The following is a 112,182-nucleotide window of genomic DNA, read 5'->3' as shown; positions in this document are numbered from 1 at the left end:
AAACCGCCGGTTCCGCGAGGTCGTGAGGCGCGCTGGAGGAGACTGTGAGGCCTGCCAAGGCTGCACCATTGGCCTAGCGCGCTGATCAGTTGGTCGCGGAGCCCTGGCGGTAGGGGGTACCTGCCAGGCGCCGCGCCCCAGGTACCAGGGAGTCCGCATGCCGCATCTGGAGTGGAGAGGCGAGAGCCTCCGCGTCCGCTGGGACAGCGGCCGGCTCAACCCGGCCACCGGCAAGAAGATCTGGGAGTCCAAGTCGAGCGCCGACTGGGACGAGGAGACCGCCTACAACTACGGCTTGGACCGCGAATCCGATATCCGTAACAACCGCGGCGTCGCCCGCGCGGACGGGCGGATCACTTTCGACGGCTGGGCCGATCTGTGGCTCAAGTCCCGCAACCTGGATCCGACCACCACCTGGCACTACCGGAAGCTGCTCCGCATCCAGTTGCGTCCCCAGTGGGGCCCGTCTCCGCTCGTCGAGATCACGACGATCAAATATCAGGCATGGGAGGCGAAGCTGTCGGCGCGGTACAGCCCCAGCTACGTGAAGCAGATCACCGGGCTGTTCAGCACGATGATGGGCGACGCGGTCACCCACAGGCCGAAGCTGATCGCTGAAAGCCCCGTCCCTCCGGCTACTCGCCGGCGCGGACGATATGTCCGGCCGAAGCGCGAGGAGAAGGAGACCGTCCCGCAGTCCGACCTGCACCAGCTGGCAGAGAACGCCCGGGTCGTGTGGGGATTCACCGGCTACGTGTTCATGCTGACGAAGGCGTACACAGGGATGCGGCTCGGCGAGATGTACGGGCTGCGGCGGGAGTTCGTCGGCCCGGCCTGGCCGGAGTGTGATCCGGACCGCAAGCGGCGGGAGAAGGCGTTGAAGCGGTACTGCGGCGACGATCCGATGGATGTGCTGCGGGTGCAGTGGCAGCACAAGTACGTCCGGGATGTGGAGCGCCCGGAGGAGACGGGTGTGCCGACGCTGGCGCTGCCGAAGTACGGGTCGGAACGGACGTTGGTGATTCCGCCGTTCCTGGCCGGTCTCCTCGCCCAGCTTCTCGATTCGCATGATTCGCAGTGGGTGTTTCCGGCGATGGGCGGCGGTCCGCTGCTGAGGACGGACTTTCACACGTTCATCTGGAAGCCGGTCCGTGACGGGCACAAGGGGCGTGAGGGGCGGTTTGCCCGGCCGCCGATTCCCAGGGTTGAGTCCTTCGCCGGGCGTCGGATTCACCTGATGAGGCACGCTCACTCGCCGATGCTGGAGGGTGCGGGGGTGGCGCCGGTCGCGGTCGAGGAGCGGCTGGGGCACATCGTGCAGGGTGTGCGGGGCGTGTACGCGGATGTGACGCCGGACATGGAGCGCCATATCGTCAAGGTGCTTCAGGAGAAGTGGGAGCGGGAAGAGAAACGGCGTGGCCAGCGAGCTTCCGGGAGCTGATCGTCTCCGTCTCCCATCCGTCTCCCATTGGCGGGATGCGGATCAAGGGGCCGTGAGGTCAGGACCAGGCAGGACGCTCACGCTGCGCAGTGCCGTACATGACGCAGTAGATCAGCAGGTAGCCGAGGCCGTGGCGGAGGTAGGTGCGGGCCAGCGGGCCGTTCCCGGCGAGCATCCGGACGTCGATGAACGGGGTGCGGCAGCGCGTCTGCCACCACAGCAGTGCGGCCGTGAGGACCGCGAACGGCGCGAGCAGCCACCACCGCGGGTCCGCCAGGTCGAGGAGGAAGAAGACGAGGACGGTCAGGGCGGTGGAGAACAGGCCGATGCCGAGCGGGTCCAGAGCCAGCTTGGGGCTCGGCTCGTCCCCGCTCGTGGCACGTGGCGGGTCGGCCGGGATCCAGACGAGGGCGCAGACGAAGGCGACGGCCGCGACGGGGACGTTCACGGCGAAGATGCCGCGCCAGCCGACGACGGTGACGAGCAGCCCGCCGAGCGTCGGGCCGACGGCGGCGCTGCCCAGCGCCGCGAAGGACAGCCGGGCCATCACGGGCCGCGGCGGGCGGCGCCCCACACGCCGCCCTTCGTCGCGCAGGACGGCCATCGCGGCCGGGTAGGCGGCGGACGTGCCGATGCCGAGGAGCAGCCGGGAGACGATGAGCCAGCCGAAGCCGGGGGCCACGGCGCCGACGACGCCCGAGGCGCACACGACGACGAGCCCCGCGAGGAAGACGCGGCGCGGGCCGAGCGCGTCGGCGAGCTTGCCGAGGACGGGCTGGGCGACGGCGCTGGCGAGGTAGAGGACGGAGATCAGCCAGGCCGTGTCGGCGGCGCCGATCCCGAAGGTGTGCCCGATCGCCACCAGGGCGGTGGAGATCATGGTGGTGTTGAGCGGGTTCAGGAGCGAGCCGAGCAGCAGCGGGGCGGTCAGCCGGGTGGCGAACCCCTGGACGGGCCCTGATGCCGGTTCGCGGGCGACGGCGGCCTTGGCCGGGGCCGTGTCGCTCGCGTCACCGCTCACTTGCGCACCAGGCGTTCCAGGAGCAGCGTCGCTTCGGCGAGGGTGCGCCGCTCGTCCGCGTCCAGCTCGGCGGCGAGGGCCTGGCTGAGCCAGCCGTGCTTGGCGGCGCGGACGGAGGCGAGGGTGGCGCGGCCGCTCTCGGTGATCGACATGACCGACTGCCGCCCGTCGTCCGGGTCCGGCGAGCGCGCCACGAAGCCCTGCTCCTCCAGGGCGCCGACGGTCAGCCGCATGGACTGCGGCCGTACGTACTCGGAGCGGGCCAGGGCGGCGGTGGTGGCGGGCCCCTCGGTGTCGAGGCGGGCCAGGACGGTGCGCTGGGTGGGCGTGAGGAGGCTGTCCGGCGACGCGCTGCGCAGCCGGCGCGAGAGGCGGCCGACGACGGTGGCGAGATCGGCGGCGATCCGCTCGGTGGGCGGCTCGGCGTCGGCGGGTCCCTGCGTTCCTGACATGCGTCCACCGTAAGAGGTAGACAGGGAGCCTTGCAAGTTTCCCTTACGACCCTTCGGCTGCGGGGCGCCTTGGCGCCGGTTCTCAGACCTCCAGGGCCCCGAGCAGCGCCCGCGCACACAGGTCCCGCACCTGCTCCCGGGTCAGCTGCGGCTCGTCCAGCCAGTCCAGGCAGACGGCGACAAGAAAGGCGAGCCAGCCCCGTACGGCGAGACGCAGCGCGGCGGGTTCCGGGAGGCGGTCCACGAGCTGCGGGTCGGCGGCGAGCGCGGCCCGGATCTGCGCCTCGTGCGCGGCGAGCCCCTCCTGGTAGACGGCGCGCACGGCGACGTCGCCCGCCGCCTCCGCGCGGTGGAAGGCGCGGAAGCCCTGGGCGTGCGAGGCGACGTACTCCAGGAAGGTGTCCAGGCCCGTGCCGATCTGGTCGCGCACCGGGACGCCGGGGACGGCGGCCGTCAGGCGCAGCATGCGCTCGCTCTCGCGGCGGACGACGGCGGCGAAGAAGTCCCGCTTGGTCGGGAAGTAGTGGTAGAGCAGCCCGCGGGAGACCCCGGCGATCTCGGCGACCTGCTCGATCCAGACGTCGTCGTACGGGTCCTGCGCGAACAGTCTGGACCCGACGGACAGCAGTTGCTCGCGCCGCTCCTCGGTGCTCATCCTGCGCCGGGTCCGCTCCCCCGGCGCCGCCGCTCCTCCCCGCTCCCGCTCTGCGCTCATGCGGGCACCTTACTGGACCTCCTTCCGCTTACTTGACGCCAGTTCAACAACGGGACCACACTGAGGCGCACTATTGAATCGACGTCCAACAAGGCGCGGGGCGGGCTCAACGGGGCGCTCGCGCAGGGGAGATGGGCACCATGGCGCAGGTGACGCAGACGGCGGACGGCGTGCAGCCGCGGGGTTTTCGCAGCGCCGAGCTGGGCTGGCCGCGCCTGGAGCGGATACCGCACCCGCCGCGCCGCGTGCCGCTGCTCGGTGACGTGCTCGGCGCCAGTACGCGCACACCGCTCCAGGACTCGATGCGGGTCGCGGCGGAGCTCGGGCCGATCTTCCGGCGCAAGGCGTTCGGCAAGGAGATCGTGTTCGTGGCCGGCGCCGAACTGGCCGCGGAGCTGGCGGACGAGTCACGCTTCGCCAAGCACGTCGGGCTCGGGGTCGCGAACCTGCGCCCGGTGGCGGGCGACGGGCTGTTCACCGCCTACAACCACGAGCCGAACTGGCAGCTGGCGCACGACATCCTGGCCCCCGGCTTCAGCCGCGAGGCGATGGGCGGCTACCACCCGCTGATGCTGGACGTGGCCGGGCAGCTGATGGCCGCCTGGGACGCGAGCGAGGCCGCCGGGCGCACGGTGGACGTGCCAGGGGACATGACGAAGCTGACCCTGGAGACGATCGCGCGGACCGGGTTCGGGCACGACTTCGGCTCGTTCGAACGGGACTTCGACAAGGAAGGGCCGCATCCGTTCGTGACGGCGATGGTGGGCGCCTTGTCGTTCGCACAGAGCCGCAATGTGGTGCCGCCGCTGCTCGCCTCCTTGCGGCGCGGCGCGGAGAGGCGCAATGCGGCGGACCGCGCGTACCTGAACCGCACGGTGGACGACGTGATCGCCGCCCGCCGGGCCGCCGGCAGCGGCCCCGGTGACCTCCTCGACCGGATGCTGGAGGTGACGCGCCCCGGGACGGGCGAGCGGCTCACCCCGGAGAACATCCGCCGCCAGGTCATCACGTTCCTGGTCGCCGGGCACGAGACGACGTCGGGCGCGCTGTCGTTCGCCCTGCACTACCTCGCGCAGGACCGGGCCGTGCTCGCCAAGGCGCAGGAGGAGGTCGACCGGGTCTGGGGCGACGTGGCCGTCCCCGCCTACGAACAGGTCGCCAAGCTCCGCTACCTGCGCCGGGTCCTCGACGAGTCCCTCCGCCTGTGGCCGACGGCCCCGGCCTTCGCCCGGGAGGCGATCGCCGACACGACCCTGGGCGGCCGCCACCCCATGCGGCGCGGCGCCTGGGCGCTGGTCCTGACGACGATGCTGCACCGGGACCGCGCCGCCTGGGGCGAGGACCCCGAGACCTTCGACCCCGACCGCTTCACCCCGCAGGCGGTACGGGGCCGCCCCGCGCACGTCTTCAAGCCGTTCGGCACGGGCGCCCGCGCCTGCATCGGCCGCCAGTTCGCGCTGCACGAGTCCATGCTGGTGCTCGGCCTGCTGCTGCGCCGCTACGACCTGCACGCGGAGCCCGGGTACCGGCTGGCGATCGACGAACGGCTGACCCTGATGCCGCGCGGGCTGCGGCTCCGGCTGACGCGCCGCTGATGCCCGAAGAGGCGGGCAGGCGCTAGTCGTCCACCGCCGACTCCATGGAGGTCACATCGAACATCCCGTCCAGCTCGGCGAGGGCGGCGACCAGTTCGGGGACGTCCGCCGCGCCCTCGATCTCCATGCGGACGGCCATCGTGCCGGGGCGGTCGGGGGCCTGGTCCCAGTCGGTGCGGTCGGTGCGGAGTTCGACGACGCGGAAGCCGCGGCGCGTGCACTGTTCCAGGACGCGGGTCAGGACGCTGTCGCCGACCCGGTAGGACAGGTGCAGGCCCGAGCGGCGCTCGGCGGTCAGGGACGGGACGCGCCGGGTCAGCCAGGGGTAGCCCCGGACGACCAGGAAGTGGCAGGCGGTCGCGGCGAGGGCGAGCAACGGGAGGCCGCCGCCGCAGGCCATCCCTATGGCACAGGTCAGCCAGACCGTCGCGGCCGTGGTGAGGCCCCGTACGGCGTCCCGCCGGACGAAGATGAGCCCGCCGCCGATGAATCCGATGCCGGAGACGATCTGCGCGGCGACGCGGGACGGGTCGAACGACACGCCCTCCAGGGCCAGCACGGAGTTGAACCCGTGCTGCGACACCTCCATGAACAGGGCGCTGCCGACCCCGACGAGCGTGTGTGTGCGCAGGCCCGCGCTCTTCTGCTGCACGGCGCGCTCCGCACCGATCAGCGTGGACAGGACAAGCGCGAGACCCAACTCGGCGAGCTGCCGAGCCCCTTGGCCCGCCGCGGGGTCGAACAGGGGAACCGCGAGCGACGACAAAGGCGGATGCCTCCCTTCCGGAACATGGATCGAGACCTTCTCGCATGTGCCCCGGCCAGGTGATCCGCGGCTCACACGAGGCTAGCTCTGCCCGCTTGGAGACGGATTGTCAGACCCGTGCGCAAGAGTGGGAACCATGAATGGGACCAGGGACTTCGATCAGCAGGACCGCAGGCCGACGAGGAACCACGAGCTGGCGGCGGCACAGGCCTGCCTGCGGCTGCTGCACACCGCGCGCGCCGCACTCTCCGGCACAGAGCCGCCGGCCACCGCGTCCGTACTGGCGGTGCCCATCGCGGAGGCCGACGAGGCGCTGAGCCGGGCGGGCCTCGCGGGCAACGAGGCGTGGCTGCTCGAGCGGATCTACGACCTGGGCGTGGAGCCGCGTGCGCACTAGGATCCGAAGGCCGTCGAGCGCGGGGGTCTTCGACGGGCCGGTTCCCGGGCCCGGCACGCTCCCCGCGCCGGCCCGCCCTCGTGCCGGCCCGCCCCGCGCCGGCCCGCCCCCGCGTCAGGAGCCCCGCATGACCTCGCCATCAGCCGACGCAGCGCACTCCACCACCACCTCCGCCCCGTCCGGCGGGGCGTACCGCCTCGACCCCGCCGGTGGCTGCCCGCACGCACTCAACGCACGGTTGCGGCAGCAGGGTGGCGCCGTCGCCCCGGTCCTGCTCCCGGGGGACGTGCCGGGTGCGCTCGTCCTCGGCCACGACGCGCTCCGGGAGTTCCTGGCCCACCCCGACGTCGCCAAGGACGCCCGGCACTTCACCGCATTGGCGGACGGCCGGATCCCGCCCGGCTGGCCGCTGCGCACGTTCGCGACGGTGCGCGGGATGACGACGGCGGACGGCGAGGACCACCGGCGGCTGCGGTCCCTGGTGAGCCGCGCTTTCACGGCCCGCCGCGTGGAGGCGCTGCGGCCGCGCGTCGAGCGGATCGTGGACGAACTGCTCGACGGGGTGGCCCGGGAGGCGGCCGCCGAGGGCGTCGTGGAACTCCGCTCCCGGTTCGCGCTGCCGCTCCCGATGCGCGTCATCTGCGAACTGTTCGGCGTCGACGAGGAGTTCCGGGACCGCCTGCACCATCTGTCGAGCCAGGTCGTCTCCACGGGCACGACCCCGCAGGAGGCGCTCGCCGCGAACAAGGAGATGGTGGCCGTGCTCGCGCAGGTCGCCGCCGCGCGGGCGCAGGCGCCGGGGGACGATCTCACCAGCGGCCTCATAGCGGCGCGCGAGGAGGACGGCGACCGGCTCGGTCAGGAGGAGCTGATCGGCACGCTCATCCTGTTCGTCGTCGCCGGGCACGAGACGACGCTCAACCTGATCACGAACGCCGTGCGGGCGCTGTGCGGCCACCGCGACCAGCTCGCCCTGGTGCAGGACGCAACCGCCACCTGGGGCGACGTGGTGGAGGAGACCCTGCGCTGGGACAGCCCCGTCAGCTACTTCCCGTTCCGCTATCCGACCCGGGACCTCACTGTCGACGGCACGGTGATCCCGCGCGGCACCCCTGTGCTCGCCGGCTACTCGGGCGCGGGCCGCGACCCGGCGGCCCACGGCCCGGACGCCGACCGCTTCGACCTCACCCGCCCGGGGCGCGGCCGCCACCTCTCGCTCGGCCACGGCGCCCACTACTGCCTGGGCGCACCCCTGGCCCGCCTGGAGGCGACGGTCGCCCTGGAGCGGCTGTTCACCCGGTTCCCCGCCCTCGACCTCGCCGTGCCGGACGAGGAGCTGCCCGCGCACGCGGGTTTCGTCGGCAACAGCGTCCGCCGCCTGCCGGTCCGCCCGGGACCCGAGGCGCCGGCGCCCCAGCCCTGAGCCCCAGTTCCAGCCCCAGCCCTTCAGGAGACCGTCCCCATGGAGCGACCGCGCATCGACGCCTACCTGGCCCGCATCGGCGCGGAGCGCCCCGCCGCCCCGACGGGCGCCGCGCTGCGCGCCCTGCACCTGGCGCACCTGCGCACCGTGCCGTTCGAGAACCTCTCCGTGCACCTCGGTGAGGACATCACGCTCGACGCGGACGCGCTCGTCGCCAAGCTGGTCGACCGGCGGCGCGGCGGCTTCTGCTACGAGCTCAACGGGGCGTTCGCCGCCCTGCTCACCGCCCTCGGTTTCGAGGTGACGCTGTTGCAGGCGCGGGCGGCGGGCGAGGGCGGCCGGTTCGGCATCCCGTACGACCATCTCGCCCTGCGCGTGCGCGACAGCGCGGGCACCGACTGGCTAGCCGACATCGGTTTCGGCACGCACACCCACTTCCCGCTGCGGTACGGGGAGCGCGGCGACCAGGCCGACCCCGGCGGCGTCTTCCGCGTGGAGGACGCCGCCGGGGGCGATCTGCTCGTGCTGCGCGACGGGCAGCCGCAGTACCTGCTCGACCAGCGCCCGCGCGCGCTGCGGGACTTCGAGGCGGGCGCCTGGTACCACCGCACCTCCCCCGCTTCCCACTTCACCCGCTCCCTGGTCTGTTCGCTGCTGACGCAGGAGGGACGGATCACCCTCAGCGGTCATACGCTCACCACGACGGTCGCCGCGGAGCGCACCCGCACCGAGCTGCCCACGGACTCCGCCGTACGCGACGTCTACGACCAGTACTTCGGCATCGCCCTCGACCGTCTCCCACCGGAACCGGACAGCACCGAGGGCTGACCCCGCCCCGCGCCCGCTGGTTATGCTGCGGCCGAAGCGTTCACCGAAGCGCTCAAACGAACAGTGCCAGCGAGGGGGCCCCACCATGCGCGAACCGGTCGATCTCAGGCGGCAGCGGATTCTCGCCGTCGTGCAGTCGCGCGGCGCGACCCGGGTCAGCGACCTCGCCGCCGAACTCGCGGTGTCGGTGGTGACGCTCCGCCGTGACGTGGAGGAGCTGGCCCGGGAGGGCAAGCTGCGCCGCGGCCACGGCGTGGCACGCCCGGTGCTGCCCGAGACGGAGCAGCCCGCCGCGCCCGCGGCGCCGCCCCAGGCGGACGGCGGCCCGGTCGCCCTCGTCGTGCCCGAGCGCCACGCCTACCTGTACGAGACGCTGCACGGCGCCCGCACCGCCTTCGAGGAGGCCGGTGTGCGCATCGCGCTGCACATAGCCCCGACCGCCCCGGGCGCCGAACAGCCGATCGTGGAGCGGGCGTTGGCGGAGGGCGCGCGGGGACTGCTCATCGCGCCGCGCTGGCGCAGCCGCGCCATGGAGGAGGCGGACTACGCCTGGCTGGCCCGGCTCGACGTGCCCGCCGTGGTGATGGAGCGCAGGCCGCGGCGCGGCAGCGCGCTGCACGCCCTGGACACGGTCTGCACGGACCACTGGTACGGCATCCACCTCGCCGTGGAGCACCTGACGGGCCTCGGCCATCGCCGTATCGTGCTGGCCGCGCGCGACGACAGCCCGACGGCGCGGGCCCTGCGCGCGGCGTTCACCGGCATCGCGGCCGACCACCCGGACGTCGACACGTGGGCGATCGCTCTCAGCTCCCCGGGCGCGGCCTCCGACCCGGGGGCGGAGAGCACCGGGAAGGACGTCGAACTTCCGGCTCTGCTGGCCGAGTTGGGGGCGACCGCCGCCGTCCTGCACGGTGACGTGGACGCGCTGATGCTGGTGCAGTCGTTGCGCGACAGCGGCGTACGAGTCCCCGAGGACTGCTCGGTGATCGCGTACGACGACGTGGTCGCCGCGCTCGGCAGCACGCCGCTGACGGCCGTGTCGCCGCCCAAGGCGGACGTCGGTCGGGCCGCCGCGGAGCTGCTTCTGCGCCGGCTCCAGGACCCGGTGCCGGGGCGCGCCGGGGGCCCGGTGCGGCGGATGGAGCTGCTGCCCACGCTGGAGGTCCGCGGGTCCACGCAGGCCCCGGCCGCCGTGACCGCAACGCAGCCCCTCGCGTGAGCGTTTGACCGTTTCATTTTCTTCTGATCGATCTATTGACCGTGACCGCTCAGCCGATCAGGATTCCCGTGACTCGAACACGCAGGAGCCGCGGGAGGCGCCCATGCCTGGTCGACAGAGCCGTCGATCCGTGCTCGCCGCGATCACCGCGCTGCCGCTGACGGGCGCCCTGAGCGCCTGCAGCGGAAACGGCAGCGCGTCATCCGGGAGCAGCAGCAAGTCCGGTACCACCAGCACCAAGGGCACGACCACGATCACGTTCTGGTCCTCGCTGCGCGGCAGCCAGGAAGTGGTCGACGCGTTCAACAGGACCCATGACCACATCCGGGTCGACTACGAACAGATCCCCTCCGGCGGACAGGGCGGGTATCTGAAGATCAGCAACGCGGCGCGGGCGGGCAACGCCCCCGACATCGTCACCATCGAGTACCCGCAGCTCCCGGGCTTCGCGATCGACGGTGTCGCCCGGGACATCACCTCGCTGATCAGCGCGGACCTGCGGGCGAAGCTGCTGCCCCAGTCCCTGGCCCAGACCACGTTCGAGGAACGCGCGTACAGCGTGCCGCTCGACATAGAGCCGATGGTGATGCACTACCGCGAGGACCTCTTCGCGAAGTACGGCCTCGACGTCCCCGGCACGTGGGACGAGTACATGGAGCTGGCGCGCAAGGTGCGCCGTACGGGCGGGGGCCGCCGGGTCGGCACGTTCCCGACGGACGGCATGACGCAGTTCGCCGCCTGGTCCTGGCAGGCCGGCGCGCAGTGGTTCGACACGTCGAAGGGCGCGTGGAACGTCTCCATGGCGGACGCGCCGACCCGCAAGGTGGCCGCGTACTGGCAGCGCCTCATCGACGAGAAGCTCGTGTACGTCAACTCCTCCACGGCCCGCGTCTACGACGCGCAGATCGGCAACAGCCTGATCCTGACCCGGCTGAGCGGCGCCTGGGACGCGGGCGCGCAGATGAACGCGCGCCCCGAGCAGAAGGGCAGGTGGCGTATCGCCCCGCTCCCCCAGTGGACCCCGGACAAGCCCTCGCTCGGCACGCACGGCGGCTCGACGTTCGCGGTGACGAAGGACAGCAGGCATCCGGAGGCCGCGATGGAGTTCATCGAGTGGCAGGTCTCCCACCCGGACGCCCTGAAAGCCCGGCTCTCCAGCGGCGCGAGCAGCCAGTACCCGGCGGCGACCGGGCTGATCGGTGTGGGCCGCGCCGCGTTCGACCGCGCGTACTACGGCGGCCAGGACATCTACACCCTCTTCGAGCAGGAGGCGCAAAAGATCGACGACGGCTGGGTGTGGGGCCCGCGCATGTCCGCGACGGCCTCGGTCATGCAGGACGCCTTCGCGCGCGCGGGTGCCGGATCGGGCAGCCTGCTGTCCTCCGTGCGCGCCGCGCAGGACGGCACGATGCCGGACCTGAAGGCGCTCGGCCTCGCCACCACCCAGCACTCCTCGTGAAGCGCCCGCACCCCGAAAGGCAGGTGACCCCATGACCGCGACCACCCATGCCCCCGCCGCGCCGCCCGCGCCGCGGGAGTCGGCCGACGCCGCCGGGCGCAAGGCGCACCAGGCGGCCAGACGCCGCCGCAACGGTGCGGCGGGCGTCCTCATGACGCCGTTCTTCGTCCTCCTCGTCCTGGTCTTCCTCATCCCGGTCGGCACGGCGGTGTGGCTGAGCTTCTTCAGCGACGACCAGCCCGGCCTCGGCTTCGGCGCGGAGCGCAGGGTCTTCGTCGGCCTTCGCTCGTACGCCGCCGTGCTCACCGACCCGACGTTCCTGTCGGGGCTCGGCACGGTCGCGCTGTACTGCGTGATCTACATCCCGCTGATGGTGCTCGGCTCGCTCGCGCTCGCGCTGCTGCTCGACTCGGGCGTCGTACGGCTGCGCGCCTCGGCCCAGCTGGGCCTGTTCCTGCCGCACGCCGTGCCCGGCATCATCGCCTCGCTGATCTGGCTGTACCTCTACACGCCCGGCATCAGCCCGATCATCGACATCCTCGGCAAGGCCGACATCACCGTCGACTTCCTCGGCCTGCACACCACGCTGCCGTCGATCGTGAACATCGCCCTGTGGAGCAATCTCGGCTACAACATGGTCGTCTTCTACGCGGCCTTGCAGGCGGTTCCGCGTGAGGTCCTGGAGGCGTCCGTGGTCGACGGCGCGGGACCGGTGCGCACCGCGCTCCAGGTGAAGGCGCCGCTGGTGCGCTCCTCCATCGTCATGGTCGCGATGTTCACGCTGATCTGGGCGCTGCAACTGTTCACCGAGCCGATGCTGCTCCACCAGTCGTCGCAGATGATCAACTCGCGGTTCTCGCCGAGCATGTACATCTACGACGCGGCGTTCAACCGCAACAACTACTCCCTCGCGGCCGCCGCCTCGGTGATCCTCCTGATCCTGACGATCGCCCTCTCCTACGGCGTCACCCGCTGGACCAACCGCGTCGACTCGGCCGAGGAGAACGCCCGATGAGCACAGTCGCGTCCGGAAACCCCGCCCTGCTGCGCCCGCGCCTGCTCGGCCGCGCCACCGTCAACGCGGTCGTCGCGATCTCCGTCCTGTACACCCTGCTGCCGGTCCTCTGGCTGGTCCTCGCCGCGTCGAAGTCCCGCGACGCGCTCTTCAGCAGCAACATCCTGTCCTTCAGCGACTTCTCGCCGGTCCAGAACGTCAAGGACCTGTTCGCGATGGACGGCGGCCTCTACAGCCGCTGGTACGGCAACAGCCTCCTGTACGCCGTCGTGGGCGCCGCGATCGGCGCGCTGATCAGCGTCGCCTGCGGGTACGCCTTCGACAAGTACCACTTCCGGCACAAGGAGAAGCTGTTCGGCCTGGTCCTGGCCGCGGTCATGGTGCCGCAGACGGTGCTCGCGCTGCCGCTGTACCTGATCGCGTCCGCGACCGGCGTCGTCAACACCTTCTGGTCGGTGTTCGTCCCGGTCCTGTTCAACCCGTTCGGCGTGTACCTGGGCCGGATCTTCGCGCAGGGCTATGTGCCGAACGAGGTCCTGGAGGCGGCCAGGGTCGACGGCGCCGGCGAGCTGACCACGTACGTCAAGGTCGCCCTGCGCATGCTCGGGCCCGGCCTGATCACGGTGTTCCTCTTCCAGCTGACCGCCATCTGGAACAACTTCTTCCTGCCGATGGTGATGCTGTCGAACCAGGACCTCTATCCGGTCAGCCTGGGCCTCTACCAGTGGAACAGCCAGGCGTCCGTCTCTCCCGAGTACTACCCGGTGGTGATCATGGGTTCGCTTCTCGCGGTCCTCCCCCTCATTCTCGCCTTCGTCCTCCTCCAGCGGTTCTGGCGCTCCGGCCTGACGGCGGGGGCGGTCAAGTGAGCCGGCCCCGCGTGGCGCTCGCCATGTCCCCCCAGGCCGCGGCGGCCGTCTTCACGCCGCGGTCCGTGGCCGCGCTCCGAGGCGTCTGCGACCTGGCGCCGCTCCCCGCCCTGGACGACCTGACGACCGTACGGGCGAAGGAGATCCTCGCCGACGTGGAGGTCCTGGTCACCGGCTGGGGCTGCCCGCCCCTCGACGCGGACGTCCTGGCCGCCGCCCCGCACCTCGAAGCTGTGGTGCACGCGGCCGGTTCGGTGCGCGGGCACGTCACCGACGCCTGCTGGGAACGCGGCCTCCAGGTCACCTCGGCGGCGGCCGCCAACGCGCTGCCCGTCGCCGAGTACACCCTCGCCATGCTCCTCCTGCACGGCAAGCACGTCCTGGAGCGCGCCCGCGACTACCGGCGGGACCGCGCCCGCGACGCCTGGCTGCTGACCCCGCACGAGGTGGGCAACTACCGGCGCACCGTCGGCCTCCTCTCGGCCTCCCTGATCGGCCGCCGCGTCATCGAGCTGCTCCGCCCCTTCGACTACGAGGTCCTGCTCCACGACCCGTACGTCAGCGGGGCCGAAGCCGCCGAACTCGGCGTGGAGTGGGTCGAACTGCCCGACCTGTTCACCCGCAGCGACCTCCTGAGCGTCCATACGCCGCTGCTCCCGGCCACCCGCGGCCTCGTCAGCCGCGACCTGCTCGTCTCCATGCGGCCCGGCGCCACCCTCATCAACACCTCGCGCGGCGCCGTCGTCGACCAGGACGCACTCACCGACGTGGTCCGCGCGGGCCGCGTCCGGGCCGTCCTCGACGTCACCGACCCCGAGGTCCTGCCCGCGGACCACCCGCTGTGGGACTGCCCCGGCGCGCTCATCACCCCGCACCTCGCCGGATCGCAGGGCAGCGAGTGGGAGCGGCTCGCCGACACGGCCGTCGGCGAGGTGGCGCGCTGGGCCGCGGGCGACGGTTTCGCCCATCCCGTACGACGCGAAAGGCTGGCGTTCCTCGCATGAGCGTTCCTGGTGGCAAGGCAGTACCGTTCGACCTTCCCGACGAGGACCGGGCGCTGAGCCCGTACACCGGCTACACCCGCGCCCACTGGGAGGCCGTCGCCGACGGGCTGCTCACCGCCGCCTGGCGCCGGGCCACCCCCGAGGGCGCCCTCCTCGACCTGCCGGGCCGCCCGTCCGCGTCGGGCGTCCGCTCGGACGGCCTCGAAGGCTACGCCCGTACGTTCCTGGCGGCCGGGTTCCGGATCGCGGGCGCCGACGGCAAGGACCCGCACCACCTCCTGGAGCGGTACGCGAGCGGCCTCACCGCCGGCACCCGTACGCCCGGCGCCGACGACGCCGAGTCGTGGCCGCTGATCCTCGACCACCACGTGCAGGGCCAGCCGATGGTCGAGTCCGCGTCGGTGGCGCTCGGCCTCATGCTGACCCGCCCATGGCTGTGGGACCGGCTCGACGGCGACGTACAGGACCGCGCCGAACAGTGGCTGCGCGGCGCGATCGACCACACGCCCGCCCCGAACAACTGGTACCTGTTCCCCTTCATGGTGGCGTCGTTCCTGGAGTCGGTGGGCCGGGGCGACGCGGCCACCGCCCGCGCGACGGAGCGCGCGCTGTACCTGATGGAGACCTGGTACCGGGGCGACGGCTGGTACGCGGACGGCGACGGCCGCGCCTTCGACCACTACAACGGCTGGGCCCTGCACCTGTACCCGATGCTCCACGCCCACCTGTCGGGCGACACCGTGCTCGTCGAGCGCTTCGGCCCCCGCCTGCGCGAGCACCTGGAAAGCTTCTCCCTGCTCTTCGGCGGGGACGGGGCACCCATCCACTTCGGGCGCTCGCTCACCTACCGCTTCGCCGCGTCGGCGGCGGTCGGCGCGGGCGCGGTCACCGGCCACACCCCGCTCTCCCCCGGTGCCTCGCGCCGCCTCATCAGCGGCAACCTGCGCTACTTCCTCGACCGGGGCGGCGTCACCGACGACGGCCTGCTCAGCCTCGGCTGGCACGGCCCGCACACCGCCACCCTCCAGCCGTACTCGGGGCCCGCGTCCCCGTACTGGGCGTCGAAGGGCTTCGTCGCCCTGCTCGCACCGCAGGACGCTCCGCTGTGGACCGCGACCGAGGAAGCCGCCCCCGTCGAGGGCGCCGACCGGGTCCTCGCCCTGCCCGCGCCCGGCCTGCTCGTGCAGTCGACGCGGGACGACGGGATCGTCCGCCTCCACAACCACGGCAGCGACCATGTGCGGCCGCACGAGGGCGAGTCCGCCGCGCAGGACGACCCGCTGTACGGGCGCCACGCGTACTCCACGCACACCGGGCCCACCTCCCGCGCCAACATCGCCGACAACCATCTGTCGGTGGAGGTCGGGGGCGCCGCGAGCGTACGACGCCGGATCCACCCGCTCGGCGCGGAGCACGGGGACGGCTGGGGCTGGGCCGCGTCATGGCACCGGCCCGTCTTCCCGTCGGGGCCGCCGATGGTGCCGGGGCTCCGCGTGGAGAGCGTGACCGTGGTGCGGGGCCGCTACGAGGTGCGGGTGCACCGGGTCGTGGGGGCGCCGCACGGGGCCCGGGTGTCCCTCACCGGGTGGGCGGCGGATGCGGTCCGCTCCGAGCTGGTGGGGTTGTACGGGTGGGAGTCGCGGGATGCCGTGCGGGCGCCTGAGGGGACGGCGTTCGAGCCGTGGGTGCGCGTGCCTCGGCTTTCGGCCGGTGTCGAGGGGGACGGGGTTTTTGTGGCGCTGGCCTGCCTTGGCGGGGAGTCCGATTCCGGGCTCGCCGACATAGTGGCCGACGTCCATGTGCAGGACGCGGAGTTGACTGTGCGGTGGGCCGATGGGTTCGAGACCTTCGTGGCGTACGAGCCGCTGCGCGTTCAGTGCGGCTGAGTGGGGGCTGGTCGCGCAGTTCCCCGCGCCCCTAGGAGGTCTTGCACAGCCGGGGCGTAACGCGTGACCACCTCCTCTATGTCCGCGGTCCGCACATGCGGGCCGCGGGCGATCCCGTACATGACGCCCAGACCCAGGAGCATCGACACCGCCAGTTCGGCGCGCAGGCCCGCGTCCTCGCCGGGGAGGCGTTGTGCCAGGCGGCCGCTGACCTGGGAGCGGAAGTTGGCGCGGAGGATCTCGCCCTGTTCGCCGTGGAGCGGGGCGAAGACGATGCGCAGGATGGGGTCGGCGCCGCGTTCGGCCTGGCCGGTGAGGACCTGGCGGACCATGTGGGCGCCCAGGTTCTCCAGCGGCGCGTCGAGGAACGTCTCCACGTCCGCCTCGAAGTTCATGACACCGGAGAACAAGGCGTCCTTGTTGCCGAAGTACTTGAGGATGAGGGGCGGGCTGACCCCGGCCCGTTCGGCGATCGCCTTGAGCGTGATGTCGCCGTGCGCGTGCCGGGCGAGCAGGTGCCGGGCCGCCTTCATGATGGCCGCCTTGGTCGCCTCCGCGTCGCCGCGTCCGGCGCGGGACGCCCGTTCACCCGCGTACGCCGTGCTCATCGTCCTACGCTCCCTTCGTCGACGCCGCCTGGACGGGGACCGGCGCGGCCGCGCCCTCCCGCGCGGTGTCGGACGGGACCGCGAGGGCGACGGCCGTGGCCACGAGCGCGACCGTACCCGCCATGGCGAAGGCGAGCTGATAGTCGGACAGGGTGGGTACGTCGGCGCCGCCCACGCGCGTGGTGTGGTGGACGAGGACGGCGGCGACGGCCGCGCTGGAGACGGCCTGGCCGATGGTGCGCATCAGGACGTTGACACCGTTCGCGGAGGCCGTCGCGTGGGAGGGGACCGCGCGCAGGATCAGTGTCGGCAGCGCCGAGTAGGCGAGGGTGGTGCCGGTCGACACGACGGCCGCGCCGACAAGAATGACCCACAGGTCGGTGCTGTCGGCGATGCGGACGGCGTAGCCGAGGGCCAGGACGACGCCGCCGACGGCGAGGGTGGTGCGGGGGCCGCGGGCGGCGGAGACGCGGGCGGAGACCGGGGAGAACAGCAGCATGATGACGCCGCTGGGCAGCATGACCAGGCCGGTCGCGACGATGGACAGGCCGAGGCCGTAGCCGGTGGCGACGGGAGCCTGCACGAGCTGGGCGGTGACCAGTGAGTTGGCGTAGAAGGCGAAGCCGGTGAAGAGCGCGGCTATGTGCGGCAGTCCGACGCGGCGCCCCGCGGCGAGGCGCAGGTCCACCAGAGGGCGGGCGGTGCGGAGCTGGTGCCAGGCCCAGAGGGCGAGGGTCACCGCCGCGCCCGCGAACACACCGATGACGCGGGCGCTGCCCCAGCCCCACTGCCCGCCCTGCGAGACGCCGAGCAGCAGGCAGATCAGGCCCGCGGCCAGGCCGGCCGTGCCGAGGGCGTCGAAGCGGCCCGGTGACCGGACGGGCGACTCGCGCACCGCCCACCAGGCGAGCGCCAGGCCGAGCGCGCCGAGGGCGCCGGTCGCCCAGAACATGGCGTGCCAGTTCGCGTACTGCACGATCAGCGCGGCGAGCGGCAGCCCGAGGGCGGCGCCGACACCGACCGTGGAGCTCATCAGGGCGACGGCGGAGCCGGTGCGGTGCGGCGGGAGTTCGTCGCGCAGGATGCTGATGGACAGCGGCACGACGGCCGCGGCGGCGCCCTGCAAGGCGCGGGCCGCGATCAGGACGCGGATGTCGGAGGTCAGCGCGCAGAGCACCGAGCCGACGGTCATCAGGCCGAGCGCGATCAGCAGCACGCGGCGCTTGCCGTACATGTCACCGGCCCGGCCGAGCACCGGGGTGAGGACCGCGCCCGCCAGGAGCGTCGCGGTGACCATCCACGAGACGGCCGCGGGGGACGCGCCGGTCAGCCGGGGAAGGTCGGGCAGGAGCGGCACGACGACGGTCTGCATGACGGCCATGAGGATGCCGCCGAAGGCGAGCACGGGCACGGTGAGGCGCTCGCGCAGGCGCGGCGGCCCGGGCGCGGGGTCTGCTGCCGGGGCCGGAGCCGGGTCCGGTGCGGGATCCGGTATCGGGGCGGGTGCGGCGTCCATGGGGCTCCTGCCGGGGGCGGCGGGCGGGCGGCCCGGCGCGTCGGGACGGGACGAGCGGGTGAATCGGCATTCACCCGCTCGGTGAATGAGTATTCACCACCCGGGGGCCCGCTGTCTGCGCCGCACCGGGCCTCTTGACCGTCCCTCCACCGCCGCCCGGGCGGTCCGGTGGCGCCGCGCGGAACCGCCCGTGCCTGCGGTGCGCGCCGCGTCCGGGTGATACTGCCGGTCATGACCTCGACTGACGCGCTGCGCTTCGGACTTGTCGGCACCGGCCCCTGGGCCCGGCGGACCCACGCCCCCGCGCTCGCCGCCCATCCGCACACCGAGTTCACCGGCGTCTGGGGGCGCCGCCCGGAGGCCGCCGCCGAACTCGCCGCCGAGCACTCCACGACCGCGTACGACGACGTGGACGCGCTCTTCGCGGCGTGCGACGCCGTGGCGTTCGCCGTGCCGCCGGACGTGCAGGCGCCGCTCGCGGCCCGCGCCGCGGCCGCCGGCTGCCATCTGCTGCTCGACAAGCCCCTCGCCACCGAGCCGGAGGCGGCGCGGGCGGTCGTGGCCGCCGTGGACGCGGCGGGCGTCGCCTCGGCCGTCTTCTGCACGCTGCGCTACGCACCCGCCCCCGCCGCCTGGATCGCCGAACAGGCATCCGTGGACGGCTGGTTCACCGGGCGCGCCGACTGGTACGGCAGCCTCTACACGCCCGGTGACGACGCCGAGGTGCGGGCCTCCACACCGTGGCGCGCCGAACGCGGCGCCCTGTGGGACGTGGGCCCGCACGCCCTGTCGGTGCTCCTGCCGATCCTCGGTGACGTGGAGGCGCTGACGGCGCGGAGCGGTCCGGGCGACACCGTGCACCTGGTGATGGCGCACGCGTCCGGCGCCTCCAGCACGGCGACGCTGAGCCTGACGACGCCCAAGGCGGCCGGCGGGACGGCGGTGGAACTGCGCGGCACGGCCGGGGTCTTCACTATGCCGGCGGGCGGCACCGCCCCGGAGTCCTTCGCCGTGGCCATCGACGTCCTGCGCGAGTCGGCGCGCACCGGCACCCCCGCCCCCTGCGACGCCCGCTTCGGCCTGCGCATCACGGAGATCCTCGCCGGGGCGGAGCGCTCCCTGCAGTACTGAGATCCGCTCGTGCGGCGGGCCGCTTACGCTGATGACCATGCCGCTCCAGATCAGCGCCACCAACCCCGAGCACCCGGTGCTCCTGCTCGCCCTGCCCTGGCACATCCCGCTGGAGGAGTGGCCGCAGGAGTACCTCGTGCCGCTGCCGCGCGGCATCTCGCGGCACGTGGTGCGCTACGCGCGCGCGGGTGACGAGGTCGTCGCCGTGAAGGAGCTGGCGGAGCGGCCCGCGCTGCGCGAGTACGAACTGCTGCGCACCCTCGACCGGATCGGCATCCCCGCGGTCGACCCGCTGGCCGTGGTCACGGGCCGCGAGCAGCCCGACGGCACCCCGCTCGAACCGGTCCTGATCACCCGGCACCTCGGCGGCTCCCAGCCCTACCGGTCCATGTTCGAGACGACGATGCGCCCGACGACCGTGCACCGGCTGATGGACGCCCTCGCCGTGCTCCTGGTCCGGCTGCACCTCGCCGGTTTCGCCTGGGGCGACTGCTCGCTCTCCAACACCCTGTTCCGGCGGGACGCGGGCGCGTACGCCGCCTACCTCGTGGACGCCGAGACCGGCGAGCTGCACCCGAGACTCAGCGACGGGCAGCGGGAGTACGACATCGATCTGGCCCGCGTGAACATCAGCGGCGAGATGCTCGACCTGGAGGCGTCCGGGGCGCTGCACCCGTCGATCGACCCCATCGAGTTCGGCACGGAGATAGGCCAGCGCTACACCGACCTGTGGAGCGAGCTGACCCGTACGTCGGTGTACCCGGCGGGCAAGCACCACTACATGGAGCGCCGCATCCGCCGCCTCAACGACCTGGGCTTCGACGTCGCCGAGATGCAGATCTCCCGCTCCCCGCACGGCGACACCGTCACGTTCGTGCCGAAGGTCGTCGACGCGGGCCACCACCAGCGGCAACTCCTGCGCCTCACCGGCATGGACGCGGAGGAGAACCAGGCGCGGCGGCTCCTGAGCGACCTGGAGAGCTGGATGGCGACCCAGGAGGACGCGCGGGACGCCCGCCCCGAGGTCCTCGCCCACCGGTGGGTGCGCGACGTGTTCCGGCCGACGGTCCGCGCGGTCCGCGACCGGATCCCGACCCCGGTCGACCCGGCCGAGCTCTACCACGAGTTGCTCGAACACCGCTGGTATCTGTCCGAGCGCGCGCAGCACGACATCGGCCTGGACGCCGCGGCGGAGGACTACGTACGCACCAGGCTCACGTCGGAATGAGGCGCTGCCGGTGTCGGAGACCGGGCGCGGTCGGTGTGCGGGCCGCAGTACCGGGCGCGGCCGGTGCCGTGGCCGCTACGTAATGGCGAGTGACGGCACCGACCGCAGCCAGTGACCCCCGGGAACCGCTCGCGTCAAGAGAGGGACGTGCGTCGTTGCAACGCATTTTCCGGCCACATCGAACAAATTAGGTGGCCCGGTCCCGCCTCTCTTCCACGAACAGCCCGAAGGCTCGTGAGTTACCCGACGCCGGGAAATTTCGGCCATTTTCGAGCGGCCGGGCACAGGTGCCCCATCACTGTGTCCACATGCTCACAGACGATGAAACCGGCAGGTGGGTAACCCCGCGCCACTCATCATGACGGACCGTCTGATCGTTTTCTTCGGGCAATGTTTATTACCAAAGGCGATGGGAGTATTTAGACTGCTCACGCTCAACTCGGCGTGTACGAAGAGGGATTACCCACCATGAACAAGAAGGCGCTCCGCGCCCTGCTCCGTGAACGGCGCGCCCTCATAGCTCCCGAGTCCCACGGCTTCACCCGCCCCACGGGCCAGGGCCGGCGCGCGCCCGGCCTCTCGCAGCATCAGGTCGACCAGTTGCTGCACCGCACCCTCGGGACATATCACCGGCTGGAATCGGGCAGCTACCCGAGCCCGCCGGCCGAGCTGCTGCGCGACGTGGCCCGCCTGTTCGGCCTCAACGAGCAGGAATGGGTCCTGCTCTGCCGCTACGCCCTCCTCCAGGATCCACCCGGCCCGCTCTATCTCTCCTCCGGCAAGGAGGTGCCCGGCGTCTGGCAGGAGGCGGTCGACGGCATCAAACACATCGCCTATGTCTCCGACGCCTCCTGGGACCTGCTCGCCTGCAACGAGGCCTTCACGGAACTCTTCCCCGACCGGCGGCCCCCGCAGAACACCATGCGCTGGATGCTCCTCGACCAGCACGCGCGGAACATGCTGACGGACTGGACGACCGCGTGGGCGCCGCTGCTGCTTCCCCAGCTGCGGGCGGCCCTGGCCGCGCGCCCCGACGACGACACCCTGCGCCAGATCGAGAAGGAGGTCCTGTCCGACCCGGAGGCGGCGCCGATCTACGAGGCGGGCGGCTCGGCCATCCACCCCGACGGCGACGAACGCCCGCTCCTGCACGCCCGGTTGGGTCCGGGCTGGGCGACCATGTGCGCGGCACAGCCGCTCACCACCCCCGGAGCGCGCCTGATGATCCTGGTCTTCCATCCCGGCGTCCGGCGCGCGCATCCCCGTATGCCCGCGCTCCAGGCGGGGTGACTCTCCCACCTTCAACCATCGCCCGTGGTGACGTAGGTTGACCTGGCCCCCCACACCCCCTACAGCCCCCGTGGGAGCCATCACATGTCTGTCTACGTGTCCCGACCTCGCACAGCCCTGGGTGCCCACAAGGTGACCACTGAGGAGATCGCGGACGACATACGCGCGCACCACCCGGACCACCCCAGGCTCGCGGCGGCCGTCCGCGCGGTGGCCGGGTGCGGCGTTCGGGCCCGCTTCTTCACGCGTCCGCTCACCTCGGCGACCGTGGCGGGCGAGGGAGAGGTCGGCGAGCGCGCCCGCACGGCGTTCGCGGACGCGCTGGACCTCGCCCACGAGGCGGCCGAGGCGGCGCTCGCGGGCGCCGGTCTCGCGGCGGCGGATCTCGGCGGGATCGTCACGACGCACTCCACCGGCTGGTCGGTGCCCAACCTCGACGTGCACCTCATGACCCGCCTGGGGATGCGGCCCACCGCGCGCGCCCTCGGCCATACGACGCTTGCGTGCACCGGGGGCACCAAGTGCCTGATCCGCGCGGCGGACATGGTGACGGCCAGGCCCGGCAGCCCCGTCCTGGTCGTGGCCGCGGAGGTGATCTCCGCCGTGTACCACCACAGCGACACCGGGATCGACGCGATGATCTACAAGGCCCTGTTCGGCGACTCGGCCGGCGCCACCGTCCTCAGCGCGGAGCCCCTCGGGCCGGGCTTCGTCATCGAGGACAGCTTCGAGCACGTCCTCCCCGACACCATGGGCCACCTGGCGGGCCGGATCACCTCGGCAGGGCTGCACTTCGACGCCACGAAGGAGGGGCGGGCCGCGTCCCGTGAAGCACTGCCCGCCTTCTCGGAGTGGCTGGGTGAGCGTCGCTCCGACTTCGCCGTGATCCACCCGGGCAGCCCCCGCATCATCACGGACACCGCAGCGGCCCTCGGCCTCGACGCGCACGCCGCACGGCACTCCACCGACACCCTCACCGACGAGGGCAACCTGGGCGGCGTCAGCGTCCTGCGGGTCCTGGAGCGGACGCACGACGAGCCGCCCGCGCCGGGGGCCCGGGGCACGATGGTCGCGTACGGCCCCGGTTTCGCCACCGCCGCGCTGCACGGCCACTGGCACGCCTGAGACCCGGGCCGAATGTCTCGCCGGGACTCATGTCCCATCGGGACATTAAGGTGTACCGTGAAGGCATGAAGGCGAACGAGCCACTCCCCGACCGGGCCCCCGAGGACCGGCGACAGGTCAAGGCCCGCCGGACGCGTGAGGCGCTGGCGGAGGCGGCCGTCGAGCTGGTCCTCGAGCGGGGGCTCGGGGCCGTCACCGTCGAGGCGATCGCCGAGCGCGCAGACGTGACGCGGCGCACGTTCAGCCGGCACTTCTCCGGCAAGGAGGACGCGGCGCTCGACTTCACCCGCGCCGACGGCGCCCGTATCAACGCGGCGCTGCGCGCGCGGCCCGAGGGCGAACCCCCGCTCCTCGCGTACCGCAACGCCGTCGCGGACTGGCTCGCGGACCGGGAGAGCCCCGGCTGGCACCACCGCCCCAGGCTGCGCGAGCTGTACGCCGCCGTGGACGAGGAGCCCGCCCTGTTCGCCGCGTACGAGCGCATCCGGGTCGACGCCCAGGACGAGTCCGTCCGCATCATCGCCGACCGGCTCGGCACCGACCCGGCCCGGGACCCGCGCCCCGGCGTCGTCGTCGGCGCCGCCGCCGGGGTACTGACCGCCGCGCTGCGCGCGTGGGCGCGCGGCACGGACAAGGACGCCACGGACCTCGCCGCCCTGGTGGCGGCGGCCTACGACGCCCTCGCCGGGGAGGCCGCCCGTGCGACGGCGGCCTCGTCCGGCGGAACCGATGAGAGCAGCGAGAACCGCGGATGGTGCCCCTCGTCGTGGTGTAAGCGATCAACTGGCTGGCTTGTTCGGGGTGTCGGGTAGTGCGGGGGCGCTTTCGGGGAGTTCACGGTAGAGCTCGTCCATGCTGCCTTCGGGGAGGTAGCGGCGGGGGAAGGCGATCCATTCGTCGTGCATCTCGAAGAGCACGGCGGTGACCAGCCGCAGCAGGGCGTCGTCGTTGGGGAAGACCTGGACGACGTCGGTCCTGCGCTTGATCTCCCGGTTGATCCGCTCCAGCGGGTTCGTCGACTGGATCTTCTTCCAGTGCCGGGGCGGGAAGTCCGCGAACGCGGTCAGGTCCTCCTTCGCGTCCAGCAGCATGGCCCTGACCTTGGGAAACTGGGTGCCGAGCATGTCGGCGACGGTATCGAGCTGGGTGCGCACGAGGTCGGCGGTGGGCTGGGTGAAGATCGTGCGGATCGTCGCGGCGACCATCTCGCCGGAGTCCCGGTCGATCACGCTGAAGACGTTGCGCAGGAAATGGACACGACAACGCTGCCAGGCGGCACCGAGCATGACCTTGCGGACCGCGGCGACCAGGCCCGAGTGCTGGTCGGTGACGACCAGGCGGACCCCGGACAGGCCACGTTCACGCAGCGAGCGCAGGAACTCTTTCCAGAACGCCTCGCTCTCGCTGTCGCCGACCATCAACCCGAGGACCTCGCGATTGCCGTCCTCGGTGATGCCGGTGGCGACCACGACGGCCCGCGAGACGATCTGGTGGTTGACCCGCGCCTTGCAATAGGTCGCGTCCAGGTAGACGTAGGGGAAGCGGACATGGTCCAGCGGGCGGGTGCGGAACGCGGTCAACGGCTCGTCCAGCGCCGCGCAGATCCGCGAGACTGCCGACTTCGAGATGCCGCTGTCCCCGCCCAGTGCTTTGACCAGGTCATCGACGCTGCGGGTGGAGACGCCGTGCACGTATGCCTCCATGATCACGGCGTAAAGGGCCTGATCGATGCGGCGCCGGCGTTCCAGCAGTGACGGGAAGAAGCTGCCGGTGCGGACCTTGGGGATCTCCAAATCCAGGTCACCGGCCAGCGTGGTCAGCACCTTCTCGCGGTGCCCGTTGCGGAGGTTGGTCCGCGTCGGCGTGTGCTCGTTCCACTCCGCGCCGATGTGAGCGGTCGCTTCGGCCTCGATCAGCTCCTGCACCATCCGCTCGGCGATGGCGCGGATCAGCTCGATTCCATCGGTCGAGCGTAGTGACTCAAGCAGCCGTATCAGCTCAGACTGGGACAGGGCCATCGTGTACTCCTCGTGGTTGAACTGGCTTTTCACCAAGGAGAGTTACGCGGTGGCCCACCCCCTGTTCAGGGAGCGGTACTCACCCGTGGAAGTGCGCCCCGGGCAAACGCCCGCGCACTCCCAGCCGCTGATCCCGTACACCACGACGAGGGACACCATCGAACCGCGCAAGCAGAGAGTGACACGCACCATGAGCACCACCAGCACCGACACCAGCAACAACGGCAACAACGGCAACAGCTCCACCAGCGGTGAGTTCGCCGGCAGGACCGCCCTCGTCACCGGCGCCGCCTCCGGCATCGGCCTGGCCACCGCCCGCCGCCTCGGGCGTGACGGCGCCGCCGTCGTCATCGCCGACTACAACGAGCAGGGCGCGAAGGAGGCCGCCGAGACGCTGAAGGGCGAGGGGATCAAGGCCGCCGCCGTGGCGGTGGACGTGACCGAGCCCGCCTCCGTCGAGGCCGCCGTGCGGTTCACCGTCGACACCTTCGGCGGGCTCGACCTGGCCGTGAACAACGCGGGGATCGGCGGCGCCAGCGCCCCGACGGGCGCGTACGACATCGACACGTACGACCGCGTCATCCGCACCAACCTCGACGGCGTCTTCTACTCGATGCGCTACGAACTGCCCGTCATGGAGGCGGCCGGGCGCGGCGCGATCGTGAACGTCGCCTCGATCCTCGGCTCGGTCGGCTTCGCGGGCTCCCCCGCCTACGTCGCCGCGAAGCACGGTGTCGTCGGTCTGACGAAGACGGCGGGCGCCGAGTACGCGGCGAAGGGCGTCCGGGTGAATGCGGTGGGTCCTGGCTTCATCGAGACCCCGCTCCTGAAGGAGATGGACAAGGCCGCCTACGACGGTCTCGTCGGTCTGCACCCGGCGGGCCGGCTCGGACGGTCCGAGGAGGTCGCCGAGTTGATCGCGTTCCTGCTCTCGGACCGCGCCTCGTTCGTCGCGGGCGGCTACCACCTCGTGGACGGCGCCTACACCGCCGTCTGACCCCTGGTCAGAGCGGTGCCGCGCGGTACGCTCCTCCTCTTGTGTCACTACCGTCACCTGGTGGCGCTTGTGTCACAGCTCAACTCATGGAACGGTCTGCAGGGGGCAGACGGGGGTGCCCGGGGTTGAGTTCGAGGAGGGGCGCAGAAGCGCAATGGCAGGGCAAGCAGCGCAAGCGATAACCGGTGGCGGCAAGGCACGCGAGTCGTATTTCGACAACGTGAAGTACTTGACCATCGTCCTGGTGGTCTGTGGCCACGCATGGGAACCGTTGACGTACGACAGCCGCGCGGTGACGGCTTTGTATCTCACCGTTTATGCCTTCCACATGCCGGCGTTCGCGCTGGTGTCGGGATATATGTCCCGAAGTTTCGACATGTCGCCGCGGCGGCTGAAGCGACTCGTGACCGGGGTCGTCGTCCCGTATGTCGTCTTCGAGTTCGCGTACACCCTTTTCTACAAGGTGGCGCAGGACGACTGGAAGTACCCGTTCAGCCTGCTGGACCCCTGGTATCTGATGTGGTTCCTGCTGGCGCTGTTCGTGTGGCGGATCACGACGCCGCTGTGGCTGGCGATCCGTCAGCCGGTGCTCGTCTCCCTGGTGATCGCGACGGCGGTGTCGATGTCCCCCGACACGGGTGGCGACATGGCGCTCCAGCGCGTGCTGCAGTTCCTCCCGTTCTTCGTGGTGGGTCTGGTCCTCAGGCCGGAGCACTTCGAGCGGGTGCGGACCTGGCGGATGCGGATCGTGGCCCTGCCGGTGAGTCTGGCCGCGGTCGTGGCGGCCTACTGGGTGGCGCCGCGGTTCGACGCGGGCTGGTTCTACCACCGGGGCAGCGTCGTCGGGCGTGACGGGATGACCGCGTGGGACGGGCTGTGGATCACGCCCGTCCTGTTCCTGCTCGCGCTCGTCCTGACGGCCTGCTTCCTGGCCTGGGTGCCGGGGCGCAAGCTCTGGTTCACGGCGCTCGGCGCCGGCACCATCTACGCGTACCTGCTGCACGGTTTCGTCATCAAGGCCGCCCGCTGGGACGGCTGGTACAAGCACGACTGGCTGCACACCCCGCTCGGCGAGGTGGCGGTGACCGTGGTGGCGATCGCCCTCATCACCGTGCTGTGCACGAATCCGGTGCGCCGCGTCTTCCGGTTCGTCGTCGAACCGCGCATGGAGTGGGCGTTCCGGCCCATGGCGTCGAAGAAGCGGCCCGAACCGGCCGTCGAGCGGGAGCGCGAGCGCGTCACCGTCGCCGGCGGCTGACGGCCTGCGCGAGCAGGCAGTGCATGCGCTCGGTGAGCGCGGTCAGGTCGTCGGCGGGGCTGTGGAACGGAATCCGTACGTCGGCCTGGCCCCGGGCGCGCTCCAGGCGGAGCGTGAGCCCGTGCCGGTCGACGGCGAGCGGCTGGACCCGGACGACGCCGTGCAGGCTGTCGGCGGCGATGAGCCGGGTCAGCTGTTCCACGGCCTCGGGGTGCGCCTCCGCGAGGTGGGTCAGCAGGCGCGGCTCGGCGAGGGCCAGCGGGTCGGGCGCGGCGGCCGCGAGTTCGGCGAGGTCGACGACCTGGCGCTCGGTTCGGGTCTGCAGCATGGCGCGCTCGACGCGCAGCACCATCTCCTCCCCGTCGGGCACCAGCTCGCCGGAGAGGAACAGACGGGCGCGGACCCGGTCCCGTACGGGGACGGGCGCCGCGTCGGCGAACTCCAGGAGCGTGCTGGGGCGGCCGTGCGGTGAGCAGAGCACGGCGGCGGCGAGGACACTGTCCGGCGGCGGCGCGATCCGCACGGTGCCGTCCTCGGTGACGCGGTGGGCGCCGACGAGGTCGTCCTGCCCGACGTCGGTGGTGACACCGCAGGTCCAGGCGGCGGCGAGCACGGTGCGTGCGCGGGTCGCCGTGGTGGGCACAGCGGTGGCGATCTGTCGGACACCCATCCCGACCTCCAGTTCAGATCCATGGTTCGGCGCAACCGTTTAGGTAAGCCTTGCCTAACTTAACGGAGATCGGCGACGGGGGTCCACCCCACCGCCACCGGTACGCGCCGAGTCCACGCGATCGGGTGCGAATATGCCATCCGCCCCCGCCCCGCGATCCGGCGCGGCATCATGCCGCGCATGGACGGAACTGCGCTGTTGCGCGAGCTCTTCACCCCCGACGAGTACGAGGCCGTGCGCGGCCACGCGGATCATCTGGGTGTGACGGTCGCCGAGTACGTTCGCCGCACCGCCACCGAACGCGCCCTCGGCCGGGCACGGTCCGCCGAGAGCGCGGAGAGCCGGGCGCCGCACCTCGGGAACCTCGGCAAAGTGGCGATACCGCAGGTCGACCGGGTGCGCTGCGCGGGCGGCGCCTCGTCCCCCGCCCTGGACCGCTTCCTCGACACGCTCGCCCATCCCACCGACGGAAGTTGACGGACCGTCACCCGGCGTGTTCCGGCTCCGCCGGGGCAACCGGTGTCCATGACATCGGCGACGGCACAGATGAGCAAGACGGACCGGACACGGTCGGGACGCTGGTGGCGGGTGCTCGTACGGGTCGTGGTGGCGCTCGTCGCCTTCCTCGCCCTCGTCGCGTTCTCCGCCGTCCTCGCCCGGCTCACCCTCACCCCGTCCCCGGCCTCCGAGCAGATCGCCGGGTCCAACCTGCGACCCGGCGCGTCGCTGCGGCAGTACGCGGACGACTACACCTTCGCGGCGGCCTGCAAGCAGATCGGCGGCAACCTCCTGCTCGGGGCGCCCTTCGGGCTGCTCCTCCCGGTGCTCGTGGCGCGCCGGATGCGGTGGCTGCGGGTGCTGGTGCTGACCGCCGTCGTCATGGTGCTCGTGGAGCTGGCGCAGGGCGCGCTCGTACAGGGCCGCGCGTTCGACGTGGACGACGTCATCCTCAACACGACGGGCGCGCTCATCGCCTACGTCCTCGTCGGCCGCCGCATCGGGCACGGCTACCACGCGCTGGCGGAGAAGCCCGCGCACGACGGCAAGGCAGGCGAGAAGGAGAAGACCCCCGCGGGGGAGACGGAAAGGAAGTGATCGTCATGCGTGCGTCCCGGAGCGCCGAACGGCGTGCCGCGCGCGTGGAGTACCTGATGCCGCAGGGCTCGGGCGCCGCCCGCTGGGCGCGGCGCCTGACCCGCTCGTTCCTCGCGGAGCACGCCGAGGAGACGGCCGCCGACGCCGAGCTGGTCGTGTCGGAACTCGTCACCAACGCGACCCGCGTCTCCGAGCGGCGCTGCCGGATGAGCCTGCGGATGGACGCGGGCGAACTGGTCGTGGAGGTGCGCGACGACGGCCCCGGCCTCCCCCGCCTGCGGCCCCCGTCCGAGACGGCCGAGTCGGGTCGCGGCATCGCCCTGGTCCACGCCCTGGCCGAACGCTGGAGCGTGCGGCCCGACCGGCGCGGCGGCAAGACGGTACGGGCGGTCTTCGCCCCGTCCTGACGCCGCGCCCGCGCGGTCCTCAGTGGCCGCGCCTGATCCATTCGTCGAGCTGCGGCGCCTCGGCACCGATCGTCGTGCTGTCCCCGTGACCGGTGCGTACGACGGTCTCGGCGGGCAGGGTCAGCAGCCGGTCCCGGATCGATTCGACGATCGTCGGGAAGTCGCTGAACGTCCGCCCGGTCGCGCCGGGGCCGCCCTGGAAGAGCGTGTCCCCGGTGAAGACGGTGGTCAGGGCGGGCGCGTACAGGCTCACCGCGCCGTGGCAGTGGCCCGGGGTGTGCAGCACGGTCAGCTCGACACCCGCGACGGACAGCCGCTGCCCGTCCGCGAGTTCCTCGTCCGGCGCCCGGTCCGGGTGCGTGCGCTTCCACAGCTCGGTGTCGGCGGGGTGCAGCAGGATCGGCGCGCCCGTGCGCGCGGCCAGGGCCGGGGCGGCGTCGATGTGGTCGTCGTGGGCGTGCGTGCACACGATCGCGACGAGCCGCCGGTCTCCGACCGCCTCGGCGATGGCGTCGGCGTCGTGCGCCGCGTCGATGACGAGCACCTCGGAGTCGTCCCCGACGAGCCACACGTTGTTGTCGACGTCCCAGGTGCCGCCGTCGAGGGAGAAGGTGCCGGAGGTGACGAGGTGCTCGATACGCACGCCGCTGCTCGTGGAGTCGGTCGCCATCAGAACATCACCACCGAACGCAGCACGTCACCGTGGTGCATCCGCTCGAACGCCTTCTCCACGTCCTCCAGGGCGATCGTCTCGGTGACGAACGCGTCGAGGTCGAGGCGCCCCTGCAGATACAGGTCGATGAGCATCGGGAAGTCGCGGGACGGCAGGCAGTCGCCGTACCAGGACGACTTGAGGGCGCCGCCGCGGCCGAACACGTCGAGCAGCGGCAGCTCGATCTTCATCTCCGGGGTCGGTACGCCGACGAGGACGACCGTGCCCGCCAGGTCGCGGGCGTAGAAGGCCTGCTCGTACGTCTCCGGGCGGCCGACCGCCTCAATGACGACGTCCGCGCCGAAGCCGCCGGTCAGCTGGCGCACGGCCTCGACGGCGTCGGTGGAGCGGGAGTTGACGGTGTGGGTGGCGCCGAGCGAGCGGGCCGTCTCCAGCTTCTTGTCGTCGATGTCGACGGCGATGATCGTGCCGGCGCCGGCCAGGCGGGCGCCGACCACCGACGCGTTGCCGACACCGCCGCAGCCGATGACGGCGACCGAGTCGCCCCGCGTGACCTTGCCCGTGTTGATGGCGGCGCCGATACCGGCCATCACCCCGCAGCCGAGCAGTCCGGCCGCGGCGGGCGACGCCGCCGGGTCGACCTTCGTGCACTGGCCCGCGGCGACGAGCGTCTTCTCGGCGAACGCGCCGATGCCGAGCGCCGGGGACAGCTCGGTGCCGTCGGACAGGGTCATCCTCTGCTTCGCGTTGTGCGTGTTGAAGCAGTACTCGGGGCGGCCGCGGCGACAGGCGCGGCACTGGCCGCACACCGCGCGCCAGTTGAGGATCACGAAGTCGCCGGGCGCGACCTCGCTCACCCCCGCCCCCACGGACTCCACGACACCGGCCGCCTCGTGCCCGAGCAGGAACGGGAAGTCGTCGTTGATCCCGCCTTCCCGGTAGTGCAGGTCGGTGTGGCAGACACCGCACGCCTGGATCTTCACGACGGCCTCGCCCGGCCCCGGGTCCGGCACGGTGATCGTCTCGATCGCCACGGGGGCGCCCTTCGATCGCGCGATCACGCCCTGCACCTGCTGTGCCATGAGGGTCAGCCTTCTTTCTCTCGGCGGCGTCCTGCGAAGCTGCTTCTCCGCGCTGCGTTCGCGCACCCATCGTCGCTCATGCGCAGGGTGCGGAACAGCACCGGTGCCCAGGTCGGAGGGTTCTACGCTGCACGGATGCCCGAGCGAACAGTGGCGCAGGCCGCCCTCCTGCCCGTCAACGGCGCCCTCGCCGTCGTCCTCGTCGCCCTGCTGCTGCTCGCCGCGGCGACGGCGGCGGTGTTCCGGCTCGCCCCGGACGCCTCCCGGCGGCGGGCGCGGGACCTGGTCATCGCGGGCGTACGGGCGACGCTGCAGCTCGGCGCGGTCTCCCTGGTGATCGGCTGGGTCGTCCATCACGGGGCCGCGCTGCTCGCGTTCGTACTGCTCATGTTCTGCGTCGCCGCCTGGACGGCGGGCCGGCGCGTCACCGCCGACCGCAGCGGGGGCTGGGCGGCGCTGCCGATCGCGGCGCCGGTCGCGCCCGTCGTCGGCGTGCTCGTCGCCACGGGGCTGCTCCCCGCGGACGGCATCGCGCTGATCCCCGTCACCGGCATCCTGATCGGCGGCGCGCTCACCGCGACCGTCCTCGCGGGGCGGCGGGCCCTGGACGAGCTGGCCGCGCGCCACGGCGAGGTGGAGGCGTGCCTGGCCATCGGCCTGCTCCCGCACGACGCCCGCCTGGAGATCGCGCGCCCGGCCGCGTCCGACGCCCTGCTCCCCGGCCTCGACCAGACCCGCACGGTCGGCCTGGTCACCCTGCCCGGCGCGTTCGTCGGCATGCTCCTCGGCGGCGCGTCCCCGGTGATGGCGGGCGCGGTCCAGCTCTTCGTGCTGGTGGCACTGATGGCCGTGCAGGTGGTCGCGGTGGCGACGACGGTGGAACTGGTGGCCCGGGGCCGCCTGCGCCGACCGCCGCGCTGACCTCGGGGCACGCTTGTTCAGAGCGCGGTGGCCAGCAGGGCGAAGGCGCCCATGAGGACCGCGACGCGGACGTAGTGCAGGCGCTCCCAGCGGTTCAGCTGCTGCCGCCAGTCCGCGGGCCGGTTCTCCGGGGTCCACGTCCGGTTCCGGTTGTTGATCGGGACGAGCAGCAGCAGCGACATGACCACGCCGACGACCAGCAGCGCGCCGGCGGCGACGACACGGCCCGCGCCGTGGTCGTGCCATCCGGCCCCGGCCCAGACGCCGATGAGGACGAGCGAGCCGATGTACCAGAACGGCATCGCGGTGCCGAGCATCCGGCCGCCGTGCGCGTGGCCGAGCTGGGCGCTGTCCTCGGGAAGTGCGTTCAGGATCGGGCCCATGACGAAGGCGACGGCGAACTCCACCCCCACCATCACGCCGAAGACCACGGTGGTGACGACCTCGAGTGCGTTGAGCATGACTACCCCTCCGAAACAGAAAATCTAGCGCCGCTAGCTGTCGAAGCAACGCTAGCGCTACTGCCGCTCGAATGTCTAGCAGTGCTAGATTGGCGGCCATGTCGGTACAGCAACGCAAGGAACGCGAACGGGCGGAGCGCGAGCGCCTCATCGTGGCCACCGCCCGCGAACTCGCCGAGCAGCAGGGCTGGGACGCGGTCACCACCCGCCGGCTCGCCGAGCGGATCGAGTACAGCCAGCCCGTCCTCTACAGCCACTTCCGCGGCAAACGCGAGATCATCGGCGCGGTGGCCCTCCAGGGCGCGACCGAGATGGCGGTGGCGGTGCGCGCCGCGACCGCCGCCGCGGACGGACCGCGGGCCCGCGTGCACGCCCTCGCCCGCGCCTACCTCGACTTCGCCGAGCGCAACCCGGCGGTCTACGACGCGATCTTCCAGCTCGACGGCGGCCTCGCCTACGCGCGCGAGGAAACCCCGGAACCCCTCAAGGACGCTTTCGCCGCACTCCTCGAATGCCTCGGCGAAGTCGCCGGGGAGGGCGTCGAACCGGGCCTGTTCACCGAGGTGTTCTGGGCATCCCTGCACGGAGTGGCAACCCTGACCAGATCGGGCCGCCTGCCCCCGGACTACACGGAGCAGCGCCTTCAGGTCCTGGTGGACCGACTCGCCGTGGTCTGACCCGGCGTACGCTCCGGATCATGTCTGTTTACGACGCAGTAGAGATCGGCCGCCTCCAGGGCGGCCCCGCCGACCTGTCCCAGTACAAGGGCAAGGCCGTCCTGATCGTCAACGTCGCCTCCAAGTGCGGCCTCACCCCGCAGTACGCGGGCCTGGAGCAGTTGCACGAGCGCTACGCGGAGCGCGGCTTCACCGTGCTCGGGGTGCCGTGCAACCAGTTCATGGGGCAGGAGCCGGGGACCGCCGAGGAGATCGCCGAGTTCTGTTCGGCGACGTACGGGGTGACGTTCCCGATGACGGAGAAGGTCGACGTCAACGGGGCGGACCGGCACCCGTTGTACACGCGGCTGACCGAGGTCGCGGACGGTGAGGGGCACACGGGAGACATCCGCTGGAACTTCGAGAAGTTCCTCCTGGACCAGGACGGCAACGCCGTCGCCCGTTTCTCCCCGCAGACCGAGCCCGACGACGCCGCCCTGGTGGCGGCCGTCGAGGCGCACCTGCCGCGCTGAACCCGGACGGGGGCGGCCGCGTGCCCGGCCGGTGAGGTGTTCGTTAGCCGGGCATGCGCAAGCCGAACCTTCTGACCCTCGCCCTGGCGGTCGCCGCCGCGCTCACCGCGGTGGCGCCGCTGGCGTTCGCCGCCGCACCGCTCACGGTCGCCCCGGCGGCGGGCGATCCGTTCGTCCACCCGCAGCCGGCGGGCATGTCCGGCGGGCCGTCGTCCGCACGCGTACCGGTCGCCGGGCGCGCGGTCTGACGGCCCTCGGTCATATCGCCCCGTACTCGTGCGCGGGCGCGCCGCGCCATTCGATGGCGGGTGAGTCGCCGAGGACGAGGTCCTCGGCGTTCTCCAGGCCCGCACGGCGCAGGAACTCGATGACGTCCGCGTCCGAGTGCGCGAGCCCGAGGGGCACGTCCGCGACCGTGACACTGCGCCCGCCGCCCGGCGCCGGGCGATGCACCGCCACCTTCACGACGCGCCCCCGCCCTGCCGCGCCCGCAGCCGCAGCTCCGCTCTCTGCGCCGGGGTGAGCCGCTCCTCCGCCAGCACCCGGGACAGGTGCAGCAGGCGGCGCCGGAGGACGGTGCGGCCGGGCTGCTCGGCGAGGCGCCGATAGGTCTCGGTCCATTCCTGGCGTGTGTGTACGAGGTCGTCAGTGATCGTGTGCCGCATGGCTTGGATTAGATCGCATGTTCGAATTTACGTGCAACCGGCGACCCGGCTGGTCCTCCGGCCGGTCCACGTCAGTCGCGTCGCCCGCCGCACTCCCACGCGTGCACCTCGACGGCGGCGTACCGGTCCGCCGTGAGAATTGTGCGCGCGGCGGCCGCGTCGGGCGCCCGAAGGAGGGCCGCCGTACCGAGCCAAGCGGTGCCGTCGTCGCTGGTCAGCGGGCCGTAGGCGATCAGGTCCGCCGAGCGTGGGCCGGCCGGTACGTCGAGGTCGGCCGCCTGGCCCGTGCCCAGGCCGAGCACGAGGTAGCGGTCGTCGCCGACCAGGCCGCCGGGGAACTCCCCCATGGTGCGGCCGAGCAGATTCTCCCAGCGGCGCAGCAGCACGTCCCGGTAGACACCGGCCTGGTAGGTGGGCTCGTCGAAGGCGAAGGCGCGGGCCGCCGCCGGATCCGGCAGGTCGACGATGTGGACGCTGCCCGACGGGGTCTCCCCGTCCTCGGCGAAGGTCGGGCCGCGCGCGATCAGCTCCCGCTCGAACCGGTCCATGTAGGACCAGTGCTCCTCCACGAGCCGGTGGCGCAGCGCGAGGGAGCCGGGGCGATCACGGTGGTAGCAGAAGAACATCATGGGCCCGTACTCTTCCCGGCCCGCGCGGCCTCGCGCACGCGCTTTTCATCAGCCCACACACCGTGAGCCCACACACCGTGCGGCACAGTCTCGCGTCTCCGCCCGGTGTCCCCGACAATGAGCCGGTGACCGCGACGACGCACTCCACTGAAGGCGCCGCCCCCGGCGTTCGGCTCGCTTCGGCGCGCGGGCGGTGGATCCTGGCGTGCGTGGTGCTGGCGTCCGGCATGGCGATGCTGGACGGGACCGTCGTGAACGTCGCCCTCCCGACCATGGGCCGCGATCTCGGGGCCTCGCTGTCCGCCCTGCAATGGGTGGTCAACGCGTACATGCTGACGCTCTCCGCGCTGTTGCTGTGGGGCGGCGCCCTCGGGGACCGGATGGGGCGGCGGCGCACGCTGATGCTGGGGGTGGCGTGGTTCGCGGCCGCGTCGGCGGTGTGCGGGTTCGCTCCGGACGAGGGCACGCTGATCGCGGCGCGGGCCTTGCAGGGTGTCGGGGCGGCGCTCCTGACGCCCGGGTCGCTCGCGCTGGTGCGGTCGGTGTTCCACCCGGACGACCAGGCGCGGGCCGTGGGCGCGTGGTCGGCGCTGACCGGTGTGGCGGGGGCGCTCGGTCCGTTCCTCGGCGGCTGGCTGATCGACGGGCCCGGATGGCGGTGGATCTTCTACATCAATGTGCCGATGGCCGCCGCCGTGCTCGCCGTCGCGCTGCGGTACGTGCCCGAGAGCCGGGACGCCGGGGCCGCCGACACCCCCTTCGACCAGGTCGGCGCCGTGCTCGCCGCGCTCAGCCTGGCCGGGGTGAGCTACGCGCTGATCTCCTCGTCCGGCGGCGCCTCGCTGCTCTCCACCGGCCTGCCCGCGCTGATCGGTGTCGTGGCCGGTGCCGTGTTCGTGTACGTGGAGCGGCGCCGGGCGGCGCCGATGCTGCCGCCGTCGCTGTTCGCCTCGCGGCTGTTCAGCGCGGCGAACGGGATGACGCTGTGCCTGTACGCGGGGATCGGCGGGATCCTGTTCCTGCTGCCGGTCCAGTTGCAGGTGGCGGTGGGGTACGACGCGTTGCAGGCCGGGACGGCGACGCTGCCGGTGACCGTCCTGATGCTGCTGCTCTCCGCGCGCGCCGCCGACCTGTCCCACCGGATCGGGCCGACGCTGCCGCTCGTCGTCGGGCCCCTGGTCGCCGCGACGGGGGTCCTGCTGATGCTGCGGATCGGGCCCGGCTCCTCGTACGTCGCGGATGTGCTGCCCGCGGTCGCCGTGCTCGGACTCGGCATGAGCGTGTTCGTGGCCCCGCTGACGGCGACCGTCCTGGCGTCGGTGGAGCCGGAGCGCGCCGGGCTCGCGAGCGGGGTGAACAACACGGCGGCGCGGGTGGCGCAGCTCCTTGTCGTCGCCGGGCTGCCGCTGGCCGTGGGCCTGGCGGGCGAGGCGTACACGCGCCCCGCGGCCGTGAACGTCTCGTTCCACCGGGCGGCGTACGGGTGCGCGCTCCTCTTCCTGCTCGCGGCCGTGGTGGCGGTGCTGTTCGTGCGCCCGCGCCATGTGCGGAGCCGGGCCGCCGAGGCGCCGCGGCCGCAGTGCCGGTCGCATTGCGGGGTCGGCGCGCCGGCCCTGGAACCCGGCGACAGGCGCTGAGGCCCGCGTGCGCCGGGCGGGGACCCGTTGCACCATGGCTGCATGCTCTTTGCCCGACTGGCCCAGGTGTCTCAGGAGGTCGCCGCCGCCTCGGCGCGCTCGAAGAAGATCGAGCTGCTCGCCGAGCTGTTCCGGGACGCGGACCCGGACGACGTGCCGATCGTCATCCCGTACCTGGCGGGCCGTCTCCCGCAGGGGCGGCTCGGGGTGGGCTGGCGGGTCCTCGGCGAGCGGGTGGGGCCGGCGGCCGAGCCGCGTCTGAGCGTGCAGGACGTCGACGCGGCCCTGACGACGCTCGGCGATGTGAGCGGCGCCGGTTCGCAGGCCGAACGCAAGCGCCTGGTCGGCGAGTTGATGGCCGCGGCCACGGAGGACGAGCAGCGGTTCCTGTTCGGGCTCGTCACCGGCGAGGTCCGCCAGGGCGCGCTGGACGCCGTCGCCGTCGAGGGGCTGGCCCGTGCCACCGACGCGCCGCCCGGGGACGTACGGCGTGCGGTGATGCTGGCGGGCGGGCTCCAGCCGGTCGCGAAGGCGCTGCTCGCCGGGGGCCCGGAGGCGCTCGCCGCGTTCCGGCTCACCGTGGGCGGGCCCGTGCAGCCGATGCTGGCGCACTCGGCCGGGTCGGTCGGCGAGGGGCTCGACAAGCTGGGCGCGTGCGCCGTGGAGGAGAAGCTCGACGGCATCCGCATCCAGGTGCACCGGGACGGGGACGACGTCCGGATCTTCACCCGCACGCTCGACGACATCACCGACCGGCTGCCCGAAGTCGTGGCGGCGGCGCGGGAGTTGAGGAGTGAGCGGCTCATCCTCGACGGTGAGGTGATCGCGGTCGACGACAGCGGGCGGCCGCGCGCGTTCCAGGACGTGGCCGGGCGCGTCGGGTCGCGGGTGGACGTGGAAGGGGCCGCGCGGGCACTGCCCGTCTCACCGGTCTTCTTCGACGCGCTGTACGTCGACGGGCACGACCTGCTCGACCTGCCGTTCGCCCAGCGGCACGAGCGTCTGGCGCGGGTGGTGCCGGAGCCGATGCGGGTGCGGCGGTTCGTCGTCGAGGACGCGGCCGAGGAGGCCGAGCGGACGGCGGCGGAGGAGTTCTTCGCGGAGACCCTGAACCGGGGGCACGAAGGGGTCGTCCTGAAGGGCCTGGAAGCCCCGTACAGCGCGGGGCGGCGCGGTGCGTCCTGGCTGAAGGTGAAGCCGGTGCACACGCTGGACCTGGTGGTGCTCGGCGCCGAATGGGGCCACGGGCGGCGTACCGGCAAGCTGTCCAACCTGCACCTGGGCGCGCGGCGCGAGGACGGTTCGTTCGCGATGCTCGGCAAGACGTTCAAGGGGCTCACGGACGCGCTGCTGACCTGGCAGACCGAGCGCCTCGGCGAGCTGGCGACCGAGGACGACGGGATCGTGGTGACGGTCCGGCCCGAGCTGGTCGTGGAGATCGCCTACGACGGGCTGCAGCGTTCGACGCGGTATCCGGCGGGCGTGACGCTGCGGTTCGCCCGGGTGATCCGGTACCGGGAGGACAAGACGCCCGAGCAGGCCGACACGGTGGAGACGGTCCTGGCGGCGCACCCGGCCGTCTCGGAGTCCGCGTAGCCGCCGGTCGCCGGTCGCCGGTCGCCGGTCGCCGGTCGGACCTCTCCACGGACCTCTCCCCCAGCGATCCCCCAGCACCTCCCCTGACTTTTTCTTTGCCAAAACATGAACCGTATAAGGTGACAGTCGCCGCGAAAGATGCAGCCGCCACCTAATACCCGCCGGGACCGCAGCCCGGACACGCACGGACAAGGGGAGAGACGTGCCCGCTTCACGCCTGAGCAGGACACCATTGCCGGGGATCGGCTTCCGCTACGACCTGACCACCCGAGAACAACGCCAGCTGTCGGTCGTCGCGCACCGGGACGGGGGCCGCACGCTCAGCGCGTACCAGGCCGACGACCCCGACGCCTGCGCCCTGTCGCTGAAACTGACCTCGGGCGAGGCGGCGTACCTCATCGACGCGCTGATGCCGTCGCACCACAGCCCCAACCTGCTGCACACCACCGACCTGGGCCTGGTCGCCGAGCGCATCGAGCTCCCCGCGACCTCGCACTGGAACGGCCGGCTCCTCGGCGAGACGCACATGCGCACCGAGACCGGCACCTCGATCGTCGCCGTGCTGCGCCGCACCGAGGCGATCCCGTCGCCGACGCCGGACTTCCGGCTCGCGGGCGGCGACACGCTCATCGTGATCGGTACGCGCGAAGGCGTCGAGGCGGCCGCCACGATCCTGGGTCGGGAGTGATCGGATGCACTCCGCTGTCTTCCTCATCGAGTTCGGTGCGATCATCCTGGCGCTCGGCCTCCTCGGCCGCCTCGCCGGACGCCTGAGCTTCTCGCCCATCCCGCTCTACCTGCTCGCGGGCCTCGCGTTCGGCGAGGGCGGGCTGCTCCCCCTCGGCGCGAGCGAGGAGTTCGTCGCGATCGGCGCCGAGATCGGCGTGATCCTGCTGCTCCTGATGCTCGGCCTGGAGTACACGGCGAGCGATCTCGTCAGCAACCTCAAGACGCAGTACCCGGCAGGGCTCGTCGACATGACGTTCAACGCGCTGCCCGGCGCCGCCGCCGCGCTCCTCATGGGCTGGGGCCCGGTGGCGGCCGTCGTGCTCGCCGGTGTCACCTGGATCTCGTCGTCCGGCGTGATCGCCAAGGTGCTCGGCGACCTCGGGCGGCTCGGCAACCGCGAAACCCCGGTCATTTTGAGCATCCTGGTGCTCGAGGACCTGGCGATGGCCGTCTACCTGCCGATCATCACCGCGCTGCTCGCCGGGGTCGGCTGGGCGGCGGGCGGGCTGACGCTCGCCATCGCCCTCGGCGCGGCCGGGCTCGTCCTGTTCGTCGCCGTGCGCTACGGGCGGCACATATCGCGGTTCGTGTCGAGCGACGACCCGGAGAAGCTCCTCCTCGTCGTCCTCGGGCTGACGATCCTGGTCGCCGGGCTCGCCCAGCAGCTCCAGGTCTCCGCCGCCGTCGGCGCGTTCCTCGTCGGCATCGCGCTCTCCGGCGAGGTCGCCGAGGGCACGCACACGCTGCTCTCGCCGCTGCGGGACCTGTTCGCCGCCGTGTTCTTCGTCTTCTTCGGCCTGCACACCGACCCGGCGAGCATTCCGCCGGTGCTGCTTCCCGCGCTGCTCCTCGCGGTCGTCACGGCCTGCACGAAGATCTTCACCGGGTGGTGGGCGGCACGGCGTGCCGGGATCTCCGTGAAGGGACGCTGGCGGGCCGGCGGGGCGCTCGTCGCGCGCGGCGAGTTCTCCATCGTCATCGCGGGGCTCGCGGTGACCTCCGGCATCGAGCCGCGGCTCGGCCCGCTGGCCACCGCGTACGTGCTGATCCTGGTGATCCTGGGCCCGCTGACGGCCCGCTACACCGAACCGCTGGCCCAGCGGCTGTTCGGCGGGCGCACGGCCAAGACGGCCCCGGCGGCCTCGGTCCCGGCCCCGCGCGCGGCGGAGGACGCCGCGTCGGTGGACGCCACGTCGGTGGACTCCGCGTCGGTGGACGCCACGTCGGTGGACTCCAGGTCGGTGGACGAGCGGCTCGGCTGAGTACCGGGGCCCGTCGTCGGACCGACCGGGGGAGAACGGCCGCGTTCTCCCCCGGTCGCCGTCCGTGAGCTGGGCGCTTAGCGTGGTGGACGGGGTTGATCAGGGGTGCACCCGGATGACTGGAGACCACCATGGATCGCTCGTCCGAGCCCACCGGGGCGTCGCCCGAGCCCGGCACAGGGACCACGCCCGCCGACGGCGCGACGCCGTACGCGGGCGGCGGCGCTCACGAGCACCGCTGGCTGATCCTCGCCGTCATCGGTATCGCGCAGCTGATGGTCGTCCTCGACGCGACGATCGTGAACATCGCGCTGCCCTCCGCGCAGAAGGATCTCGGCTTCAGCGACGGCAACCGGCAGTGGATCGTCACCGCCTACGCGCTCGCCTTCGGCTCCCTGCTCCTGCTCGGCGGGCGCATCGCCGACCTCATGGGCCGCAAGGCGGTGTTCATCGCGGGCCTGATCGGCTTCGCGGTGGCCTCCGCGCTCGGCGGCGCGGCGCCCAGCTTCGGGGTGCTCGTCTTCGCCCGCGCCCTGCAAGGTCTGTTCGGCGCGCTGCTCGCACCGGCCGCGCTCTCCCTGCTGACGACGACGTTCACCGACCCGCGTGAGCGCGCGAAGGCGTTCGGCATCTACGGCGCCATCGCGGGCGCGGGCGGCGCCGTCGGCCTGCTGCTCGGCGGCATCCTCACCGAGTACCTGGACTGGCGCTGGTGCCTGTACGTGAACCTGCTGTTCGCGGCCGTCGCCATCGTCGGTGGTATGCGGCTGCTGCACGGCGGCCGCCCCAAGGACCGGCCCGAGCTGGACGTGCCCGGCACGGCCCTCGTCACGGTCGGCCTGTTCTGCATCGTCTACGGGTTCTCCAACGCCGAGTCGCACCACTGGGGCTCGTTCCTGACCTGGGGCTTCCTCGTCATCGGCGTGCTGCTGCTCGCCGCGTTCACCTGGTGGGAGATGCGGGCCCCGCATCCGCTGCTCCCGCTGCGCGTGGTCCTCGACCGTGACCGCGGGGCGTCCTACCTGGCGATGTTCCTCTCGGGCGCGGGCATGTTCGGCGTGTTCCTGTTCCTGACGTACTACCTGCAGCAGATCCTCGCGTACTCGCCGGTCATCACCGGTGTGGCGTTCCTGCCGATGGTGGCGTGCATGGTGTTCTCGTCCGTCGTCACGACGAACTACCTGGTGCCCATGCTCGGCCCGAAACCCATCGTGCCGCTGGGTATGGCCCTGACCGCCGGTGGCATGGCGTGGCTGACCGCGCTGGATCTGCACAGCACCTACGCGGCGCACGTGCTGCCGCCGCTGCTCATCGCCGGTATCGGCCTGGGTCTGATCTTCGCCACGGCGATGAACCTCGCGACGGCCGGGGTCGAGGCGCACGACGCGGGGGTCGCCTCCGCGATGGTCAACACGAGCCAGCAGGTCGGCGGTTCGATCGGCACGGCCCTGCTCAACTCGCTCGCCACGAGCGCCGCGACCAACTACCTCAAGGGCAAGCAGCCCTCGCCCCTCACCCAGGCGGAGGCGTCGATGGAGAGCTACTCGACCGCGTTCTGGTGGTCGGCGCTCTTCTTCGCCATCGGCTTCGTGGTGACGCTCGTGCTGTACCGGCCCGGCGTCCCGAAGTCCGCCGCGACCGACGGCGCCGCGCACATGTGACCCCGGCGCGCCCGGGTGTACCGGTTCGGCTCCGTCATTCAGCGGGCATACCCCCTCTGCAAAGTCCACCCGTCCGGCCACGCGCCGGACGGGCGGCACTCACCGCGGCGGGGCGGACGGACCAGGGGCACACCAAGGGGGAAACAGCCATGCGCGGCATACCGTACGAGGCGTATCAGGTGGACAGCGAACAGCTCGCGACGGCGTTCGTCCAAGTGGCGCACGCCGCTGTACGAGGCGGCTCACAAGCGCTGAACGCCCTGGTCGGAAGCTGTATATCGCTGCTCGACATCCCCTCGGCGACGGCCGTGCTCAAACCGCCGACGGGCCGGGTCGAACTGGCCGCGTCGGACAGCAGGGGCCTGCGTCTGGAGCGGGCCTCGCTGTCCTGGGGCGAAGGCCCCGGGCCGGACTGCCGGGCCTCGGCGCAGCCCATCCGCGGCGTGCCCCTGGCACATCCCTACGCGCGGGCCAACTGGCCGTCGTACACGGCGATGGCGCGCTCGCTCGGCTTCGAGTGCGTGGTGGCGGTGCCGCTGCGCGCCCCGGACCGGACGGTCGGCTCGCTCAGCCTGCTCTCGGAGCGGTCGGGCCCGCCCGGCGCGCTGCAACTGCGCCTCGGCCAGCACCTGGCGGACGCCACGGCCCTCGGTGTCCTGCCCCGCGACCGGAGCTGAGAGCGCCTGGGGGTTCTCCCCCGGGCGGGTCGGAGGACAGCCTCGTTCCAGGGCCCCGGACGCGTCCCTACCGTGGATCACGCACGAGCGGCACAGGGGCAGGGCGGGCCAGGGGGCGGAATGATCAAGGAAGCCAGGGATCGGGGTCGCACCCGGATCTTGGGGCGCGCCAGGAGGTACGGCCGCACCGGCGCGTCCTCGGGCGCCGCGATGCGTGAGCGGCCGACCCTGGGCACGGTCCTGCGGGCGCCCCTGACGCGGCGGGCGTGGGCGGAGGCGGCTTACAGCCTCCTGTCCTACGTCCCCGCGGTCGCGGGATTTTTGCTCGTCCTGGTCGCCCTGGCCCTGGGCACGGCGTTCACGCTGACCCTCGTCGGCGCGGTCCTCGGCGGACTGTTCCTGCTCGGCGGCCTCGCCCTGGCCCGCTCCCTCGGCGCGCTGCAACGGCGCCTGGCGAACGCCCTGTTGGGGGAGGCGGTCCCGGCGCCGGGCGTACCCCCGTCGGGCGGCGGGGTCTTCGCGCGCGCCGAGGCCCGGCTGCGGGACGCGGCGGCGTGGCGGGCCGTCGCGTACCTGGCGGTGAAGCTGCCGCTGGCGCTGGTGAGCCTGTACGCGGTGTCGTGGTGGGTGGTCGGGGCGGTCAACCTGATCGCGCCGGTGCGGTGGGTGTTCACACCGGACGACCTGCACCTGGTGACCCCGTTGCCCTGGGGCGGCTCTCCCGCGCTGCGCTCGCCGGGCGCGGCGTTCGCGGCGGCCGTCGTGGGGTGCGCGGTGCTCGTGGCCGCTCCGTGGCCGACCCGCGCGGCCGTCGCCGTGGACCGCCGGCTCGTACGGGCGCTGCTCGGCCCCGACCGGCTCGCCGAGCGCGTACGGGACCTGGAGGAGACCCGGGCCCTCGCGGTCGACGAGGCCACCGCGCGGCTTCGGCGCCTGGAGCGCGACCTGCACGACGGGGCGCAGGTCCGCCTCGTCGCCCTCGCGATGAGCCTGGACATGATCCGCGAACAGCTCGACACCCGGGACCGCCCCGGGGTGCGCCGGCTGGTGGAGACGGCCCGGGACAACGCGGCGGCGGCGCTGACCGAACTCCGCGACCTGGCGCGCGGCCTGCACCCCGCGGCCCTCGACGGCGGTCTCGCGGACGCCCTGACGACGCTCGCGGCCCGCGCGCCGCTCCCCGTCGACGTGCGCGTGGACCTCCCCGCGCGGCCGACCCCGGCGATCGAGTCCCTCGCGTACTTCTGCGCGGCGGAGCTGCTCGCCAACGCCATCAAGCACAGCGGGGCGCGGCACTGCCGGGTGGAACTGGCGTCCGGCGAGGGCACGTTGCGCCTGCGGGTGACGGACGACGGGCGGGGCGGGGCGCGGATCGTCCCCGAGGGGGGCCTCGCGGGCCTGGTCCGGCGGGTGCGGACGGTGGACGGGACGCTGGAGGTGGCGAGCCCGCCGGGCGGCCCCACGTCGGTGTCGGTACAGTTGCCGCCCCATGCCTGACCGGAGGCTCGCTGTGCGCGTGGTCGTCGCCGAGGACGCAGCCGTCCTGCGCGAGCTGCTCACCCAGATGCTCACCCTGCGCGGGCACGAGGTCTGCGCGGGCGTCGCCGACGCCGACGGGCTGCGCGCCGCGGTGGCGGAGCACCGGCCCGATGTGGCGGTCGTCGACATCCGGATGCCGCCGACCCACACCGACGACGGGCTGCGGGCCGCGATCGACGTGCGCCGCGAGCACCCCGGCACCGGCGTGCTCCTCTTCTCCCAGTACATCGAGACGAAGTACGCCACCCGGCTGCTGGCCGAGGGCTCGGCGGGCGTCGGGTATCTGCTGAAGGAGCGGGTGGCGAACGTCGCCGAGTTCACCGACGCGCTCGCCCGCGTCGCGGCGGGCGGCACCGCGCTCGACCCCGAGGTGGTGACACAGCTGGCCGGTGCGGGGCGGCGGACGGCGAAACTGGGCTCGCTCACCGGCCGGGAGCGGGACGTGCTGACCCTGATGGCCGAGGGCCGCTCGAACGCGGCGATCGCCCAGTCCCTGCACGTCTCGGCGGGCACCGTCGAGAAGCACGTCGCGGCGGTCTTCGGCAAACTCGGACTGCCCCCGTCGGAGGACCACAACCGCCGGGTGCTCGCGGTCCTCCAGTACTTGCGCGGAGAATGACCGTATGGCTGACGGCACGACGAAGCGCACGAAACGCAGCGCGGGCCTGCTCCTCTTCCGCCGCGCCCCCGCCGGGCCCGAGGTGCTGCTCGGGCACATGGGCGGCCCGTTCTGGGCGCGCAAGCACGCGGGGGCGTGGAGCGTGCCCAAGGGTGAGTACGAGCCGGACGAGGCACCCTGGGACGCGGCGCGGCGCGAATTCCAGGAGGAGTTGGGGCTGCCCGCGCCGGACGGGACCCCGCTGCCGCTCGGCGAGACGGTGCAGTCGAGCGGGAAGCGCGTCACCGCGTGGGCGGTGGAGGGGGACTTCGACCCGGCGGAGATGGTGCCGGGCACGTTCACGATGGAGTGGCCGCGCGGTTCGGGCCGGATCGCCGAGTTCCCCGAGCTGGACCGCGTCGCGTGGTTCGGCCTCGACGCGGCGCGCGAGGTCGTCGTGAAGGCGCAGGCGGTGTTCCTGGACCGGCTCGCCGAGCACCTCTGATCGCCGGGTCCCGCGGCCACGTCTGACGGCGATTCCTCCGGGTACGCGGGGACATCCCGCGTTGCGCTCCCGTGCGCCGCGCGGGAAGGTCGAAGAAACCCGCTCAGGAGGTCGCCCCATGCCCATCGCGACGGTCAATCCCGCGAACGGCGAGACGCTGAAGACATACGACGCCCTCTCCTCCGAGGACATCGAGCAGAAGCTGGCCCTGGCGGCCCGGACGTTCGACTCGTACCGCACGACGACGTTCTTCGACCGGGCGAGGATGCTCCAGCAGGCAGCCGACCTGCTGGACGCCGACACCCCGGACATCGCGCGCGTCATGACGACGGAGATGGGCAAGCCGATCGCGGCGGCCCGCGCCGAGGCGGCGAAGTGCGCGAAGGCTATGCGCTGGTACGCGGAGAACGCCCAGCACCTGCTGGCCGACGAGCACCCCGCCGAGTCCGACGTCCAGGACTCGGGGGCGTCCCGCGCTGTCGTGCGCTACCGGCCCGTCGGGGTCGTGCTCGCCGTGATGCCGTGGAACTTCCCGCTGTGGCAGGTCGTCCGGTTCGCCGCGCCCGCCCTGATGGCCGGGAACGTGGGCCTGCTCAAGCACGCCTCGAACGTCCCGCAGACCGCTCTCTACCTGGAGGACCTGTTCCGCCGGGCCGGATTCCCGGAGGGCTGCTTCCAGACGCTCCTGGTCGGCTCCGGGGAGATCGAGAACATCCTGCGCGACGAGCGCGTGGCGGCCGCGACCCTGACGGGCAGCGAACCCGCGGGCCGCTCCGTCGCCTCGATCGCGGGTGACGAGGTGAAGAAGACGGTCCTGGAGCTGGGCGGCAGCGACCCGTATCTGGTCATGCCGTCGGCGGACATCGCCAAGGCGGCGAAGACGGCGGTGACGGCCCGGGTGCAGAACAACGGTCAGTCGTGCATCGCGGCGAAGCGGTTCATCGTGCACGAGGACGTCTTCGAGGAGTTCCGGGACGCGTTCGTGGCGGGGATGCGGGAGCTGACCGTGGGTGATCCGCTCGACGAGTCGACGGACGTCGGCCCGCTCTCCAGCGAGCAGGGCCGCAAGGATCTGGAGGAGCTGGTCGACGACGCAGTGGAGGGCGGCGCGACCGTGCTGTGCGGCGGGCAGCGGCCGAAGGAGCTGGCGGACCGCGGCTGGTTCTACGAGCCGACGGTCCTCACGGACATCACGCCCGAGATGCGGATCCACCGCGAGGAGACGTTCGGCCCGGTCGCCACCCTGTACCGGGTCGCGGACCTGGACGAGGCGATCGCGGTCGCCAACGACACCCCGTTCGGCCTCAGCTCCAACCTGTGGACCGGGGACGAGGACGAGATCGAGCGGTTCGCCCGCGACAGCCAGGCCGGCGGCGTCTTCGTGAACGGCATGACGGCCTCGCACCCGGCGCTGCCGTTCGGCGGCGCGAAGCGGTCCGGGTACGGGCGCGAGCTGGCGGGCCACGGGATCAAGGAGTTCTGCAACATCACGACGGTGTGGGTCGCGGCCTGAGCCGTACGCAGGGAGAGTTCCTCAATCGATCGAAACGCTCAACTTGGTCGATCCTCTTGAGCGTTTGAAACTCCGGATGCTAGAAACCGCTTACTCCCAGCGGTCACTCCAGCATCCGGAGCCTTTCATGACGTCGCAGACGCCCTCCTCACCCTTCCCGCACTGGTCCCGGCGCGGCTTCCTCGGCACGGCGGCGGCCGCCGGGGCCGCCCTCGCCGTCGGACTCCCCCGGCAGGGGGTGGCCGCCGCCGCGGACGAGGGCGACGAGTTCGCCGCCCTGCGGGCGAAATGGCGGGCGCTGTACCTCGGTGAGGGCTTCAGCCCCACCGCCGAGCCCTTCAGGTCGAAGCTCGCCACGCTCGGCACGCAGGCCAGGGCGTGGCGCGACGCGATGGCCCCGGCGGACGGCTCATTGTGGCCGGACGCGGTGTTCGGCGACCCCGACCCCGACACGGACACCGAGTCGTACGGCTACTCGGAGAAGATCCAGACCAGCTACGAGCGCGTCCGGCTGATGGCGGAGGCTTTCTGCCAGCCGGGGACGGGCCTGACCGGCGACGCGTCGCTCAGGACCGCCGTCCTCACCGCCGTCGACCACCTGAGCGCGCAGGTCTACAACAAGTCACAGGCCCAGTACGGCAACTGGTACAACTTCCAGATCGGCGCCCCGCAGCGGCTCCTCGACATCGCGATCCTGATGTACGAGCACCTCGGCTCGGACCGGTTGACGGCGGCGGTCGAGGCGATCGACCATTTCGTGCCGGACTCGCTGGTCGCGAAGTACACCGGTACGAGCACCGGCGCCAACCGCATCGACCTGTGCCGTGTCCTCGCCCTTCGCGGCATCCTCGACGGCACGGCGGCGAAGGTCGCGCTCGCGCGGGACGCCATCTCGCCGGTCTTCCCGTACGTCACCTCCGGCGACGGCCTGTACGCCGACGGCTCGCTGATCCAGCACACCTACGTGCCGTACACCGGCTCCTACGGCGCCGTCCTCATCGACGGCCTGAGCAAGCTGTTCGCGCTGCTCGGCGGCTCCACCTGGGCGATCACCGACAGCGGGCGGCAGATCTTCCTGGACTCGGTGGAGGACGCCTACGCCCCGTTCCTGCACGACGGGCTGATGATGGACAACGTGTCCGGGCGGGCCATCAGCCGCGGCCTGGTCGCCACCGACCCGCTGAGGATCCAGCAGGACGACCACGCGCGCGGGCACGCGATCATCGCCTCGATCCTGCTGCTCGGGCAGGGCGCGAGCGCCGAGGAGAACGCGCGCTGGCGGGCGCTCGCCAAGGGCTGGTACACGCGGGACCACTACAGCGACGTGACGAGCGGCCGCACGCTCGGGGTCGCCGCGCTGTCCCGCGTGACCTCGCTCCTGGCCGACTCCGCGGTGAAGCCGGCCGCCGAGCCGACAGGCCACCACGTGTTTCCGTCGATGGCGCGGGCGACACACCGCGGCAAGACGTTCACGGCGTCCGTCTCCATGTCCTCGAAGGCGATCACGTTCTACGAGAACGGCAACGGCGAGAACGTCCGGGGCTGGCACACCGGGTCGGGCCTGCTCTCCTGGTGGGCCGAGGGCTCCGGAGCGGCGGGCGGCGGCCAGTACAGCGACGGGTACTGGCCGACCGTCGACCCGTACCGGCTGCCCGGCACCACGGTCTCGCGCAAGCCGCTCGCGGACGCGGAGGGCGGCGCGTGGGGCGTGGCCCGGCCGGACACGACGTGGGTGGGCGGCGCGACGGACGGCACGTACGCGGCGCTCGCCCAGGACGTGCGCGGCCTGTCGTCGACATTGCGGGCGAAGAAGTCGTGGTTCTTCCTCGACGACGCCGTGGTGTGCCTGGGCGCGGGCATCACCAGCGCCGACGGGGCGGGCGCGGAGAGCGTCTTCGACACCCGCAACCTGGGGGCGACCGGCACGGCACGCCTGACGGTCGACGGCCACGCCCAGCCGACCCGCCACCCCTGGAACGCGACGTTCCCGCGCGCGCGGTGGGCGCATGTGGCGGGCCACGGCGGCTACGTCTTCCCCGGCGGTACGTCCCTGACGGCGTTCCGCGAAGAACGCACGGGCACCTGGAAGTCGATCAACGGCGGCGGCTCGGCCGACCCCGTCACACGCCGCTACGTCTCCCTGCTCGCCGACCACGGCACCGACCCCACGGACGCCTCCTACGCCTACGTGCTGATGCCGGGCGCCACCGAACTGCGCACGGCGGCGCGGGCCCTCGACCGGAACTGGCTGCGCGTCGACGCCAACTCCGGCGCCCGCCAGGGTGTCCGCGTCCCGTCCCTCGGCTTCACCGGCGCGACGTTCTGGGAGCCCGGGACGGTCGGCCGGGTCACCGTGGACGCCCCGCTGATCGTGCAGATCCGCGAGAAGCGGGACGGCACGGCGACGGTCACGGTGGCCGACCCGAACCGGTCGGTGAAGGCGGCCACGCTGGTCTGGCGGCGCCCGGTGCGCGCGGTGACGTCGAAGCCGGGCACGGTGACGGGGGCGACGACCGGCAGCGAACTACGCCTGTCCTTCGGTGACTTGAGCGCGACGGGCGGGATCTCGCAGAAGGTGACCGTACGGCTGAGGTGACGGTACGGACGGGGTGACGGCACGGATGAGGTGACGGCACGGATGAGGTGACGGCACGGAACAGGTGGCAGTCCGGCTGAGGTGACCCTCCGCTGGGGCGACCGTTCACGGGGCGGCGGCGCAGGACGCGCGGATGTGCAGCTGCGGCAGGACGTCGATGTGCTGACCCGGTTCACCGGCGCCGACGGGCGCGGTCAGCCGGGACAGGAGGAGTTCGGCGGCGCGGCGGCCCACGGTGCGTTTGGCCGGGGCCACCGCGGTGAGCGGCAGGTCGGCGAGGGCGGCGATCTCGTCGTCGTACGTGATCACGGAGAGGTCCTCGGGCACCCGGACGCCGTGCGCCCGGAGGCGGGGTACGAGGACGAGCGCGTCGGCGTCGCTGTGCAGGATCGCGGCGGTCACCCCGCGCTCCCCGACCGCGTCGCGCAGGAACGCGAAGGCGCGGTCGAACCGCTCGGACTCCGTGGCGGCGGGCTCCCTTGGCGGCGGCGGTCCGGGGACGCCGCTCAGCCCGAGCGCCGCGACGGCCGCCTCGTAGCCCTGCCGCAGCTGGGCGCTGGTGGGCGACTCCTGGGCGGCCAGGGTCAGCGTGCGGTGGCCGAGCGAGGCGAGGTGGCGGACGGCCTCGGCGGCGCCGTGGGCGTGGTCCGAGCGGACCCGGTCGAGGGCGGCGGCCGGGTGGCCGTGCGGGGCCGACCGCTCGACGAGGACCGTCGGCACGGGCCGCTCGGTGATCCGCAGCCCCTCCCCCGGGCCCGGCACGCCCCGCTCCCAGCTGGGCGTCAGGAGCAGCCCGTCGGCCCCCGCGTCGAGCAACCGGTCGACCTGGACGGAGTCCTCGCCGGGCAGGTACCGCGACAGGGCCACGACGAGGCGGGCGCCACGCTCCTCCACGGCCTCCCGGGCGCCGCGCACGACTTCGGCGTAGTAGTACTCGGTGGTCGGCACGACCATGCCGATGACGGCGCCCTCGGCGGATGCCCCGGCCGGCTCCGGGGACGCGGCGGTGTCGTCCTCCCCCGGCCACACCACCGCGCCGTGCAGGCGCTGGAGCCTGCCCTGCGCGGCGAGCGTCTCGACGTCGCGGCGCAGCGTGACCGGCGAGACGTCCAGCTCACGGGCGAGATCGGCGACGCGCAAGGTGCCGCGCTCCCGCAGCAGTTCCAGCACGCGCGCGTGGCGCCGATCGACGTGCAGCCGCATGAGTCCGGCCCTCCCCGCTGGTCCCTGCCCCGGCCCGCCCGCCGACTTCCCCGGACGGCCGCATCATCGTATCGATCACATGCGCTCAGAACGATCCGTCGGCAGGACGGAGCGGGGCTGTACGACGCGGGGCGGGACGCGGCGTGCGGATCATGAAGACGTCCACCGGGTCCTGCGACTCCAGGACGAAACCGTGCCGTTCGTACAGGCGCCGGGCCGGGCTGCCCGTGAGCACGTTGAGCCGGACGGCCCGGCTGTCCGCGTCGGCCCGGTCCAGGAGGCCGCGCAACACGGCCGAGCCGAGTCCGCGGCCCTGGAGCGCGGGCGCGAGGTAGAAGTGCTCGAGGAGCAGCCGGTCCCCGTCGGGCCGCAAGGTGACGCACCCGGCGAACGAACCGTCCGCCTCGACCACGGACGTGAGCCCCGGAGCGAACGAGTCCCGGAACCGCTGCCGCACCCGGTGCGGGTCGTACCGGCCGAGCCGTTCGAGATCGGGGCGCATGACCACGGCGCGCAGTTCGACTATGGCCTCGATGTCGTCCGCCCCGGCGGGCCGCAGTGACCAGGCGGGAAGGCTCGTACGGTTGTTCACGGCCGCAGTATCGCAGCGCGTCGCGGGCGGTCCTGGTGCGCGGGCGGTCCTGGTGCGGCGTACTCAGGGCAGCAGGCCGCTGGGGATCTCGCTGGGCAATCCGGAAGGCAGTTCCGACGGCAACGCGCTGGGCAGCTCACTGGGGAGTTCGCTCGGCAACTTGCTCGGCAATCCGCTCGGCAATGCGCTCGGAAGCTCACTCGGGATGCTCAGCGAGGGCGAGGGGCGGGCTGTCCGGTCCTGGTCGCCAGGGGACTTGCCGTCACCGTCGTCCGAGGAGCGCGTCACCAGGATCACGACAACGGCGACGACCACGGCGAGGCCGACAAGGGCGGCGAGCACCAGATAGGGGCGCCGCCCCGGGCCGCGCGGCCCTCCGGGCGGCCCATGGGGTGGCGGCCCATCGGGCGGTGGCCCATCAGGTGGTGGCCCACCGGGCGGTGGCCCTTCAGGTGGTGGCCCATCGGGCGGTGGACCTTCAGGTGGTGGCCCACCGAACGACCCTCCGGCCGGAGGTCCGAACCCGCCGCTGCCCGGGGGCGGTGGGTCACTGGGCGGCCAGGGCGGCTGCTGCGGAGGTGGCGGGGGCGGCGGAGGCGTGGCCATACGCCCAGAATCCCGGCCGTGGCGCCGCCGCGCGACCCTTTGGCGACAATGCGCGTTGGCGACAATGCGCGTTGGCGACAATGCGCGCCCTAGGAAGGGAAGTTGAGCCCTTGGCTACGGCAGGCGCGTGCCCCCTCACGCGACAAGGCGGCTCCCCGGGGCATCACACGCCCCGGGGAGCCGCCTCCGTTCACGTACGGGCTCAGCCGCGTGCGGCCAGCAGGTGGTCCATCGCCAGCTGGTCCAGGCGCTCGAACGCCATGCCGCGCTCGGCCGCCGCGTCCACGTCGAACTCCTCGAACGCGGACTTGTCCGCGCGGAGGCCGGCGAGGCCGTCGGCCGCGGTCGGCTGCGCCAGCTCGTCCAGGCGCGACGCGCGCAGCGCCTCCTGGACCTCCGGGTCGGCGCGGAAGGCGGCGGCGCGGTCCTTGAGGATCAGGTAGTTGCGCATGCAGCCCGCGGCCGACGCCCAGACGCCCTCGAAGTCCTCGGTCCGCGGCGGCTTGAAGTCGAAGTGGCGGGGGCCCTCGTACCCGGCGGTCTCCAGGAGGTCGACGAGCCAGAACGCGGCGCGCAGGTCACCCGCGCCGAACCTCAGGTCCTGGTCGTACTTGATGCCGGACTGGCCGTTGAGGTCGATGTGGAAGAGCTTGCCGGCCCAGATCGCCTGCGCGATGCCGTGCGGGAAGTTGAGCCCGGCCATCTGCTCGTGGCCGACCTCGGGGTTGACGCCGTACATCTCCGGGCGCTCGAGGCGCTCGATGAAGGCGAGGGCGTGGCCGACGGTGGGCAGGAGGATGTCGCCGCGGGGCTCGTTCGGCTTGGGCTCGATGGCGAACTTGAGGTCGTAGCCCTGCTCGATGACGTACTCGCCGAGCAGGTCGAAGGCCTCCTTCATCCGGTCGAGGGCGGCGCGCACGTCCTTGGCGCCACCGGACTCGGCGCCCTCGCGGCCACCCCAGGCGACGTACGTCTTGGCGCCGAGTTCGGCGGCGAGGTCCATGTTGCGCATGGTCTTGCGGATCGCGTAGCGGCGGACGTCGCGGTCGTTGGCGGTGAAGCCGCCGTCCTTGAAGACGGGGTGCGTGAACAGGTTCGTCGTGGCCATCGGCACGACCATGCCCGCGGCGTCGAGCGCCTGCCGGAAGCGCTTGATGTGGCCCTCGCGCTCGCTGTCGGAGGAGCCGAAGGGGATCAGGTCGTCGTCGTGGAACGTGACGCCGTGCGCACCCAGCTCGGACAGGCGCTGCACGGACTCGACGGGGTCGAGCGCCGGCCGGGTGGCGTCGCCGAACGGGTCTCGGCCCTGCCAGCCGACCGTCCAGAGACCGAAGGTGAACTTGTCGTCGGGGGTGGGCTGGTACGTCATCTTGCGGCTCCCTCGCCGTTCGCGGACATGGCAATGTCGTGCCGCCCGCCTATTTCGTCATGGCGCTTTACAAATTAGTATGCGGGCACGCCGCTGGGAAGAGCCACTCCCGGTACCGCCGGAAAATCAGGAGAGCCGCATGTCAGCTGCCGAGGGCCCCCTCGGGCCGTACGTCGTCGGGGTGGACAGCTCCACGCAGTCCACGAAGGCCCTGGTCGTCGATGTCGCCACCGGCGAGATCGTGGCCAGCGGGCAGGCCCCGCACACGGTCACCTCGGGCGCGGGGCGCGAGAGCGACCCCGAGGAGTGGTACACCGCGCTGCGCACGGCGCTCGCCCAATGCGGTGACGCGGCGCGCCAGGCGTCCGCCGTCTCGGTCGGCGGGCAGCAGCACGGCCTGGTGACGCTCGACGCGCGGGGCCGCCCGGTGCGTCCCGCGCTGCTCTGGAACGACGTGCGCTCCGCGCCGCAGGCCCGCCGCCTGGTGGAGGAACTGGGCGGGGCGAAGGTGTGGGCGGACCGGTTCGGCAGCGTGCCCGGGGCGTCCTTCACCGTGTCGAAGTGGGCGTGGCTGGCCGAGCACGAGCCGGAGGCGGTCCGCGCGACGGCGGCCGTCCGCCTCCCGCACGACTATCTGACGGGACGCCTCATGGGCGCCGGTACGGGTACGGGTACTGGCGCGGGTCCGGGTATGGGTCCGGGTTCGGGTACGACGGATCGCGGCGACGCGTCCGGCACGGGATGGTGGGCGTCGGCGACCGAGGCCTACGACGAGGAGATCCTCGGGCACGTCGGACTCGACCCGGCGCTGCTGCCGAGGGTGGTCGCACCCGGCGAGGTCGCGGGCACCGTCCAGGACGACGACCTGCCGTTCTCCAAGGGCACGCTGATCGCCGCCGGCACCGGGGACAACGCCGCCGCCGCGCTCGGCCTCGGCCTGCTCCCCGGCACCCCCGTCCTGAGCCTCGGCACGTCCGGCACGGTGTACGCGGTGTCGCGCCGCAGGCCGACGGACCCGACCGGCACCGTCGCCGGTTTCGCCGCCGCGCACGGGGACTGGCTGCCGCTCGCCTGCACCCTGAACTGCACCCTCGCCGTGGACCGGATCGCCTCGCTGCTCGGCCTGGACCGGGAGGCCGTCGAAGGAGGCGGCACGGCGACGATCCTGCCCTACCTGGACGGCGAGCGGACGCCCGATCTCCCGCACGCCTCCGGCCTGCTGACGGGCCTGCGCCACGACACCACCGCCGGACAACTCCTCCAGGCCGCGTACGACGGTGCCGTGCACGCCCTCCTCGACGCCCTCGACCGCGTCCTGGACGACGACGCCGACCGCTCCACGCCGCTTCTGCTGATCGGCGGCGGCGCGCGCGGCACGGCCTGGCAGCAGACGGTACGCCGCCTCTCCGGCCGCCCCGTCCAGGTCCCCGAGGCCCGCGAACTCGTCGCCCTCGGCGCCGCCGCCCAGGCCGCGGGCCTCCTCACCGGCGAAGACCCGGCGGCGGTGGCGCGCCGCTGGAACACGGCACGGGGACCGGTCCTCAACGCGGTGGAGCGGGACGAGGCGACGCTGGAGCGGGTTTCGGGGGTGCTGCGGGGGGCGGCGGGGTTGCTGGAGGGGAGCTGAGGGGCGGGCGCCGCCGGGCATGTTCGGGCTGGTTCGGGGTGCGCGGGGCGCCGTGATCCGGGCGCCAGGTGGGGGCGGGTCTGCTCAGGGCCCACGCCTGGCTGTCCGGCACGCAAGCCGTTCGGTTCTGGCCGTCAGGCCTGCGCGGGAGTCCGGGTACGGCCGGCAAGCACCCAGGCCGCCCGGACCGGGGCGCCCTGCGCACGCTGGGCGTCAAGTTACCGGGCCTACCCGGGGCCGCCCGGCTCTGGGCGTCAGGCGCTGCGCCGGGTGCTCGGCCCAGACGCTCAACCCGTCCGCGAGGCGCCGCGCCGGCGCCCCCGTCGCCGACCTGCGCGTGGCCGCGCCCGTCCACCCTGGGAGCATGACCGCATGACCGCACCATTGCACCGTCCCCGGGCGGGGACGCCCGACAATCAGCAGGGCATGCGTCGGCGCAACCTGTCCCGCGTCCTGCACGCCGTCGCCGCCGAGGGCCCGTTGTCGCGGGCCGCTGTGGCGGGGCGGATCGGGCTGACCCGGGCCGCCGTCTCCACCCTCGTCGACGAGCTGATCCGGGCCGGTCTCCTGGAGGAGCTCGGCCCACAGCGACCCGGCGGGGTGGGCCGGCCCGGGTCCGCGCTCGCGGTCAGCGGCCAGGGCCCCGCCGGGCTGGGCGCCGAGGTGGGCGTCGATCACCTCGCGGCGTGCGCGGTGGACCTGCGCGGCGAGGTACGGGCCCGGGCCGAACTCCGGGTCGGCAACCGGGGGCGCGCGCCCGGCCCCGTACTCGACGACCTGGCCGCGCTGGTGCGGCAGGTCACCGAGGAGGCCGCGGCCGAGGGGCTGCGTCCGGCGGGGCTCTCCGTCGCGGTGCCGGGTCTGGTGGCGCGCGGCACGCACACCGTCGTCCGCGCCCCGAACCTGGACTGGCACGACACGGACGTGGCCGCACTGCTGCCGTGCGAGGTACCGCTGCGCGTCGACAACGAGGCCAACTTCGGCGCGCTCGCCGAACTCTGGCTCGCCGCCGATTCCCCGGCGGACTTCCTGCACGTCTCGGCGGAGATCGGTATCGGCGCGGCCCTCGTGGTGGACGGCCAACTCCTGCGCGGTACAAGGGGGTTCGCGGGCGAACTGGGACACGTCCCCGTCCGCCCCGACGGCCCGGCCTGCCCGTGCGGCGGACGCGGCTGCCTCGAACAGTACGCGGGCGAGGAGGCGGTCCTGCGCGCGGCGGGCGTCGCACCGGGCGCGGACCGTGTCTCGCTGCTGGCGGAACGGGCCGAGGCGGGCGACGCGGCGACCCGGAGCGCCCTGCGGGACGCGGGCACCGCACTCGGCATCGCGCTGACCGGCGCGGTCAACCTGCTCGACCCGCGCGCGGTGGTGCTCGGCGGCGCGCTGTCCCGTCTCGCACCGTGGCTGCTCCCCTCCCTGGAGAGCGAGTTGACGGGCCGCACGGCGACCCCGTCGGACGGCGTCGCCGTCTCCCGGTTCGGCTCGGACGGCCCGTTGCTCGGCGCGGCGTACTCGGTGGTGCGGGCGGTGCTCGATGACCCGATGGGTGTGGTGCGGGCGGCGTAGCCGACGGGGCGGATGGCGTGGCCAGTGAGATGGGTGACGTAACCGGCGGGACGGGTGACGGGGCCGGGGCCCACGGAATGGGCGCCGGAGCCGTCGACCGGACCCGCCGGAGCCGTCGACCGGACCCGCGGGGCCGCCGGGGCCGCCGGGGCCGCCGGGACCGCCGACAACAACATCGCCGCCACTGGTTCGGACCTCTGACGTGCGGTGTTCACATCGCGCGGGTTATCCACAGGCGCCCCGCACCCCCTTCCGCGCCAACCGGCGAGCCCCGTAACGTACTTCACGCGAGGCGCCGAATCCCCTCCCGTCCGAACGGGTGGCGGCGTGCGCACGGGGAGGGGATTCTCATGAGCGACCCGCGGATGCTCACCGTCCGGCCGGAACCCGGGACGTACGCCTGGACGTTCGGCGGCGCCCCGCCCATCGCCCGTATTGCGCCGGGCACGGTCCTGGACCTGTTCACGGAGGACTGTTTCGCGGGCCGCGTCCGCTCGGAGAAGGACCTCGTGTCGCAGGTGTGCGAGTTCCCGTACCTGAACCCGCAGACGGGCCCGTTCCACATCGAGGGCGCCGAGCCGGGCGACACGGTCGCGGTGCACTTCGTGTCGATCGAGCCCGCCCGGGACTGGGCCGCGTCCACCACCGTGCCGCTCTTCGGGGCGCTGACCTCCACGCACACCACGGCCACGCTCCAGCCGCCGCTGCCGGAGACGGTCTGGATCTGGGAGCTGGACCGTGCGCGCCGCACCGCCAGATTCACGGCGCGGGACAGCGCGTTCACGGCCGAGCTGCCGATGGACCCGATGCACGGCACGGTCGGCGTCGCGCCGGCCAACCTGGAGGTGCGCTCCGCCCTCGTCCCGGACGCGCACGGCGGCAACATGGACACACCCGAGATGCGCGCGGGCGTCACCTGCTACCTCGGGGTCAACGTCGAGGGCGCCCTGCTGAGCCTCGGTGACGGACACGCGCGCCAGGGCGAGGGCGAGACGTGCGGCGTCGCCGTCGAGTGCGCGATGCGCACGGTCGTCGTCGTGGAGCTGCTCAAGGGTGTGGCCACACCCTGGCCGCGCATCGAATCGGACACGCACATCATCTCGACGGGTTCCGCGCGCCCTCTGGAGGACGCCTTCCGGATCTCTCAACTGGACCTGGTGCAATGGCTCGTCCGGGACTACGGCTTCAGCGAGCTGGACGCCTACCAGTTCGCGACGCAGACCGTCGAGTCGCCGCTCGCGAACGTCTGCGACACCAACTACACGTGCGTGGCCAAGCTCCGCAAGGAGTGGCTGCCCGCGCGCGAGACGCACCGCGGGCTGCACGCGCGGTTGCGCGAGATAGCGACGACCTTGCCGCGCCCCGAGCGCTGAGCACGGTCGCCGCTCTGCCCCCTCTCCCCCACGCCCCACACCCCCGCACCTCCGCACCTCCGCACCTCCGCACCTCCGCACCTCCACGGCTCCACGGCTCCACGGACCCCCCATGAAAGGCACCCCCACGAAAGGCAGGACCGTCATGGACCAGGCAAGACACCCCTCCGGCAACTCTCGACGGCACCACCCCGGCCGCCGCCGGCTTCTCCAGGCAGGGGCCGCGGCCGCGATCCCCGGTGTGCTGCTGCCCGCGGGCCGGGCCGGTGCGCAGGCGCGGGCCGTCGACTACCCGTCGGCGGAGTCCGTCCCCGCCAGCACGTCCAACTACACGGTCTCCAGCCGCCCGTCCTCGTACCGGATCGACTACGTCGTCATCCACGTCACGCAGGAGACGTACGCCGACGCGGTCAAGATCTTCCAGAACCCGGCCAAGCAGGTGTCCACCCACTACCTGGTCCGCTCGGCCGACGGGCACATCGCGCAGTGCGTACGGGAGAAGAACATCGCCTGGCACGCGGGGAACTGGGACTACAACACGCGCAGCATCGGCATCGAGCACGAGGGCTGGGTCGACAAGCCCGCGTACTTCACCGACGCGATGTACGAGGCGTCGGCGGCGCTGACCGCCTCGGTCTGCGCGCGGTACGGGATTCCCATGGACCGGGAACACATCCTCGGCCACGTCGAGGTGCCGGGGACCGACCACACCGATCCGGGCCCGTACTGGGACTGGTCACGGTACATACGGATGGTCAACTTCGCATAGCGGTGGTTTGCTGACGGCGGTCCAGGCCCGGCTTCTTGTGGGCCCGCGTCCGCGGAGCGACGATGTTCCCACCGCATCGCCGTGCCGCGCCGCTGCACCGCCCCGCCGTACCTGGAGGCCGACTTGTCCGATCCCTGGGTCGCCCTTGAGCCCGGCGCCGATCCGGCCGAGCGGGTCCGGGCGCTGCGCACCGCCCATGACCGGTTCACGGCGGCGGGCACCGTCGCCCGCCCGGTCCGCCCGGTGGTCGCCGACTCCTGGCGCCGTTCGGCGGGCGCGCACGTGAACCCGGACGCGTCGGCGGCGGTGGAGCTGACCGACGGCGATCTCGGGGCGTACCGCGCGGAGCACCCCCTCGCACGGGTGATGCCGCTGTTCCGCGAGCTGATGGGCACGTTCGCGACGGACGGCGAGCATCTTCTGGCGGTGTGCGACGCCCAGGGACGCCTGCTGTGGGTCGAGGGGCATCCGTCGACCCGGCGCAGGGCGGGCGGCATGAACTTCGTGCCGGGCGCCCGCTGGTCGGAGTCGGCGATGGGGACCAACGCGCCGGGCACGGCGGTGGCGGTGGACCGGCCCGTGCAGGTCTTCGCCGCCGAACACTTCATCCGCCGGGTGCAGCCGTGGACGTGCGCGGCGGCCCCGGTGCACGACCCGCACTCGGGGCGGCTGCTCGGCGCGGTCGACATCACCGGCGGGGACGGGCTCGCGCACCCGCACAGCCTGGCGTTCGTGCAGGCGGTGGCGCGCGCGGCCGAGTCCCAGCTGGCGCTGCTCACGCCGGCGCCGGTGAACCGCCCCGCCCTGCGCCTGTTCGCCCTGGGTCGCGACGAGGCGCTCCTGCTCACGTCGTCCGGCCACAAGATCCGCCTGAGCCGCCGCCACAGCGAGCTGCTCGTCCTCCTCTCCCGCCACCCCCAGGGCCTGACCGGTGACGAACTGCTCTGCCGCCTGTACGAGGACGAGTCGGTGACCCCGGTGACGTTGCGGGCCGAACTCGCGCGTCTGCGCCGGGTGCTCGGCCCCGATGTGCTGACGTCGCGCCCGTACCGGCTGACGGTTCCGGTGGAGTCGGACCTGACCACGGTCGAGCGGCGCCTCGACACGGGCGCGGTGACGGCGGCGGCGTCCGCGTACACGGGCCCGCTGCTCCCGGCGTCGCAGGCACCGGCGGTGGTCCGGCTGCGCCGCGAGCTGGCGGACGGGCTGCGCGCGGCGCTCATCGCACGCGGCGACCCGGACCTCCTCTCCGACTGGGCGCACGCCCCGTGGGGCGAGGACGACCTGGACGTGTGGCAGGCGCTGGCGACGGTCCGCCCGACCCCACCGATCCTGTCCCGGCTCGCCGCGCTCGACGAGGACCAGGGGAGCGCCTGGGGCCCGCACGCGATGTAACGAGGCGACGCAACGAAGCGACTCAGCGACGCGCCTCACCCCCACCGATCGACACAGCTCCCGGTCCCCCACGCAACGTGGCTGCAACGTCCGGATCCCTAGCCTCCACGGCGACGGCCGCCCAACGGCGGGTGGCCCGCAAGGAGAGGCCAGCCAAGATGACCCGTTACTCCGCGCCCGGCACCGAGGGCTCCGTCGTCTCCTACCAGGCCCGTTACGACCATTTCATCGGCGGCGAGTACGTTGCGCCCGCCCGCGGCCAGTACTTCGAGAACCCGAGCCCGGTCAACGGCCGGCCGTTCACGGAGATCGCGCGCGGCACCGCGGAGGACGTCGAGCGCGCCCTCGACGCCGCGCACGCCGCCGCGCCCGCCTGGGGCCGCACCTCCGCCGGGGCCCGCGCCGACATCCTCAACAAGATCGCCGACCGGATGGAGGCCAACCTCGAACAGCTCGCCGTCGCCGAGACCTGGGAGAACGGCAAGCCGGTCCGCGAGACGCTCGCCGCCGACATCCCTCTCGCCATCGACCACTTCCGCTACTTCGCGGGCGCGGTCAGGGCGCAGGAGGGCAGCCTCTCCGAGATCGACGACGACACGGTGGCCTACCACTTCCATGAGCCGCTCGGCGTGGTCGCGCAGATCATCCCGTGGAACTTCCCGATCCTGATGGCGACGTGGAAGCTGGCCCCGGCGCTCGCGGCGGGCAACGCGGTCGTCATCAAGCCGGCCGAGCAGACCCCGGCCTCGATCCACTTCTGGCTGAGCCTGGTCTCGGACCTGATCCCGCCGGGCGTCGTGAACGTCGTCAACGGCTTCGGCGTGGAGGCGGGCAAGCCGCTGGCCTCCAGCGCACGCGTGGCGAAGGTCGCTTTCACGGGCGAGACCACGACAGGCCGCCTGATCATGCAGTACGCCTCGGAGAACATCAAGCCGGTCACGCTCGAACTCGGCGGCAAGTCCCCGAACATCTTCTTCGACGACGTCTGGGCCAAGGACGACGACTTCCGCGACAAGGCGCTCGAAGGCTTCACGATGTTCGCCCTGAACCAGGGCGAGGTCTGCACCTGCCCGTCCCGCGCGCTCATCCAGCAGGGTCACTACAACGAGTTCCTCGAAGCGGCGGTCGCCCGCACCGAGGCCATCAAGCCCGGCCACCCGCTCGACACGGAGACGATGATCGGCGCCCAGGCCTCGAACGACCAGCTCCAGAAGATCCTCTCCTACCTGGACATCGGCCAGCAGGAAGGCGCGAAGGTCCTCACCGGCGGCCAACGCATCGAGTACGACGGTGAACTGGCGGGCGGCTACTACGTCCAGCCCACCATCTTCGAGGGCTCCAACCGGATGCGCGTCTTCCAGGAGGAGATCTTCGGCCCGGTCGTCTCCATCGCCTCGTTCGCCGACTACGACGACGCCATCAAGATCGCCAACGACACCCTGTACGGCCTCGGCGCCGGCGTCTGGACCCGCGACATCAACACGGCCTACCGCGCGGGCCGCTCGATCCAGGCGGGCCGAGTCTGGACGAACTGCTACCACGCGTACCCGGCGCACGCGGCGTTCGGCGGCTACAAGCAGTCGGGAATCGGCCGCGAGAACCACAAAATGATGCTGGACCACTACCAGCAGACGAAGAACCTCCTCGTGTCGTACTCGGCGCAGAAGTTGGGCTTCTTCTAGACATCAAAAAAGGGCGCCTGAGCAGGGCATTTTCCCGTCAGGCGCCCTTCACGGAGCGCTACTAAGCGGCAGGGAGAAATACACCCCTACTCCCGATATCTCCCACCGGTGTCCCACCCCTGACCAGCTGTTCCGGGGCATTTCCGGGCCAGGATCCCGCTAAGGCCCCCTCCTCGTCGTCCGCCGGGGCTTCCCATCGACGCATCGACTCCTCGATCAGACTGTTGGCGTGGTTTCGTGCTTCGGCGAGAAACTTGGCGTAGTAGCGGAAGAGAACCTGGATGCTCTGTCCCGCTCGGCGCGCGCACTCCGCCGGGTCGACTCCGGACGCGAGCCAGAACGAGATGCCGGCGTGGCGAAGGTCGTAGGGGCGCTTCGTCAACTCAAGGGCATGTTCGTCGAGGGTGAGAGCTGCCTCGCGCGCCCGCCCCCATGTGATGCCATACGCTGCGGCCTCGACGTAGTTGTTCTTTCCATTGCGGAAGAGACGCCCATCTGGGGCGACTCCGAAGCGTTCTATGTGTTCGCGAAGCATGCGCACGAGCACGGGCGGTATGGGCACCGGCCGCGTGGCCTTGGCCGCTCGTCGCTTCAGCGAGTGGATCTCATAGACATCGCCGTCATCTGTCCAGCTCTTCCCAGCCGTCACGACGCCCCCCTTCAGGTTGAGCAGCCCCCAGCCGCTCGCCGGTAGGCGGCATTGAGACTTCTGCAGATGGATGACCTCAGCCGGACGCATGGCCGCGTAGTACATGCAGCCGAAGAATGCGTACAGGTGCGGGCCTCGACCAGGCAGAGCTCTGGCAGCGGCGAGCAGTCGTGCCACTTGAGCCGGGTTCGGCACGCAGTCGGGATCGACTTGGTCGGCGACTTCGGGGGCGGTCCACGGTCACGTCCCCTGTGGTGGTGTAGTCGTTGGGAGTTCGTCTCGAGTGTCGTGGTCCGTGTAGATCGCGTCCATGCTTCCTTCGGAGAGGTAGCGGCGGGCGAAGGCGATCCATTCGTCGTGCATCTCGCTGAGCACGGCGGTTGTCAGCCGTAACAGGGCTTCGGGGTTGGGAAAGACCTGCACGACGTCCGTGCGCCGCTTGATCTCCCGGTTGATCCGCTCCAGCGGGTTCGTGGACTGGATCTTCTTCCAGTGCTGGGCGGGGAAGACCGCGAAGGCGGTCAGGTCCTCCTTGGCATCGAGGAGCATCTGGCTGACCTGCGGGAACTGCCGGACGAGCATGTCGGCGACGGTGTCGAGCTGCTGGCGGACCAGTTCCGCGGTGGGCTGGGCGAAGATGGTGCGGATCGTCGCGGCGACCATCTCGCCGGATCCTTTCGGGATCACGCCGAAGACGTTGCGCAGGAAGTGCACGCGGCAGCGTTGGTAGGCGGCGCCGAGCATGATCTTGCGGATCGCGGCGACCAGGCCGCTGTGGTGATCGGCGATGACCAGGCGGACCCCGGCCAGGCCGCGTGAGCGCAGGGAGCGCAGGAATGCGGCCCAGAAGACCTCGGTCTCGTTGTCGCCGACCATGACGCCCAGCACCTCGCGGTTGCCGTCCTCGGTGATGCCGGTGGCGATGACCACGGCCTGGGAGACGATCTGGTGGTTGACGCGGACCTTGCAGTAGGTGGCGTCAAGGTAGACGTAAGGGAAGCGGGTGTGACTGAGCGGCCGGTCGCGGAAGATGGCCAGCTGGGTGTCCAGGTCGCCGCAGATCCGGGAGACCTCGCTCTTGGAGATGCCGCTGTCACCGCCCAGCGCTTTGACGAGGTCGTCGACCGACCGGTTGGAGACGCCCAGCACGTATGCCTCCATGATCACGGCGTAGAGGGCCTGATCGATCCGGCGCCGTCGCTCGAGCAGGCTGGGGAAGAAGGCCCCGGTGCGGACTTTGGGAATGGTCAGGTCCAGATCGCCGGCCTGCGTGGTCAGCAGCTTGTCCCGGTGCCCGTTGCGCCAGGTGATCCGGGTCTCGGCGTGCTCGCCCGGCTCGGCGCCGATGTGGGCGCTGGCCTCGGCCTCGATGAGTTCCTGCAGGATCCGCTGGGCCAGGACCCTGATCAACTCGATTCCGTCCGCCGTACGCAGTGACTCCATCAGCCGGAGTAGGTCATGCTGGGACAAGGCCATCGTGTCACCTCTCTCAACGAGCTTCGCTACTCAAAGAGTTGCGCGATGGCCGCCTCATGACCAGGGGCTATACCGAGATCACCGCTACACCACACAGCGGGACACGGTCCCGGCATCAATACCCCGCTTGTACTCGACGATGACCGGCGCCCCGTTCTCGTCCAGGCCGAGCGAATCGATCCGCCCCCCATGCACCGGCCCGGTGCCGTACTCGCTCGCCAGGAACCGGACGCCCAGCAGCGTCTCCATCTGCGCCTCGACGAGACCCTGCACATCCGACTCGATCTCAGCCATACGCGGGACGACCTCGATCATGACGCTATTCATCGTGTCCACACGAAACAACTTCAGGCCCGACACCTCCCCTTCCGGTTCGGAGATCATCAACACTGAAGAGATACGGAAATGTTTCCGCCAGAGGCAAGGAAAGCGTGACGATGCTGTAACAGTCAGTCCCCAACAGAGCCGGTGGACGTGTCGGTGGGTGATTGCGCAGACGGCGAGTCCGAGGAATACTTCGTTAATGGCGTCGCATATTTCCCAGCGGATGCGTAGGCGGCGGAAGCCGTGGAGCCAGGCGATGGTGCGTTCGACGACATAGCGGAAGATGCCCAGGCCGCTGCCGTGCCGCTCGCCTCGCCTCGCCTTGCGATCACGGACCGGATTCCACGCTGCCAGAGCTGGCGACGATAGATGTCGTGCTCGCAGCCCCGGCCGGCCGCAGTCGACCGGGCTGGGCCCATTTTTGGGCCCCTGCGGGTAGCCCCCACGTGCGAGGAATCGATCACCGCCCGCGCCCAGTCCAGCTGGTTCTTCGAGCGCAGCTTCTCCAGCATCGTCCAGGCACTTGTGTCCACACAGCCACACCGGCACCCGGGGAGCGCTGCCGCCCGTTGGCCCTACGGCTCGTCGAAGGTCGGCTGCCTCCAAGGCTGTTCGGGGGGTGGTCCTTGAGCCCCGAGCAAGCGGGTGATCTTGATGGCCTCATCTTCTGACAGGGAAAGCAGCATGCGGGTGGTGGTGCCGAAGAGGGCATCGAGACGTACCTGCGTGCGTGTACCTCGAGCGCTGGCGGTCCGTGCGCCGAATAGACAGTGAAGCGTGGCACCGGTGGTGACCTTGGCATCGGCCGCGATCACGCCCTCTGCTTGTCCCAGGGCGTCACTGATGCCGTCGAGTTGAGCATCATGGGCGATGTCGTCTCCCGGTCCGCCGTACCCCACATGCCGGTTGGTGACAATCATGCTCAGCGAGGTGAGCGGAATGGTAAAGCGATCGGCTCGAGCCCGGACCTCCTCGAGAAGCGGCAGCTCATATTCCTCCGCTGCGGGAAGCTGTCGCCTGGACTGAGCTACCAGAACTCGGAAGCTCGGAGTCTGCAGGATGAGTTGCCCCGCTCGGATACTCCACTTCCATGGGCCGGCGCCCGGGGCAGCGGGCTCCGGGACAACCATGCAGACACGGCTGGTCCAAAGTTGAATCGCTTGCCGCATCAGGTGCTGCAAGTTGTCAGAGTCAGCAACGGCCGTACGGAGCAGTGCGGGGAGGGTGATCATGCGAACGACGCGGTCCCAGAAGCGGGGGTCGGGTATCTCCTCGGACTCCAGCAAGTAGGTCAGGGCTGTCTCATCTAGGTGTCCAAGAACTCGCGGCGGTCCGGGGAAGCTCGCGAGTGTGGAACCACCTCCTTGCCAGAGAGCTGCAAGGAATGCGGCCATTCGGTCGGAGACATCGTCTGTCATCCGCGCGGCCAGGGCTTCGACGGCTTCCCGGGTTGGGCCCGGATCGCCGGCGCGTGCGGCTTCGGCCCCCTGGGAGACGGTGTTCAGGAACTCCTCAGCTGCAGGGCCGTCGAGCTTGCCGCGCCCGCCCTCAAGTAGAGACCGCGACGCCAGATGCGGAAGTCCCGGAGACTCAGCCCGCGGCTCAAGAGTGCCGAGTGCCGGGGCATCGAGCAGTAGTTTGGGGTCGCCGTCAGGACGCAGCCGTGACGTCTCCGGCTCGTCAGCGTTGCGGAGCTCTCCCAGAGTAAGGAGCACGGGGCTGTTCTGCGTTGGTAGACGCTGCAGATCATCTTCCAGCTCATACCTGTTCGACGTAGTCCGGAGGTAGATGAACCGTCGCGGGGTACGGTCCCGGTCGGGCCACTCCACGACCATGTCGGGCACGTGTGTGTGATTGAAGAAGTCGGTTGTCGTGACCCTGGCGTGCGGGTCCAGGCTTCGGAGATGACGGGCAACAGCGCCTTTGACTCCGTCGATCATGTCTCGGTCATCGGGTTCGTCCAAAGCCCGGGCGATTGACTGCTCGACTACGTTCACCACGAACCATCGTTCCTACGGGTGAGTTCGGCTGCCACGATGGCTTCCCAGTCCTTGAGGGGCACGAGGGTCTCCTGTTTACCCGAGAGCACGATCAACCAGAGCCGTTCGGCCACGGACCGCGCGAGATCGCGATCCAGCAAGCGATCGGCCACCTCCGCATCAACGGTGTCGAAGATACGTTCCCGCTCCTGAAGGACAGCCGCTTCTACCTGCTCCGGGGAGTTGAGCCTGGACCATGCATTGGCCCGGAACGGGGCCCAAGTGATCCACATGAAGTGGTCGCTGAGGTGGTGCTCGTTTTGGGCAGCGACGTAGCACTTGGCAAGGAAGGCGTCGAAATGGGGCCCCTGATCTCCGGGTTGGCTGTAGTACTTGATCTCTGCGCAGAACGTGTCGTGATCGTAGGGTTCGCCACGCATGGACCCGCCAAGATCGAAGGAGAACGTACGACCTCCGTACGGCCACGACAGAGACAACCTGCGTCCGCACTTGTCAGAGTCTGTGTTCGCGTACGCAGCACGGATACGCATAGTGCTCTCCAGCCACTGCTTGGCTCTGCGGGCTCCCGAGAAGCCTTTGAGCTGAGCGTCCTCACCAACCACCACGACGTCATGCTAAGACGATCACCCAACTCCCGTCCCCGATATGCCACATCGCAGCAATCATCACTCTGCGTGACGGCAACGAGAGTCCGACTTGGAAGGCCCTCAGGTTCACGCGGCCGACCTACTCTTGTGCGCGTCGAGGCACGTGCAACGGCGTCCAGAGGTTCCTGCCACACAAACGCCCGCTTCTCGCAGGGCACAACGCGTGGAGATACTCGAGGCGGAATTGCCGTATCCAGTCCCGTCAGTCCCCGGACTCGGCGCACAGCGACATCGCCCCGCCCACCCCACCGAGCGGCAAGTCCGGCAGTACTCGATCACGTAGCAGACTGCTGATGCGAAGCCGCTACGGCTCAGCCGTTCAAGCTCACCAATGTCGTGACCACTGTGGCGACCAGCAGCAAGGTACCCGTGAAGGCCGTCGCAGCGTGAGCTACTGCTGCTGGATACGACGCTCGATCCCGACGCGCGAGGTAGCCGGCAATCACTGCGATGAAGATCGCAAAGACGAAAACGTGAGCAGTGGCGAAGAGGATGAGCATGTTGCGGTCCGACATGGCCCTGTACCTTTCGTAGTCAGCCCGGTGTAGTGACTGCAACTTTCTCGGAATGGCTGTTCACTGTGGTTCACCGGACGAAGATGAACACAGGCGGACAGCGGGGCTTGATCGGGCAGATCCAGAGGATGCGGTGTGGATACGGCTGAGGTTCGGGACCGCGCGGCACTGGCAGAGTTGAGAGCTTCCCTCGATGCCGGACGTGTGGCCCGAGGGCTCAACCAGACACAGCTGGCGCATGCTGCCAAGTTGGGCCGAACGACTGTCAACCAAGCTCTCAGCGCGAACGCCACTGGGCTCTCGGCCGACACCGTCGGCGCGCTGGGCCGGGCCTTAAACCTAGACGTGCGTCGGCTGTTGCAGCTTTGGGAGGCGGCATACGGCCGCGGTATGACAGCGTCCGTGGTCGCAGTCCCGGGGAAACCTATTGGGCACTGGGATCCGTACGATTTGGAAGTCCACCCGGCCGCTGTACCTCCGACGGCTGGCTCCGGACACAGGCGGCGAGAAAGCAAACATGGTCGGTATGCCGAGCTTCCGGCCTACGTCCGCCGCGGGCACGACGAAGTCCTCGCAACCGTGGTGACTGCGGCGCAGCACGGACGCAGCAGAATGGCAATGCTTGTGGGGGCCTCTTCGACCGGTAAAACCCGTGCGTGCTGGGAGGCGGTTCAGCCACTGGCCTCTGCTGGATGGAGGCTGTGGCATCCCTTCGATCCCACTCGTAGGGATGCCGTCCTAGCCGATATCAACCGGGTTGCGCCGCACACCATCGTTTGGCTCAACGATGCTCATCAGTACTTCGGCGCCAACGACGAGACCAGCGAGCGCATATCGGCTGCGGTTCACGGCCGGCTTACCGATAGGGACCGAGGGCCGGTATTGATTTTGGGGACCCTGTGGCCGGAGCACGCAAAAGCGTTAACGGAGCTTCCTCAGCCCGGTCGCCCCGATCCTTACGCACGGGTTCGCGAGTTGCTCGCGGGGCGACTCATCGACTTGCCAGACAGCTTCGACGACACAGCCCTCCGAGAGGCTGGGAACCTTGCGGCGGCAGGCGATCAGCAACTCGCTTATGCCCTGCAGCACATGGAGAACCGCCGCCTCACGCAGTTCCTCGCTGGCGTACCTGAGCTGGTGCGTAGCTATGCCACGGCATCAGCGCCGGAACGCGCGTTGCTCCACGCCGCAATGGACGCCCGTCGTCTGGGGGCTGGTATGCATCTACCGGTGAACTTCCTGGAGCGGGCGGCGGAAGGCTACCTCGATGATGTCGACTACGACGATCTCTCCGACGACTGGCTGAATCTGTCCCTCATGCACGTAACCCGCCCAGTTCACGGCCGTCTCGCACCTCTGCGCCGGATACGTCCGCGGCCGACCCGGCAGGGCGACACCGCCGCAGGTCCGACTGAAGAGTTGTACCGTCTGGCTGACTATTTGGAACAACAGGGACGGCGACGTCGTGCTCAGATGTGCCCTCCGGACTCTTTCTGGCAAGCGGCCTACGACCACCTCGCTACAGAAGATCTCACCAGCCTTGCCGACTCCGCACGCTCCCGAAACCGTCTGCAGTGGGCAGAACGCCTTGCTCGCAAGGCTGCGGCTTCGGGAAATCCCGAAGCACTCGTTCGAATGGCGGAGATCAGCGAGGCCGCAGGTGCGAGGGAGGAAGCTGACCGGCTGCTTCAGCGTGCGGCTGAATACGGCAATGTTACAGCGATGCTGCGCCTAGCAGTGGTGCGAGAAAGAACCGGTCGTCCCGAGGAAGCGGAGCGGTTCGCGCGAAGGGCTGCCGCAGGTGGTGACCCGAGAGCGCTGGCTCGTCTCGCTGAGATGCGAGAAGAACTCGGTAAGCGCGAAGAAGCAGAGCAGTTCGCCCAAGAGGCTGCTCAGGCTGGGTTCACCAGTGCTCTTGTCTGGCTAGCCGAAATGCGCGAGCTCGCAGGAGCGCATCAGGGGGCTGAGCGTCTCTGTCAGTGGGCTGCCAATGCCGGCAATAGCACCGCATATATACGGCTCGCCGTGATGCGCGAGGCAGCCGGAGCCAGGAATGGAGCGCAGCGGCTATATCAAGGAGCGGCCCGCGTCGGGAACGCGAGCGCTCTGGTTCGTCTCTCAGCGCAGAGGGAAGCGGCTGGCGACCGACATGGTGCCGAGCGCTTCGCTTCGCGGGCTGCCGATGCCGGACAGTCGTTTGCTCTCGTACGTATCGCCGAGATGCGCGATGCGACTGGAGCCCAAGCTGAGGCCGAGGAACTTGCGCAGAAGGCCATTCAGGCGGGCCATCGCTTCGCGGCCACACGCCTTGCGGCCCTACGCCAAGCGAGAGGGGACCTGGAGGGGGCTGAGCGCCTATACCAACTGGCCTTACGATCGGGCATCCCGAGCGCCGTCGCGCGGATCTGCGAGATTCGCGAACAGATGGGAGATGTCGAGGAAGCAGAAAATATAGCAATCCAAGCCGTAAGGGCGGGCAACCCGAGCGGCGCCTCACGGCTCGCAGACAGCAGAGAATGCAGGGGCGATCGCGAGGGGGCGGAACGGCTGGCCAAGCTGGCAGCAGGAGTCGGAGATAACACTGCGCTTGCTCGAATCGCCGAAATGCGCGAACTAGCTGGGGAGAAAGAAGACTCCGAGCGCTTAGCCTTGTTGTCCCTGGAAACAGGAACTACCAGCACTTTAGTGCGAATTGCGGATATGCGAGAATCGTCGGGAGACCTGGAAGGAGCCGAGTTGCTACTGAAGGCGGCGGCAGAGAACCGTGACACGTACGCTCTGGGAAGGCTTGCCATTATGCGGGAGATAGCAGGAGACCAGAGGGCAGCGGACGACATCGCACGGAGAGCTGCTGACGCCGGAAATCCTAGCGCCTTGCTCAAACTCTTCGATATGCGCAGAGAGATGGCGAAGAATAAGCGGGGGGGACGTTCGGTCGCCGATGAGAAGTACACCGCGCCAATCCCCTCTCACTAAAAGTGCAACAGAAAACTCCGCTGCAGGTCGCGCTCGCTCCGTGCAGGCCTTGCCGCAACAAACTCCTCGAACGAGCGCCACCTACGACATCTGCTCACGAACGCACAGGTCGCGTTTTACATCGTCTATCGCCGGTCTGCGCGTCCGCTTGATGGTGGACCGAACGCTTCCAACGAGCCGTCGACTAAAACGACCTGCCCGCTGCCACCGACCCAGACACCCTCGCCCACGACCTTATGATGATGGCGAATGGAATTTCAGTCCAGGGGGCCACGGGTCCACTGCGACGAACTCCAGCGGGTCACGGATGCCGCCCCTCGCACATGGCCACCCACCTGAGTTTGTCCTGCGGCCAACTCCCTCGAAGGCTGACTCGCAGAGAGCGACGTCAGGAAGTCCGAGTTCTTGGGCAGCGATCGCCGTCACCTTTTCAAGCGCCCCCACGCCCGCGGCGTATGTCGCTATGTTCGACCCGGGACGCACGGTGTTCAAAGTGATGCTGTCCAAAATTCGTTCGTTGTCCCGCATCTGCCTTACGGCTTAGAGGCGCTAACACAAAGACGTCGGGCGGTTCGTGGGTGCGCTCGCCCTCTGGGAGGGGCAGGCGCCGTGCCGCAACCATGTTCGGTGAGAATGGGCGACGTGAGGGGACAGGAACGCGGAGCGGTGGGGTGGCCTTGTTGAGCGAGTGGGCTGATTCGCACATGTTGCGGGAGTTCTTCGACGCAATCGTCGACAAGGACATCGGAGCCGCATCGACCTGGTTGCCGGGGATCCGCGAAGGGGCTGCTTCAGGCGACCCCTACTGCCACGAGGCGCTCGGCGCCTTCGCCCTTGAGATAGACGACGACCGTTCACAGGCGTACGAGCACCTGAAGGTTGCCGCCGACGCAGGCATACCCTCCGCTCAGCGTGGCCTTGGGCATCTCCTGATGGAAGGAGACCATAAGGATCACACTGCGGCCGCCGCCCTGTTCCACAAGGCCGCCCTTCAGGGTGATCCCTTCGCGCAGTACAACCTGGCCGGCATGTATCTGCGAGGCGACGGAGTTGCGCAGTCCGACGATGAGGGCCTCCGTTTCTTGGACATGGCCGCGCGGGGCGGCGTGAGTGAGGCCGCGATCCAACTGGCCGACATCAGACTGACGCAGGAGGATTTCGCTGGCGCCCGGCGCGCCCTGGAACGGCACATCCAATTGAGTGACGATCTTCCGCCTGCGTCCGCGCTGAACTTGGCCGCGATGTGCTACCAGGGCGTCGGTGGCCCGGTCGACAAGATCAAAGCCATGGGCAGCTCACTCAAAGCCGCCCAGCTCGGTGACCGCGACACCGGCCTCGGCTACGCCCGCACAGTGCTTGACGAGCTCAAGCTGACCAAGGACGACATCCGCCAGGCCATCGAGTGGGCACATGTGGGCGACTGGGCCCAGAGCCTCACGCGATGACTTCCCCGGACTTCACAAGAGCGGCTAGCTCAAGGAGCGGAGTTGTCGGTGCGTGATGAGGCAACAGGCGAGCTTGAGGAAGGCTTCATGGATGTCTGCTCGCCGTTCCCAGCGAACACGTATCCGACGGAAGCCGTGTAGCCAGGCGAAGGTCCGCTCTACCACCCACCGGTAGACGCCAAGTCCGGTGCCGTGGCGGGTGCTTCGGCGGGCGATGGCGGGCACGATGCCGCGGGCGCGGACTTGGTCGCGGTAGATGTCGTGGTCGTAGCCGCGGTCCGCGAACAGGGAATCCGGCTTGCGCCGGGGGTGGCCGACGCGTCCGCGGATGGGCGGAATCGCGTCCAGCAGCGGCATCAGCTGGGTGACGTTGTTGCGGTTGCCGCCGGTGAGGATGATGGCGAGCGGGGTGCCGTGGCCGTCGGTGATCAGGTGGTGCTTGGATCCTGCGCGGCCCCGATCGACCGGCGAGGGGCCCGTATGGATCCCCCTTTTAGGGCCCTGACGTGAGAAGAGTCGACCACGCAGCGGGACCAGTCGAGCCGGACTGCCGCGTTCAGTTCGGCCAGCAGCACCTCGTGCAGACGCTGCCAGACGCCAGTCTCGTTCCAGTCCCGCAAGCGACGCCAGCACGTCATCCCAGAGCCGAAGCCGAGCTCCTTGGGAAGGTGCTCCCACTGGATGTCAGTGTGCAGGACGTACAGGATCCCGCTCAGCACCTGTCGGTCTGGGAGCGGCCGGCGCCCGGGGTACCGAAACCGCCGTTTCTTCTTCGGCAGTAGCGGCTCGATCCGCCCCCAGAGGTCGTCCGGCACGATCCACGGTGAAGTCCCCACAACCCGGACAACGCCCAACTGCCCTGTCAGGCATGGCTACCAGGGCGATACACCTCATTGTGTTAGCGCCTCTTAGGGCCTGCCGGTAATCAACTCGTTGATTTGATCTTGAAGCTGCCGGGGTCAAGGAACCGGGCGATGTCATCTGGTGTGCGGAAGCGGGCTGTTGAGGCGGAGACTCGAACGCCTTGAACGGCCAGGAGCGGGCGGACGCCTTTCGCAGCCCGGCTGACCGTCATGGCGGTGGTGTTGAAGAGCTGACCCAAAAGGTCCATGGTCGCGATCTTCCGCAGGTGGAGCACGGTGACCAGGACTCTATCGGCTGGGGTGAGCTTGGCCTTGGCGCCCGCGCCGGGGGCCACCAGGCGCTCGTGGCCTCGACATGTGCGGAGCACTTGTTCGCGTTGAATCTCCATCGCTGGAGTCAATGTGTCGATGAGTTCGCTGAGGTGCTGACGGGGCATCCCGGTCAGTTCCGGGTCCTGGAGCTCATGCCGGGAGAGGCACGTCGGTCTGTCTGACAGGGCATTTTTCGGAGTGCTGCCGGTGGTCGCGGCGTCCGTCGGACGGTGAGGGTGGAGGGTGTAGTTCCAGTCGCCGTGGAAGCGATGGCGAGTGATGGGCAGGGAGGCAATCTCGTCGTCGCTGATGCGGATGCCGGTGGGGTACTCACCGCGGTCGAGTTCGGCATGGACGGTGAGGCCGGTGCGGCTGGTGGTCGCGGCGATCGTCTGGAGCATGACTTCGTGGCTGGTCAGGGGTCTGCCACGCCAGTTCATGGTGATGTGGGAGAACAGCCGGTGCTCGATCTTGTTCCACTTCGAGGTGCCTGGCGGCAGGTGGCACACCGTGATCTCAAGGCCGGTCGCGACAGCGAGGCCAGCGAGATGAGTCTTCCAGCCGCGGGTGCGGTAGCCATTGGAGCCTCCGCCGTCCGCAGTGATGAGCAGTCGGCGAGCGCTGGGGTAGTCGTGCCGGCCTTGGGCCTGCCACCAGTTCCGGATCGAGGCGACGGCGAACGCCGCGGTGTCGTGATCGTTTCCGATGCTAACCCAGCCGGCGTTCGCGGCCATGTCGTAGATTCCGTACGGGATCGCCTTCTCGGCCTGGCCGGGGAAATCGTGGGTCTTGACCCTCACGGGCTGTGCTGTGGGCCGCCATTCCTGCCCGGCGTTCTTGTAGTCGCCGATCAGTTCCTTCTTCTTGCTGTCCACGCTGATCACCGGGTCATCGGCGTCCCTATGATCTCGGGCCTGCTCGTTGAGGTATCGGAACTGGGCATCTCTGTCGGGGTGCTGAGCGCCCTCGATGGTCTTGACGTTGGCCTGCAGACTGAAGCCTTCCTCCCGTAGCAGGCCGGCGACTGTGTCGGCGGAGACCCGGTGGCCCTGCCGGGTCAGCTCCGCTGCCAGTTTCCGCGTCGACTTCGTCGTCCACCGCAGCGGTGACATCGGGTCACCGCGTTCGTCGGGCTCAACCAGCGCAAGCAGAGCCGGTCGCAGCCCTGGATCAAGGTCCACGGCCTTCTTCCGGCCCCCGCCAGGCCGGCGGATCCGCCCCAGCGGAGCTTGACCAGAGTCCAGTTCAGCCGCTCCGCGGGAGACCGTGCCTTCCCGAACCCCGGCTGCGGCAGCGACGAGCCTGATCCCGCCATGCCCCAGCGACAGTGCCTCCGCACCTATGGCCAGCCGACGCTGGCGCTCATCCAGATGCGGCAGCAACGCCTGGAACTTCGCAACCAGGACGCCCTCGATCCCCTCCAGTCTCCCCATACCAGAACAACGAGTTCCGCAGCAGGAAGCCACGACTTGTTTCCCGGCAGGCCCTTACACCACCCCGGGCAAAGGCAGCACCGTTCTCGTTAAGAAGGTCCCGCGCGAGGAGAGGTATCACCGCCCCGCGCTCACCGGCGTGCTCAAGCCCGGGGCCTCCGACGAGGAGGTCGCGGAAGGAGTGAAGCTCGTCTATCCGGAGATCTACGACTCGATCACGGGCAAACTTACGCGTGCCGCGGTGAAGCGAGCGTGGGAGGAGACCGTCGCAACACTCACGGACGAGGACTTCACGTCAGGTGACGAACTGCTGAAGACGGGCATGGCCCAGTCGGTGGCCGCTCTTCTGCCGGAGCCGATCTACATCCCCGCGGTGAAAGAGCTCAATGACGATTTGAAGACCACCAAGACGGCGACGTTCGGGCAGCTGTTGTCGATCCTCTTCGAGGACATCGAACATCGGCTGCCCCAACTGGAGTCCACCTTCAACCAGTTGCACGCCCAGCTCAACGTGGTACCCGGCGACGACGGTGCCCCCAAGGATGAGCGCTTGTCGGAGGTCAAGAAGATCGAGTCGCTGATCCAGAAGAACCTCCAGGAGTCGTTCCCGCGAGCCGAAGTCCGCCTGGAGATTTCCCCGCCCCAATTGCGCAGCCTGCTGGACGAAGCCCAGATCTCCGTGAACGACGGGATCAGCGGCCCGTTCAAGACCAAAGGCGACGGCCTGCGACGGTCCGTGGCGTTCGCGATCCTGCGCGCCTACGTGGATCTCAAGACCACGCGTCCGGTGCGCGCCGACGCCTCCCAGCAGTCGTCGCTGCTCCTGTTCGAGGAGCCTGAGGTGTTCTTGCACCCGCAGGCGCAGCGCAAGCTGTTCGAGGCCCTGACCCTCTTCTCCCAGTACAACGATGTCCTCGTCAGCACGCACTCGTCCGCCTTCTGCGCTCCGGGCGGGACGCAGACGTTCGTCAAGGTGGTGAAGGATCGCTCCTTGACTCCGCCGGCCAGCCGGACCTGCGTGGTCGACCTGTCCGAGATGGATGCCCGCGACCAGTCCGAGATCATCACGCACGAGAACAATGAGGCAGCGTTCTTCGCCACCTCCGTGCTCTTGGTCGAGGGCCCGAGTGATCGCACACTCCTCACGCACATCGCACGCACCCTCAACCCGCAGTGGGACTTCGACAAGCAGGGCGCTGCCATCGCCAAGGTCGAGGGCAAGGGCAGCATCGAGCGGTGCCGTCGCTTCTTCGAGCGCTTCGAGATGCGCGTCGCCGTCGTCGCTGACCTGGACGTCATCCTCAGCGGATTCGATAAGCTGGACGCCAGCGTCGCGTGCCGCCAGCTGCGCGAGAAGGTCGCCTCCAAGGTGCAGGAGCTCGTAGCGGCCGAGGACGCCAATCCGTCCAGCAGTGATCTGAGGAGTCTCGCCAAGAACGGCAGTGCGCGCTCGCTGTGGGAACAGGCCCAGCTCAAGAAGGAAGAGCACGCCAAGGGGCTCTGCACATTCGACGAGTTGAACGCTGCCATCGATGCGTTCTTCGCCCGCTCCACCTCGGCGACGGCCCTGCGGATTCTGGCAGAAGCCAAGGACCCGGAGCTGAGGGGAATGAAGTCACAGCTGCTGCAGATGCTCCGCCACGAGGACATCTACGTGTGGGAGCTGGGAGCAATCGAGGCCTACTACCCCGCCCTGGAAGCGAACGAGAAAAACAACAAGAACAACCGGGCCCGGAACTTCTGCGAGCGCCACGACACCGCGGATTCGGTCCGTTCCCTGTCGGCTTTCCGCGACTCGGATGCCTGCGAGTTCGACCTGGTCTTCGCAGCCTTCTTCCGCTCGACACTGCCCGTACCCGACACCGCCGAAGTCCCCAAGCAGGCCGCGTCGGCCGAGGCCGCTCCGGCTGCGGCTGCGGCCGCGGCCGCGGCGACGGACTGATCCCGCTCGGGCAATGGGATGGCGCTCTGCCCTGACGGGACTCGATACGTGAGGCCTCAGCACGGCGCTCTCCTCTGCCAGTGCCGAGATTCGGCCGGGAACTGCCCCTCAGACAGTCCCCGGCCCCGCTTCAAGCGCTGATTCCCGGGGTCGGCATTCTCGGCCATTAGCGGAACTGGGCAGGCTTCGGACAGGGCGACTGGGCGTTCTCCACGTACGTGATCTGTGCGTCTTCCAGACGGATGCTCGCGCTACGCCCCCTATCGGCGCCGTTCACCGGTGGGACCCACACGTCGATACGGTCTCCGTTGGGACCAAAGGTCACCAGAGCTCGGTCCTCGGGCGGACGCACCCCGAAGAATGGCGCGTCCTCGGACACGAATCTCAGACACACATGCCCTGCCTGGAGTCCGAAATAGTTGCCGGTCACGTTGCCCGTGGCCTCGGCTTCTCGGGCTGCCCACCCCGCTCTTCCGGCTGTGAAGAGCACGATCCCCGCCATGGCGACGCCGAACAGAGCGCCGAGTGCCAGCGGCGGAGTCCACATCATCCACGTGGTGCGCGGATCGGCAGAGGAATTCAGATACCGGATCCAGCCCACGTAGGAGACGGCAAGAAGCACTGTTCCGCAAGCTACCCAGAGAACCCAGAGCCCGGCCCAGACCGTGCCGAGCCCATCGGTCGTTTCAGCGGAGATTCCGAAGGAGTACAGGTACCGCTGCTGCACCTGAACGCCGAGCCAGGTAGTAAGCGGGATCGACACAGGGATGAGCACCGGCAGTATCCACGGGACTGCTCGGTGTGTAACTGTTCCCCGGATCGCGAGGACTGTGCCGATTGTCACGTAGGCAGCCATCACAATCACCAAGGACTGAGCGGCCCCATGCGAATTGAAGCCCAGATCCTCCCACTTGCCGAACGCAGCGATGACGATCAGTGCGAACCCTACGACCAGGCCCACCGTCGCAGTCAGTTGCCAGCCAGTGCGAGCTTGTGGTTGCCGAAGGGTGTGTCGATCCGGGTCACGTCGCCGATTCGGGATCGAATGCCTGGAAAGTTCAGCTCGCGCCGTCCAACGTGCTCGCGCCTGACGGCGTCTGCCGGACTCTTCCTGATCCAGCGGGACCCTCACCAAGCGGACGGTTCCGAGGTCTTGATCATGTTCGCCGCTGCCAGCGATGAAGTGCGCCAGCTGCCACACTCGCTGGCGTGCTGATGCTGGCCTGCCCCTCATCTGCCATTCTGCGAGAGGACGGTTCACCCGTTCAACCAGGGCGGCATCACGGCAGTGGGCGGAAAGAGCCACTGCCCGTGCGTGGGCATCAAAGCTGGCTACGGCCTGTTCCACTGACCCGTCTCGTACTGCCTGGATGCGCCCTTCAACGATGCGCAGCGCCCAACCGGCGTCAGGCACGATCCGTGTTTCGTCCTGCATGGGGAGCCGCGCGGGCCAGCCTAGGGAGTCGCATAACTCAGAGAGGAGGTTCACCTCTTCCGGCCGATCGAGGACTTCCACCACCATGTGGACGCGGCGATTGTAGGGGGCCCGACCATCGGCGGAAGTTGCACTGCCCGTACTCGTTGTCGGGGTGGGGCCCTGCACCTGCGGTGATGACGGAGATGATGAGGCTGTCACCCAGGGATTCTCGTTGATCTCCCGGCCATCCAGTCAAGTCGCTCCAACGTACTTGCCTCATGACTCCCTGCACGGGACTTTGCCTGACCGCCCCGCTTTTCGATCGGACGGCTCCGCGACCTTCGTGGCGGCTACTGATGTGCCCGGCGGGCCTCAGATGGCGTGTGGATCAGTTCCTCCATCAACGCGAGCATGTCCTCGAGCCCCCGGGCCCAGCCGGGGAGAGTGAGGTACTGAACGGTGCTGAGTGCGATAGCGGCTTCGCCGAGGATCCCGGCGTCCCTGGCATGTAGGCCGCCAAGGCGGGCCCACTGATCCCACATACAGTGCTCCATAAGGCGGTGCAGGATTTCGGGGTGGGTGTCAGTCCGGGGGATGAGTTCCCACAGCAGGCCGGATGCGACGGCGCAGCGGCTGACGGCCTGGCACAGGTCTTGGTCGTGGGCGTGCCCCAACAGCGCGCTCAGGCTGTTCAGACCGCGGGCCATGGGCGACTGCCCTATCGGATTTCTGCCCTCGAGCTCGGCTTTGAGGTGGGCTTTCCGGATCCCGTTGACTGCAGTCGAAGGCCGTGCCAGGCCAGCCTCCCAGGCATCCATCAAGGCGTCGAAACCGACATCGTATGTGCCTCCGATCAGCAGCTGCGCTCCGAGCTCGATCAGGTCCCGCTGGAAAAGATGGCGCAGAGCCAGAGGAGCTGCCTCCGGTAGGTCAACGCCTGCGGCCGCTGCGGCAGAGCGCAGCATTCCGTCGACGTCGTGGCGGGAGTATCGGCGCTTTTCGAGGAGGCGGGCGGCGGCTCCTTGCCGGGCGTTGTGGTCGGCATCTGAGTCGCCTTGCGGCACGTGCGTGATGCCTGCTTTGACGAGGGGGCGGTGGAGTGTGGCGAGCAGATCGGTACGCAGGAGCTGAGCGGTCCTCGGGGTGGCATCTGTTGCCCAGAAGGTCCAGCCGAGCCAGCTGATGCTGCGTCCTGCCTGCGATGCCATAGCCAGCCAGGCTGCTCGCAGCACGAGATCGGTACGCAGGTGTCGGGATGCGGGATCGCGCCATTGCGCAGTCGGGGGTAGCCACGCGCGTTGGCGCCAGCGCTCCAGCTGTGTCGCGCTGACGGTGACTCCGTGCCGTTCAACGTCGGCGATGAACGCCTCGACCATGGTCGGTGGTTGGCTGCGTGTCATGTTCGTTCCTCCTTGCTGCAGGCGAGCGTCGCCAAGGCGGTGTAGACCGTGCTTGCTGTGACCACAGCGTTCATCCACGTCTCGGTATGCACAGTCAGCACGCCGACCATTGCTGCCACGAGCAACAGCCTCACTCCCGTGCCACCTGTGCCCGGCTCCTCCTGTGCGATCACCTGACTGCCCCTTCGTTGCATCCCGCCGCAGACTCGGGCAGTTGACCCGCCCTGCGGTTCGGGTGGCCGTGCATCCATCAAGCCACGCCTGTGGGATGCCTGCTGGGAAAACCTCGCGGGGCACTGCCCGCAGGTTAATCCGCACTCTCTGCCCATCCTCGAAGCGCTCGTCAGGAGATCGGACGGATCCGGGTGAGAACCTCACAGGCACTGAGGATCCGGGCTGACGTCTGCACTGCGGCGCCTTACCGAGGGGCGTTGTGCACGGAGTTGCACGAGAAGCGCGCTCACCCACCGTGCCGCCCCAAGGGCAGTTGGAGGTTGATGGGTGAGCGACGTTGCAGCGCGGCTGCCCTTGAGTGGGCACCGCGATCCAGCCCTGCCCCGCACCATGGCGTCGTTGTGGCGAATCCGTGAGAGGGAGGGGTGGGCATGGGCCTCGAGACGGGACATTGGCGAGAGGAACAGCTGTTGGAGGAGCGTGCCTTTGTGGAGGTGCAGCGCGCTGACACGAAGGCGACGGCTTTGTGCGGGGTTGCCGGCGGGTTCCTGGCGGCCGGCATCGCCGTGCTGTCGAGTGCGAGGGGCGTGCCGCCGGTCTGTCGACTGCTTGTGCTGTTGGTGTGTGTGCTGCTGGTCTGTGCGGTCGGCGCGGCGTTGTGCGCCCTGCGGCCGGTGGTGCCCCGGGAGGGGTTGCGCACCGTGCTGGCCCGCAGGGCTGGCGGGTCCAGCCCTCACAGCGGCGGGGTATCGGACGGGGGCGGGCGGTCGGAATGTTGTTTTCAGGTGCTGGCGCGACTGGCGGACAGGAAGTTGCGGACGGTCCGCTTCTCGACCGATCTCGTACTGGTGGCTCTGGTTGTGGCTGGAATATGCTTGTTGAGCGGTTTCGCCATTGGTTGAGACGATCACTGGCATGTGACGGGCGCACGGTACAGGGGGGCCTGTGTATCAGCCGCATGCTGTAGTGATCGGGAACGCGTCGTGGGATCGTCTCAAAGCGCTCGCGCCGCAGCGCGTGCGTCCCGCACGCAGTGTGCTGCTGCGTCAGGGGGATCCGGCGACCCACGTCATCGTGCTGGAGTCCGGATCCGTGCTGATCACGCTGTCCGGCAGCGGCGGGGAGCGCACGCTCCTTGCGGTGCGCGGCGCGGGCGAGCTCCTCGGCGAGCTGGCCGTTTTGGACGCTCAACCGCGCAGCGCCACGGTCATCGCAGCCGAGGCCTGCCGGGTCCACGTCATTCCGGCACACGTCTTCCTCGGCTTCGTGGAGGAGCACGGTCTGCACACGTGCCTCCTGCGTCATGCCATCGCACGCGTCAGAGAGTCGGAGTCGGTGCGCCTAGAACTGGCCACCGCGTCCGTGCCGCTGCGGCTGGCGGCCGCCCTGTCCCGGCTGACCGAGGCCGCATCCGCGGGACCGGCGCGGTTCGAGGTGCGGCTGACTCAGACGGAGCTGTCGCAGATGATCGGCGCCTCGCGCAATGCGGTGGGCAATGCGCTACGGCCCTGGCGCGAACACGACTGGGTGCGCACCACACCGGGCGGTGGTCTCCTCGTCCGCGACATGCGGGCCATCCGCTCCTACGCCCGCCAGCAGCCGTGACGCGCAGCACGACGCGCGTGCCCAGTACTGGGCAGCGCTAGAGGTCCACTCCGATCAGCATGGGCACCTTCCGACCTCCCCTCCTGAAAGGACGGTGCCCGATGACGGCTACGCGCCCTGAACCAAACGTGGATGTGCCGGCCGAACTGGCCCTGCTGGCTGTCGACATGGAGAAGTACAGCAAGATGCCCGAAGCCGGGATGGATGCTGTGCGCTGCGACGTGGACGACATCCTCGACACCGTGCTCGCCGACTGCCGACTGCCTTCCCTCGATGACCTCGAGGGATACAAGGACAGCGGCGACGGAGCCTTCCTCCTCTTCCCCTTTACGGTGCTGGCCCGGCTGGTGGACCCGCTGCTGAGCCGGCTGGCCGAAGCTCTGCGGCGTTACCACCGGGAACAGCTGACCGACAGCCCGCTGGTACGGCTGCGTGTCAGCATTCATGCTGGCCCGCTGTCCCTGCCCCGTCACCGCGGCGACGCCATCAACGACACGGCCCGCCTCCTCAACAGTGAGGCCGCCCGCCAGGCGCTCGCCGCCGCCACGGACAACGGCGGCTTCCTCGCAGCCGTCATCTCCGAACTCGCCTACGACTACACCGTGCAGGCCGGCCGCACACCCGACCTGTCCGAACACCACTTCCTCAAGACGCACGCCACGGTCGCCAACAAGCCCGGCTATCAGGCGCCCTGCCGCGTCCACGTGCCGAACCTGAGCGGATCGGCCCTGCACGCCTACCTCACTGACACCACCGCCACCGCGCCCGCGCATGCGCCCGCAAGTGCCGGCACGGCGACGGCGCCGTCGGCAGGCGGCACCTTCCACTTCCACAAGGAACTGCACGACCCCACGATCGCCAACACCATCGAACACCTCGACCGCCGACGGTACTGACCACGGGCCGTCGAACCGCGCTCGCTCTTCCACCTCACTATCGATGGAGCATCCGCATGCCCGAAACACCCCACGGCCCCCAGGAGCCGGACCCCACCGAGCCGCCCGCCGGAGCCAGCGACCCTCAGCCGAACGGGTCCGGCAGCTGGCTGACCCGGCGATGGCGCCCGGAAGGAACCGCCGGATTAGCCTTTCAGGTGCCCGAGCGGGACGACTTCGCCTTCCCAACCGCTCCTGCGCAGCCGGCCAGTGACGAGCCCCACCCGCCTGCCCGCAAGAGCACGGGCGGCGACACACACGTGTACGGATCTGTCGATGTCATCGCGCATGACATTCACCGACTGGAGCAGACAACCATCAAGCGGGAGCTGCTGGAGGGCGGTGAACTCATCCGGGCGCAGCTCCTCGCGCAGCCCTTCGTGCGCAGCCCACACTGGGACCACGTGTGGGAGCAGGCCCTCGTGCCGGACGGCGGGCTCCTGCGTCAGCCCGTCACCGTCATCGTGGCACCCCGGTCCTGTGGCTCCACCACGTTCGCGCGGCGGCTGATGGCGCAGCACACCAGTGGCAGCACCCGGCTGGTCAGACTCGACCCTGACTGGAAGGCTCCGCGCCGGGGCCGACTGCCGGTGGAGCCGGAGCACGCCTATCAGTTCGACCTAAAGCATCCGGAGAACGACCAGCTCTCGGCCGATTTCCTTGACTCCCTCTCTCACCACGCCTCACAGCTGCGCGCCGCCCGCTCCTATCTGGTGCTGACCGTGGCGCAGAGCCTGTGGAGCGACCCCCGTCTCAGCGGCCGCGACGGCATCCAGGTGCTCAGGCTCAACGAACCACCCGATGCGGTGCAGCTGGTCGATGCCCACCTGCGGACCTTCGGCTTCGACCAACTGGCCGGAGTGCTGAGCTCCTTCCCTCAGGCCGCGGCTGCCTTGCGCGGGCTCGATGCGGTGGCCGCCGCACGGGCCGTGCAGACCGTCGTGCTCGCTTGGAAGGAACCCCCGCCCAATCATGCTCCGGTACCGGCCGGCGGCGAGGGGGAACCCCTGCCCGGGCTGGAAGAGCGCATCAGCGCCGCGCTCACCGACTGGTGCGATGAACTCGACGAGCTGTTCGGCGAGATGACCGACCGGCGCGATCCCACGACGCCCTCGCTCCCCGTCGAGGACCGCTGCCTGCTGGTAGCCCTTGCCGTGCGGCAGTCCGCCCCGATGCCCGATGTCGCCGGCAGCGCGGCCGCCCTGCTGAAGGAGATCGGCCACGCCCCGGCGCGGCCCGGCACCGCGACCGGCTCCGGCACCATCCCCACCGTCCTGGCTGGCCGGGGCCTGCGCCGACGACTGCAGGAGGTCGGAGCCCGCGTCGACATGCAGGACACCGTGATCTTCGACCGGCCCGCCTACGGCCGCGCCGTCCTGGAATACGTGTGGGACAACTACGACGTCATGCGCGAACCATTGCTAACCTGGCTGGCCGCGACGGCGCAGAACGCCGACCTGGACGACCGGGCAGTCGGTGCGCTGGCCCAGCTCACCGTCCGGCACGGCACCATGGACCACCTGACCCTGCTCGGCTCCCTCACCCGCGACAGCCACCCTCAGATACTGGGCGCCGTCATGGAGAGCGCCGTCCGCAACGAGCACATCGGCCGCCTGGCCTGGGAAGCGCTGTACCGGTGGGCGGGAGCGGACGGATACGCGCCCACCGTGGTCTCGCTGTGCCAGCGCATCCTGCGGGACACCACCGTCGCCGCCCCACACGCCCGGCGTGCCATGGTGCGCCTGCGGCGCGTCGCGCACACGTCCAAAGAGCCCGCCGTGCGGGGGCACGTGCTCAGTGTCTTCGAGGACTTGGCAGGCCAGCCCGCCACCACCCCGTTCCTGGTGGACGAGGTCAGGGCCTGGCAGGCCGACAAGGGCTCCCCGCGCAGCGGCTCTCTCGCGTTTCTCGCACTGATGAGCGCCCAGGGCGACGGCAGCCCGCAGCTGCTGTCCTTGCCGGGCATCGACACGGCCCGGGCCGTGCAGGAACTGCTCAGCTCGCCCACGACCGCCCCTGAGGTCATCTCCCGGCTGACCGAATGGATCGGCAACAGCACCAAGGACCCGGCCGCCTACACACAACTGCGCGACCTGCTCCTGCCCGCGCTGCGCGGCCACAACATGTTCGAGGCCGGCATGAAGCTCATGCAGGAACTCCAGGGCCTGTCCACCGCCGACGGCGTCAGCGTGGCTGACGACTTCTACGGCCACCTCGTCGACAGCCGCCTGCACACCGTTTTCCCCCTGCCGGGAGCCGCCGGATGAGATGGCCCTGGCACCGCACCATACGCACCAGCGCATCCGCCCAGCCCCTGCTGCTGCCCAGCGCCACCGACGGCATCGCCTTCGAAGCCGTCTACACCATCACCTGGCGACCCCACTGGCGCACCCACCCCCACACTGACGCAGCGGTACGGGTACACATCCACCAGGCAGCCACCACCACCGCCCTACACCTGAACGCCACCGACCTGCCCGCAGCCCGGGACGCCATCAACGCAACGCTCGGCGCACTGGCACGCTCCGGCCCCGGCTACCGCCTGACAGCCGCCAGCGCCGCACTGGACCTGTCCCCCGCCGCACGCGAGGAACTGGCCCAACGGGCCGCGGACGAAACCCGGGTACGCCGCCTGCGGTACCTCAAAGCCAACCTCTACGACCGGCCCGACCTCGTCGTCATCGACCAGCTCGAACACCGCTCCCCCGGCCAGCTGCACGAGGACAGCCTCGCCGAACTGCAACACCTGGCCCGCCTGATCCACTCCTGCGACCGCTGGTGGTTCCCACTCCTCCAGCAGTGGGAACAGATCGGCGCCGGATTCAAAGACGGCGAACACCAACAACGCGCCATGCTCGTACTCCACAACGCCCTCACCGCCCTCACCAACGGCCAGTCGCCACAAGACTCCCAACCCGCCACAGCCAACGGTGACAGCCTGCCGCAGGCAAAGCCATGACCACCCTTCTGTGGCGCATCATCCTGGCCCCCGCCACCAGCTGGCGCGCCTGGCGTCTCCTCCGACGCAACACCACCGGACAGTCCTACGACACCGCCTGGCGCGCAGCTCGCCTCGACCACCACCCCGACGAAATGGTCTACCGACTCCACGGACACCAACCACCAGACCCAGACCCCCACAAATAGCAACCCCCGCACAAACGGATGGCGAGCAGCGCCAACGTGGTGGTCGCCACGGTCATCCGGTAGCCGAGGACACAAGATCCGGACCATTTCCGGACCAGTCCCCGACCGAAGGCTGCGCCAACTACCATTTCGCCTGCTCAACATGGGTGCAGCTGCTGTTCCACCAACAGACGAAGAACCTCCTCGTCTCCTACAGCCCTCAGAAGCTTGGGTTCTTCTAGAGCTTGAAGTCGGTTGTCCGGAGCCTTTGTTGAGCTCCAGACAACTTCACGTCTTAACCACGCAAAGTCTTCCCCTAAGGGCTGTCCCGTAAATGATCTATGAGTCGCCTCGGGCGAGGTTGTGCATCCGTGCGATGCCGAGCATGGCGTGGTGGACGCCATCGCCTCTCAGACGGCAGTCGCGCAGGATCCTCCAGGTCCTCATGCGGGCGAAGACGTGCTCAACGAGGGCCCGGACCTGCTTGTGGGACTTGTTGTGTTCCTCCTTCCAGTCCGGGAGGCCACTCTCGCCGCGCTTGCGACGGTGCGGGATGACTAGTCCGGTGCCCGGGCGGCCCCCGTCGGCGATCGTGATGGTCTTGCCGACGGCGGCCTTGGCGCCGGACTCCTCCCATGCCTTGCAGTCGTTGCGGTTCCCGGGGAGCGGCCGACCGACCACGACGACCAGGCGGGTGTCGGCGTCGATGACGACCTGGTGGTTGATGAAGTATCCATAGTTTTTCGACTGCTCGGCGATGGCGTGGTCCCGGGTGGGGACCAGGGTGCCATCCACGATGAGTACGGCGTCCTTGGCGAACCGCTTGCGCGACTGGAGCGCGAACATCGGCCCCACGTGGTCGATGATCCTGTTGGCCGCCGACTTTGAGATTCCGAACAGTGGGGCCATTTGTCGCATGGTCAGGTTCGTTCGCCAGTAGGCGGTGACTAGCAAGGTCCGGTCTTCCAATGGGAGGCTCCACGGCCGGCCCTTGCGGACTGAGTCCGCATCTGCGCGACCTAGTACCGTCACCAGCTTCCCGAAGGCTCGCGGGCTCAGCCCGGAGAACGGGGCTGTCCAGGACGGCTCCGAAGCCGTGATCACACCAGTCACATCGAGATCGTCTCGTCTATGTGACCACTTCTACAGAGAGCCACCGAGCGCATCCGGATGCCGTTCTCCTGAGCTGCGACACTCTGCACGTGATCTATCCCGCGCCAGACCAACTGTCCTCCGCCGAACGTGCCTTCATGATCAACGCCACCGAGATCGACATCCTCCCCGGTGTTTGGGGTGATCTCGACGAGCCGCTGGTCTCAGGGTCTGCCTCGGCTCTCGTCCCGATCCTCCTTGCCCTCGTCGACAGAGGATGGATCGAAGTGTGCCGGGTCGTTCCCTGGACTGCGCCGGATGGCACTCCCGGAGAGCAGCCCGGTCTCCCCATCGCGAAGCAGGACCTTCCGCTGTCCTGGCGGACGTCGAGAACTGGGAGTACCCGCAATCCAGCACGTGGCTGGGGTGCCTCACGCTGACCCTCACCGAAGCGGGACAAAGCATCCCCCGCTGACGCTCAGTTGGCAGCCCTCCGCGCTCCGCGCTCCGCGACTGCCGCCTCAAAGGCGAAGGCGTTCACCATGCCATGCTCGGCATCGCCCCTACACAGCCTCAACCTCGGCGGATGAGACAAAGCGTCGCCGGCCGATCGACATGTCGTAGATCATTTACGGGACAGCGCTTAGGCACGTCAGGTTGCAGATCTAGCTCCCATTACAGCTCCTCCGGGCCAACCACGGGCCAAAGAGCGGCCTCGAAGGAGCACCTTGTCTTGCCGGGGGCAGGGGCCTCTGGTCAAGCTCGCTCGTCACGAGCGAACGCCTCCGTCACTCGTAGCCGCGGAGCGCCGCTGCGATCTCGTGGTTGGTGAAGAGGATCTGCTCGATGTAGCGCGAGTAGCGCGGCGCGCCCGGTGGAGGGGTACCAGAGCGGCCGTTCTTGTAGACGTAAGAGGTGCCCCCGGGGCTGGTTTTTCCTTGTTCGGTTTCTTGCCCTTGGCCTTGATCTCAGCTGCGGTGTCCGGGCGGCCACCAGTGCACGAGATCTCACCGGTGTGGCACCCGACCACGCCGAGTCCGGACGGGTCCGCGACGGTGGTCGGGGTGCTGTTGGCATAGCCGTAGCCGTTGAGCGACTGGTGCTGATCCGGCATGAGCAGCGAGTCGACGCTGAGGAACTGCCCTGTGGAGGGGTCGTACTCGCGGGTGCCGACCTGGGTGATGCCGGTGGAGCCGTCGGCGCTCTTGCCGAGGAAGCCCTTCCCCCGCCGCCGCGCTCGCCGCGCCCTGCGCCGCCCCGCCAGCCCTGGAACCCTGTCCGGCGTCCGAGGGCGGCGCCCCCTTCAGGAGTACCGAGAGCAACCGGCCCGGTGTCCCTCGTCAACACCCCGCGGTGGGGGGTCAGGGCAGGACCGTACGTCTATCAGGGAGGGGACCGGCAGGACGGCGGTGACCGACGGACGCTGCGTCGCGTCCGGCGTTCATCGCGGCCGCTCGGCAGAGCGGCTAGGGCGGACTGATCACTTACGCCGTCAAACGGTGTTCTCCGGGGCGGCGAGGTGGCGTTGGCGCGCGGCCTCGACGTATCGCGGAGCCAACTTCATCTCATGGGCTTCGGGCACCTCGTAGGGGACCGCTGTCCGGGGGCGGGCGGTCGCCCTTGCCGCTGCTACCGTCCCGATTCCCACCCTTCGTGTGCCAACGCGCCCCACGGACGGTGGGCTCCCCACGAAACGTCATTGTCACCCGGCCCACCCAGGAGCCCTGCCATGTCTGCCCGCGCCGCCGGCGGCCCTCCCGTTTCGAGCGATCCCGATCCCGATCCTGGCCCCGATCCCGCCTTCCTCGTATGGGCCCGTGGGCTGTGTGAAGACCTCTGGCTGACTCTCGGCGAGATCGACCCGTCCAACGACTTCCTCGCCTTTCTGTGGCAGGTGTTCACCAGCAACGGCGAAGCTCCGTCGGACCGCGTCGCTCCCCTGATCCAGCAGCGCAGGATCGAACTGGCCCGGCATTACATGCGGTACTTCGTCGTCCGGGCACGCCAGGAGACCGGTCTCGCCGTCGAGGAAGCGATGTCGTTCTCTGCGCCCGACGCACTCGAACCCACCGGGCTGACCCAGGTCGGCAACCTCAGCATCCAGGGCATCCACCGCGCGGACGTCGCCCGCGACACCGCCGAGGCCGTCCAGGACTACGTCATGGCCCGCTATCGGACGGTCTGGCCGCAGTGCCCCGCGCATCGCCTCGGCTTGCACCCCGTGCTGACGGACGGCGTCCCGCAATGGAACTGTTCGTCCGGCGACCACAGCACTCCGATGCTGAGCAGCGACCTGGGGGGTCCGGGCACCGTCGAATCTCGGCCCCACGGACGCATGAGGTAAGAAGGCATCCGTGACCGAACCGCCGCCCCGGCCCGCCACCCAGCACGCGTTCATCGCCCTCGCACCGCCCGACGACGCGAAGAACGAGCTGGCGCACGCCCTGAGCCCGGCCTACGCCGCCCATCCCGACCTGCGCTGGAACCGCATCGAGGACTGGCACATCACCCTCGCCTTCCTGGGCGAGCTGCCGGTGGAGAGCGTGCAGCGGCTTCGTTCACCGCTCGCCGAGCTGGCGGCTGCCCGGCCCTCCGTCGAACTGGCGCTGCACGGTGGCGGCCACTTCGACGAGCGCGTCATGTGGACGGGCGTGCGGGGAGACCTCGACCAGCTGCACGAGCTGGCCGAGGCCGTACGGGCGCGGGTCAGGGAGTGCGGCGTCGCCTTCGTCGAACGCCCGTTGCGTCCCCACCTCACGCTGGCCCGCGCCCGCCGCTCCGACACCGCGTCCGTGACGGCGGCCGCCGCCTGCCTCGACGGGTTTGCCGGGAGCCCCTGGCGGACCGAACGGCTGCACCTGGTCGGCAGTACGGTACGAGGCCACTCGGGCCCTCGGCGTTATCAGGACATCGACGCATGGAACCTCGTCACCGGTCACCCATCACCGGAGCAAGGCTTGCCGGTCCGGAAGCGCCTCGGGCTCAACGCTGACGCCTGACGCCTGACGCCTGACGCCTGACGGCTGACGGCTGACGGCTGACGGCTGACGGCTGACGGCTGACGGGTCACGACTGACGGGGCACACCTCACCGCTCACGGCTCACGGCTCACGCGTCACAGCTCACGGCTCGCCTTCGCGTCTCAGACCGCCAAGATCCCGCCATCCACCGCCACATGGCTACCAGTGGCGAACGACGAGCGGTCGCTCAGCAGCCACAGCGCCGCCTCCGCGACCTCCCGCGGTTCAGCCATCCGCTTCTGGATCTGCCGCGCGACGAACGCCTCTTCGAGGGCCGGGTTCGCCTCGACCGCCGCGCTGATCATCTCCGTGCGCGTGGTTCCGACGACCAGGGAGTTGACGCGGATGCCCCGCTCCCCGTACTCGGCGGCGGCCGCCTTCGTCAGCCCCAGTACGGCGTGCTTGGCCGCCACGTAGGGGGCCGGGGCGCCGGTGGCGATGATTCCGGCCGAACTCGCCGTGTTGACGATCGCTCCTCGGCCGGCGGTCAGCATGACGGGGATCTGGTGGCGCAGGCAGTTCCAGGTTCCCCGCACATTGACGTCCATGATCCGGTCGAAGGCGTCCTGCGGCTGCTCGTGCAGCGGGCCGAAGACGGCGCCGGCGTACCCCGCGTTGTTGAAGGCTCCGTCGAGTCCGCCGAAGCGCTCGACGGCCGTGGTGACGGCTCGTTCGACGTCCTCGGGCCGCGCCACGTCGCCGACGCTCGCCGCGGCCCGTCCGCCGGACTCCTCGATCTCCGCGACGAGTTGGCCGAGGAGGTCCTCACGCCGGGCCATCAGGACGACGGACGCGCCCTCGTCGACGAACAGCCGCGCGGCGGCCGCCCCGATTCCGCTGGACGCCCCCGTGACCATCACGGTCCGGCCGGCCAACTGACCGGCGGAGCGCGCCGGTTGTATTCGATCAGTCATGGGTCCGAGTAAAGCATCCGGGGAGGGCGCCGACCGACTCCATTTCCTTGTCCGTACGCACGCTTCCAGGCCCGTACGCTTCCAGGTCCGTACGCTTCCAGATCCGCACGCTTCCAGATCCGTACGCTTCCACGTCCGTACGCTTCCAGGACCCCCGGGGCCACGACGCCCCGGGGCGTCGTGGCCCCGGGGCGCATGGAACGCTCGCTCAGCAGCTCAGGTTCCCGCCCGTCGGTACGCCGAGGATCGAGGCGAAGCTCTGGTAGGAGTTGATCCGGCTCTGCACCTGGCCGGGGTTGCCGCCGTTGCACTCGATGCTGCCGTTGATGCTGCGGATGGTCTCACCGAAACCGGAGCCGTTGACCATGGCGTTGTGCGGCGTCATGGTGCCGGGGCCGGTCTGGGTGTTCCAGTACCAGAGTCCGGTCTTCCAGGCGATCGCCGCGTCGGTCTGGACGAGGTTCGGGTTGTTGAGCAGGTTGATGCCGAGGGCGTCGCCCGCCGCCTTGTAGTTGAAGTTCCAGCTGAGCTGGATGGGGCCGCGCCCGTAGTAGGCGGCCTGGCCCGCCGGGCAGCCGTAGGACTTGCTGGTGTCGCAGTAGTGCGGGTAGTTGGCGGTGTTCTGCTCGACGATGTGGACGAGCCCGCCGGTCTCGTGGCTGACGTTGGCGAGGAAGGCGGCGGCCTCCTGCTTCTTCACCGTGTCGCTGCCGGTGTTGGCGAAGCCGGGGTAGGCGCTGAGCGCCGCGGTCAGGCCGCTGTAGGTGTAGAAGGAGTTCCGGCCCGGGAACATCTGGTTGAACTGGGCCTCGCTCACGACGAAGGAACCGTTGCCCGGGGGCGTGGTGCCGCCGCCGCAGGTGTAGGGCTCCCAGTACCAGGTGCTGATCACCGGGTCGTAGCCGGGATTGTCGTGCTCGGCGATGTAGTACTTGCCGTCCGTGTACTTGACGATGTCGCCGGTCACGTAGGAGCGGCCCGCGGCCCACGCCGGGTAGTTGCAGCTGTCTCCGGTGCCGCCGTTCGAGCCACCGCTACAGGTGCCCTGGTCGGCCCAGACGGCGGCGGCGCCGGGGGTCTCGCCCTGGGTCCACCACTGCGCCTGCCAGTTGTGGCTGTTGTAGGACGCGGTCATGCCGCCGGTGTAGACCGAGGACGAGCTCCAGGCGGTGGCGCAGCCGGCGGCGGCCGACGCGGTGGAGGTCAGCGGGGTGAGTACGGCGAGCCCCAGCGCGGTGACGAGCGCGGCGAGCAGGGCGACGAGCCGTTGTCTGGACACGGGACCACTCCTTCGAAGGGGGGTGAGTGGGAGCGTGACCGACTCAAGCGAATTGGTCTGGACCTGTCAAGGTCTGGACCAGTCATTCTCGGTGCAAAAGTTGAGGGGCGCACCAGCGCGCGGGTGCGGGGCCCGGTGCGACGCGCCCGGGCCCCGCACCCGGCGCCCTTGAGGTACGCCGCGTCAGGCGTCCGGGACGGGTCAGCCGCGGTGTTCGAGCTGCGGTGCCTGGAGCAGCGCCGTCCGCGGGCCGACCCCGTTCCACTCCAGGCGGAGGATCGCGAGGTCGTCGGTGTGCCGGTTGGCGTTGAGCTCGCGGACCTGGGTGATCAGCTCGTCGAGGTGCGCGTCGGTGTCGTCCGCCGGGATGCGGTCCATCAGGCGGATGAGCCCCTCGACGCCGAGACGCTGCGGCTCCTGCCCCTCGTGGCCCTCGACCAGGCCGTCGGTGTAGATCATCAGGGCGCCGCGCTCGGGCATGAGGAGTTCGCTGGCGTGCCAGTTGGCGTAGCCGGGCGCGATGCCCAGGGCGATGCCGTGCCGGGCGGGCACCTCGCGCGTCCTGCCGTTCGTGGTCAGCAGGGGGGCGTGGTGTCCCGCCAGGTAGAGCGTCGCGCGGCCCTGGGCCGGGTCCAGGCAGGCCAGGGTGACGGTCGCGAACAGGTCGTTCTGCGTGCGCTCGGCGACGAGCATCCGCTCCAGGAGCAGCAGCAGTTCCTCGGCGCGGTGGCCGCCGAGGGTGAGGGAGCGCCAGGCTATGCGCAGGCACACGCCGAGCGCGGCGGCGTCGGGGCCGTGCCCGCTGACGTCGCCGACGATGGCGTGCAACTGTCCGTCGGGGGTCTGGACGACGTCGAGGAAGTCACCGCCCAGTAAGGCCCGCTCGCGGCCGGGCAGATAGCGGCTGGTGGCGCGGATGCTGGACGCGGAGATCATCGGCTGGGGCAGCAGACCGCGCTCCAGGCGGGCGTTCTCCTCGGCGCGCAGCTGTCCGGCGCGGATGTCGGCGCTGGTCCGCTCGGCCTGCTTGCGGTGGACGGCGTAGCGCACGGCGCGGTGCAGCAGGTCCGGGGCGACCTGTCCCTTGACGAGGTAGTCCTGGGCACCGGCGGCGACGGCCTCGCCGCCCGCCTTGGACTCGGCGAGCCCGGTCAGGACGATGATCGCCGCGTCGGGCGCGATCTCCTGGACGGAGGCGACCGCGCCGATGCCGCTGGCGTCGGGCAGGTGCAGGTCGAGCAGGACGCAGTCGGCGGAGTGCACGGCCGGTTCCGTGCGGACGGCGGCGAGGGAGGTGCAGCGGACCAGGGAGTAGCGCAGTCCGGTGTCGATGAGCAGCTCTTCCACGAGGAGGGCGTCACCGTCGTCGTCCTCGACCAGGATGATCCGTACGTGCTGCTCGGGTACGAAGGCGTTCATCGCGTGGCCGCGCCCTCGACGGCGTCGTCCTGCGGGGCGGGGTCGCTCGCGGCGAGGGTGAAGACGAACCGGGTGCCCTCCGTGTGGTCCGGGTCGATGCCGATGGTGCCGCCGTGGAACTCGGTGATCTTCTTGCACATGGCGAGGCCGATTCCGCTTCCTGGATAGGCGTCCTTGGTGTGCAGGCGCTGGAAGATGACGAACACCTTCTCCGCGAACTCCGGGGCGATCCCGATGCCGTTGTCGCTGACCGCGAAGCGCCACAGGGCGCCTTCGCGGACCGCCTCGATCCTGATCTCGGGGGCGCGGTCGGGGTGGCGGAACTTCACGGCGTTGGCGATCAGGTTCTGCCACAGGATGCCGAGCTGGGTGGCGTCGCCGTTCACGGCGGGCAGCGGATCGTGGACGACGCTCGCCCCGGACTCCTCGATGGCGACGCTGAGCGCGTCGAGCGTCTGGCCGACGACGTCTTCGAGGTCGACCTCGCGGTGGTCGTTGTGGACGCGGCCGACGCGGGAGAACTCCAGGAGGTCGTTGATGAGCTTCTGCATGCGGTTGGCGCCGTCCACCGCGAACGCGATGTACTGGTCGGCCCGCTCGTCGAGCTGTCCGGCGTAGCGGCGCTGCAGGAGCTGGCTGAAGCTGGAGACCTTGCGCAGGGGTTCTTGCAGGTCGTGCGAGGCGACGTAGGCGAACTGCTCCAGTTCGGAGTTGGAGCGGCGCAGCTCCGCCGCCTGTTCGTCGAGGCGGTGGCGGGCCTCTTCGGTGAACGCCAGTTCGTCCAGGAGGCGGCGGCGCATGGCGTCCATGTCCGCGCCGAGGCGGCGCAGGTCCGCGGGCCCGGTGGCGACGACGGGGTGCTGGAAGTTGCCGCCGGCGACGGCGCGGGCGTCGGCGCCCAGCTGGGCGAGCGGGTTGGTGACGCCCCGCCGGAGGCCCTCGAAGATCAGGGCCGTGAGCAGCAGGATGACGGCGGCGATGCTGACGAGGATGGAGTCGCGCAGCCTGGTCGCGCCGCGCAGGTCGTCCAGGGCCGCCTCGCGGGCGGCGCGCTGGTGGTCCTGCTGGACGACCATGGCCTTGCGCAGCGCGTCGAAGGAGCTCTTGCCCTCATTGGTGCGCCGCGTCGCGGACTCCACCGGCTCCCCCGCGGGGGCGTCGGCGATCGGCTGCGCGAAGGTGCGCTGCCATGAGCCCGCCTTCGCGAGGACGTCGTCGAGGTCGGCCCGGCCCGGGGTGTCGTCCGCGACCAGGGTGCGCAGCTCCTTGACGGCGGCGCGCTGGTCGGCGAGGCCCTCCTCGTAGGGGGCGAGGAAGGAGCGCTCGCCGGTGAGGCCGTAGCCGCGTACGCCGGTCTCCTGGTTGACCAGGGCCGCTTCCAGGCGCACCGACCAGGACAGGGCGGGGCTGCGCTTGTCGACCAGTTCGTCGGTGAGGGCGGAGGTCCGGTTCAGGGCCCACAGGCCGAGTGCGCCGAGGACGGCGAGCACGACGAGGGCCAGGGAGGCGCTCACCCGCAGCCAGCGGTGGGTCGTCCACGACGCGCGGGATCCGCCGCGGGGGGTCGTGGGGGAATCCGCGGGGGACGCGGTCGCACGAGCGGTTGCGGAACGTCGGCTCTTGACGTCGGTCGCCATTCCGGGGCGCTCCTCGGGAATCAGTCAGGGCCGCCTTTTTGCGCGCGGCGTGCATACTGTAACCGCAATCCGACAAGTCATGTTGTCGGACTACCAGCGGTTTCCCTAAGGTGGGCGGCATGCCTGGCAAGCATTTCTCGCTACGTGTGACGGAGGAGGAGGTCGCCGAGCTGACCAGCGGCGCGCTCGACGATCTCGTCCGTCGGCTCACCACCCGTGCCCTCGATCCCCGCCCCGCCGACGGCGGCGCCGCCACGGCGCAGTCGCAGGCGCTGACACGGCTGTACATGATCCTGCAGCTGCGCGGCGCGCTGGACCGCCTCGAGTACCAGGCGGCACAGGACGCGGTCGCGGCAGGCGCCGGCTACCCCCAGCTCGGCGGGGTGCTCAACATCACCCGGCAGGGGGCCAGGAACCGCTGGCCCGGCCTGATCACCAACCCGTCCCCCACCGCAGCCCCTTCCACCCCGCCCCGGAGCCCATGAGATGACCTCGCCGACCCGTCCCTATGACGTCCTCCTCGTCGAGGACGACCTCGCCGACGCCATGCTGGTGCAGGACGCGCTGACCGCGCGCGGCGCCCGTAATCTGCACCAGGTCGAGGACGGCCTCGCCGCTCTGGAGTACCTGCGCTCCCCGCAGTCCACGCGCCCGGACCTGATCGTCCTCGACCTCAACATGCCGCGCATGAACGGGCGGGAACTGCTCGCCGTACTCAAGGGCGACGACGAGCTGCGCACGATCCCGGTCGTGGTCCTGACCACGTCGGCGGCGCCCGACGACGTGACGGGCGCGTACCGGCAGTACGCCAACGCCTACGTCACGAAGCCGGTCAACCTGGACGACTTCGAGCAGGCGGTCCAGAGCATCGACGCGTTCTACCTCGACACGACCACCCAGCTGCCCCGCTCCTGACCGCTTGGAGGAAATCCCGTGGGTGCTCCGGACGCATCCGACACGGAGCGCTTCACGTGCGCGCAGGCGCGGACCGACACCAGTGAGGCCGTGCTCCCCCTCTGCGCCGACCTGCCCGCACCGCAGGCCCGCCGGCTGCACGAGGACGCGCTCCTGATCGCCAGCGAGCTGGCCTCGAACGCGCTGCGGCACGGCGGTGGCCTCGTCCGCTTCGGCGCCCGCGCGCACGACGGCACGCTGGTCATCGAGGTGGAGGACGGCAGCCCCGACGCGCCGCTGCTGCGGCCGCACGACCCGGCCGTCCCCGGCGGGTTCGGCTGGATGATGGTGAACAACCTGGCGCACTCCGTCACCGTCGAGCCGCACGGCCGCGGCAAGACGGTCCGCGCCGTCCTCGACCCGGCCTCCTACGGCTGAGGCCCTGCCCCGGCCGGCCCGCCGTCACGCGTCGGCATGGATCTGGAGCGCGGACAGCTGGCCCGCGGGCCATCCCGTGTTCGCGGTGAACCGCAGGCGTACGTGGCGGACGGTGGCGGCGGTCACCGTCAGCGTCACGGTGTTGCCGGTCGCCGGGTCGAAGGTGCGGCCCGCGGGGGCGAGCAGCGTGGTGAAGTCGCTGCCGTTCGTGCTGCCGAGCACCTCCACGGTCTGGGTGCGCCTGGCCCAGGCCGGGTCGGGCGGCAGGGACAGGACGAGGCGGCGGATCGTCGTCGCGGTGCCGAGATCGACCTGGAACCACTGGGGGAACGCGTTGTTCGGGCTCTCCCAGTACGTCCGCGCGTCCCCGTCCACCGCGTTGCCCGGCGCGTAGACCTGGGTGTACCCGGAGGCGGTCGCGGGCCTGCGCAGGGCGAGGTCCCCGCGCGGCGGCGTGGTACCGCCGGGCATCGGGGGCGTCGGGCGCACGGTGGTGAGCGGGATCTGCCCCTTGAGCATCCGGCCGCCGTCGCCGGTGAGCCGGAGGTAGTAGTCGGCGGAGCAGGCGGTGCCGTCCTCGTCCAGGCCGAGGAAGCCGGAGTCGGCGGGCACGAAGGCCGTGCTCTCGGCGGTCTTGGCGATCTGGTTGCCCTCGTTGTACTCGTCGAACATGGAGATGTAGATGCCCTGCGCGCCGAGGCGGACCATGTTGTAGAACTGCCGCCACATGAAGTCGCCGTGCACGCGCTGGCGTGACTGGACGTCGCCGGGCAGGACGCAGGGCTGGTAGTCGATGCCGTGGGCGTCGCAGTCGGCCTGGTCGGGGGTGTTGACGTCGGTGAAGAAGCGGTCCGTGTCGGCGACGGTGCCGATCCTGCCGACCATCCACGGCGAGAGCATGTCGAAGGCGTGGTAGACGTCGAGGTATCCGGCGCGCGAGTCCTCCCGGCCGGTGCGCCAGTGGGTCGGCACGCCGCCCATCACGTAACAGCCTTGCGCCTTGAACCAGTTGACGACTTCGAGGCAGTCGGCGGCGGACCAGGTCTTGTCGGGCTCGTTGAAGCCGAAGCCCCAGATGCCGACGACCGGCTTGCCGTTCTGGCGGGCGTAGGCGGACGACGCGGTGTGGGCGCGCATCTTCGCGGTCCAGTCGGCGGGCATCTCGGTGCGCATGTTCGCCCAGCCGGTGGCGTCGTACATGACGTAGAACTTCCGGCCCGAACTCTCCGCCGCCGCGCGCACTTTGGCGGCCATGGCGTCGCGGGTCGGGCCCTCGGAGCTGTTGGGGTTGAAGCGCTGGAGCGCGGCCGTGTCGATGGCGTTCTCCCGCATCCACCGGAAGTGGGTGTCGACCGTCTGCTGGTCGTACGAGGAGAAGAGGGTGGCGGGCGAACCGTTGCCCAGGGGCGCGTACGCGGTGCGGTACCCGGAGGTGTAGTCGCGCATGTCGGGCCAGCTGCGGAGGGCGTTGTTGGCGAGTGAGGGCGACTGGCCCCAGTTGTTGCTCCAGTGCCACCAGCCGTTGATCGGCGCCCCGTCGCCCTGGCAGGCGAACCAGCCCTGGTAGCCGACGGTGATCTTCCCTACGACGTCGCCGGGCGGGGACGCGGCGGCCGCGCGGCCCGCGACGGGGAGCCCCGCGGCGGCTGCGGCACCGGTCGCGAGGGCGGATCTGAGGAGGGTGCGCCGCGAAAAGGTCATGGGGGTCTCGCCTTCGAAGGGGGCGGGGGCATGACAACTTTGCGGGGCGCGGCTGCGGGTTTCAAGATGGACGCACGCAAATTCTGCACGGCGCAACTCAAAAACGGCACAGGCAAGGTAGCGGGGAGCGGACGACATGCGACGGCGGGCCGGGCGAGGCGCTTGCCCCGCCCGGCCCGCCGGGCCGATCGGTCACGGTCAGGCCGGAGTGGCCTCCCGCGTCTCCCGCCGCTCGGCGTCGTCCTCGGTGGACCCGGACTGCTCGACGCCGGGCGCGTCCGCCGGGAGCTGCGAGAGCGGGCCGCGCGTGTACTGGGCGGCGACCAGGGCGGCCGCCTCCTCCTTGGTGCCCACCGAGGGCGGGGAGCCCTCCAGGGGCTGACGGGCGGTCTCCTTGATGAACAGGACGGCCACCGCGCCGACCACGGCCGCCAGCATGATGTAGAACGCCGGCATCAGGTTGTTGCCGATGGCGCTCGTCAGGCCCTCCATGACCAGCGGCGTGGTACCGCCGAACAGGGAACCGGCCACGTTGAAGGAGATCGCGAGCGCCGAGTAGCGCACCTCCGTCGGAAACAACGCGGGCAGGACCGCCGACATCGTCGCGAGGAACGTCAGCAGGCAGAGGCCGAGCAGCAGCAGACCGGCGTAGATCGCGACGTGCCCACCGCTGCGCAGCAGCAGGAACGCCGGGACGGTCAGGACGACGAAGCCGGCCATGCCCGCGAGCAGGATCGGCTTGCGGCCGACCTTGTCGGAGAGGGTGCCGAGCGGGTGCACCAGGCACATCAGCACGACCATGACGATGACCAGGGCGACGAGACCCGCGGTGGAGCCGTAGTTCAGCTCGTCGGTCAGGTAGGTCGGCATGTACGACAGCAGGCCGTAGTCGGCGATGTCGTAGGCGGCGACGAGGATCATGCACAGCATCAGCGCGCGCCAGTGGTCGCGGAAGAACGGGCCGAAGCGGAACTTCGGACGTTCGCCGCCCTGCTCCTGCTCGCGCTCCAGCTCCTGGTAGGCCGGGGTGTCCTCCAGCTTGAGCCGCATGTAGAGGCCGATCAGGCCGAGCGGACCGGCGACGAGGAACGGGATGCGCCAGCCCCAGGAGGTCATCGCCGAGTCGTCCAGGAACGTCGTCAGGATGGTGACCAGGCCGGCCGCGCCCACGTATCCGGCGAGCGTGCCGAACTCCAGGTAGCTGCCGAAGAAGCCGCGCTTCTTGTCGGGCGCGTACTCGGCGATGAAGGTGGCCGCGCCGCCGTACTCACCGCCGGTCGAGAAGCCCTGGATCACGCGGAAGAGCAGCAGCAGGGCCGGGGCCCAGATGCCGATGGCGGCGTACGAGGGCACCAGGCCGATGCCGAACGTGCCGAGCGCCATCATGATCATGGTGAGGGACAGCACCTTCTTGCGGCCGATGCGGTCGCCCAGCGGGCCGAACACGAACCCGCCGATGGGCCGCAGCAGGAAGGCCGCGGCGAAGGCGCCGAAGGAGGCGAGGGTCTGCGCCGTCGGGTTGCCGGACGGGAAGAACACCTTGCCGAGGGTGACGGCCATGTAGGAGTAGATGCCGAAGTCGAACCACTCCATGGCATTGCCGAGCATCGCGGCCTTCACCGCGCGCTTCACCGTCGGCTCCTCGGTCACGGTGATGTCGCTCTGCCGCAGCTTGGGGTTGCGCCGCCGCTCGATGACCCGGAAGAGGCCGCGGTGGCGGCGTACCGCCTCCGGGTCCCACTCCGACTCGCTCTCGCTCGCCGCCTGCGTCGTCTCTGCGCTCACGGACGGTAGTCCTTCCTCCGGCCAGCCCGCCGGACGGGGGGCGCGTCCGGTTCACCCGGTCCGCGCCGTCGACTCTCCTCGAACGACGAAGCGCCTCCTGGAGGGGAGACGCATCATCGTCCGAGCAGGAAGGCAATCGCCCTCAGGCGACCCGCTTGCCCACTGATCGTCCTTTCATGCAGGTCAGGACTGCGACCGTGCCGTCGGCTCCTGCACATCGTCACTCCGGTCCGCAAAGCGGGCAACCGGACGCGGGTGAGGCGGAGTACTGCCCGAAGGGCCCGGGAGGCCCTTCGGCTCACGCCGGGCGGCTCGTGCGCCGTACGCATTCCTCGACCACGTCGCGCAGGCTGCCCGTGCGGGCGAAGACCTCGCGCTGGACGCGGGTGCCGTTGCCGTCGCGCACGATCCGGTCGAGGCGTGAGCGCGCCTCGTCGTAGTCACCGGCGTCCTCGAGGGCGGGCCTGACGTGCTCGAACAGGGCTTCCACCGCGGTGAGCGCCGGGACGGGGCGCATGTCGAGAGGGCTGACGAGCTGGTCGTCGAGGCCGGAGCGGCTCGCGCGCCAGTTGGCGAGGCGGAGCAGGGTCACCGGGTGCGCGGCCGGGGCCTTGCCGGCCCGCCACTCACGGGCCGCCGTCTCGACGAGGCCGCGGACGAGCATGGCGTGCAGCACCGTCATCGAGGGTTCGAGGCAGACGTCGGCCACCCGGACCTCGACGGTCGGGTGGTTGGCGGAGAGCCGGGCGTCGAAGTAGATCATGCCGTCGTCGAGCAGGGCGCCGGTGGCGACCATGGCGTCGATCTGGGCGTGGTACGCGGCGGCGTCCTCGAACAGCTCCACGGGCCCCGCGGACGGCCAACGGCCCCACACCCGGCTGCGGTAGCTGCTGTAGCGGGAGTCCTGCCCCTGCCAGAACGGGGAGTTGGCGCTCAGGGCGACCAGGACGGAGAGCCAGGGCCTGATGCGGTTGAGCACCGCCACGCCCTCCTCGTCGGACTCCACGTGGACATGGACGTGGCAGCCGCAGGTGAGCTGCTCCTGGGTGGTGAGGCCGAACTGGTCCTCCAGCCACCGGTAGCGCTCCCCCGAGCCGACGGTCGGGTTGACCGGCAGCGGCGAGGTGGCGAGGGCGGCGACGGTCGCGCCGAGGGTCTTTGCGTGCCGTGCGGCCTGGTCGCGCCAGCGGACGATCTCCTGGGCGAGGTCGCCCATCTTCTCGTGCGGGCTCGTGGCGAACTCCAGCTGCTGGCGGTGGAGTTCGGCCTCGAACGCCGCACCGTCGCCCTGCCCCTCGCGCGCGACCCGCGCCAGGACCGCGTGCGACAGCGCCCGCGCCTCACCGCTCTCGCCGTCGACGAGCAGCAGCTCCTCTTCGACCCCGACACTGCGCATCCGTACCGTCCCCAAGATTGAAGTGTGCGAACAGGAGGATCCGTTGTAGCAAACGGACCGGAACTCAGGAGTCCGCCGACACCGGCGAGTCGGACCTGTCGCCGACCGAGCCACGCGTCGCCGACTCCGGTATCGGGCGGTCGTGGCGCAGCGCGCTCCAGACCGTCCGCGACGCCTTGTCGAGCGGCAGCACCCGGCCGGGGTCCTGCGCGTCGAAGGTGACCGGCAGAGTCACCATGTCCGTGTTCTCGGGGCTTATGCCCTTCAGATCCTTGCCCAGACCGAGGAGCTTGTCGGTGGAGGCCAGGCCGGAGTCGGCGCTGATGGTCTTGGTGGCGGTGTCGGCGAGGTCGTACGCCTTGGCGGGGTGGCTCAGCGGGTCGACGGTGTTCGCGCGGTGGATCAGCGCCTTGACGAAGGCCTGCTGGAGCTGGATGCGGCCCAGGTCACTGCCGTCGGCGACGCCGTGCCGGGTGCGGACGAGCTGGAGGGCCTGCTCGCCCTTGAGGGTGTGCCGGCCCGCGCTCAGGTCGAGGCCGCTGTTCGGGTCGTCGATGGCCTTGCGGGTGGTGATGTCCACGCCGCCTAGTTCGTCGATGAGTTTCTGGAAGCCCTTGAAGTCGACCTCGAGGTAGTGGTCCATGCGGATGCCGGACATCTGCTCGACGGTCTTGACGGTGCAGGCGGGGCCGCCGACCTCGTAGGAGGAGTTGAACATGGCCTCGTGCGCGGCGGGCGCGGTGGAGCCGCCCTTGGTCGCGCAGGCGGGGCGCTCGACCATCGTGTCGCGCGGGATGCTGACGACCGACGCCTTCTTGTGGGTCTTGTCGACGTGGAGCACCATCGCCGTGTCGGCGCGGGCCCCGGCGACGCCGCGGCCGTACTCGCCGTGGGTTCCCGCCCGGGAGTCGGACCCGAGCAGGAGGATGTTCATCGCGCCGTCGTGCCGCGCGCCGGGCCGGTCGTCGCCGAGGGCGGCGTTCACGTCCGTGCCCTTGATGTTGCCGTCGAGGTGCTGCCAGGCGTAAGCGGTGCCGCCCGCTCCGGCCAGGACCAGGCCCAGGGCGCCCCATGCGGTCCAGCGCAGGACCTTCTTGCGCCTCGTCCTCGTGCTGTCGTGCTGCGGCATGCGGTCCCCTTCGTCGTCGGGCCGTGTACCCGGTTTCGTCGGTTTGCTGCTCAGTAAGCCGAGTTCACATTGTCGATGGAGCCGTAGCGGTGGGCGGCGTAGTTGGCGGCCGCGGTGATGTTGGCGACCGGGTCGGTCAGGCTGTCCTTGGTGCCCTCGACGTGGAAGCGGTCGAAGGTGGGCTGGATGACCTGGAGCAGGCCCTTGGAGGGGATGCCGTTGCGGGCGTTGATGTCCCAGTCGTTCACGGCGTTCGGGTTGCCGGAGGACTCGCGCATGATGTTGCGGTGCAGGCCCTCGTAGGAGCCGGGGATGCCCTTGGACTTCATGATGTCCAGGGACTGGCGGATCCAGCCGTCGAGGTTGTTCGCGTAGGTCTTGGCGGCCGCGGGCTTGGCGGCGGCCTTGGTGGCGGGCTTCGCGGCCGGCTTGGCGGCGGCCTCGGCGGGGGCCTTCACCGTCTTGGCGCTCGCCGCGACGGCGGGGGCGGAGGCGTTCGCGGTCGAGGGGACCAGCGTGAGGGCGGCGGCGACGGCGCCGGCGGCGGCTATGCCGGAGAACGAGATCTTGCGCAGGCGCATGGCGTTGTCGGTGCGGTCGGTGCTGGTCTGCGTCAGGGCGATCGACATGCGGGGGTGACTCTCCAAAGCGAGGGGGACGTGGTGAGGGGCCCGGCGCGGTCTCGGCGACCGGAACGTTCACCAGGTTTAGGGACGCTTGGAGATCGATGCAAGAATGTGACGTACTACCCCATTACGGAGAAAAGTCCGGTTCGGGCACTCCTGGGCGCTCGCGGGCGCCGGGAAATCACGAATCGGGCATTTATGGCACTACGGCCCTCTTTCGTATGTGATCTGGCTCCTATGGGTGGCGTCACGGAAAACCGGCCCCGGGACGGGTTCCGGAGACGCGAAAAGGCCCGGTCCGCGGGGACCGGGCCTCTCGATGTACGGCGGGTGTCAGCCGTTGAACGTGTCGGGGTCGGGGCCCGTGCGCTCGTCGCGGTTCAGGGCGGAGATCTCGCCCATGTCGCCCTCGCTCAGCTCGAAGTCGAAGAGGTCGAAGTTCTCCGCGATCCTCTTGTGGGTCGAGGACTTCGGGAACACGATGTCGCCGCGCTGGAGGTGCCAGCGCAGCGTCACCTGGGCGGGTGTCTTGCCGACCGCCTGGGCGATGCGGTTGATGGCGGGGTCGTCCAGGACCTTGCCCTGCGCGATCGGCGACCACGCCTCGGTGGCGATGTCGTGCTCGGCGCCGAACGCCCTCGCGTCGTCATTGGTGAGGTAGGGGTGGACCTCGATCTGGTTCACCGCCGGCACCACGTCGCTCTCCTGCAGCAGGCGGCGCAGGTGGTGGGGCTGGAAGTTCGAGACGCCGATGGCCTTGGCGCGGCCGGAGCGGTAGATCTCCTCCATCGCCTTCCACGTCTCGACGAAGTCGCCCTTGCCGGGCAGCGGCCAGTGGATGAGGAAGAGGTCCAGGTGGTCGAGGCCCAGCTCCTCCATGGTCCGGTCGAACGCCTTGAGGGCGTCGTCGTGGGCGTGGGCGCCGTTGTTCAGCTTGCTGGTCACGAAGATCTCGGAGCGGTCGACGCCGGAGTCGCGGACGGCCTCGCCGACGCCCTTCTCGTTGCCGTACATCTCCGCCGTGTCGATGTGCCGGTAGCCGGCCTCGATCGCCGCCAGTGTCGTCTCCCGGGTGTCCTCCGGCGGGATCTGGAAGGTGCCGAAGCCGAGCTGGGGGATCTGGACGCCGTTGTTGAGCATGACGGTGGGAACTGCGGTCACAGTGGTTCTCCTGACTCGTACAAGTGGGGTGGGGTGGGGTGGGTGCGGGCTCGGCCCCGTGCCGTCTCAGCCCGCGATGCCGCTCAGCTTCGCGTCCGGCGGAAGGACGCGCACCAGCTTGCGGTTGACGAACTCCTGCATGCCGAGCTTGGACAGCTCACGGCCGTAACCCGAGCGCTTGATGCCGCCGAACGGCAGGTCGGGCTGGGTCGAGGTCGGGTGGTTGACCCAGATCATGCCGGTCTCGACGCGCTCGGCGACCCGGCGCCCGCGCTCCACGTCCGCGCAGAACACGGAGCCGCCGAGGCCGTACTGGCTGTCGTTGGCGAGCGCCACGGCCTCGTCCTCGTCAGCGACGCGGTAGACGACCGCGGCCGGGCCGAACAGCTCCTCGCTGTAGGCGCGCATCCCCGGCTTGACGCCGGTGAGCACGGTCGGCTCGACGAAGGCACCCGGACGGTCGATCCGGTGACCGCCCGTGACCAGCTCCGCGCCCTGCTCCACCGTCTCGCGGATCTGGTCCGCCAGGTCGGCGGCGGCCTTCTCCGAGGAGAGCGGGCCGAGGGTGGTCGACTCGTCCAGCGGGTCGCCGGGGCGCAGCTCCTCGAACGCGCGGCGCATCCCTTCGACGAAGTCGTCGTAGACCTCGTCGAGGACGATGAAGCGCTTGGAGGCGACGCAGCTCTGGCCGGTGTTCGCCATCCGGCCCGCGACGGCGGCGCCGATCGTGCGCTGCAGGTTCTCGCGGTCGAGGACGATGAAGACGTCGCTGCCGCCCAGCTCCAGGAGGCTGGGCTTCATGTTCCGTCCGGCGCGCTCGGCGACCTGGGCGCCGGCCCGCTCGCTGCCGGTCAGGGAGGCGCCGCGCACGACGGGGCTGTCGATGATGCGCTCGATCTCCTCGTGGCTCACGAACAGGTTCGTGTAGACGCCCTCGGGGGCCCCAGCGTCGCGGAACAGCGACTCCAGGGCGAGCGCGGACTGCGCGCAGATGCCGGCGTGCTTGACGAGGACGGTGTTGCCGAGCACCAGGTTGGGGCCGGCGAAGCGGACGACCTGGTAGAGCGGGAAGTTCCACGGCATGACGCCGAGGAGCACGCCGAGCGGCTCGCTGACGAGGTACGCCTCGCCGTCCCGCACGTCCAGGGGTTCGGGGGCCGCGAAGCCGGGCCCGTGCTGCGCGTAGTACTCCAGGATGGACGCGGCGAGGTCGACCTCGCCGCGCGCCTCGGAGATGAGCTTGCCCATCTCCGTGGTGATGGTCCGCGCCAGCTCTTCCTTGCGCTCCCTCATCAGCTCGGCCGCGCGTCCGACGACGGCGGCGCGGTCCTCGATCGGCCGCTCGCGCCAGGCGTCGAAGGCGTGCCCCGCCGTCTCCAGCGCGGCATCGACCTCGGCCCCCTCGATGGCCGGGAACTCGGCCAGCGTCTCGCCGGTGTAGGGGTTGACGGTCGCGAACGAGCTCTTCCGCTGGTCCGACATGAGACATCTCCAGAACGACTGCTGAGGGTGTGCGACGGAACCTGCCGTTCCGTCTCCTGTCACAGAGACCGGGGTACCCGGCACTCCGCCATGAAAACAGGACAAACGGCCTGATTGGGCCTTACGTCGCCATAGAGTCCGGGTTCCCGAGAATGTCCTCCGCCAGCTCCGGCAGGGAGCGGTTGGTGCCGAAGGCGCGGGCGCGCATCCGGGTCAGCGCCTCCTCGGCCGTGATGTCCAGCTGGACGACGAGGACGCCGACGGCGGCGTGGGTGGGGCCCCAGTAGGAGTCCATGATGTCCGCGGGCTCCCACATCGGCAGGCCGCCCTCGTCCACGGTCTCCTGGTAGGAGTGGACGAGCGCCCGGCTCGCCGCACGGGCGGCTATCACCCCGGCCTGCACGACGTCCGGGTCCGGGTCGAGCGGGTCGCGGCACAGCACGTCGACCGCGCCGAGGGTGCGGCGGGCGTCGAGCCGCAGCGGGAACGCGTAGATCGCGCCGACGTCGCGGAGCTGCTCCTGGGCGCAGGAGCCGAACACGGGCCAGCCCGTCACCTCCGTGTGCAGATCGCCGACCACGACCTTCTCGCCCGTCCGCGCCGCCGTGACGCACGGCCCCTCGCCGACGCCGAACTGGAGCTTCTCCAGGCGCAGGGCCGCGTCGCTGGTCGCGCAGAGCAGCTGGCGGTGCGGGGTGTCGGTGAACAGCGAGAGCGTGCCGGCCTCCATCGAGACGCTTTTTCTTATGGCCTCGCACAGGCGTCGGGGCAGGCGGGCCGGGTCACCCTCGGCGGCTTCCCGTACCGACTGCTCCACAGCGAAGCGGTCCACCATGGCGTCCCTCCTGCCTCGTTCGTGCTGCTCTCGAAGTCGTCGGGTGTCCCACTGAACTCCGGGCAAACAGGGCATGACATCGGCGTGCACACGAAGGTCCCGGGTCCGGCGTGGAGCCGGGCCCGGGACCTCGGTGGGCGTGTCCCGCGTTTCTTCGGCCTTGGTCAGCCCCGGCCGAAGGCGCTGTCGTCCAGCGTGCGCAGGAGTTCGGCGGTGTCGGCGTAGACGGCCTCCGCGCCGGCCTTCTCCAGCGCCTCCCGGCTCACCCCGCCGCTGAGGACGCCGAGGGGGACGACGCCCGCGCGCCGTGCCGCCCGCATGTCCCAGACGGAGTCGCCGACGAAGACGCTGTCCTGCGGCTTCGCGCCGACCAGGCCGAGGGCGTGCAGCACCGGCTCGGGGGCGGGCTTGCCCTCCTTCACGTCGTCGGAGCTGGCGGTCGCGTCGATGGCGTCGTCGGCGTCGATCGCCGCGCGCAGCGCCTTCAGCTCCGGACCCTCTGCGGAGGTGGCGAGGACGACCGACCAGCCGTCGGCGTGCAGCCGTCGCAGCAGGTCGGCGGCGCCCTCGACGGGGGTGAGGCGCTCGAACCAGGTGGCGTAGAGCGTCTTGTGCGCGGCGCTGAGCGCGGCGTCCTCGTCGTGGTCCCGGTCCGTGCCGAGCAGGTGGTCGAGGAGGTCGGACGAGCCGAGGCCGATGGCGCCGAGGACCGAGACCATCGGCACCTGGTGCCCGGCCTGCCGCAACGCCTCCCACCAGCACACGGTGTGCAGCGGGGTGGTGTCGACGAGGGTGCCGTCCACGTCGAGGACGGCGGCGCGTGCGCTCATGGGGCTCCTTCCCCGGGCGTGCGGTGCGGGTGGTCAGGCGGCCGTGAGGGTCTCGTCGATCGCGCCCACGAAGTCGTCGAGGTCCTTCGGCGTGCGCGACGTGACCAGCGTGAAGCCGGACGCGGTGCACCGCACGACGGACTCGTCCACCCAGGCCTTGGCGCCCGCGTTCTTGATGTCCGTCTTGAGCGACGGGTAGGACGTGAGCGTCTTGCCGTCGAGTACGTCCGCCTCCACCACGAGCCAGGGGCCGTGGCAGATCGCGGCGATCGGGCGCCCGGAGGCGACGAACGCCTTGACGATGGCGACCGCCTTCTCGTCGAGCCGCAGCGAGTCGGCGTTGAGCGTGCCGCCGGGGATCAGGAGCAGGTCGTACCCGTCCGCGTCGACCGCCTCGATGGTGGTGTCCGGGTCGACGTGCTGGCCCGGGTCCTTGTCCCCGACGAGCGTCTGCACGGCGTCCGAGGACTGGGCGGCGATCGTGACGTCCGCGCCCTGCTCCTTCAGCTTCTTCACCGGGACCACGAGCTCGTCCTGCTCGACGCCGTAGTTGGTGACGACTGCGAGGACACGACGGCCGTTCAGCTGGGTGTCAGCCATGATGGTGCGCCTTTCTCTCGGTGCGGGTCTGTACCGCTGGGGTCTCCTTTACGGAGTGCTCACTGTGGCTCTGGTCATTCCCTCCGATTTACACCTTTTTGCGCCATCGGGTCCGTGGGCGACGGCAGCGGGATGCGCAGCGCGCTCTCGCCCTGGCGCCACTGGCTCAGCAGGTGCGCGCCGAGCCGGTCCTCAAGGAAGCCGGTGGCGGTGACGCCGAACGCCACGTCGGCGTCGAGGCCGGGCTCGGCGCTCAGCAGCCCGCCGACCACGTCGCGCCGCACGATCTGCTCGTGCACGGCGTCCGCCTCGACGTGCTCGTCGTAGAACCGCTGGGCGGCCGGGCCCGCGCCGACGCGCCGCAGCCCTTCCGCCAGGCGGCGCGAGCCGGGCGAGGAGGTGATCTCGACGGTGGCGAAGTGGCCGACCAGGGCGCCGCGCAGGCTGCGGTGCAGGCCGAGGAGGGACATGAGGTTGACCGTGGCGAGCGCCTGCGCCGGGGCGGCGTCGAGGTAGCGCCCGTACGCCGTGTCCAGGCCGAGGTCGGCCATCAGGGCGGCGAAGAGACCGGCGTGGATCTCGTCCGCGCGGCCCGCGCCGAACTCGTCGTACTCGATCGCCACCATGGCCGCCTTCGCCCGGCCGTGCAGCCGGGGTATGACCCAGGCGTGCGGATCGGCCTCCTTCAGGTGGTAGAGCGAGCGCAGGGCCGCGTACTCGCGGAACTGCCACAGCTCGCCGTCGCGCCGGAGGTGATGGCTGACGCCGGTGTCGTCGAATCCGGCGGGCTCGATCTGGAGCGCGGCGAGCGTCCGGCCGGCGTCGGCCTCGGGCGCCGCGTCGATGCGCAGCGCGCCGAGGAAGCGGCGCTCCAGGGCGCGGCGCAGGCCGAGCAGGTGCGGCTCCCACTCCAGGTCCGCGTCGACGCCGTCGAAACCCTGGTAGTGCAGTTCGTAGAGCACGTACAGCGCCAGCTGGAGGTCGAGGCCGTACGGGTCCGCGCCCTCGGCGCTCCGCTGTGCGGCGGCGAGGGAGTCGGCCGTCGGCTCGCCCCCGCGCAGCGCGGTGACGACCGCGCCGGACAACGCGCCTATGGGGGCGGGGAGTCCGGGCTGCGCGCGGCGGGACTCCGGCAGCGTGCCGAGTGCGCTCACTGCTCGCTCCTCTCCGTCGTGGTGTCACGGTCCGCCGTGCCGTCCTCGTCCGGGCGGCGGCGCTTGCGGTGGCTGGTGTCGCACCAGGGGTAGGTCTTGCTGCGGCGGCAGGTGCAGATCGCGGCCTGGAACCGCCGGGAGACATGGGTGGTGCCGTCGGCCTCGACCACCTCGACGGGGCCCTCGATGAGGAGGGGTCCTTCCCCGCGGTCGACGGTGACGCGGCGCGGGCGGTCAGAGGAGTTCGGCACGGATCACCACCAGCTCTTCGTGGGTCGCCGCGTCGTCGAGCAGGCCCTGGGCGCAGAGCCAGGCGCGGCGTTCGAGGGTGACGGGGCCGAACGGCACGTGGGTGGTGTCGATGACCGCCGCGCTCATGCCGTGCCCCGCGAGGCGCAGGAGGCTGGCGTCGGCGTCGCACAGCTGGGAGTGGACCATCAGGAGGGCGCCGCCGGGGCGCAGTGCGCGCGGCGCGGCGTCGCAGACGCGGTCGACGACGGAGCGGCCGTCGAGCCCGCCGTCCCAGGCGCGGGCCGGCCCGCGGGACGGCAGGAGCGCCGAGGGCGAGGGCACGTAGGGCGGGTTGCTGAGGATGAGGTCGAAGGAGGCGGGCGGAAACGCCGACGCCAGGTCGCCGTGGCGGACCGAGACCGGCGCCCGGTTGAGACGGGCGTTGAGGCGCGCGGTCCACACCGCCCGCCAGGACCGGTCGACCGCCGTCACCCGGGCGCCGAGCCGGGCGGCGGCCACGGCGAGGGCCCCGGTGCCGGTGCCCAGGTCGAGGACGTCCGTGCGCACGTCGACCCGCTCCTCGTGCAGGGCTCGCAGGAGCAGGTCCGTGTCGTACTGCGGGGCGTACACGCCGCGCGGGGCCAGCAGGCGTGGCGTCCCCAGTGGTGCACGGGGCTGCCTGGGCCGGGCATGTGTGGTCATCAGCACCTCACCCTGCTCTGTTCCGGTTCTCGGACCAGAACGCCTGCCCTTCCAGCCTCCGCCGGGCCGCCGCCGACGACCAGTCGGAGGACTACGCACCGTGATCGGCAGGAGGGGCTGGAGAGGCTGAAGGGGCAGGCGTTCGTTACCGGGACGGAGTGCCCCTTTACGTCACGGGTACACCCAAAAGCCGGGGGCAGGCACCGTGGTCAGGGCGTCAGGAGGGTCTTCACCATGCCGTCCTCCTTGGCCTGGAAGGTCGCGTACGCCTCCGGTCCCTGGGACAGCGGCAGGTGGTGCGTGGCGAAGCCGTCGACGCCGAGCGGGTCCTCGTCGGTGAGGTGCGGCAGGATGTCCTCGACCCAGCGCCACACGTTGGCCTGGCCCATCCGGATCTGGATCTGCTTGTCGAACATGGTGAGCAGCGGCATGGGGCTCGCGGCGCCGCCGTAGACGCCGCTGATGGACAGCGTGCCGCCGCGGCGCACGGCGTCGATGCCGGCGAGCAGGGCACCCATGCGGTCGATGCCGACCTTCTCCATCAGGGGCCGGGCGAGCTTGTCGGGCAGGAGCCCGTTGACCCACTGCGCGGCCTGGGCGACCGGGGCGCCGTGCGCCTCGATGCCGACGGCGTCGATGACGGCGTCCGTGCCCCGGCCGTCGGTCAGGTCGCGCACGGCGTCGCCCAGGTCCTTCTCGTGCTCGCGCACGTCCAGGGTGGTGAAGCCGTTGCGCCGGGCCCGCTCCAGCCGGGTGTCGACGAGGTCGACGCCGATGACCGTCTCCGCGCCGCGCAGCCGGGCGATCCTGGCGGCCATGTCACCGATGGGGCCCTGGCCGAGGACGGTGACGCTGCCGCCCGGCGGGATGTCGGCGTAGGCGACGGCCTGCCAGGCGGTGGGCAGCACGTCGGAGAGGAAGACGAACCGGTCGTCCGACGGGCCGTGCTCCACCTTGATGGGCAGCTTGTTGCCGAAGGGCACGCGCAGGAACTCCGCCTGCCCGCCGGGCACCTGCCCGTACAGCTTGGTGTAGCCGAACAGGGCGGCGCCGCTGCCCATGGACCTCACCTGCGTCGTCTCGCACTGCGACTGCAGGCCCTGGTCGCACATGAAGCAGTCGTTGCAGGAGACGTTGAACGGGATGACGACCCGGTCGCCGACCGCCAGTGCGGTGACCTCCGGACCGACCTCCGCGACGACGCCCATCGCCTCGTGCCCGAGGATGTCGCCCGGGTCCAGGTACGGGCCGAGGACCTCGTACAGGTGCAGGTCGGACCCGCAGATCCCGGTGGACGTCACCTGGACGATGATGTCGTCGGGCTTCTCGATACGGGGGTCGGGAACCTCCTCGACCCTCACGTCGCGCTTTCCTTGCCACGTCAGAGCGCGCATGCCGCTCCTCCCAGCGATGAGTTGCCTGCGGGTGGGGCTCAGCGGACCACGGCTTGGGCGCGGCCCCCTACCAGGGGCTCACACCGTGCGCCGCCTCGCCATATGAACGGCGTCCCGCGTACCCGTGCCGGGGACCTTGATGCGCGTCCGCGGATGTCACTGGGTGCGCGGGGCGTCCCGGTGGGTCACGCTGGGCGGAGACCCGCCGAGCCCAGGAGACCCATATGAACGCGACCGACCCGACCGCCCCCGACCATCCGGTCACCGTGACCCTCAGCGACTGCTCCGACGACGACGCCCACCGGGTCCTCGCGCTTCTCGCCACGGAGTTCACCGACCGCTCCCCCGCCCAGTCCACGCCGGGCGAGGAGCACACGCGGGCCACGGTCTGGACCGCCGAGCTCGATGTGACCCCCACCGGTTCGGCCAGGGCGGCGACGGCGCGCGCGCAGGGTCTCGACGGGGCGGTCTGCGTGACCGCGCAGGGCGCGCCGCACGACGTGACCACGGTGCGGACGGCGCTCGCGGAGGCGTACACCGTCGAGGACGCGGGCTCGGTCTCCGGGGACCAGGAACGCGAGTGCCAGTACCGGCTCACCTCCGCCCGCTGACCGCGGCCGCTCAGACGTCGGCGGTGTCCCGCAGGACGTCGCAGGTGTGCTGGAACTCCTCCATCAGACGGGTGGCCTCGACGACGAGGACCCCGTACGGGCGGGTCGCGTCGGCCAGCGGCAGCCCGTACTCCGAGGCCATGTCGAGGACGTCCTGGAGCGCCTTCTGCGCCCGGTCCGTCAGCTCGCGCATCTCCTCCGCCTGCTCGGTGAGGGTGTCGCTGTCGAGCTCCGCGATGACGTGCGCGAGGTCGCGCAGGCGCGCGGCGAACTCACCGTAGGCCGTCAGGACCGGCTTGAACGTGTACGTCTGCTCGGCCTCCTGCCAGCGGCCGAGGCTGCGGGTCAGCGACGCCAGCTGGTACACCGCCCGTTCCATGGCGGCCAGAACCTGGCGGTAGCGGGTGAAGGTCAGATGGTCGCGGTGGGCGGGCAGCAGGCGCCGCGGGTTGAACGGCAGGCTGTTCTCCGCCGTGCTCAGACCGGCGCGGGCCTGGCCCACCGCCGTCTGGGCGCGTTCACCGGCGGCCCGCCACCGGTCCGCGCGCTCCTCGCTGACGTCGCTGCCGGCGAGCCCGTCCGCCATGTCGTCGAGGAGGGTCTCCATCTCGGCGGCCAGGACGTGCAGCCCCTGCTCGGCGCTGCGGTAGCGCAGGGGCGGCGCGATGGTCAGGTTCACGATCAGGCCGATGCCACAGCCGATGAGCACGAGCAGGACGATCTGGGTCAGCTGCTGAACCCGGTCGGTGTTGGAGGTGGACTGCGAGTAGACCGAGAACGCGAAGAACGCGGCCGTGGCGACCTGCGGCGCCTGCTCCCCCAGCGTGCGCACCTGGCTCAGGGCCAGCGCGATGACGCCGACGATGACGAAGGCGAACAGGTCGGGCCCCGCGGTGAACCCGATCGCCGCCTGCACCGCCACACCGACGACGACGGCGGCGACGTAGCGCAGCGTCTGCCACACCGAACGGTGGATGGTGACGGACATGGTCAGCACCGCGGAGAACGGCGCGAACGCCGGTGAGGTCGCGTGCACGAGGTCGTGCGAGACCCACCAGGCGA

104 protein-coding genes and 4 pseudogenes (1 of these 108 running past the window's edge) are annotated in these 112,182 nt (G+C 70.7%); 57 read left to right on the top strand and 51 right to left on the bottom strand.

Annotated elements, in window-relative coordinates; all coding sequences use genetic code 11:
- Window positions 1–157: 157 nt before the first annotated feature.
- Window positions 158–1,441: an integrase gene (locus C1N81_RS39240; RefSeq protein WP_394436168.1), complete on the top strand. Its 1,284-nt coding sequence runs from the start codon at window positions 158–160 to the stop codon at window positions 1,439–1,441.
- An 82-nt stretch (window positions 1,442–1,523) separates the two neighbouring features.
- On the opposite strand, the pseudogene C1N81_RS39235 reads toward C1N81_RS39240, so the two are convergent.
- From C1N81_RS39235 to C1N81_RS39225, 3 genes and pseudogenes are all read right to left on the bottom strand, one after another.
- A pseudogene (locus C1N81_RS39235) lies at window positions 1,524–2,462 on the bottom strand (MFS transporter); the annotation flags it as partial.
- Window positions 2,459–2,914 carry a MarR family winged helix-turn-helix transcriptional regulator gene (locus C1N81_RS39230; RefSeq protein ID WP_394436167.1) on the bottom strand — a complete coding sequence of 152 codons (456 nt, stop codon included), beginning with the start codon at window positions 2,912–2,914 and terminating at the stop codon, window positions 2,459–2,461. The pseudogene C1N81_RS39235 and the gene C1N81_RS39230, both read right to left, overlap by 4 nt.
- 82 nt (window positions 2,915–2,996) lie before the next feature.
- A complete protein-coding gene (locus C1N81_RS39225) occupies window positions 2,997–3,629 on the bottom strand; it encodes a TetR/AcrR family transcriptional regulator (RefSeq protein ID WP_394436166.1) in 633 nt (210 codons plus the stop codon).
- A 140-nt stretch (window positions 3,630–3,769) separates the two neighbouring features.
- On the opposite strand from C1N81_RS39225, the gene C1N81_RS39220 reads away from it, so the two are divergent.
- Entirely contained in the window at window positions 3,770–5,224 is a 1,455-nt protein-coding gene (locus tag C1N81_RS39220; protein WP_394436165.1) for a cytochrome P450, read from the top strand.
- A 22-nt stretch (window positions 5,225–5,246) separates the two neighbouring features.
- On the opposite strand, the gene C1N81_RS39215 is transcribed toward C1N81_RS39220, so the two are convergent.
- Window positions 5,247–5,990: an MgtC/SapB family protein gene (locus C1N81_RS39215; protein WP_394436164.1), complete on the bottom strand. Its 744-nt coding sequence runs from the start codon at window positions 5,988–5,990 to the stop codon at window positions 5,247–5,249.
- A gap of 136 nt (window positions 5,991–6,126) precedes the next feature.
- Between C1N81_RS39215 and C1N81_RS39210 the strand changes: the two genes are divergently transcribed.
- The 9 genes from C1N81_RS39210 to C1N81_RS39170 all read left to right on the top strand — a co-directional run bounded on the left by C1N81_RS39210 (window position 6,127) and on the right by C1N81_RS39170 (window position 16,093).
- Complete coding sequence (locus C1N81_RS39210) at window positions 6,127–6,387, top strand: hypothetical protein (protein WP_394436163.1); 261 nt, start codon at window positions 6,127–6,129, stop codon at window positions 6,385–6,387.
- 127 nt (window positions 6,388–6,514) lie between these two features.
- Window positions 6,515–7,810 carry a cytochrome P450 family protein gene (locus C1N81_RS39205; RefSeq protein WP_394436162.1) on the top strand — a complete coding sequence of 432 codons (1,296 nt, stop codon included), beginning with the start codon at window positions 6,515–6,517 and terminating at the stop codon, window positions 7,808–7,810.
- Window positions 7,811–7,849: 39 nt separating this feature from the next.
- Window positions 7,850–8,638 (top strand): arylamine N-acetyltransferase family protein, encoded by a 789-nt coding sequence (locus C1N81_RS39200; protein WP_394436161.1) that lies wholly within the window; start codon window positions 7,850–7,852, stop codon window positions 8,636–8,638.
- Between the two features lie 85 nt (window positions 8,639–8,723).
- Window positions 8,724–9,860, top strand: coding sequence for a substrate-binding domain-containing protein (locus C1N81_RS39195; RefSeq protein WP_394436160.1), 1,137 nt, complete (start codon window positions 8,724–8,726; stop codon window positions 9,858–9,860).
- 103 nt (window positions 9,861–9,963) lie between these two features.
- Entirely contained in the window at window positions 9,964–11,319 is a 1,356-nt protein-coding gene (locus tag C1N81_RS39190; protein WP_394436159.1) for an ABC transporter substrate-binding protein, read from the top strand.
- A gap of 31 nt (window positions 11,320–11,350) precedes the next feature.
- Complete coding sequence (locus C1N81_RS39185; protein WP_394436158.1) at window positions 11,351–12,334, top strand: carbohydrate ABC transporter permease; 984 nt, start codon at window positions 11,351–11,353, stop codon at window positions 12,332–12,334.
- Entirely contained in the window at window positions 12,331–13,203 is an 873-nt protein-coding gene (locus C1N81_RS39180) for a carbohydrate ABC transporter permease (RefSeq protein WP_394436157.1), read from the top strand. The genes C1N81_RS39185 and C1N81_RS39180 overlap by 4 nt, the downstream gene beginning before the upstream one ends.
- Window positions 13,204–13,226: 23 nt before the next feature.
- On the top strand, window positions 13,227–14,207 hold the full coding sequence (locus C1N81_RS39175) for a hydroxyacid dehydrogenase (protein ID WP_394438535.1): 981 nt from the start codon (window positions 13,227–13,229) through the stop codon (window positions 14,205–14,207).
- Window positions 14,204–16,093, top strand: coding sequence for a DUF2264 domain-containing protein (locus C1N81_RS39170; RefSeq protein ID WP_394436156.1), 1,890 nt, complete (start codon window positions 14,204–14,206; stop codon window positions 16,091–16,093). The genes C1N81_RS39175 and C1N81_RS39170 overlap by 4 nt, the downstream gene beginning before the upstream one ends.
- Here the strand turns inward: C1N81_RS39170 and C1N81_RS39165 are convergent.
- Together C1N81_RS39165 and C1N81_RS39160 are read right to left on the bottom strand one after the other, a co-directional pair.
- Entirely contained in the window at window positions 16,081–16,701 is a 621-nt protein-coding gene (locus C1N81_RS39165) for a TetR/AcrR family transcriptional regulator (protein ID WP_394436155.1), read from the bottom strand. The two genes, C1N81_RS39170 and C1N81_RS39165, sit on opposite strands and share 13 nt — an antisense overlap.
- A 4-nt stretch (window positions 16,702–16,705) precedes the next feature.
- Window positions 16,706–18,217 (bottom strand): MFS transporter, encoded by a 1,512-nt coding sequence (locus C1N81_RS39160; protein WP_394436154.1) that lies wholly within the window; start codon window positions 18,215–18,217, stop codon window positions 16,706–16,708.
- A gap of 231 nt (window positions 18,218–18,448) precedes the next feature.
- Between C1N81_RS39160 and C1N81_RS39155 the strand changes: the two genes are divergently transcribed.
- The 5 genes from C1N81_RS39155 (at window position 18,449) to C1N81_RS39135 (ending at window position 23,803) form a co-directional block, all read left to right on the top strand.
- Window positions 18,449–19,348 (top strand): Gfo/Idh/MocA family protein, encoded by a 900-nt coding sequence (locus tag C1N81_RS39155; protein WP_394436153.1) that lies wholly within the window; start codon window positions 18,449–18,451, stop codon window positions 19,346–19,348.
- A 37-nt stretch (window positions 19,349–19,385) separates the two neighbouring features.
- Complete coding sequence (locus C1N81_RS39150; protein WP_394436152.1) at window positions 19,386–20,576, top strand: DUF4032 domain-containing protein; 1,191 nt, start codon at window positions 19,386–19,388, stop codon at window positions 20,574–20,576.
- Between the two features lie 468 nt (window positions 20,577–21,044).
- Window positions 21,045–21,866, top strand: coding sequence for an MmyB family transcriptional regulator (locus C1N81_RS39145; protein WP_394436151.1), 822 nt, complete (start codon window positions 21,045–21,047; stop codon window positions 21,864–21,866).
- Window positions 21,867–21,998: 132 nt separating this feature from the next.
- The gene (locus C1N81_RS39140) at window positions 21,999–22,991 is read left to right on the top strand and encodes a beta-ketoacyl-[acyl-carrier-protein] synthase family protein (RefSeq protein ID WP_394436150.1); all 993 of its coding nucleotides are present in this window, start codon (window positions 21,999–22,001) and stop codon (window positions 22,989–22,991) included.
- A gap of 65 nt (window positions 22,992–23,056) precedes the next feature.
- Window positions 23,057–23,803 (top strand): TetR/AcrR family transcriptional regulator, encoded by a 747-nt coding sequence (locus C1N81_RS39135; RefSeq protein WP_394436149.1) that lies wholly within the window; start codon window positions 23,057–23,059, stop codon window positions 23,801–23,803.
- Here C1N81_RS39135 and C1N81_RS39130 read toward each other — a convergent pair.
- The gene (locus C1N81_RS39130; protein WP_394428871.1) at window positions 23,771–25,009 is read right to left on the bottom strand and encodes an IS256 family transposase; all 1,239 of its coding nucleotides are present in this window, start codon (window positions 25,007–25,009) and stop codon (window positions 23,771–23,773) included. The two genes, C1N81_RS39135 and C1N81_RS39130, sit on opposite strands and share 33 nt — an antisense overlap.
- Window positions 25,010–25,199: 190 nt before the next feature.
- On the opposite strand from C1N81_RS39130, the gene C1N81_RS39125 reads away from it, so the two are divergent.
- Both C1N81_RS39125 and C1N81_RS39120 read left to right on the top strand, forming a co-directional pair.
- Window positions 25,200–26,006, top strand: a complete 807-nt coding sequence (locus C1N81_RS39125) for an SDR family NAD(P)-dependent oxidoreductase (protein WP_394436148.1) — start codon at window positions 25,200–25,202, stop codon at window positions 26,004–26,006.
- A gap of 154 nt (window positions 26,007–26,160) precedes the next feature.
- A complete protein-coding gene (locus tag C1N81_RS39120) occupies window positions 26,161–27,264 on the top strand; it encodes an acyltransferase family protein (RefSeq protein ID WP_394436147.1) in 1,104 nt (367 codons plus the stop codon).
- Here C1N81_RS39120 and C1N81_RS39115 read toward each other — a convergent pair.
- Window positions 27,245–27,934 carry a DUF2470 domain-containing protein gene (locus tag C1N81_RS39115; protein ID WP_394436146.1) on the bottom strand — a complete coding sequence of 230 codons (690 nt, stop codon included), beginning with the start codon at window positions 27,932–27,934 and terminating at the stop codon, window positions 27,245–27,247. The genes C1N81_RS39120 and C1N81_RS39115 overlap by 20 nt on opposite strands.
- Before the next feature lie 180 nt (window positions 27,935–28,114).
- Here C1N81_RS39115 and C1N81_RS39110 point away from each other — a divergent pair, with 180 nt between their 5' ends.
- Genes C1N81_RS39110 through C1N81_RS39100 form a run of 3 tightly spaced genes read left to right on the top strand, consistent with a single transcriptional unit; the run spans window position 28,115 to window position 29,436 of the window.
- Window positions 28,115–28,411 carry a plasmid mobilization protein gene (locus C1N81_RS39110; RefSeq protein WP_394436145.1) on the top strand — a complete coding sequence of 99 codons (297 nt, stop codon included), beginning with the start codon at window positions 28,115–28,117 and terminating at the stop codon, window positions 28,409–28,411.
- Window positions 28,412–28,459: 48 nt separating this feature from the next.
- Window positions 28,460–29,029, top strand: coding sequence for a VanZ family protein (locus C1N81_RS39105; RefSeq protein ID WP_394436144.1), 570 nt, complete (start codon window positions 28,460–28,462; stop codon window positions 29,027–29,029).
- 5 nt (window positions 29,030–29,034) lie between these two features.
- Complete coding sequence (locus C1N81_RS39100) at window positions 29,035–29,436, top strand: ATP-binding protein (RefSeq protein ID WP_394436143.1); 402 nt, start codon at window positions 29,035–29,037, stop codon at window positions 29,434–29,436.
- Between the two features lie 19 nt (window positions 29,437–29,455).
- On the opposite strand, the gene C1N81_RS39095 is transcribed toward C1N81_RS39100, so the two are convergent.
- Window positions 29,456–30,106: an MBL fold metallo-hydrolase gene (locus C1N81_RS39095; protein WP_394436142.1), complete on the bottom strand. Its 651-nt coding sequence runs from the start codon at window positions 30,104–30,106 to the stop codon at window positions 29,456–29,458.
- Entirely contained in the window at window positions 30,106–31,191 is a 1,086-nt protein-coding gene (locus C1N81_RS39090; protein ID WP_394436141.1) for an S-(hydroxymethyl)mycothiol dehydrogenase, read from the bottom strand. Before C1N81_RS39090 ends, C1N81_RS39095 begins: the two co-directional genes overlap by 1 nt.
- 135 nt (window positions 31,192–31,326) lie before the next feature.
- On the opposite strand from C1N81_RS39090, the gene C1N81_RS39085 reads away from it, so the two are divergent.
- Complete coding sequence (locus C1N81_RS39085; protein ID WP_394436140.1) at window positions 31,327–32,112, top strand: ABC transporter permease; 786 nt, start codon at window positions 31,327–31,329, stop codon at window positions 32,110–32,112.
- A 17-nt stretch (window positions 32,113–32,129) separates the two neighbouring features.
- Here the strand turns inward: C1N81_RS39085 and C1N81_RS39080 are convergent, their stop codons facing one another.
- Complete coding sequence (locus C1N81_RS39080) at window positions 32,130–32,573, bottom strand: anthrone oxygenase family protein (protein WP_394436139.1); 444 nt, start codon at window positions 32,571–32,573, stop codon at window positions 32,130–32,132.
- A gap of 98 nt (window positions 32,574–32,671) precedes the next feature.
- On the opposite strand from C1N81_RS39080, the gene C1N81_RS39075 reads away from it, so the two are divergent.
- From C1N81_RS39075 to C1N81_RS39065, 3 genes are read left to right on the top strand one after another with little or no spacing between them, the layout of a single operon-like run.
- A complete protein-coding gene (locus tag C1N81_RS39075) occupies window positions 32,672–33,250 on the top strand; it encodes a TetR/AcrR family transcriptional regulator (protein ID WP_394436138.1) in 579 nt (192 codons plus the stop codon).
- A gap of 20 nt (window positions 33,251–33,270) precedes the next feature.
- Complete coding sequence (locus C1N81_RS39070) at window positions 33,271–33,762, top strand: glutathione peroxidase (RefSeq protein ID WP_394436137.1); 492 nt, start codon at window positions 33,271–33,273, stop codon at window positions 33,760–33,762.
- A gap of 53 nt (window positions 33,763–33,815) precedes the next feature.
- A complete protein-coding gene (locus C1N81_RS39065; RefSeq protein ID WP_394436136.1) occupies window positions 33,816–34,010 on the top strand; it encodes a hypothetical protein in 195 nt (64 codons plus the stop codon).
- A gap of 10 nt (window positions 34,011–34,020) precedes the next feature.
- On the opposite strand, the gene C1N81_RS39060 is transcribed toward C1N81_RS39065, so the two are convergent.
- The 3 genes from C1N81_RS39060 to C1N81_RS39050 form a co-directional block, all read right to left on the bottom strand.
- Window positions 34,021–34,167 carry a hypothetical protein gene (locus C1N81_RS39060; protein ID WP_394436135.1) on the bottom strand — a complete coding sequence of 49 codons (147 nt, stop codon included), beginning with the start codon at window positions 34,165–34,167 and terminating at the stop codon, window positions 34,021–34,023.
- 56 nt (window positions 34,168–34,223) lie between these two features.
- The gene (locus tag C1N81_RS39055; RefSeq protein WP_394436134.1) at window positions 34,224–34,427 is read right to left on the bottom strand and encodes a hypothetical protein; all 204 of its coding nucleotides are present in this window, start codon (window positions 34,425–34,427) and stop codon (window positions 34,224–34,226) included.
- Between the two features lie 71 nt (window positions 34,428–34,498).
- Window positions 34,499–35,056 (bottom strand): YciI family protein, encoded by a 558-nt coding sequence (locus C1N81_RS39050; RefSeq protein ID WP_394436133.1) that lies wholly within the window; start codon window positions 35,054–35,056, stop codon window positions 34,499–34,501.
- A 125-nt stretch (window positions 35,057–35,181) separates the two neighbouring features.
- On the opposite strand from C1N81_RS39050, the gene C1N81_RS39045 reads away from it, so the two are divergent.
- From C1N81_RS39045 to C1N81_RS38995, 11 genes are all read left to right on the top strand, one after another.
- Entirely contained in the window at window positions 35,182–36,693 is a 1,512-nt protein-coding gene (locus C1N81_RS39045; RefSeq protein WP_394436132.1) for an MFS transporter, read from the top strand.
- Between the two features lie 42 nt (window positions 36,694–36,735).
- Entirely contained in the window at window positions 36,736–38,289 is a 1,554-nt protein-coding gene (locus tag C1N81_RS39040; protein ID WP_394436131.1) for an ATP-dependent DNA ligase, read from the top strand.
- A 202-nt stretch (window positions 38,290–38,491) separates the two neighbouring features.
- Complete coding sequence (locus tag C1N81_RS39035; RefSeq protein WP_394436130.1) at window positions 38,492–38,977, top strand: cation:proton antiporter regulatory subunit; 486 nt, start codon at window positions 38,492–38,494, stop codon at window positions 38,975–38,977.
- A gap of 4 nt (window positions 38,978–38,981) precedes the next feature.
- Window positions 38,982–40,280 (top strand): cation:proton antiporter, encoded by a 1,299-nt coding sequence (locus tag C1N81_RS39030; protein ID WP_394436129.1) that lies wholly within the window; start codon window positions 38,982–38,984, stop codon window positions 40,278–40,280.
- Between the two features lie 131 nt (window positions 40,281–40,411).
- Complete coding sequence (locus C1N81_RS39025) at window positions 40,412–41,941, top strand: MFS transporter (RefSeq protein WP_394436128.1); 1,530 nt, start codon at window positions 40,412–40,414, stop codon at window positions 41,939–41,941.
- Window positions 41,942–42,090: 149 nt separating this feature from the next.
- Window positions 42,091–42,618, top strand: a complete 528-nt coding sequence (locus C1N81_RS39020; RefSeq protein WP_394436127.1) for a GAF domain-containing protein — start codon at window positions 42,091–42,093, stop codon at window positions 42,616–42,618.
- A gap of 120 nt (window positions 42,619–42,738) precedes the next feature.
- Entirely contained in the window at window positions 42,739–44,115 is a 1,377-nt protein-coding gene (locus C1N81_RS39015) for a sensor histidine kinase (protein WP_394436126.1), read from the top strand.
- On the top strand, window positions 44,108–44,776 hold the full coding sequence (locus C1N81_RS39010; protein ID WP_394436125.1) for a response regulator transcription factor: 669 nt from the start codon (window positions 44,108–44,110) through the stop codon (window positions 44,774–44,776). The genes C1N81_RS39015 and C1N81_RS39010 overlap by 8 nt, the downstream gene beginning before the upstream one ends.
- Before the next feature lie 4 nt (window positions 44,777–44,780).
- Window positions 44,781–45,260 carry an NUDIX domain-containing protein gene (locus C1N81_RS39005; RefSeq protein ID WP_394436124.1) on the top strand — a complete coding sequence of 160 codons (480 nt, stop codon included), beginning with the start codon at window positions 44,781–44,783 and terminating at the stop codon, window positions 45,258–45,260.
- Window positions 45,261–45,378: 118 nt separating this feature from the next.
- Entirely contained in the window at window positions 45,379–46,773 is a 1,395-nt protein-coding gene (locus tag C1N81_RS39000; protein ID WP_394436123.1) for an NADP-dependent succinic semialdehyde dehydrogenase, read from the top strand.
- Window positions 46,774–46,900: 127 nt separating this feature from the next.
- Window positions 46,901–49,369 (top strand): polysaccharide lyase 8 family protein, encoded by a 2,469-nt coding sequence (locus tag C1N81_RS38995; protein ID WP_394436122.1) that lies wholly within the window; start codon window positions 46,901–46,903, stop codon window positions 49,367–49,369.
- A 105-nt stretch (window positions 49,370–49,474) separates the two neighbouring features.
- Here C1N81_RS38995 and C1N81_RS38990 read toward each other — a convergent pair whose 3' ends face one another.
- From C1N81_RS38990 to xylA, 4 genes are all read right to left on the bottom strand, one after another.
- A complete protein-coding gene (locus C1N81_RS38990; protein ID WP_394436121.1) occupies window positions 49,475–50,572 on the bottom strand; it encodes a substrate-binding domain-containing protein in 1,098 nt (365 codons plus the stop codon).
- An 85-nt stretch (window positions 50,573–50,657) separates the two neighbouring features.
- Window positions 50,658–51,164, bottom strand: a complete 507-nt coding sequence (locus C1N81_RS38985; RefSeq protein WP_394436120.1) for a GNAT family N-acetyltransferase — start codon at window positions 51,162–51,164, stop codon at window positions 50,658–50,660.
- 63 nt (window positions 51,165–51,227) lie between these two features.
- Window positions 51,228–51,506, bottom strand: coding sequence for a hypothetical protein (locus tag C1N81_RS38980; protein ID WP_394436119.1), 279 nt, complete (start codon window positions 51,504–51,506; stop codon window positions 51,228–51,230).
- Between the two features lie 466 nt (window positions 51,507–51,972).
- Window positions 51,973–53,139 carry a xylose isomerase gene (gene xylA / locus C1N81_RS38975; protein WP_394436118.1) on the bottom strand — a complete coding sequence of 389 codons (1,167 nt, stop codon included), beginning with the start codon at window positions 53,137–53,139 and terminating at the stop codon, window positions 51,973–51,975.
- A 139-nt stretch (window positions 53,140–53,278) separates the two neighbouring features.
- Between xylA and xylB the strand changes: the two genes are divergently transcribed.
- The 6 genes from xylB to C1N81_RS38945 all read left to right on the top strand — a co-directional run bounded on the left by xylB (window position 53,279) and on the right by C1N81_RS38945 (window position 61,551).
- Window positions 53,279–54,766, top strand: a complete 1,488-nt coding sequence (xylB, locus tag C1N81_RS38970) for a xylulokinase (RefSeq protein WP_394436117.1) — start codon at window positions 53,279–53,281, stop codon at window positions 54,764–54,766.
- Between the two features lie 372 nt (window positions 54,767–55,138).
- Complete coding sequence (locus C1N81_RS38965) at window positions 55,139–56,332, top strand: ROK family protein (protein WP_394436116.1); 1,194 nt, start codon at window positions 55,139–55,141, stop codon at window positions 56,330–56,332.
- Window positions 56,333–56,682: 350 nt separating this feature from the next.
- Window positions 56,683–57,705, top strand: coding sequence for an acetamidase/formamidase family protein (locus C1N81_RS38960; RefSeq protein ID WP_394436115.1), 1,023 nt, complete (start codon window positions 56,683–56,685; stop codon window positions 57,703–57,705).
- Window positions 57,706–57,850: 145 nt separating this feature from the next.
- The gene (locus tag C1N81_RS38955; protein ID WP_394436114.1) at window positions 57,851–58,474 is read left to right on the top strand and encodes an N-acetylmuramoyl-L-alanine amidase; all 624 of its coding nucleotides are present in this window, start codon (window positions 57,851–57,853) and stop codon (window positions 58,472–58,474) included.
- Window positions 58,475–58,597: 123 nt separating this feature from the next.
- Window positions 58,598–59,869: a GAF domain-containing protein gene (locus tag C1N81_RS38950; RefSeq protein WP_394436113.1), complete on the top strand. Its 1,272-nt coding sequence runs from the start codon at window positions 58,598–58,600 to the stop codon at window positions 59,867–59,869.
- Window positions 59,870–60,027: 158 nt separating this feature from the next.
- A complete protein-coding gene (locus C1N81_RS38945) occupies window positions 60,028–61,551 on the top strand; it encodes an acetaldehyde dehydrogenase ExaC (RefSeq protein ID WP_394436112.1) in 1,524 nt (507 codons plus the stop codon).
- A 61-nt stretch (window positions 61,552–61,612) separates the two neighbouring features.
- Here C1N81_RS38945 and C1N81_RS38940 read toward each other — a convergent pair whose 3' ends face one another.
- The 7 genes and pseudogenes from C1N81_RS38940 to C1N81_RS38910 all read right to left on the bottom strand — a co-directional run bounded on the left by C1N81_RS38940 (window position 61,613) and on the right by C1N81_RS38910 (window position 67,162).
- Window positions 61,613–62,305 carry a site-specific integrase gene (locus C1N81_RS38940; protein ID WP_394436111.1) on the bottom strand — a complete coding sequence of 231 codons (693 nt, stop codon included), beginning with the start codon at window positions 62,303–62,305 and terminating at the stop codon, window positions 61,613–61,615.
- A gap of 135 nt (window positions 62,306–62,440) precedes the next feature.
- Window positions 62,441–63,676 carry an IS256 family transposase gene (locus C1N81_RS38935; protein ID WP_394436110.1) on the bottom strand — a complete coding sequence of 412 codons (1,236 nt, stop codon included), beginning with the start codon at window positions 63,674–63,676 and terminating at the stop codon, window positions 62,441–62,443.
- 96 nt (window positions 63,677–63,772) lie between these two features.
- A pseudogene (locus C1N81_RS38930) lies at window positions 63,773–64,036 on the bottom strand (transporter); the annotation flags it as partial.
- A 176-nt stretch (window positions 64,037–64,212) separates the two neighbouring features.
- Window positions 64,213–64,398 (bottom strand): annotated as a pseudogene (locus C1N81_RS38925) (IS5/IS1182 family transposase); the annotation flags it as partial.
- Window positions 64,399–64,575: 177 nt separating this feature from the next.
- Window positions 64,576–66,000: a hypothetical protein gene (locus C1N81_RS38920; protein ID WP_394436109.1), complete on the bottom strand. Its 1,425-nt coding sequence runs from the start codon at window positions 65,998–66,000 to the stop codon at window positions 64,576–64,578.
- The gene (locus C1N81_RS38915) at window positions 65,994–66,605 is read right to left on the bottom strand and encodes a hypothetical protein (RefSeq protein ID WP_394436108.1); all 612 of its coding nucleotides are present in this window, start codon (window positions 66,603–66,605) and stop codon (window positions 65,994–65,996) included. The genes C1N81_RS38920 and C1N81_RS38915 overlap by 7 nt, the downstream gene beginning before the upstream one ends.
- A gap of 353 nt (window positions 66,606–66,958) precedes the next feature.
- Complete coding sequence (locus C1N81_RS38910; RefSeq protein ID WP_394436107.1) at window positions 66,959–67,162, bottom strand: hypothetical protein; 204 nt, start codon at window positions 67,160–67,162, stop codon at window positions 66,959–66,961.
- A gap of 612 nt (window positions 67,163–67,774) precedes the next feature.
- Here C1N81_RS38910 and C1N81_RS38905 point away from each other — a divergent pair.
- Window positions 67,775–70,138 (top strand): transcriptional regulator, encoded by a 2,364-nt coding sequence (locus C1N81_RS38905; protein WP_394436106.1) that lies wholly within the window; start codon window positions 67,775–67,777, stop codon window positions 70,136–70,138.
- 671 nt (window positions 70,139–70,809) lie between these two features.
- Window positions 70,810–71,583 carry a tetratricopeptide repeat protein gene (locus C1N81_RS38900; protein ID WP_394436105.1) on the top strand — a complete coding sequence of 258 codons (774 nt, stop codon included), beginning with the start codon at window positions 70,810–70,812 and terminating at the stop codon, window positions 71,581–71,583.
- Between the two features lie 24 nt (window positions 71,584–71,607).
- On the opposite strand, the gene C1N81_RS38895 is transcribed toward C1N81_RS38900, so the two are convergent.
- Window positions 71,608–72,419 (bottom strand): IS5 family transposase gene (locus C1N81_RS38895; protein WP_394436104.1). Its coding sequence is split into 2 segments (ribosomal slippage): window positions 71,608–72,078 and window positions 72,081–72,419, totalling 810 coding nucleotides; the frame shifts between segments, so codons are not numbered across the junction.
- 89 nt (window positions 72,420–72,508) lie between these two features.
- Window positions 72,509–74,191, bottom strand: coding sequence for an ISAzo13 family transposase (locus C1N81_RS38890; RefSeq protein ID WP_394427512.1), 1,683 nt, complete (start codon window positions 74,189–74,191; stop codon window positions 72,509–72,511).
- A 181-nt stretch (window positions 74,192–74,372) separates the two neighbouring features.
- Here C1N81_RS38890 and C1N81_RS38885 point away from each other — a divergent pair, with 181 nt between their 5' ends.
- Window positions 74,373–76,133 (top strand): ATP-dependent nuclease, encoded by a 1,761-nt coding sequence (locus C1N81_RS38885; protein ID WP_394436103.1) that lies wholly within the window; start codon window positions 74,373–74,375, stop codon window positions 76,131–76,133.
- 166 nt (window positions 76,134–76,299) lie between these two features.
- Here the strand turns inward: C1N81_RS38885 and C1N81_RS38880 are convergent, their stop codons facing one another.
- From C1N81_RS38880 to C1N81_RS38870, 3 genes are all read right to left on the bottom strand, one after another.
- Window positions 76,300–77,655, bottom strand: a complete 1,356-nt coding sequence (locus C1N81_RS38880; protein ID WP_394436102.1) for a hypothetical protein — start codon at window positions 77,653–77,655, stop codon at window positions 76,300–76,302.
- A 245-nt stretch (window positions 77,656–77,900) separates the two neighbouring features.
- Window positions 77,901–78,950, bottom strand: a complete 1,050-nt coding sequence (locus C1N81_RS38875) for a hypothetical protein (protein ID WP_394436101.1) — start codon at window positions 78,948–78,950, stop codon at window positions 77,901–77,903.
- Window positions 78,947–79,123: a hypothetical protein gene (locus C1N81_RS38870; RefSeq protein WP_394436100.1), complete on the bottom strand. Its 177-nt coding sequence runs from the start codon at window positions 79,121–79,123 to the stop codon at window positions 78,947–78,949. The genes C1N81_RS38875 and C1N81_RS38870 overlap by 4 nt, the downstream gene beginning before the upstream one ends.
- A gap of 432 nt (window positions 79,124–79,555) precedes the next feature.
- Between C1N81_RS38870 and C1N81_RS38865 the strand changes: the two genes are divergently transcribed.
- The 5 genes from C1N81_RS38865 (at window position 79,556) to C1N81_RS38845 (ending at window position 84,623) form a co-directional block, all read left to right on the top strand.
- Window positions 79,556–80,026 (top strand): hypothetical protein, encoded by a 471-nt coding sequence (locus tag C1N81_RS38865; protein ID WP_394436099.1) that lies wholly within the window; start codon window positions 79,556–79,558, stop codon window positions 80,024–80,026.
- A 43-nt stretch (window positions 80,027–80,069) separates the two neighbouring features.
- On the top strand, window positions 80,070–80,729 hold the full coding sequence (locus C1N81_RS38860; protein ID WP_394436098.1) for a Crp/Fnr family transcriptional regulator: 660 nt from the start codon (window positions 80,070–80,072) through the stop codon (window positions 80,727–80,729).
- 101 nt (window positions 80,730–80,830) lie between these two features.
- The gene (locus tag C1N81_RS38855; RefSeq protein WP_394436097.1) at window positions 80,831–81,625 is read left to right on the top strand and encodes a hypothetical protein; all 795 of its coding nucleotides are present in this window, start codon (window positions 80,831–80,833) and stop codon (window positions 81,623–81,625) included.
- A gap of 299 nt (window positions 81,626–81,924) precedes the next feature.
- The gene (locus tag C1N81_RS38850) at window positions 81,925–83,931 is read left to right on the top strand and encodes a hypothetical protein (protein WP_394436096.1); all 2,007 of its coding nucleotides are present in this window, start codon (window positions 81,925–81,927) and stop codon (window positions 83,929–83,931) included.
- Window positions 83,928–84,623: a hypothetical protein gene (locus tag C1N81_RS38845; protein WP_394436094.1), complete on the top strand. Its 696-nt coding sequence runs from the start codon at window positions 83,928–83,930 to the stop codon at window positions 84,621–84,623. Before C1N81_RS38850 ends, C1N81_RS38845 begins: the two co-directional genes overlap by 4 nt.
- 506 nt (window positions 84,624–85,129) lie before the next feature.
- On the opposite strand, the gene C1N81_RS38840 is transcribed toward C1N81_RS38845, so the two are convergent.
- Window positions 85,130–85,903, bottom strand: coding sequence for a transposase (locus tag C1N81_RS38840; RefSeq protein WP_394436093.1), 774 nt, complete (start codon window positions 85,901–85,903; stop codon window positions 85,130–85,132).
- Between the two features lie 484 nt (window positions 85,904–86,387).
- Here C1N81_RS38840 and C1N81_RS38835 point away from each other — a divergent pair.
- A pseudogene (locus C1N81_RS38835) lies at window positions 86,388–86,472 on the top strand (IS5/IS1182 family transposase); the annotation flags it as partial.
- A gap of 179 nt (window positions 86,473–86,651) precedes the next feature.
- Here C1N81_RS38835 and C1N81_RS38830 read toward each other — a convergent pair.
- Window positions 86,652–87,065, bottom strand: coding sequence for an RHS repeat-associated core domain-containing protein (locus tag C1N81_RS38830; protein WP_394438532.1), 414 nt, complete (start codon window positions 87,063–87,065; stop codon window positions 86,652–86,654).
- 546 nt (window positions 87,066–87,611) lie between these two features.
- Here C1N81_RS38830 and C1N81_RS38825 point away from each other — a divergent pair.
- The gene (locus tag C1N81_RS38825; protein ID WP_394436092.1) at window positions 87,612–88,226 is read left to right on the top strand and encodes a hypothetical protein; all 615 of its coding nucleotides are present in this window, start codon (window positions 87,612–87,614) and stop codon (window positions 88,224–88,226) included.
- A 10-nt stretch (window positions 88,227–88,236) separates the two neighbouring features.
- Entirely contained in the window at window positions 88,237–88,881 is a 645-nt protein-coding gene (gene thpR / locus C1N81_RS38820) for an RNA 2',3'-cyclic phosphodiesterase (RefSeq protein ID WP_394436091.1), read from the top strand.
- Window positions 88,882–89,024: 143 nt separating this feature from the next.
- On the opposite strand, the gene C1N81_RS38815 is transcribed toward thpR, so the two are convergent.
- The 4 genes from C1N81_RS38815 to C1N81_RS38800 form a co-directional block, all read right to left on the bottom strand.
- Window positions 89,025–89,816 (bottom strand): SDR family NAD(P)-dependent oxidoreductase, encoded by a 792-nt coding sequence (locus tag C1N81_RS38815; RefSeq protein WP_394436090.1) that lies wholly within the window; start codon window positions 89,814–89,816, stop codon window positions 89,025–89,027.
- Window positions 89,817–90,024: 208 nt separating this feature from the next.
- Entirely contained in the window at window positions 90,025–91,095 is a 1,071-nt protein-coding gene (locus tag C1N81_RS38810) for a glycoside hydrolase family 19 protein (RefSeq protein ID WP_394436089.1), read from the bottom strand.
- A gap of 201 nt (window positions 91,096–91,296) precedes the next feature.
- The gene (locus C1N81_RS38805; RefSeq protein ID WP_394436088.1) at window positions 91,297–92,514 is read right to left on the bottom strand and encodes a PP2C family protein-serine/threonine phosphatase; all 1,218 of its coding nucleotides are present in this window, start codon (window positions 92,512–92,514) and stop codon (window positions 91,297–91,299) included.
- Window positions 92,511–94,151 carry a sensor histidine kinase gene (locus tag C1N81_RS38800; protein ID WP_394436087.1) on the bottom strand — a complete coding sequence of 547 codons (1,641 nt, stop codon included), beginning with the start codon at window positions 94,149–94,151 and terminating at the stop codon, window positions 92,511–92,513. The genes C1N81_RS38805 and C1N81_RS38800 overlap by 4 nt, the downstream gene beginning before the upstream one ends.
- 119 nt (window positions 94,152–94,270) lie before the next feature.
- On the opposite strand from C1N81_RS38800, the gene C1N81_RS38795 reads away from it, so the two are divergent.
- From C1N81_RS38795 to C1N81_RS38785, 3 genes are read left to right on the top strand one after another with little or no spacing between them, the layout of a single operon-like run.
- Window positions 94,271–94,636, top strand: a complete 366-nt coding sequence (locus tag C1N81_RS38795; protein ID WP_394436085.1) for a hypothetical protein — start codon at window positions 94,271–94,273, stop codon at window positions 94,634–94,636.
- A gap of 1 nt (window position 94,637) precedes the next feature.
- The gene (locus C1N81_RS38790; RefSeq protein ID WP_394436084.1) at window positions 94,638–95,066 is read left to right on the top strand and encodes a response regulator; all 429 of its coding nucleotides are present in this window, start codon (window positions 94,638–94,640) and stop codon (window positions 95,064–95,066) included.
- Between the two features lie 18 nt (window positions 95,067–95,084).
- Complete coding sequence (locus C1N81_RS38785) at window positions 95,085–95,483, top strand: ATP-binding protein (protein ID WP_394436083.1); 399 nt, start codon at window positions 95,085–95,087, stop codon at window positions 95,481–95,483.
- Between the two features lie 24 nt (window positions 95,484–95,507).
- Here C1N81_RS38785 and C1N81_RS38780 read toward each other — a convergent pair whose 3' ends face one another.
- The 14 genes from C1N81_RS38780 to C1N81_RS38715 all read right to left on the bottom strand — a co-directional run bounded on the left by C1N81_RS38780 (window position 95,508) and on the right by C1N81_RS38715 (window position 110,509).
- Window positions 95,508–97,184: a discoidin domain-containing protein gene (locus C1N81_RS38780; RefSeq protein ID WP_394436082.1), complete on the bottom strand. Its 1,677-nt coding sequence runs from the start codon at window positions 97,182–97,184 to the stop codon at window positions 95,508–95,510.
- A 198-nt stretch (window positions 97,185–97,382) separates the two neighbouring features.
- Window positions 97,383–98,969, bottom strand: coding sequence for an MFS transporter (locus tag C1N81_RS38775; RefSeq protein ID WP_394436081.1), 1,587 nt, complete (start codon window positions 98,967–98,969; stop codon window positions 97,383–97,385).
- 298 nt (window positions 98,970–99,267) lie between these two features.
- Entirely contained in the window at window positions 99,268–100,365 is a 1,098-nt protein-coding gene (locus tag C1N81_RS38770; protein WP_394436080.1) for a glutamate--cysteine ligase 2, read from the bottom strand.
- Between the two features lie 64 nt (window positions 100,366–100,429).
- Window positions 100,430–101,494, bottom strand: a complete 1,065-nt coding sequence (locus C1N81_RS38765; protein WP_394436079.1) for an LCP family protein — start codon at window positions 101,492–101,494, stop codon at window positions 100,430–100,432.
- Between the two features lie 50 nt (window positions 101,495–101,544).
- Window positions 101,545–102,123, bottom strand: a complete 579-nt coding sequence (locus tag C1N81_RS38760) for a transglycosylase SLT domain-containing protein (RefSeq protein ID WP_394436078.1) — start codon at window positions 102,121–102,123, stop codon at window positions 101,545–101,547.
- A 330-nt stretch (window positions 102,124–102,453) separates the two neighbouring features.
- On the bottom strand, window positions 102,454–103,281 hold the full coding sequence (locus C1N81_RS38755; protein WP_394436077.1) for an aldo/keto reductase: 828 nt from the start codon (window positions 103,279–103,281) through the stop codon (window positions 102,454–102,456).
- A 66-nt stretch (window positions 103,282–103,347) separates the two neighbouring features.
- Window positions 103,348–104,763 carry an NAD-dependent succinate-semialdehyde dehydrogenase gene (locus tag C1N81_RS38750; RefSeq protein ID WP_394436076.1) on the bottom strand — a complete coding sequence of 472 codons (1,416 nt, stop codon included), beginning with the start codon at window positions 104,761–104,763 and terminating at the stop codon, window positions 103,348–103,350.
- 121 nt (window positions 104,764–104,884) lie between these two features.
- Window positions 104,885–105,598 (bottom strand): GAF and ANTAR domain-containing protein, encoded by a 714-nt coding sequence (locus C1N81_RS38745; RefSeq protein ID WP_394436075.1) that lies wholly within the window; start codon window positions 105,596–105,598, stop codon window positions 104,885–104,887.
- A 164-nt stretch (window positions 105,599–105,762) separates the two neighbouring features.
- A complete protein-coding gene (locus tag C1N81_RS38740; RefSeq protein ID WP_394436074.1) occupies window positions 105,763–106,428 on the bottom strand; it encodes an HAD family hydrolase in 666 nt (221 codons plus the stop codon).
- A gap of 33 nt (window positions 106,429–106,461) precedes the next feature.
- The gene (locus C1N81_RS38735; RefSeq protein WP_394436073.1) at window positions 106,462–107,028 is read right to left on the bottom strand and encodes a type 1 glutamine amidotransferase domain-containing protein; all 567 of its coding nucleotides are present in this window, start codon (window positions 107,026–107,028) and stop codon (window positions 106,462–106,464) included.
- Between the two features lie 74 nt (window positions 107,029–107,102).
- Window positions 107,103–108,182, bottom strand: coding sequence for an iron-containing redox enzyme family protein (locus C1N81_RS38730; protein ID WP_394436072.1), 1,080 nt, complete (start codon window positions 108,180–108,182; stop codon window positions 107,103–107,105).
- Complete coding sequence (locus tag C1N81_RS38725) at window positions 108,179–108,433, bottom strand: CDGSH iron-sulfur domain-containing protein (RefSeq protein WP_394436071.1); 255 nt, start codon at window positions 108,431–108,433, stop codon at window positions 108,179–108,181. The genes C1N81_RS38730 and C1N81_RS38725 overlap by 4 nt, the downstream gene beginning before the upstream one ends.
- A complete protein-coding gene (locus C1N81_RS38720) occupies window positions 108,417–109,115 on the bottom strand; it encodes a HemK2/MTQ2 family protein methyltransferase (protein WP_394436070.1) in 699 nt (232 codons plus the stop codon). Before C1N81_RS38720 ends, C1N81_RS38725 begins: the two co-directional genes overlap by 17 nt.
- Before the next feature lie 209 nt (window positions 109,116–109,324).
- The gene (locus tag C1N81_RS38715; RefSeq protein ID WP_394436069.1) at window positions 109,325–110,509 is read right to left on the bottom strand and encodes an alcohol dehydrogenase catalytic domain-containing protein; all 1,185 of its coding nucleotides are present in this window, start codon (window positions 110,507–110,509) and stop codon (window positions 109,325–109,327) included.
- Between the two features lie 224 nt (window positions 110,510–110,733).
- Between C1N81_RS38715 and C1N81_RS38710 the strand changes: the two genes are divergently transcribed.
- The gene (locus C1N81_RS38710) at window positions 110,734–111,120 is read left to right on the top strand and encodes a hypothetical protein (protein ID WP_394436068.1); all 387 of its coding nucleotides are present in this window, start codon (window positions 110,734–110,736) and stop codon (window positions 111,118–111,120) included.
- Window positions 111,121–111,130: 10 nt separating this feature from the next.
- Here C1N81_RS38710 and C1N81_RS38705 read toward each other — a convergent pair whose 3' ends face one another.
- Window positions 111,131–112,182: the 3' portion of an FUSC family protein gene (locus C1N81_RS38705; protein WP_394436067.1), read on the bottom strand. It continues 109 nt past the right edge of the window; the window shows 1,052 of its 1,161 coding nt (coding positions 110–1,161); its start codon lies beyond the right edge, outside the window; it ends in the stop codon at window positions 111,131–111,133.

This window comes from Streptomyces sp. SGAir0957 (assembly GCF_043523415.1).
The sequence above is the reverse complement of the archived record's forward strand: the minus strand, read 5'-3'. Positions and strand labels throughout refer to the sequence as shown.

Bases quoted from the DNA above. Each gene is read 5' to 3' on its own strand.
- C1N81_RS39240 (WP_394436168.1), top strand. From the start codon at position 158: ATGCCGCATCTGGAGTGGAGAGGCGAGAGCCTCCGCGTCCGCTGGGAC.
- C1N81_RS39230 (WP_394436167.1), bottom strand. From the start codon at position 2,914: ATGTCAGGAACGCAGGGACCCGCCGACGCCGAGCCGCCCACCGAGCGG.
- C1N81_RS39225 (WP_394436166.1), bottom strand. From the start codon at position 3,629: ATGAGCGCAGAGCGGGAGCGGGGAGGAGCGGCGGCGCCGGGGGAGCGG.
- C1N81_RS39220 (WP_394436165.1), top strand. From the start codon at position 3,770: ATGGCGCAGGTGACGCAGACGGCGGACGGCGTGCAGCCGCGGGGTTTT.
- C1N81_RS39210 (WP_394436163.1), top strand. From the start codon at position 6,127: ATGAATGGGACCAGGGACTTCGATCAGCAGGACCGCAGGCCGACGAGG.
- C1N81_RS39205 (WP_394436162.1), top strand. From the start codon at position 6,515: ATGACCTCGCCATCAGCCGACGCAGCGCACTCCACCACCACCTCCGCC.
- C1N81_RS39200 (WP_394436161.1), top strand. From the start codon at position 7,850: ATGGAGCGACCGCGCATCGACGCCTACCTGGCCCGCATCGGCGCGGAG.
- C1N81_RS39195 (WP_394436160.1), top strand. From the start codon at position 8,724: ATGCGCGAACCGGTCGATCTCAGGCGGCAGCGGATTCTCGCCGTCGTG.
- C1N81_RS39190 (WP_394436159.1), top strand. From the start codon at position 9,964: ATGCCTGGTCGACAGAGCCGTCGATCCGTGCTCGCCGCGATCACCGCG.
- C1N81_RS39185 (WP_394436158.1), top strand. From the start codon at position 11,351: ATGACCGCGACCACCCATGCCCCCGCCGCGCCGCCCGCGCCGCGGGAG.
- C1N81_RS39180 (WP_394436157.1), top strand. From the start codon at position 12,331: ATGAGCACAGTCGCGTCCGGAAACCCCGCCCTGCTGCGCCCGCGCCTG.
- C1N81_RS39175 (WP_394438535.1), top strand. From the start codon at position 13,227: ATGTCCCCCCAGGCCGCGGCGGCCGTCTTCACGCCGCGGTCCGTGGCC.
- C1N81_RS39170 (WP_394436156.1), top strand. From the start codon at position 14,204: ATGAGCGTTCCTGGTGGCAAGGCAGTACCGTTCGACCTTCCCGACGAG.
- C1N81_RS39165 (WP_394436155.1), bottom strand. From the start codon at position 16,701: ATGAGCACGGCGTACGCGGGTGAACGGGCGTCCCGCGCCGGACGCGGC.
- C1N81_RS39160 (WP_394436154.1), bottom strand. From the start codon at position 18,217: ATGGACGCCGCACCCGCCCCGATACCGGATCCCGCACCGGACCCGGCT.
- C1N81_RS39155 (WP_394436153.1), top strand. From the start codon at position 18,449: ATGACCTCGACTGACGCGCTGCGCTTCGGACTTGTCGGCACCGGCCCC.
- C1N81_RS39150 (WP_394436152.1), top strand. From the start codon at position 19,386: ATGCCGCTCCAGATCAGCGCCACCAACCCCGAGCACCCGGTGCTCCTG.
- C1N81_RS39145 (WP_394436151.1), top strand. From the start codon at position 21,045: ATGAACAAGAAGGCGCTCCGCGCCCTGCTCCGTGAACGGCGCGCCCTC.
- C1N81_RS39135 (WP_394436149.1), top strand. From the start codon at position 23,057: ATGAAGGCGAACGAGCCACTCCCCGACCGGGCCCCCGAGGACCGGCGA.
- C1N81_RS39130 (WP_394428871.1), bottom strand. From the start codon at position 25,009: ATGGCCCTGTCCCAGTCTGAGCTGATACGGCTGCTTGAGTCACTACGC.
- C1N81_RS39125 (WP_394436148.1), top strand. From the start codon at position 25,200: ATGAGCACCACCAGCACCGACACCAGCAACAACGGCAACAACGGCAAC.
- C1N81_RS39120 (WP_394436147.1), top strand. From the start codon at position 26,161: ATGGCAGGGCAAGCAGCGCAAGCGATAACCGGTGGCGGCAAGGCACGC.
- C1N81_RS39115 (WP_394436146.1), bottom strand. From the start codon at position 27,934: ATGGGTGTCCGACAGATCGCCACCGCTGTGCCCACCACGGCGACCCGC.
- C1N81_RS39110 (WP_394436145.1), top strand. From the start codon at position 28,115: ATGGACGGAACTGCGCTGTTGCGCGAGCTCTTCACCCCCGACGAGTAC.
- C1N81_RS39105 (WP_394436144.1), top strand. From the start codon at position 28,460: ATGACATCGGCGACGGCACAGATGAGCAAGACGGACCGGACACGGTCG.
- C1N81_RS39100 (WP_394436143.1), top strand. From the start codon at position 29,035: ATGCGTGCGTCCCGGAGCGCCGAACGGCGTGCCGCGCGCGTGGAGTAC.
- C1N81_RS39095 (WP_394436142.1), bottom strand. From the start codon at position 30,106: ATGGCGACCGACTCCACGAGCAGCGGCGTGCGTATCGAGCACCTCGTC.
- C1N81_RS39090 (WP_394436141.1), bottom strand. From the start codon at position 31,191: ATGGCACAGCAGGTGCAGGGCGTGATCGCGCGATCGAAGGGCGCCCCC.
- C1N81_RS39085 (WP_394436140.1), top strand. From the start codon at position 31,327: ATGCCCGAGCGAACAGTGGCGCAGGCCGCCCTCCTGCCCGTCAACGGC.
- C1N81_RS39080 (WP_394436139.1), bottom strand. From the start codon at position 32,573: ATGCTCAACGCACTCGAGGTCGTCACCACCGTGGTCTTCGGCGTGATG.
- C1N81_RS39075 (WP_394436138.1), top strand. From the start codon at position 32,672: ATGTCGGTACAGCAACGCAAGGAACGCGAACGGGCGGAGCGCGAGCGC.
- C1N81_RS39070 (WP_394436137.1), top strand. From the start codon at position 33,271: ATGTCTGTTTACGACGCAGTAGAGATCGGCCGCCTCCAGGGCGGCCCC.
- C1N81_RS39065 (WP_394436136.1), top strand. From the start codon at position 33,816: ATGCGCAAGCCGAACCTTCTGACCCTCGCCCTGGCGGTCGCCGCCGCG.
- C1N81_RS39055 (WP_394436134.1), bottom strand. From the start codon at position 34,427: ATGCGGCACACGATCACTGACGACCTCGTACACACACGCCAGGAATGG.
- C1N81_RS39050 (WP_394436133.1), bottom strand. From the start codon at position 35,056: ATGATGTTCTTCTGCTACCACCGTGATCGCCCCGGCTCCCTCGCGCTG.
- C1N81_RS39040 (WP_394436131.1), top strand. From the start codon at position 36,736: ATGCTCTTTGCCCGACTGGCCCAGGTGTCTCAGGAGGTCGCCGCCGCC.
- C1N81_RS39030 (WP_394436129.1), top strand. From the start codon at position 38,982: ATGCACTCCGCTGTCTTCCTCATCGAGTTCGGTGCGATCATCCTGGCG.
- C1N81_RS39025 (WP_394436128.1), top strand. From the start codon at position 40,412: ATGGATCGCTCGTCCGAGCCCACCGGGGCGTCGCCCGAGCCCGGCACA.
- C1N81_RS39020 (WP_394436127.1), top strand. From the start codon at position 42,091: ATGCGCGGCATACCGTACGAGGCGTATCAGGTGGACAGCGAACAGCTC.
- C1N81_RS39015 (WP_394436126.1), top strand. From the start codon at position 42,739: ATGATCAAGGAAGCCAGGGATCGGGGTCGCACCCGGATCTTGGGGCGC.
- C1N81_RS39010 (WP_394436125.1), top strand. From the start codon at position 44,108: ATGCCTGACCGGAGGCTCGCTGTGCGCGTGGTCGTCGCCGAGGACGCA.
- C1N81_RS39005 (WP_394436124.1), top strand. From the start codon at position 44,781: ATGGCTGACGGCACGACGAAGCGCACGAAACGCAGCGCGGGCCTGCTC.
- C1N81_RS39000 (WP_394436123.1), top strand. From the start codon at position 45,379: ATGCCCATCGCGACGGTCAATCCCGCGAACGGCGAGACGCTGAAGACA.
- C1N81_RS38995 (WP_394436122.1), top strand. From the start codon at position 46,901: ATGACGTCGCAGACGCCCTCCTCACCCTTCCCGCACTGGTCCCGGCGC.
- C1N81_RS38990 (WP_394436121.1), bottom strand. From the start codon at position 50,572: ATGCGGCTGCACGTCGATCGGCGCCACGCGCGCGTGCTGGAACTGCTG.
- xylA (WP_394436118.1), bottom strand. From the start codon at position 53,139: ATGACGTACCAGCCCACCCCCGACGACAAGTTCACCTTCGGTCTCTGG.
- xylB (WP_394436117.1), top strand. From the start codon at position 53,279: ATGTCAGCTGCCGAGGGCCCCCTCGGGCCGTACGTCGTCGGGGTGGAC.
- C1N81_RS38965 (WP_394436116.1), top strand. From the start codon at position 55,139: ATGACCGCACCATTGCACCGTCCCCGGGCGGGGACGCCCGACAATCAG.
- C1N81_RS38960 (WP_394436115.1), top strand. From the start codon at position 56,683: ATGAGCGACCCGCGGATGCTCACCGTCCGGCCGGAACCCGGGACGTAC.
- C1N81_RS38955 (WP_394436114.1), top strand. From the start codon at position 57,851: ATGGACCAGGCAAGACACCCCTCCGGCAACTCTCGACGGCACCACCCC.
- C1N81_RS38945 (WP_394436112.1), top strand. From the start codon at position 60,028: ATGACCCGTTACTCCGCGCCCGGCACCGAGGGCTCCGTCGTCTCCTAC.
- C1N81_RS38940 (WP_394436111.1), bottom strand. From the start codon at position 62,305: ATGTACTACGCGGCCATGCGTCCGGCTGAGGTCATCCATCTGCAGAAG.
- C1N81_RS38935 (WP_394436110.1), bottom strand. From the start codon at position 63,676: ATGGCCTTGTCCCAGCATGACCTACTCCGGCTGATGGAGTCACTGCGT.
- C1N81_RS38910 (WP_394436107.1), bottom strand. From the start codon at position 67,162: ATGTCGGACCGCAACATGCTCATCCTCTTCGCCACTGCTCACGTTTTC.
- C1N81_RS38905 (WP_394436106.1), top strand. From the start codon at position 67,775: ATGGCAATGCTTGTGGGGGCCTCTTCGACCGGTAAAACCCGTGCGTGC.
- C1N81_RS38890 (WP_394427512.1), bottom strand. From the start codon at position 74,191: ATGGGGAGACTGGAGGGGATCGAGGGCGTCCTGGTTGCGAAGTTCCAG.
- C1N81_RS38880 (WP_394436102.1), bottom strand. From the start codon at position 77,655: ATGGTGGTGGAAGTCCTCGATCGGCCGGAAGAGGTGAACCTCCTCTCT.
- C1N81_RS38875 (WP_394436101.1), bottom strand. From the start codon at position 78,950: ATGACACGCAGCCAACCACCGACCATGGTCGAGGCGTTCATCGCCGAC.
- C1N81_RS38865 (WP_394436099.1), top strand. From the start codon at position 79,556: ATGGGCCTCGAGACGGGACATTGGCGAGAGGAACAGCTGTTGGAGGAG.
- C1N81_RS38855 (WP_394436097.1), top strand. From the start codon at position 80,831: ATGACGGCTACGCGCCCTGAACCAAACGTGGATGTGCCGGCCGAACTG.
- C1N81_RS38845 (WP_394436094.1), top strand. From the start codon at position 83,928: ATGAGATGGCCCTGGCACCGCACCATACGCACCAGCGCATCCGCCCAG.
- C1N81_RS38825 (WP_394436092.1), top strand. From the start codon at position 87,612: ATGTCTGCCCGCGCCGCCGGCGGCCCTCCCGTTTCGAGCGATCCCGAT.
- C1N81_RS38815 (WP_394436090.1), bottom strand. From the start codon at position 89,816: ATGACTGATCGAATACAACCGGCGCGCTCCGCCGGTCAGTTGGCCGGC.
- C1N81_RS38805 (WP_394436088.1), bottom strand. From the start codon at position 92,514: ATGAACGCCTTCGTACCCGAGCAGCACGTACGGATCATCCTGGTCGAG.
- C1N81_RS38800 (WP_394436087.1), bottom strand. From the start codon at position 94,151: ATGGCGACCGACGTCAAGAGCCGACGTTCCGCAACCGCTCGTGCGACC.
- C1N81_RS38795 (WP_394436085.1), top strand. From the start codon at position 94,271: ATGCCTGGCAAGCATTTCTCGCTACGTGTGACGGAGGAGGAGGTCGCC.
- C1N81_RS38790 (WP_394436084.1), top strand. From the start codon at position 94,638: ATGACCTCGCCGACCCGTCCCTATGACGTCCTCCTCGTCGAGGACGAC.
- C1N81_RS38780 (WP_394436082.1), bottom strand. From the start codon at position 97,184: ATGACCTTTTCGCGGCGCACCCTCCTCAGATCCGCCCTCGCGACCGGT.
- C1N81_RS38770 (WP_394436080.1), bottom strand. From the start codon at position 100,365: ATGCGCAGTGTCGGGGTCGAAGAGGAGCTGCTGCTCGTCGACGGCGAG.
- C1N81_RS38765 (WP_394436079.1), bottom strand. From the start codon at position 101,494: ATGCCGCAGCACGACAGCACGAGGACGAGGCGCAAGAAGGTCCTGCGC.
- C1N81_RS38760 (WP_394436078.1), bottom strand. From the start codon at position 102,123: ATGTCGATCGCCCTGACGCAGACCAGCACCGACCGCACCGACAACGCC.
- C1N81_RS38750 (WP_394436076.1), bottom strand. From the start codon at position 104,763: ATGTCGGACCAGCGGAAGAGCTCGTTCGCGACCGTCAACCCCTACACC.
- C1N81_RS38745 (WP_394436075.1), bottom strand. From the start codon at position 105,598: ATGGTGGACCGCTTCGCTGTGGAGCAGTCGGTACGGGAAGCCGCCGAG.
- C1N81_RS38740 (WP_394436074.1), bottom strand. From the start codon at position 106,428: ATGAGCGCACGCGCCGCCGTCCTCGACGTGGACGGCACCCTCGTCGAC.
- C1N81_RS38735 (WP_394436073.1), bottom strand. From the start codon at position 107,028: ATGGCTGACACCCAGCTGAACGGCCGTCGTGTCCTCGCAGTCGTCACC.
- C1N81_RS38720 (WP_394436070.1), bottom strand. From the start codon at position 109,115: ATGACCACACATGCCCGGCCCAGGCAGCCCCGTGCACCACTGGGGACG.
- C1N81_RS38715 (WP_394436069.1), bottom strand. From the start codon at position 110,509: ATGCGCGCTCTGACGTGGCAAGGAAAGCGCGACGTGAGGGTCGAGGAG.
- C1N81_RS38710 (WP_394436068.1), top strand. From the start codon at position 110,734: ATGAACGCGACCGACCCGACCGCCCCCGACCATCCGGTCACCGTGACC.